We start from the raw sequence: 86,860 nt of genomic DNA, 5'->3' as shown, positions 1-86,860 counted from the left end.
GCACTTATGAAATGCTCTGCCACTATCTCAATGGTTGGGCAACCGACGCCGAAGTTGAGAACCATCTGCTCAAGCTCCGCCAAGCCACCGGACCTCCCAGCAACTCTTGAGCCGAACAGAATTGGGCAACGGTCAGCCGGCGGGCCGCGCCGTCCCGCCTTGGCATCTCCCCCATCTTGCCGCGATCGATGCCGTACGACCGGAACTTTCGGCAAGGCTTGCCGTTCTTACTCAACTGTTGTCATCGGCGCGACCGATACTACCGGCACTGCCCGTTATTGAGTCTCCGGGGTGCGGAGGCGATGCGCGGGCGTTGCCCGAGGTGGTCGGGAGTGATAGCGACGATGGCGACGATCCGCGGCAAGCTGTGGCTGCTCTTGTGGGGATTGCTGTTGTTGGCATGGACGCCCGCGCATGCGGCCGATCAGGTGCCAATCGATCCCCTGCCAACCGACATTTTCGATTTCGACCGGTTCCAGCCGTGGGCCGGCTGGGGCATCGTCGAATATGGCGACCATCGACCGAACCAAGGCTATTTTCTGCAGGTCGATTGGCTCAATTGGTTCAGTAACGCGCCGGACTACGTGCCGATTGGCGACGAAACCCAAGCGGGCGAGATCGTCTCAGATGGCTCGTACATGCGTCAAGGCATCAACTCGCTGAACACCGGCATGCTGGTTCCCTCCAACGCCACCGGTTGGCGGGCCGACTTCGGCTATGCCGGCGACAATTGGGGATGGCTCGGCAGCGTGTTTTCCACCAATCCCTTCGAGTCGTACTTCAATCGCAGCGACTCGGAGATCATGTTCCGCGACCAATACACCAACATGGATTGGAATGAGATTACGCAAACCATTATTGTCGACGACGAGCGGTTTGTGCTCGATTCGGTTGGCAAGGAAAGCAACGTCGGGTTGCTCGACGGGTTTGTGGTCCAGCAGCCACTGGGTGTTGTTGATGAGAATTTCAATCAAAATATTCAACACGGCCGCTATTGGGACGGTAACGGCGACGGTGTCATTGATCCAAGCGAGCCGTTAGATTCATTGCCAGTACCGTTCTACGATTTGCTGGACTTGAGGCGGTTGGCGACGGTGTTTCGCACCGTCAAGGTCCGCAACGGATCGCGGGCCGAAGGGGTCGAGCTGGCGCCCTTTTTCCGCACGAATCTCCTGCATCACGGCGGTTATATCGACTTCTTGTTGGGGGCGCGCTACTTCCGCTACACAGAGACCTTCGCCGTAGAAGGATACGGCGAGTTCGAACCGCCCGATGGTGGTGAGGACGAAATCAGAAGCACCAGTCTCTTCGCCGACAGCTATTGGAACACCAAATCGACAAACAACATCGTGGGTCCGCAAATTGGCGGTCGCTGGTCGAAGAAGAAGGGGCGTTGGCTCCTCTCGGCCGAAGGTCGCTACATGCTGGGTTTCAATTGGCAGAACATCAATCAAATCGCCCACCTGGAAACTCAGCAGGTGCCCAATACAAACATCTCGGACGGCAGCGCGATTGACCCACGAATGCTTGGAAATCGGGGCCTTAACACCTTCCTGGCGTTTACGCCCCGGACCGCGCAATACACGCGTCACCAATGGGAGTACAGCAACCTGGTTGAAGTGCGGGCCAACCTTGGCTACCAGGTCACCAAGGCGCTGGTGGTGCAGGCTGGCTGGACCGGGATTTGGGCCGATGGGATCGCCCGCCCGTCGAGCATGGTGGACTACGCCTTGCCGGCCATGGGCATTCGTGACCGCAACCGGCAAGACATCTTCATCCAGGGCCTGAACATCGGAGTGGTGTTCAACCGGTAGCCGCCCGTCGATTGGGGCAGCGAGAATCGCCAGCGATGGCCGCAATACCGCGACCAAGTGCGGCGCGCTCGATCAGCGGTCCAGGCGGTAGCGGCCGCCGGCTACTCCAAGAAGCGTCCCAGCGGCTTGCCGCCAGGCGAGGCCGACTCAGCTAGGCGATGCCGGCAGGCTTGTGGCGACGACGAAGTTCTTCCAGTTCGCTGTACAAGCGATGCCACAAGGGGCTTTCAGGACGCAGTTCGTCCAACAGCGCCTCGGCCTTGGGGAACGTTTCGTCGGTAACCGCGCCGGCGCGAAACAACAATCGCCAAGTCTTCGAGACTTCTTGCTCGGTAAGCAATCAACACCTCACGACGATAACACAGGTTGCAAAACTAGCCGACTTGTCACCAAGCGACTAGCAGTGGGTCTCTTTCTTTTTTCTACTCTTTGCAGTCGAAATCGGCAATACAAACCCCGCTGACGGACGGGGCGCCGTTAATCGATCACGTTTAACGCCCCCACGCCCGCCACATACGCGGCGGTATCGGTCACCACTGGCCGCCGCGACACATAGCGTGGATCCAGCCGCTCGGCCTCTTCGGCCAGCGCCTCCACCGTATAGCGGATCTGCTCCTCGCTATGCAGCGAGGTGATGAAAAACCGCAGCCGCGAAGCGCTTTCTTCCACCGCCGGGTAGAGAATCGGCTGCACGTTGATGCCGCGCTCGTATAGCGCGCGAGACAACTCCAACGAGTGTAACGAGTTGCCGATCACGATCGGGATAATTGGGGTTCCACGGCTCAGCCCGGTGTTCAGGCCGCGAGCTTGCGCCAGATCGAGGAACAACCGCGAACGCGCTTGCAACGTGGCGATCCGTTCTGGCTCGGCTTCCAATAGCCGGATCGAGGCCAGGGCCGCCGCCGCCGCCGGGGGCGCGACGCCGCAGCTAAATACAAACCCGGGGGAGGTGTATTTGAGGTATTCGATCAACTCGCGGCTGCCGCAAATGTAGCCGCCGGTGCTCCCCCACGCCTTACTCAGCGTGCCCATCCACACGTCGACATCGCCAGGATGAGCTTCGTAGTATTCGCCGATGCCGCGGCCACGGCGACCCAGCACGCCGGTCGAGTGCGCCTCGTCGATCATCAAGAAGCACTTATGACGCTTCTTCACTTCGATAAAGCGCGGCAGATCGGGGAAGTCGCCGTCCATGCTATATGCCCCTTCAATCGCCACCATCACGCGACGATAGCGGGTGCGCAGGTCGGCCAGCAGACGGTCGAGCGCGCGCCAATCGTTGTGCGGGAAGGGGCGATGCTTGGCGCCGGAGAGCAGGCAGCCTTGCACGATGCTGTTGTGGGCCAGCGCGTCGTGCAGGATCAGATCGCCGGGGCCGAGCAGATGGCCAATCGCATTGACGTTGGTGGCATGTCCGCCCACGAAGCACACGGCGTCCTCGGCACCAGTGAACTCGGCCAAGGCTTCTTCCAATTCGCGGTGAATCACGCGCTCGCCGGACACCAGACGGCTGGCCGACGACGAGGTGCCATAACGGTCGATGGCATCTTTGGCCGCCTTCATCACCGTGGGATCGCCCGACATGCCCAGATAGTTGTAACTGGAGAAGTTGATGAACTCCTGGCCGGCGATCACCGCGGTGTCGTTGGTGATTTGCTCGTGCGCCATGAAGTAGGGGTTCACCGTTCCGGCCGCCAGCATGGCGTCGATGTTTTGCCGCAGCTTGAGATACTCGGGGTACAGCTCAAAGCGGTAGCACTCGGGCGGAATGGCGTCGATCGACGGCTTGGGGCCCAGCGCCGCGTCGCCATCCAGCAAATACTCCTCCACCGCCTCGACGATTTCACGCACCGTTTCGAGCTGCGGGCCCACATCTTCCGGCATGCGGCCTCCGTAGTGCTCTTCGATCATCGCTTGCAGCTCGATGCGTTGCAGCGAGTCCATGCCCAACTGCGCCATGGAAGTGTCAAGCGTCACATGCACGGCGCGTTCGGCGGCGATGCAGCGAATCATGTCCATGACCGCGGCGCCGATGCTGGCCGTGTCGGGTCGACTGGCGCTGCCGTTTTTAGCGCCCATGGAAGTCTCCTTCTTCGCGGGCCTGGCGGTGTGAGTCGAGGCAAGGGGCGCGCTCTTGGGGGCGTGCGCCGTCCAACTCGCGCCGTTGCCGGTATGGTTGCGGTGGCCATTGGCGCCCGGCTTGTGCGCGGCCTTTGGCACTGGCGCGCCGGCGCGGGATAGCGAGGGCGCCGATTGCTCCTTCAGCTCTTGGACAGCGGCGGAGGCGAGCGTCGCGGCGCGCCACTGAGCCACCACCTTAAGTTGCTCCTTGACGAAGGCATTGCGGCAGGCGTGGCGTTGGATCTTGCCGCTGGAGGTTTTAGGGACACTGCCAGGGCGCACCAGCACGATCGCGTCGAGCTGCAGCTCGTGCTCGCGGGACACGGCGTGCCGAATGGTTTCAATTAGGCGATCCACGTCGTCCTGGTAACCGCGTTCAACCTCTTGAACCACGACCAAATAGCTGCGTCCGCCAAAATCGCAGGAGAACGCGGCGCCCGAGTTGGGTCGTAACGCGGCGTCGCAATGCTCAACCGTCAGCTCAATGTCTTGCGGGTAATGATTGACGCCGCGCACGATGATCAGGTCCTTGATGCGGCCGGTCACATACAGCTCGCCCCCGTCCAAAAAGCCCAGGTCGCCCGTTCGCAGAAAGGGGCCTTCGCCGGTGTTGCGAATCCGCGCGAAAAAAGTGTCTTCCGACTCGGCGGGGCGGCGCCAATAGCCTTGCGCCACGCTTGGGCCATGGACCCAAATTTCGCCCACGGTGCGATTGGGGCAGCGGGTCAAATGATCGGGATCGACAATCACCACCTTTTGGTCGGGCAGCGATTGGCCGCAACCCACTAGTCGCCGTGCCGCCGAAGAGTGTCCCGTCGCCGTCGCGGCCTCTCCATGATCGAGTCGCCGGCCATCATAAACGCCGATCCGGGGCGCTTTGCGAGCAGCCCCGCCTGAGACGATCAGCGTGGCTTCGGCCAACCCATAACACGGATAAAACGCCTCGCGGCGGAAGCCGCACGGGGCAAAGTATTGCGCAAATCGCTCCAGAGTCTCCTCGCGCACTGGTTCAGCCCCGTTGAACGCTACGTGCCAACTGCTCAAGTCGAGCGTGTCGCGCTGTTCAGGGGTTACTTTGCGCAAACACAAGTCATAGGCAAAGTTGGGGCCGCCGCTGATGGTCGCGCGATACTTGGAGATGGCCTGCAGCCAGCGGATGGGTCGCTGCAAAAACGCCATCGGCGACAGGATGACGTTCGAAACACCTAAATAGATGGGCTGCACAACGCCCCCTACCAAGCCCATATCGTGATAGCTGGGCAGCCAAAAAACGCCAGACGACGAGCGCACATTCTCAAAACCGTATGAGATCAGCGCCGAATTGTGCAGCAGGTTGTTGTGGCTAAGCATCACCCCCTTGGGGGTGCCGGTCGAACCCGATGTGTATTGCAAAAAGGCCAAGGTGTCGCCGTCAATTGCCGGTTCTTCCCAGCTTTCCTCAATGCCGGTCGCCGTTTCTTCGGTGGTAAGCCATTCCAGCCTGCCCAGGTCGGGCGTTTCCTCAAACCAAGGGGTCACGCGTTCCAGCACCGATTGAGTCGTCAGGGCGACTCGCGCACCGGCGTCCGACACAATTGCCTGGATTCGTCCCAGCGAGCGGTTCATGCGCGGCGGGTATGCCGTCACGGCGACCACCCCCGCGTACAAACAGCCGAAGAAGCCGGCGATGAAATCCAGCCCAGGCGGGTACAAGAGCAATACCCGCTCGCCAACCAGGTCGCGTTCCTGCAACATGGCCGCGATCGCTCGTGCCCGCCGGTCTAGTTCCTGGTAGGAAAGATGGGTTTCTTCGTTCTCACCGTCGACGAGGTACGTGAATGCCCGCTCATGAGCCAAAAACTGCGTACGGTGCCGCAGCATTTCGACAAGAGTATGCGGGTTGAAAAAGCTGCCAGAAAGGCGGTCAAAAAACACGGCCAATTATCCTCCTGTCACACCGTTGGCCCAAGCGGACCACATCGGCGCGCGACAAATGCGTGACGTCGCCCTAAGCGGCAACATCCAGCACTGGTTGTGAAGCAAATCCTGCGTCAAGCGCGAACCCCGCTAGCACAGTTGAAGAAGCCTGGAATCGAAACGGTCGGCCGGTCAAAACCAGCGCACGCATCGCGATTCGCCATCGACTCTCTCAAAACGCGCTCACTATCGGTGAATTAGGCGGGAACCGTGCTCGTCGTTGGGTCGGATCATCAAGATCCCCCAAGCCGGTCCAATCTCGGAGCCAGACGTGAAGAAACTGGCTTGGCATGGTTAGCAAGCGGCTGCTTGCCTTAGGTAGGGTGATGTTAAAAAAGTACCACGTAATCTCAACTGATTCAAACACTTTCAGCACTTCGGCTGGTACTTTGCGGATCAAAAGAACCGCGCGTCCGATGCGACCGCAAATGCTTCCCAGGCTTATCCAAATTGGTGCATAGCATGTGCCATCGAACGCATCTTTCGGTATCGACGGAACTTGCATGTAGTGGTTGATGTGGCTCCAGCAAGTGATACGGCGCGAACATCCGAAATACTACATGCGTCCACACGCCGGATTGGCCTGTGTGGCTTGCCAATATCCTGGGTTTCGCATCACCCGACTAACAGGGGGATGGAATGAGAATCCATTCAGTCGAGAGGGTTTGCCTGGCCCTCCATGGCAACGCAACTGCTAGCAGTCGGAATTGCTACACCCGCACAGCAGCATCGCCAACCAACTGGTCGGCCAGGTTCGCTCTGATTGGCGCGACGACTTGGTTGATAAATTGCTGAACCTGCTGCGCCGCTCGCCCCGTATAGAGCCGACCGTCTCCCAGAGCTTGAACGTCGATCCCCGCAAAGGCCGAATCACCAGCCAGCCGTGTCAGCAGGTCGTTGGACGCGCCCTGTTCCTTCATGCGCGCGGCGGCCGCCATGCTGTGCTGTCGGATTCGCTCGTGCAATTCTTGACGATCTCCTCCTCGCGCCACGGCGGCCATCAACAAGTTTTCTGTCGCCATGAAGGGCAACTCGTCCGCCAAACGCCGCTGAATGACGGTCGGATGCACCACAAGCCCGTCGACAACGTTCTGGTACAGAATCAGCACGGCATCGATCGCCAAAAACGCCTGGGGCAACGATAGCCGCCGATTGGCGCTATCATCCAGCGTCCGCTCGAACCACTGCGTTGCCGCGGTACTAGCGGCGTTGCCTTCCAGATGCATCACGAAGCGGGCCAAGCTACAGATTCGCTCCGCCCGCATCGGATTGCGCTTGTACGCCATGGCCGACGAGCCAATTTGCTTCTCTTCAAACGGTTCTTCCAGTTCTCGCAAATGTTGTAGCAACCGTAGGTCGGTCGCCGTCTTATGCGCGCTCTGACCAATGCCTGACAAGACGGCCAGCACCTGCGCGTCGATCTTTCTGGGATAGGTTTGCCCGGTCACTGGATAGCATTCGGCGAATCCGAACTTCTGGCAAACCAATTGTTCCAGCCGTTCGACCTTGGCGTGGTCGCCATCAAACAGCGCCAAAAAGCTGGCCTGCGTGCCGGTGGTGCCTTTGACCCCCAGGGCCTTCAGGCTCGCTAGCCGATGCTCGAGGTCGCGCAAATCCTCCACCAGATCGTAGGCCCACAGCGCGGCCCGCTTGCCCACGGTGGTCGGCTGCGCGGGCTGAAAATGTGTGAATGCCAGGCACGGCAACTCGGCCCAGCGCTCCGCGAAAACGGCCAGCCGATCAATGACCCGCGCCAATCGCGAGCGCACCAGTTCGAGCGACTCGCGCAGCAGAATCAAATCGGTATTGTCGGTGACATAGCAGCTTGTGGCGCCGAGATGGATGATCGGCCGGGCGACGGGGCAAGCATCGCCATAGGCATGCACATGCGCCATCACGTCGTGGCGCAATTGGCGCTCGTAACGATCGGCAGCGGCAAAATCGATGTCATGCACATGCGCGCGCAGTTCAGCAACCTGCTCTGCGCTGATCGGCAGTCCCAGCTCCGCCTCGGCCTCGGCCAATGCCACCCACAGCCGCCTCCACGTTTCAAATTTTTGCTGGGGGCTCCAGATGCGGCTCATCTCGCGCGACGCATAGCGCTTGATGAGGGGATTCTCGTAATGGTCAAGCGAATCGGCCACGCCAGTCGATCTCCGGCTACGCGTCTAAAACATCCAGTGTAACCGGTTCCCTGGCGTTTCGGCAGATTCTGACTCCGGCGTCTCGCCAATGCGGATGCTGGCTGCTAGAGTGTCTCGCCGGAACAGGGACCAGGAACAGAGAGGAAACATCTTCCATGGATGGTCGTGCGCGGCGGCGCTGCCGCATATCTTGCGCGCTGGGCATGCTCTTGGTGTCGGCCGAAGTCTGTCAGGCCGGCTCGCCGCGATCCACCCCCTATCGGCCAACGGCGCGCGTCTATCGCTACGACGCCAAAGCGGATCGGATTTTGCGTTATGACAGCGCGGTGACTCCGTCCGTTCGGCGTCGCCCGGGTGGCGATCTGTCGTATCACGGCAACCGGTTGACGCAGTCCCGCTACATCGGCAACTGGGGCGAAGGTGGGTATTACGAAGCGTTTGCCGATCACGTCGAATCGCGACAACTCGACGGCCGCAAATATCAGTACCGTATTCGACGGTAGCGACGGCTCTATCTTGCGTCTGCTTCCGCGCGTCCACGGCAAACGCCGCCAAGCCCAACACGGCGTAATCGCGTATGATGGACGCACTGCCCGGCGATGCGACCGTGCGACCTAGGCGTAATCAGTTGCCGCTTAAGGCCTCCGATGGACACGCAACAACGGCTCGAACAAATCGTCGAAACCGTTCGCAACATGAGCCGTCAGACCGACGCGCAAGAAGTGGTGCGCGATTATGGCGAACGCATGAAATCGCTCGTGCATCGCGACAGCCTGATATCACTGAGCCGTCGCGGACTGGAGTATCCGTACTTTCGAGTCACGCGCTGCACTCGCTGGACGGAAGATGTCAATCCTTGGAAGGAACCGCACCGACTACCACTGTTCAAAGGCGGCTTGCTGGCGGACCTCATTTATCAAGAGACGCCCCGACTGCTCGAAGATTACTCCCTCGCCCCCGACGAGCCGGCCATCGAGTATCTGCAAGGTTTTCGGCTGCTCTCGGCGATTCCGCATTTTCATGGCGGAGTGGCGACGAATATGGTGATCACGTTGCACAAAGATCCCGCGTCGTTCGAGCGAGATCGCTTTCCTGAAATGGTGCTGACCAGCAATCTGTTTGGGCGCGCCACCTACAATCTGGTGCTGGCGGACGAATTGAAAACCGCCTACGAAGCGCTCGATCACGAGTTCCAGATCGTTGGCGACATTCAACGCGCGCTGTTGCCTGCAGAATTGCCGCGCATCGACGGGCTGGAGATGGCCGCGCATTATCAAACATCGCGCCGCGCTGGCGGGGATTACTACGATTTCTTTCCCTTGCCCGGCGGTTGCTGGGGCATTTTCATTGCCGACGTCAGCGGTCACGGCACGCCGGCCGCCACGGTGATGGCGATTACGCACGCGGTGGCGCACGCCTTTCCCGGGCCGCCTACGCCCCCCGCCGAGATGTTGAATTTTCTCAATCAGAAGCTTACGGGGCGCTTCATGAGTCGGACGAGCAGTTTTGTGACCGCGTTCTACGCCATCTTCGATCCACAAAAGCGCGAGCTGACCTATGCCTGCGCTGGGCACAATCCCCCGCGACTACGGCGCGCCGGGCAGATTCTGCCACTGGATCAGGTGGCCGGACTGCCGATCGGCGTCGACTTCGACCATCAGTTTCAAGACCAACCATTGAAGCTGGAAACCAACGATTTGATACTGTTCTACACCGATGGAATCACGGAGGCCTTCAACTCCCAGGGGCAAATGTTCGGCGTGCCGCGACTCGATGCGTCGCTCGCTGCCGGTGACGCCTCGGCGGAACAAGTAGTCAGCAAATTGGTTGAACAGTTGGACGCGTTTTGCGCGGGGCAGCCAGTCAGCGACGACCGCACTTTGCTTGCGCTGCGCGTGCGCTAGCCAAGCCCCGTTGGCGCGCCAATCGCGAGGCCGTGGCATCACCGGACCTGCTGGCGTATCATGCCGCTGCCGTGATTTCGACGGCCTTCGCCGCATGCTCCTTTCGCTTTCCCGTTACGCGCTGCGACCAACTCATGCGATCGTTCACTCCCGGCTTGCTTGCTGACCAGGGCTACCGCATGCCGGCCGAATGGGAACCGCACGCCGCCACGTGGCTCTCGTGGCCGCACAATCCGGCGACCTGGCCGGGCAAGTTCGAACCCATCCCCGCCGTCTACGCCAAGCTGGTCGAAACACTCGCCCGCCACGAGCGGGTCCGCATTCTGGCCGGCGGCTCCGAGGTGATGCGTCAGGCGCGTGACATGGTGGGTCGCCTCGAAAACGTCGAGTTGTTCGACATCCCCACCAACGACTGCTGGATGCGCGATCACGGTCCCACTTTCCTGGTCGGACAGCCCTCGTTGGCGCCGGCGCTCGTCGATTGGGAATACAACGCCTGGGGCGGCAAGTATCCCCCTTTTGATCTCGATAATCGTGTGCCGACCGAGCTTGCGCAGCGACTTGGCCGGCGGCGGTTCGCGCCGGGCATCATCCTCGAAGGGGGCGCTGTCGACGTGAACGGAAAAGGAACTCTGCTCACCACCGAGCAATGTTTGCTCAATCCCAATCGCAATCCCAATCTGTCGCGCGCCGAAATTGAGCAATACCTCGCCGACTATCTGGCCGCGCCGCACGTCCTCTGGCTCGCGGGCGGCATCGTCGGCGACGACACCGACGGGCATATCGACGAACTGGCCCGCTTTGTCAATCCGACCACGGTAGTCGCCGCGGTCGAATCCGATCCGGGCGACGAAAACTACGCTCCCCTGCAAGACAACCTCGACCGTCTGCGCGGCTTCCGCGATCAAGATGGACGACCGCTTGATGTGATTCCGCTACCCATGCCGGCGCCGATCCATCATGCCGGGCAGCGGCTGCCCGCCTGCTATGCCAACTTTTATATCGCCAATGGCGTGGTGGTGGTTCCGCAGTTCAACGACCCGGCCGATGCCGTAGCAGTGCAAACGCTCGCTCGGCTATTTCCAGATCGACAGGTGATCGGACTGCCGGCGGTCGATCTGGCCTGGGGACTTGGCGCCTACCATTGCATTACGCAGCAAGAGCCGCGGCTGGGGTAATCACGCGCGCTTACCGCCGCGCATGAATATGCGACAGCGCGCCTGCTGTCCGCAGTCGACTTACCTCGGCTTTGGCACTTTGGCACGCGGCTACGAAATAACCCTTGAGACTTTCGCGCCAGCCGATACGATTGGTAACTGGTTCGCGGAATCAAACCGCATGCCAACGCCCCCTTAGCTCAATTGGCAGAGCATCTGACTCTTAATCAGAGGGTTGATGGTTCGAGTCCATCAGGGGGCATTTTTAATGCGCCGCGAGGTTGACGCATGCTTGTCGCGGTCGGGTCCACCAGTTGCCGGCACGGGCAATTCACCCTGCGCCGCTACTGGCTCACCAAAAAGCTCTCGTCGCCGCGAGTGAGGTAAATCGTGTCCTCCTCCAGCGCCTGGCACAGCTCAGCCAGGAAAGCGATCAGTTTGTCGAAATCGGATTCCGCCTCGAACGACACCTCGAATCGCTCGGTCACGTCGTGCGTCAGTTCGCCGCCGCTGCTGATCCAATAACCCTTCACGGGCGAAGGGGTCTGCGTATACGCCTTGTAGTGCTGGATGAGGAACTCGTGGATGTGGGCGCGGGTTGAATTTTCGCGGAAGTAGCGGGGCGAATCGAGCTTGTGCGACGGAATGTAAAAGGCGGTCATCTTGCCGATGGGAGTGATCTGCGGCATTTGCGGCTCCTGCGATGGCGGCGCCCGTGTTGATTAGCGGCCTTTGAAACGCGGGGGGCGTTTCTCAAAAAACGCCGTCATCGCCTCGCCCACATCCTCGGTGGTGATGAGCTGGCTCTGCGCCCAGCGCTCGATGGCAAGTTGCGTGTGCTTGTCGAGCCCGTCCCCCTGATCGACGATCAACTTGGCCAGTCCCACCGCCAGGGGCGCGTTGGCGGTGATCTCGCTGGTCAGCTTGCGCGTGGCCTCCATAAGCTGCGCGGCCGGAACCACGCGGTTCACCAGTCCCCAGGACAACGCCTCTTGCGCGTCGACCGAGCGCGCGGTCATCAGCATGTCCTTGGCGCGGCTGGGGCCGACCACGCGCGACAACCGCGTCGTCCCCCCCACATCGGCCACCAGGCCCATTCGCGCTTCGGGGATGCTCAGCTTCAAGTCGTCGCTCGCCACCCGCAGATCGAAGGCCAACGCCAGTTCGAGCCCCAGGCCGATCACCTGCCCTTGCAGCGCGCCGATCACTGGCGCCTCGACCCGTTCGATCTGATCGAGCGCCAGTTGCAAGTCGCTGGCCAATCGTCGCAGCCAGCGCGCGGGATTCTGGTCGCCCGCCTCCCCCTTGCTCTGGGCAAGCGACATGATGTCGATGCCCGCCGAGAACAAGGGCCCCTCGGCCGAGACGATCACCGCGCGGATTGCCGGCTGTTCGTCGGCCGTGGCCACGGCGGCGCCAATCTCGCGGATCATGTCGGGCGTCAGCGCGTTGCGCTTCTCGGGTCGCGCCAATCGCACATGCAGAATGGCGTCTTCGATTTCGGTGCGGACGTAACCGGTGGTCATGGCGGATCTCGCGCGATAGCGGGGTAAACGACGCTGCGATTGTAACAAAGCCGCCAGCATGGCGTGGCGTTTGTCAAGCGCGTCAGCGGGCAAATTTGCGCCGGCCGGACGCTCGGTTTTCGCCGAGATTCGCGGGCCGCTGGCCTTGGCGCCGATCGGCTTTCTATAATCGAAAGATCATCTCCGATCGCGCCCCACGCGACCCAACGCGTGCTGGCGCGGTCAGCGTGGCGAAGGTCGACTCGGGCCAGCGCCGCGCGTCGTACATCCATAACACAGCAGCCAGCCGCTCGCCCAAGGAATCGTCATGCCTGTTCCGATGCAGTTGTCGCGGATCATCATCAGCGAGATCGCCGACCAGCAGGTGATTTACTTGAAGGAAGTGGAAGGACAGCGGACGTTCCCCATCTTGATCGGCATCTTCGAGGCGACGAGCATCGACCGGCGGGTGAAGGGGTTCATCTCGCCGCGGCCGCTGACGCACGACCTGATCGTGAACATGGCCGAGCAGATGGGCGCCGAGTTTCAAGACGTGGTGATTAGCGAGCTCAAGGAGCACACCTATTACGCGCGGCTGCGATTGCGACACGAAGGGGAGTTGATCGAGATCGACGCGCGGCCGTCCGACGCGATCGCCGTGGCCGTGACCTGCGAACCGCAATTGCCGATCTACGTGAACGAGGAAGTGCTCGACGACGTGCTGGGAGAGTAGAACATCAATGGGCTAGCGCCCATCGCAATGGACGTTCGCCGCGTTGCGGCTGACCACACGATTTCACTCTGATTCCGCCTGCTCGGCCGCGCGGCGGGCCGCTTTGATCTCCTCCTTGGTCTCTTCCATGAGTCCCGTCGGAGTGAAGCTCTGCGGCAGCGCGCGAGGTGGAAACTCCCTCAGCGTCGCCGCGAACTTGCCCACCTCGTCCATGCCGTAGTAGCTGAGAAACGCGTGGTTCATCCACCAGTCCCAATAGGTGTTGGAGGTGATGTCCGCGCGCTCATAGGGATCGGTGAACAGGTTGTAGAACTTCTGCAGCCGCAGTTTGGTGAAGGGCTCTGCCCAGACTTGCATCGTGCCTGGGGCGCGCTGTTCCTGAAAAACCCCCTTCCACTGCTTCACGCGCACCGCGACCAAATCGCCGTCGTCGTCGCAGTAGAAGAATTTGCTCCGCGCGCTGGTGGGTGACTCACCGCGCAAAAACGCCGCTTGGTCGTAGCCGTCCAGGTGGACTTTGTACTCCTTGCCATTGGCCGTGTAACCCTGCTTGAGCTTGCTGACGATTTCGGGCTCGCCCGCGATCGAGCAGAAGGTGGGCAGCCAATCGTTGTGGCTCATGATTTGATCGGTGACCATCGACGGCTTGACCACGCCGGGCCAGCGGATGATGCAGGGGACGCGGAAGGCGCCCTCCCAATTGGTGTTCTTTTCCGAGCGAAAAGGGGTGGTGGCGCCATCAGGCCAGGTGTTGGCGTGTGGGCCATTGTCGGTGGTGTAAAGGACGATGGTGTCGTCCGCGATGCCAAGGTCGTCGAGCGTCTTGAGGATCGCGCCGACCGTCGCGTCGTGCTCAATCATGCCGTCGATGTATTCGCTGTCGCCATGTTGGAACTTGCCGCGATGCTCCGGCCGCACATGGGTGCGCAGGTGCATGCGGGTGCTGTTCCACCAGCAGAAGAAGGGCTTGTCGTCCGCAGCTTGTCGCTTGATGTAGTCGATGGCGGCGGCGGAGGTCTCGTCGTCGATCGTCTCCATCCGCTTTCTGGTCAAGGGGCCGCTGTCTTCGATGACTTGTTTGCCCACTTTGCCAAATCGCGGATCGACGGTGGGATCGTCCCGATCGCTGGCGGCGCACTTCAGCACGCCGCGCGGGCCAAACTTGGCCTTGAACGCCGGATCGTTAGGGTAGTCGGGCAGCTCCGGCTCTTCCTCGGCGTTCAGGTGATAGAGGTTGCCAAAGAATTCGTCGAATCCGTTGACGGTTGGCAGCGTCTCGTTGCGGTCGCCCAAGTGGTTCTTGCCAAACTGGCCGGTGTGGTAGCCCAACTGCTTGAGCATGCCGGCGATGGTGGGGTCGAGTTGATTCATGCCCATCGGCGCGCCAGGAAATCCGACCTTGGTAAGGCCGGTGCGGATGCCGTGCTGGCCGGTGATGAAGGCCGCGCGCCCGGCGGTGCAGCTTTGTTCGCCGTAGTAGTGGAGAAAGCGCAAGCCTTCTCTGGCCAGCCGATCGATGTTGGGCGTGGTGTAGCCCATCAGGCCGTCGCTATAGGCGCTGATGTTGCTGATGCCGATGTCGTCGCCGAAGAGGACGAGGATATTTGGCTTCTTGGCGGTCGAGTTGTTGCCGACGGCGCCGCGACGGCGTCCATCGGCCAGGGCCAACAGGTCGCCGCGCTCGGCGCCAATCTGGCAACAGGCCGGCGTTGGGCTCTCGGTCGGGGAAGCGCCGAGTGGCGCTGGCGCCAAGGCGGCGTCGGCCGGCGCGCGGCCAAGATCGGAGGTTGCCGCGATGTACCCCAGGAGTCCGCCCAGCGCGAGCATAACAATGCCAGACAGGTGCGACCGTGTGAACATGAGTTTCCCCTACCGATGAGTGTGAATGGTTTGCGCCGGGGTATTGTAGTCCGGTGTCGGTGGGCTGTCGCCTATTGCAAATATCTCAATGGGCTAGCGCCCATCGCAATTGGCTTGCGCCGCTTTGCGGCTGAGTACACGGCTAAATACATGGCGACTCAATGGGGCGACAGAACATAGCCCCGGGGCGCGAGCAAGTTTTCAATCAGATCTTCCCACACCGGCAATTCGCCCGATAATGCCCCCCATGTGGAATCTCACCATGCGATTGCAAAATGTGCTGGCACGGCTTTGGGCGTCGTTCACCTATGTGGGGCTGGCGCTGGCCACGTTGTTTGCCGCCGCCTCGCTGACGCCTTCGCTGTTGCCAAGGCACTTCGCCGTGCAAGGGGTGCTGTGCGGCGTTTCGCTCGCCGCCGGTTATGGCGTGGGCGTGTTTGTGGTATGGCTGTGGCACTTTATGGAGATCCCCGACTTCGGGGCCAGAACGCAGCGCGTCAGCAAGCGCATCACCACCGCGGCCGTGTTGGTGGTGGCGGTGCTGTTCTTGTGGTGGGCGACGGTGTGGCAGAATTCGATTCGCGAGCGAATGGAGATGCCGCCGGTGGAGACGGCCTACCCGTATCGGCTTGGCGCTATTGCCTTGTTGGTTGGCGTCACATTGATTATCGCCGCGCGCGGCGTCGGCGCCATGTGGCGGCAAGTCAACAACCGGATCAAGCAGGTGGTTCCGCGCCGCGTGTCGCAGGTGGTGAGCACCGTGCTGGTGATCGCGGCGCTGTTTTTGCTCGCCAACAAAGTCGTCGCTCGATTGGCGCTGGGCGCCGCGGACAAGGTTTTTTCGGAACTCGATCAGGTGATCGACGACGGCGTCGAGCAGCCGCGGCTGACCACCGCCTCGGGCAGCGCCGAATCGCTGGTCGATTGGAACACCATCGGACGCTGGGGTAAGCAATTCATCACTCTCGGGCCCACCAGGGAGAGCATCGCCGAGTTCTCGGGAAAAGACGCGCAAGCGCCGCTGCGTGTGTACGTGGGGCTGGGGTCAAGATCAACGAATGCTGACAGAGCCAAACTTGCGCTGAACGAACTCGTCCGCGTGGGCGGTTTCCAGCGGTCGCTCTTGGTGGTGGCCACGCCGACTGGCACCGGCTGGCTCGATCCGGGAGCGGTCGACACCCTGGAGTATCTGCATGGCGGCGATACGGCGATCGTGAGCATGCAGTATTCGTATCTACCGAGCTGGATCACGATTCTCGTCGATCCAGCGCGGTCGCGCGATTCGGCCGCTGCATTGTTCGATGAAGTCTACGAATACTGGACCAAACTGCCCAAGGAGAGCCGGCCCAAGTTGTACGTGCATGGCCTGAGCCTCGGAGCGCTGGGTTCGGCCGCCAGCACCGACCTGTTCACCGTGTTCGAGGATCCGATCCAGGGAGGCGTATGGAGCGGGCCGCCGTTTCCAAGTTCGGTGTGGTCCAAGACGACGCACGAGCGCAATCCCGACTCTCCGATGTGGCTGCCACGGGTGCGCGATGGCAGTATGCTGCGCTTCACCGGGCGCGAGTGTTCGCTGCAAGAATCTGGCAATCGCTGGGGACCGATGCGATTTGTGTTTATCCAGCATGCCAGCGACCCAATGACGTTCTTCTCGCCCGAGTCGTTGTATCGACGCCCCGCCTGGCTGGTGGGCGAGCGCGGGCCCGACGTGTCGCCATATTTGCAGTGGTTTCCGATTGTCACGTTCCTGCAGACCGGATTCGACCTGCCAATGGCCACCAGCGTGCCGTTTGGTTATGGACATAACTACGCGGCGGAGAGCTATATCGACGCCTGGGTCGAAGTGACGCAGCCACCAGACTGGGACGCTGACGACACCGAGCGGCTGAAGAAGCAGTTTGCCCAAGAATAGAGGGCAGCTTGGTCCTGATCCGTTGGCGGCGCGAGTGCTATTTTCTTCGATGGGCTGACGCCCATCGCAATTCGCTTGCGCCGCTTTGCGGCTGAGAAGATCGCCAACCCGCCCCAAAGGGGAGTGCTGTGATCCATTTGTTCGATGGGCCAGCATCCATCGCAATTGTCTGTCGCCTTTTTGCGGCTACTTTCTTTGCGCCCCAACGGGGCGCCGGTACATAGCCAAGGGACGTCAGCCCCTGGCTATTTGATGGGATTGGGACGAGTCGTCCTGGAATCAATCCCAAACATATCGTTCATCCCATTCGAGTTCGTTCCGCCGCAGGAAGTCGCGAAACTCTTCTTGGTAAGTTGCGGTGCGATGATGCGCTTCTTGATTGGCCAGGTACGCCTTTACCTGTTCGATATTGGAATAGCTCACTGCAAACGCGCCGTAGCCGTCCTGCCACCAAAAATTGTCAACGGCCAACTCATCATGCATCCAGCGCGACGAGTTGGCTTTGATGAGTCGAACCGCATCAGCCACCGTGATTGTCCGGCTCAAAGAGGTCAGCAGATGCACATGGTCTGGCATTCCGCCGGCGGCGATCAATCGGCACGAAGCGTTGCGCAATACTCCCCCGATGTATTCAAACAAGCGCGGTTGGACGTTGCGCTCGATCACCGGCTGCCGGTGCTTGGTGCTAAACACGATGTGGCAATGAAGCGAAGCGAACGATTGCGGCACGGGTGAACCTATCTACATGGTCCAGGGAATTGTGGGCCATCGCGATTCGCATCGCTCCGCCATTCATCCGATGGGCTGGCGCCCATCGCAATTCGCTTGCGCCGCTTTGCGGCTGAGAAGATCGCCAACCCGCCCCAACGGGGCGGAAAGTACATAGCCAAGGGGCGTCAGCCCTTGGCTATTTGACAACTTGATATCGCGCCTATTGCCGCACATCCCGAAACGCCTGCTGCAGCGCGGCAAGCGCCGCGGGGCCCTTGGCGCCATCGACAACAACATTCACCCGCACCTCGCTGGTGTTGATCATCTCGACGTTGATGCCCGCCTCGCAGAGCGCCTGAAACATGCGAATCGCCACGCCGGTATGGCTGCGCAGGCCAATTCCGGAAACCGAGAGTTTGGCGATCTTCGGGCTCTGCGTCACTTGGCGACAACCGAGTTCACGCGCGATGCGCCCCACCACGTCGACCGCCTTGGACAGGCTGTCTTGCGGCACGGAGAAACTAAGATTCGCGGCGCCACCAGGACCGAAGCCTTGCACAATCATGTCGACAAAGATCCCCTCTTCGCCAATGCGCTCAAACACACGAGCCGCCACGCCCGGCTGGTCGGGCACCCCTTCGATGGTGACCCGGGCTTGCGAGTCGTCGAGCGTGATGTCGCCAATCGCCAGGTCTTCCATACCTTGCAGGCGCGCGATCACCGCTAGCGCGTCGCCGTTGACTGTCTTGGCGCTCTCGATCTTTCCGGCGCGGCTGTGCTTGGATTCTTGTTGCAGCTCAAAGTTCTGATGCACGCAGCGCAGCGCTGGCAATCCGTGCGCGGCGTCGACCAGCACCGAGATTTTGATTTCGCTGGTGGTGATCATCTTGATGTTCACGCCCGCCTCGGCCAGCGCGCGGAACATTCGCTGCGCGACGCCGGTTTGCCGCGCCATGCCTAGCCCCACCGCCGACAACTTCGACACACTGTCGTCCTCGGTCCAACCGGCGGCGCCCAACTCAATCACCGCCTCTTGCACCGCCTCGATCGTGGCCGGCAGGTCGATGCGTGGCACGGTGAAGCTGATGTCCGCTTTGCCGCCGACTCCCACGTTCTGCACGATCATGTCGACCGCCACCGCCCGAGCGGCGATCTTGGAGAAGATGGCATAGCTGGTGCCGGGGCGGTCGGGCACGCCTTGCACGGTGACCAGGGCCTCGTTCTTTACCAAGGCCGCGCCGCTCACCGCCAGATCGGGCGATTCCGGCTCGGCCACGATCATGGTGCCGGCGCGATCGGTGAAGCTGCTGCGCACATGGATCGGCACGCCAAACTTCTTGCCGAACTCGATCGCCCGGCTGTGCATCACACCGGCGCCGAGGCTGGCAAGCTCCAGCATCTCGTCGTAGCTCACTTGCCGCAGCATCCGCGCTTCAGGCAGTTGGCGCGGATCGGTGGTGTAGACGCCGTCAACGTCGGTGTAGATTTCACACGAATCGGCCTTGAGCACGGCGGCCAGCGCGACTGCGGTGGTGTCGCTCCCTCCACGGCCGAGCGTGGTGATGTTGAAGTCTTCATCGCTCCCTTGAAAACCGGCGGCGATGACGATGTTGCCGGCGTCGAGCAATTGCTTCATCCGCTCGGTGGAGATCGAGCGAATGCGGGCCTTGGTGTGCGTGCTGTCGGTCTTGATGCCGATTTGGGCGCCCGTCAGGCTGACCGCCTTGTTGCCGAGCGACTGAATCGCCATCGCCATCAGGGCCACGCTCACTTGTTCGCCGGTCGAAAGGAGCATGTCCATTTCGCGGGCAGAGGGGCGATCGGTCAGTTCATGTGCCAGCGCGATCAAGGCGTCGGTGTTCTTGCCCATGGCGCTGACCACTACGACCACCTGGCTGCCAGCCTGATGGGCTCGAATCGCCTTGCGCGCGGCGGAGAGAATCTTGCTGGGATCGGCGACGCTGGTGCCACCGAATTTTTGGACAATAAGAGGCATGGCGTTGTTCAATTTCTCCAATTCCGAGTGACGCGCGCTGACGGCATGTCAGCCCAAAAACCAGCCCATCGATTTCCAGCCGTCAGCGAAAGAAAGCGGCGATTCGCCCGCTGATTTCTCGTTGTAGGTTCGCGCGGAGTCTGGTTTGATTCCCGATCCGCAAACCGCCAGTGGCACAAAGCCGTGGCTATGCGTCTTGGTGCGCAGTGGCGTGGGGTGGTCAGGCGAAACGAGGATACGATAGTCGCCCCGCTTCTGGAGTGCAGCGTGCAGCGGCGCTACGATCTGCTCGTCGATCTGCTCCAGCGCGCTGATCTTGGCTGCGCAGTTGCCTTCGTGCGACGCCTCGTCGGTGGCCTCGACATGCACGCAGACAATGTCGGTCTGGTCGAGCGCGTTGATGGCGTAACGACCGGTTTCGGTGTAGTCGGTGTCGAGATAGCTGGTGGCGCCTGGGACCTCGATATTCTCCCAACCCATCAGCACGGCCAGGCCGCGCAGCAGGTCGACCGCGGTGAGCATGGCGCCGCGCTTGCCGTATACCTGGCTGAATGGTTCCAGCGCCGGCGCCTTGCCAAGTCCCCATAGCCAAATGTTGGTAGCGGGAGATTCGCTCCGCGACAGCCTCGCGGCGTTCACCGGATGCCCCGCGAAGACCGGCACGCTATCGCTCATCAAGCGATTCAACAGATCGCTGCCCGGACCGCGCGGATAGTCGTCGAGCACCGATTTGTCGGTCAAGTCGTGCGGCGGCGTGGTGCGGGTGTCGGGCGAGAAGGGCGCCGGCGCGCCATTGCCGCGATAGATAAGCAAATTGCGGTAGCTTACTCCGGGACGAAATTCCAATCGCTCATTGCCGAGCCGCTGCTGCGCCGCGGCCAACAACTCGGTGGCCTCAGCCGTGGAGATTTGTCCGGCGGTAAAAGACTTCATCTTCTGGTCTTGCACGGTGACCAGATTGCAGCGCACGGCCCAATCGTCGGGCCCCAGCGCAATGCCTTGGGCCGCGGCCTCCAACGGCGCGCGGCCGGTGAAGTAACGATTCGGGTCGTAACCCAACAAACTTAAGTTGGCCACGTCGGAGCCAGCCGGTAGGTGCGGTGGCACATGGTTGGCGCGGCCCACCACGCCCGCGGCGGCTATTGCATCCATAGCGGGTATCCGCGCGGCCTCCAGCGGCGTCTTGCCGCCAAGCGATTCCTGCGGTTCGTCGGCGCAGCCGTCGGGAATGATGATCGCGTACTTCATGGTTAGTCCTTCACTCGCAGACGCACACTGCCGGCGCGCACGCATGATAGGCGATCGATCTCGGCGCTGGCCTCGCGCGACGCGCCTTCCGTCGTCTGGTGCGTCATAATGACCAGCGGCACGATACCCGCCATTTGGTCGCTTTGTTCATGTTGAATCACCGACGCGATCGAAACGCCGTGCCGCCCCAGAACTCCTGTGATATCAGCCATCACACCCGGCCGATCCTCAACATCAAAGCGCAGATAAAAACGCCCCGGCACTTTGGCGTGATCGCGCGCCGGCGCCTTGGCGAAGCGGTCGCTCCAAAGTTGCAAGATGCGAAAGGTCAGCGCCGCCCGGCCGACGACCGTATCGATCAGGTCGGCCGCCACGGCCGACGCGGTAGGCATCTGCCCGGCGCCAAGCCCATGAAAGAATACCGGCCCCACGGCGTCGCCCACCACGCGGATGGCGTTGTACGCGCCGCGCACTTCCGCCAGTGGCGTTCCCATCCGCACCAAGGTGGGCGAAACGTGCAGTTCCAACCCTTCCGGCACAAGCTGCGCTATGGCCAACAACTTGATTCGGTAGCCTAGTTCCTTGGCATAGCTCATGTCGGCCAAGTTGAGTTTGTCGATGCCGATACGCGGAATTTCGCTCCAGCGCACGCGAGCGCCAAAGGCCAGGTGCGCCAGGATGGCCAGCTTTTGCGCGGTGTCGGTGCCGTCGACATCCATCGTGGGATCGGCCTCGGCGTAGCCCAGTCGCTGTGCCTCGGCGAGCGCTTGCGCATAGCTCCAGCCGCGCTCTTCCATGTGGGTGAGGATGAAGTTGCTGGTGCCGTTGAGAATGGCGTCGAGTTGCGTGATCTGATTGGCGGTCAGACATTGACTGATATTGGCGATGATCGGGATGCCGCCGGCCACAGCCGCTTCGAATGAAATGGTGCGCCCCAATTCTCGGGCTCGATCGAACAGCTCTGGCCCATACTCCGCCAATAGCGCTTTGTTGGCGGTGACGACGTCTTTGCCGCTCTCAAGCAGCTTGAGCATGATGCTGCGGGCAGGTTCCAGGCCGCCGACCAAGTGGGCGACCACGCTGATCTCGCGGTTTTTGGTCACCTGTTCCAGGTCAGCGGTCAGCAAACCCTGTGGCAAATCGATGTCGCGCGGCTTGTTGACATCGCTAACGACCACCTTCTCCAGCCAGAGAGTGCGTCCCGCGTGGCGCGCGGTGCGGTCGCCATAGTCCAGCAGCAAGCGCGCGACGCCCGTGCCGACGGTGCCCATGCCCACAATGGCAACCTTGGTTTTTTCCATTCCGCGATTCTCATGGCGGGTACATGCCCGCCGATCCTAAGTAGCGACTGAAAGACGAATTAGCTTAATCGAAGCGGGCCGCGCTTCACCAGTCCCGACCTTGCGGCCGGGCGCTCTGGGGCGTTAGCCTGATGCGCTCCACAACAGGAACTTCGAGCGAGAGCAAATATGGACATTGCGGCCAAGGATTTCTTGAAGCGCATCCTGGAAACGCCCAGCCCCTCGGGTTATGAGCGGCCGGTGCAAGACTTGGTTCGCCAGTACGTTGGCGACTTTGCCGACGAAGTGCGCACCGATCTGCACGGCAACGTGATTGCCGTGAAAAACCCCGCCGCCGGCCTACGGGTGATGCTGGCTGGCCACTGCGATCAGATCGGGCTTTTAGTGCAGCACATTGACGAACAGGGGTATCTATGGGTGCAGCCAATTGGTGGCTGGGATCCGCAGATGCTAGTGGGGCAGAGGATGACCGTGTGGACCGCCAAAGGACCTGTGCCGGGCGTCATCTCGCGAAAGGCGATTCACCTGCTCACCGAAGAGGAGCGCAAGCAGGTCGTCAAGCTCAAGGACCTTTGGATCGACATCGGAGCCAAAGATCGCGCCGAGGCGAGTGAGTTGATCCGAGTAGGGGACCCCGTGACTCTCGATCTCGGCTATCGCGAACTGCGCAACAACCTTTCCTACGCGCCCGGAATGGACAACAAAGTGGGGCTCTGGGTGGCAATAGAGGCGCTGCGCCGCGCGGGCAAGCACAAGTTGAACTGCGCCGCCTATGCGGTTTCGACCGTGCAGGAAGAAATTGGTCTCCGCGGCGCGCAAACTAGCGCCTATGGTATTGATCCGCAGATCGGCATCGCCATCGACGTGACCCACGCCACCGATTGCCCCACCATCGACAAAAAGCAAGAGGGAGACGTGGCGCTGGGCAAGGGACCGGTGATTTATCGCGGGCCCAACATGAATCCGCGCATTGTCGATCGCTTGATCGATGTGGCGGGCGCCGCCTCCATTCCGTTTCAATTGGCCGCCGCGAGCCGCCCCACCGGCACCGACGCGAACCCCATTCAAATCAATCGCGCGGGCGTCGCCACCGGTCTGGTAAGCATTCCAAATCGCTACATGCACAGCCCGGTGGAGACGATTTCCCTGGACGACATCGACCATGCCGCGGAGCTGTTGGCGCAGTTTCTGGTTGGCGTGTCGGCGGACGTGGATATCACGCCGTAATGGTGTGCCTGCCAATTTGGCGGATTGTGCCGCAATTGCCGTGTTGCCTCGGTGTCAGGCAGCAAGTCATTTAGCGACAAATGCTTGTGGCTTGTGATGCGTCAACGGCATCGAGCTTGCTATCTGTACACACCCGGCGCGTTGGCTGCCATTTGTGGCGCTCGCGTTCTAGACATGCGGCGCGAGCAATCGCCGCCTACATCACACACAAACATTGCCATTACGACCGCATAGGCATTTCGAGGAGAAATCACTGTGCCCAAGCAAATTGTCTTTGACGACGAGGCTCGCCAGCCGCTGGCGGCCGGGGTGGCCAAGCTGGCCCGCGCTGTGCGCAGCACGCTCGGCCCGCGTGGCCGCAACGCGGTGCTGGACAAGGGATGGGGCTCGCCCAAGGTGACCAAGGACGGTGTGACCGTCGCGGAGGATATTGAGCTCGAAGATCCGTTCGAGAACCTCGGCGCGCAACTCGTCAAAGAGGCCGCCAGCAAGACCAACGACATTGCCGGTGATGGCACCACCACCGCCACGGTGTTGAGCGAGGCGATCTTCAAAGAGGGCCTCAAAATGATCGCCGCCGGCGCCGACCCCATGGCGCTGTCTCGCGGCATCAGCAAAGCGGTCGATTTGGTCATTGAGCAAATCGCCAAACTGTCGACCAAGATCAGCGACAAGAATAAGAAGGAAATCACGCAGGTCGCCACCATCGCCGGCAACAACGATCCTTCGATCGGCGACGTGCTGGCCGATGCCTTCTTCCGCGTCGGCAAAGATGGCGTCATCACCGTCGAGGAAGGCCGCCAGACCGAGACCAGCGTCGATGTGGTCGAGGGCATGCAATTCGATCGCGGCTATCTCTCGCCCCACTTTGTCACCGATCAAGACAGTCAGTCGGTGGAGTTGGAGAACTGCTACATCCTGCTGTTCGAAGAGAAGATTTCGAGCGTCAAGAACATCGTGCCGCTGCTCGAAGCGATCAGCAAGACCAAGCGGCCGCTGCTGATTATCGCGGAAGATGTCGAAGGCGAGGCGCTGGCCACCCTGGTGGTCAACAAGCTGCGCGGCATCCTCAGCGTGTGTGCGGTGAAGGCCCCCGGCTACGGCGATCGTCGCAAGGCCATGATGGGCGATCTGGCCGTGCTGACCGCCGGCACCGCCATCTTCAAAGACCTTGGCATTCAACTCGACTCGGTGAAGCTCAGCGACCTGGGCCAGGCCAAGAAGGTGCTCATCGATTCGGAGAACACCACGATCATCGGTGGCGCTGGCAAGAAGTCCGACATCGACGGCCGCGCTAATCAGATTCGCGCCGAGATCGAACACACCGACAGCGACTATGACCGCGAAAAGCTGCAAGAGCGGTTGGCCAAGCTGGCTGGCGGCGTGGCCGAGATTCGCGTCGGCGCCGCGACCGAGACCGAAATGAAGGAGCGCAAGGCTCTGATCGAAGACGCCAAGTCGGCCACGCAGGCCGCGCTGGAAGAAGGCATTGTGCCCGGCGGTGGCGTGGCGCTGCTTCGCTGCGAGAAGGCCCTGGAAAAGATCGATTTGGAAGGGGACGAGAAGCTTGGCGCCGAGATCATCCGTCAGGTGCTCGACTATCCGCTGCGCTGCATCGCCGACAACGCCGGCCTCGATGGCGCAGTGGTCGTCAACCGCGTGCGTCAGCTTAAGGGCAAGACCGAAGGTTACGACGCCGACAAGGATCGCTACTGCGATTTGGTCGCCGCGGGCGTAATCGACCCCGCCAAGGTGGTTCGCATCGCACTGCAAAATGCGGCCAGCGTCGCTTCGCTGCTGCTCACCACCGAGTCGCTGGTCGTCGACATCCCCAAAGATGAAGAGGACGCCGGCGGCGGCCACCACGATCACGGCATGGGTGGCATGGGTGGCATGGGTGGCATGGGCGGCATGGGCGGCATGGATATGGGCGGCATGGGGATGATGTAATCGCCCCTGGTTTCAAGCAGCCGTTTGATACATGCGACTATTGAATTCACTTGCAGATAAACAGACAGAAGGACAAATCATCGATGGCCAAAAACAACATCAATATCCGCCCCCTGGACGACCGCGTCGTTGTCGAACCGCTCGAAGCTGAAGAGATGACCGCCGGCGGCATCGTGCTGCCCGACTCGGCCAAAGAGCGTCCCCAGCGTGGCATGGTCCTGGCGACAGGTCCCGGCAAGGTGCTCGATAGCGGTGACCGCGGAGCGTTGTCTGTTGCGGTGGGAGACGAGGTGATCTTTGGCAAGTACTCGGGCACCGACATCGAAGTCAGTGGCCGCGACGTCAAGATCCTCCGCGAGTCCGACATTCTGGCCAAGGTCGTCAGCTAGTCGAATCGGCTGCGACCCACGCATAACCAAATAGCGAACCTGTAAGGAGCCGCAAACGTGGCAAAGCAACTGCTCTTCGAAGACCAGGCCAGGGCCAAGATGCTGCGCGGCGTCGAAAAGCTGGCCAACGCCGTCGCCGTCACCATGGGGCCGACCGGCCACAATGTGATCATCGACAAGTCGTTTGGCGGACCGACCGTCACCAAAGACGGTGTCACGGTCGCCAAGGAAGTGGAGCTCGACGATCCGTTTGAAAACATGGGCGCCAAGCTCGTCAACGAAGTCGCCTCCAAGACCTCCGATGTGGCCGGCGACGGCACCACCACCGCCACCGTTTTGGCTCGCGCCATCTTCAAGGAAGGCGCGCGGCTCATCGCGGCGGGCAGCAACCCCATGGCGGTGCGCCGAGGCATTGACAAGGCGGTTGAGGCCGCGGTCGAGCATCTCACCTCTCTGGCCAAGCCGGTGAACAGCAAGGAAGAAATCGCCCAGGTTGGCGCCGTCAGCGCCAACAATGATCGCGAGATTGGCGAACTGCTGGCCAACGCCGTCGAAAAGGTCGGCAAAGACGGCGTCATCACGGTCGAGGAAGGCAAGACCATCGACACCACGTTGGAGTTGGTCGAGGGCATGCAGTTCGACAAGGGCTATATTTCTCCCTACTTCATCAATCGGCCAGCGGAACTTGAGTGCGTGCTCGACGACTGCCTATTGCTGATCCACGAAAAGAAGATCAGCAACTTGCGCGACCTGGTGCCGATCTTGGAGCAGGTCAGCCAGTCGGGCAAGCCGCTGCTGATCATCGCCGAAGATGTGGAAGGCGACGCGCTCGCCGCGCTCGTGGTCAACAAGCTGCGTGGCGTGCTCAACGTGGCCGCGGTCAAGGCGCCGGGCTTTGGCGATCGCCGCAAGGCGATGCTGGGCGACATCGCCACGCTCACCGGCGGCACCCTGATTAGCGAAGACCTCGGCATTCAGCTCGAAAGCCTTCAGCTCAATCAACTGGGTCGCGCCAAGCAGGTGAAGGTCGACAAGAACAACACGACCATCATTCAAGGCGCCGGCAAGCAGTCGGAGATTCAGGCCCGCATCCAGCAGATTCGCAATCAGGTGGAGGCCACCGAGAGCGAATACGATCGCGAGAAGTACCAAGAGCGGTTGGCCAAGCTGACCGGCGGCGTGGCCATCATCTCGGTCGGCGCCAGCAGCGAGGCCGACATGAAGCAAAAGAAGGCTCGCGTCGAAGACGCGCTGCACGCTACTCGCGCCGCGGTGGAAGAAGGCATTCTGCCGGGCGGCGGCGTTGCCCTCCTGCGCTGCAAGGACGCGGTCGAAAAAGCTCGTAGCTCTGCCAAGGGCGACGAGAAAATCGGCGTCAGCATCATCTTGCATTCGCTCGATGGGCCGATGAAGCAGATCGTCAACAACTGCGGCATCGACGGCTCCGTCGTCGCCGACGAAGTGAGCCAGAAGTCGGGCAACCAAGGCTACGACGCCTACTCGGGCGAGTACGTCGACATGGTCAAGGCGGGCATCATCGACCCCTTGAAGGTGGTTCGCAGCGCTCTGCAGAACGCGGCGAGCATCTCCGGCCTGATGCTCACCACCGAGGCGCTGGTCACCAACCTCAGCAAGGAGGAAAAGGACAAGCCGCGGATCGAAGGCTCGATTCGCTAGCTCGCCGGTAGACCGATGGCAAACAGCAAACGGGCCGCTTCGCTAGTCGAAGTGGCCCGTTTTGCCAGTCCCACGCGTCAATTTGCGTCCCGAATCCCCCCGGCTGGCCAAATGGAGCCGTGGCTTATAATTCCTTGAGCAGGATCGATCTCGCCAGTCGCCATTATGGAGCCCATGGCCACAAAGCGTTGTTACTACGAGGTGCTGGGCGTAGTCCGCACCTCCTCGGCGAAAGAGATTTCCGATAGCTATCGGAAACTCGCGCTCAAGTACCATCCCGATCGCAATCCGGGGGACGAAGAGGCGGTTGCGCGCTTCAAGGAGTGCGCCGAGGCTTTCGAGATTCTCAACGATCGCGAAAAGCGCGCCCGCTACGACCGCTATGGCCATGCTGGCGTCGACGCCCAGCATGGCGCGGGACACTTTGGCGACATCAACGACATCTTCGAGGCCTTTGGCGACATCTTTGGCGACAGCGCTTTTGGAGACGTGTTTGGCCGGAGCGGACGTCGCGGCCGCGCCCGACGCGGCGCCGACGTGCATTGCCGGGTCACGCTCGATCTTTTGGAAGCGGCGCGTGGCGTCACCAAAATCATCGAGTTCGACCGCCACGAAGCATGCGAGGAGTGCAGCGGTTCTGGCTGTCAGCGCGGCTCCAAGCCGGAGCCGTGCGCTTATTGCGGCGGACGCGGCCAGGTGTTGCAGTCGAGCGGCGTGTTTCGCATTCAAACCACATGCCCTTCTTGTCAGGGCGCCGGGGTGATGATCAAAAACCCGTGTCGAGAGTGTCGTGGCGCCGGTTTTCGCGCCGGCCGCGTCAAACGCGAGGTGCGCATCCCGGCGGGGGTCGACAGCGATACCCGGCTGCGCTTGGAGGGCGAAGGCGAGCCCAGCCCGCAGGGCGGACCGCGCGGCGACTGCTATTGCGTCATCCAGGTGCGCGAGCACTCGCTGTTTCAGCGCGAAGGGCAGCACTTGATTCTGCGCGTGCCGATCACGTACGCCCAGGCCGCGCTTGGCGCCGAGATTGAGGTGCCCACGCTCGACGGCCGCGAAGAACTGACAATCCCACCCGGCACGCAGCCGGCCGAAGTGTTCAAGCTGCGCGGGCGCGGCATGCCCGACCCCAGCCGTCACCGCGGCGTCGGCGACTTGCTGGTGCAGGTGCATCTCGAGGTTCCGAAGAAGCTCACCGAGCGTCAGGAAGAGCTGCTCCGCGAGTTGGCCGACGAAGAACAAACGAACGTGAGTGCCCACCGTAAAACTTTCATGGAGCGGTTGCGCGAATACTTCGTGAGCGACGAAGCCGACCGCCAGGAGAACTAACCGTGGCTGATGCTCAACCCCAGGATCCATCCCGGCCGAACAACGAGGCCGAAAACGAACTGTCCAGCGCCGACGATTTGAATCAATTGCGCGACGACCTGACCGAAGCGACCAACCGCGCATTGCGCGCGCAGGCCGACCTGGAGAACTACCGTAAACGCGCCCAGCGCGAGATGGACGACGAGCGCCGTTACGCCAACATGCCGCTGCTCAAAGATCTGCTGCCGGTGCTCGACAACATTAGTCGCGCCGTGGAGTCCGCCGAAAAGACCCACGATGTGCAAGGCCTGCTGACCGGCGTGCAAATGATCGGTAAGCAGCTAGAAGACGCGCTTGCCCGCTTTGGTTGCCGACGCATCGAAGCGCTGCACCAGCCGTTCGATCCGCATTTGCACCAGGCCATTTTGCAGCAGCCCACGACCGAACATGACGAGAACACCGTGGTCGGCGTGGCGCAAGAAGGGTACAAACTGCACGATCGCGTGGTGCGGCCCACTCAGGTTATCGTCTCGAAATCGCCATAATCCACTAGCCTCGCCAGACTTTCTGGGGGAATCGCCAGATGCCCACATACGATTACAAGTGCGACGCCTGCGGCCATCAGTTCGAGCTGTTTCAATCGATCACCGCCGATGCCGAAACCAAGTGCCCCGAATGCAAGAAGAAGAAACTCCGTCGCTTGATCGGCCCCGGCGCCGCGATCGTTTTTAAAGGCTCGGGCTTCTACAAAACCGACTACCGCAGCGACTCGTATAAGAAACAAGCGGCGGCGGACAAGAGCGCGTCCGAGAGCAAATCGTCTGGCGACGCCAAATCGTCCGAGTCCAAGCCCAGCGGCGCCAAGAGCAGCGATTCCAAGCCGAAGAAGGGCAAGCCCGAGGCGGCGTAACCGTGGGGATGCGCGCTGCGCATGCGTTTTCCCAAGCCCGCCGTGGCCCTACAATTCCGCAATGGTCGCGGCCCTGTCCGCGTCGCCGACTTCCAGGCCAGTAACCGCCAGAGAGCGCCATGGACCCGCAACCACAGCCCGTGCCACCATCAGAAATCGTCGTACCAACGATGGTCCCCGAGCGCCCGGCCCCTCCGCCGCCGCGCCCGCCGCGGCGCAGTTATGGCTGCCTGGCGCTGATTCTCGGCGCCGGACTCGTGTTGTCGCTACTGCTTAACTTCGCGCTCAGTTCGTCGGAGAGCTTCACCTCATCCGACTCGCAGGTCACACAAAAGTATCATTCGCTCGCGCGCTTTGGGCGTGACAAAGTGGCGATCATCGAAGTCGCGGGTCCGATCATGGATGGCGACTCGACCAAACGGGCCATCGACGCCGCCAAGGACGACAAGCACATCAAAGCGGTGGTGCTGCGAGTCGATTCGCCCGGCGGCACGGTCAGCGCTAGCGACTACATTTATCATCACCTCAGCGAGCTGGCCAAAGAGCGCGAGATTCCGATCGTCGTCAGCATGGGAGGCATCGCGGCCAGCGGCGGATACTACATCTCGATGGCGGTGGGCGACACGCCCGGAACCATCTTTGCCGAGCCCTCAACCTGGACCGGCTCGATTGGCGTGATCATTCCGCACTACGATTTCTCCGGACTCCTCTCCGAATACAAGGTGAGCGAGGACTCGATCAAGAGCCATCGGCTCAAGGCGATTGGCAGCGTCACCAAGCCAATGACCGAAGAAGAACGCGCCCTGTTGCAAGGTCTAGTCGATGACGGCTTTGACCAATTCAAGGAGGTGGTCAAATCGGGCAGGCCCCGCTTTGCTGAGCATCCAGACCAACTCGATGCGGTCGCCACGGGCCAGGTCTACACGGCCAAACAGGCGAAAGAGCATGGCTTGGTCGACGAAATTGGCTACATCGAGGAGGCCATCGAGCGCGCGCTGGAGTTGGCCAAGCTCGATAAGAAAAAGACCAAAGTTGTGGAGCTCAAACCGCAACTGGGGCTGTTCGAGCAACTGCTCATGGGCCCCGACGCTCAGGCTCGGTCGTCGCTGACCGGCCTGGGCCTCTCGCAACTGCTCGATCTGACTTCGCCGCGCGCCTATTACATGTTCACCTGGCTGCCGGCGCTGGGCGGCATTGCTCGCCCCTAAATTGCGCCACCTCGTTGCACCCCTCGCGCGAGCGCCGTACGCTAAGGCGCGCCAGCGGGGGGAATGAGCAAAACGAGGGTCCGATCATGCGTTGCCTTATTGCATTAGCCTGCGGCCTGTGCTGTCTGCCCACTCTGGCCGCCGATGAAGAAACCCGTTCGGCGCCGCTCTTGGACGGCCTAGGCAAACACTCGCATCCCGTCACCACCCAAGACCCGGTCGCGCAGCGATATTTCGACCAGGGGTTGATGCTCTCGTACGCCTTCAATCATGCCGAAGCGGAGCGCTCCTTCCGCGAGGTGACCCAGCGCGATCCACAGTGCGCAATGGCGTGGTGGGGCGTGGCGCTGGTGCTAGGGCCCAATATCAACGCCCCGATGATGCCCGACGCCGTGCCCCGCGCTCACGAGGCGCTGCATAAAGGCTTGGCGCTGGCCGATCATGCCAGCCCGCGCGAACGCGCCTATCTCGATGCGCTCTCCAAGCGCTACGGACCCGAACCTGTCGAGGATCGCGCCGAGCTCAACCAGGCCTACGCCGACGCGATGCGCCGCCTCGTTGAGCAATATCCCGACGATCTCGACGCGGCCACGCTCTTGGCCGAGGCGCTCATGGATCTGCACCCTTGGGACTACTGGACCGACGCGGGCGAGCCTCAACCCTGGACCAGCGAGTTCGTGGCGCTGATCGAGTCGGTGCTCCGGCGCGATCCCAATCATCCCGGCGCCAATCATCTGTACATTCATGCGGTCGAGGCCTCTCCCACGCCCGAACGAGCATTGGCCGCCGCCCAGCGGTTGGCGACTTTGGCGCCAGCCGCCGGGCATCTGGTGCATATGCCGTCGCATATCTACATCCGAGTGGGGCGCTATCAAGACGCCACCATTGCCAACGAAAAGGCGATCGACGCCGACGACGAATACATTGCCCAGTGTCACGCCCAGGGGCTCTATCCGTTGGCGTACGCGGCGCACAATCACCACTTCTTGTCCGCCGCGGCTACCATGGAGGGGCGTAGCCGGCAAGCGTTGGAAGCGGCGATGCACATGTCAAAGCGGCAAGACCACAAGCTGATGCGCGAAGAGGGGATGGCCAGCCTCCAGCACTATTGGATCTGGCCGTTGTATGTGCAGGTGCGGTTCGGCAAGTGGGACGACATTTTGGCCACCGAACAACCGGCCGCCGATTTGAAGTATCCCCGCGGCGTTTGGCACTACGCCCGCGCGATGGCCTTGTTGCGTAGCGGCGATTTGGACGGCGCCCGCGTCGAGTTGACCAAGCTGCGCGAACTGGCCGCCGACCCCGATCTGGCCAACCTCAAGATCTGGGATGCCAACACGACTGGCGCCTTGCTGCAGATCGCGGCCAAGGTGGTGGCGGGCGAGTTGGCCGCCGCCGAACAGCGCTACGACGAGGCGATTGGCGAGCTGCAGGCCGCCGTCGCGCTAGAAGACGCGCTTCGTTACGACGAGCCAGCAACCTGGCACTTGCCGGTGCGGCAAAACCTGGGAGCGGTGCTGATTGCGGCCGGCCGACCGGCCGAAGCCGCCGAGGCGTTTCAGCAAGACCTCAAGCGCTACCCGCACAATGGCTGGTCGCTCTCGGGATTGGCCGATAGCCTCGCCGCCGCTGGCAAACCCGACGAAGCGTCCCAAGCGCGAAAACAGTTCGACAAGTCCTGGGCGCGGGCAGACGTAGCCTTGCCAAGCGCCAGATTCTAGCGGTCCACATGTGTTGAGTCGTTCCATGACTACCCCGCCGCCAACCAAACGTCGCAGCATGCTCAGCTCCGCCGCCACAACGGTTGTTCTCATCTTGCTGGCGATCTTTGTGCTATTGGCCATGTATATCGACGATTGGCGCCGCGATCTCACGACCAACCACGCGGCCACCTCCGCCGATGCGGCCGACGAATCGCTGCGCCCCATCGCCACGGCGCTCACCGTCTCGGCGGCGGCCGACTTGGTCGAGCGCGCCGCCGCCACCTTGCCGCGCTGGCAGGCGGCCGGACGCAATCCGGACGGCGAGGCGATCGAACTGCGCTTCGTGCGCACCACACCGCTCATGCGATTCAAGGACGACATCACCGTTCGCGTCGCGCCCGCCACAGGGCAGGGAGGAGGTGGTCGCATCACCGCCGAGTCGCAATCGCGGGTCGGCAAGGGAGACTTGGGGCAAAACCCGCGCAACCTGCGCGAGTTGCTCACCGCGATTCGCGGCCAAATGGCGGGCGGCTAGTGCCCCTGAGGGCGCACAGTTTTCTCACCATTCTGATTTGGCCGTTCCTCGATCCATCTGCTACGCTTTGGCGTCGTTGCGATGCGATCGCAGGCAAGTTCGCGCGTGGGAGTCCGACCGACCATCGAAGGGCACCGTATTATGATCGACTATCGTTGCGAAAAGTGCGGCAAATTGTTGCGGGCGCCGGCCGATGCCGGAGGCAAGCAATCACGCTGTCCGCAGTGCGAGAACGTGCAAACAATTCCCGCCGCGAGCACGGCGCAAGCGGCCAGCAGCCCATTTGCCGGTCCGCCACCCAGATCGCCCGGCGCCAACCCCTTTGCCGCTCAGTTGCCGCAGGGCAGTCCCTTCGCCGACCCGACGAACCCCTATGCCGCTCCGGCCGCCTATGGAGGTGTGCAGCCGCACTACGGTACGGCGCCCGGTGTCTGGCGGCCGCGGGCCGTAATGACCGGTGAGATCCTCAATCGCACCTGGCAAATCTACAAGCCGAATGTCATGTCGCTGATCGGAGTGGCCTTGTTGATGATCGTGATCGGCATGGCGATTGGCATCGCGACGCAGATCCTTGTTATGGTTGTTGCGCAGTTGGCTGGCGAAACGGCCGGCGCCCTGTTCAGCGCGCTGATTTCGTTCGTCCAGCAATTCGTGAACATGTGGCTGCAGTTGGGCCTCGCGATCTTCCTGTTGAAAACCGCTCGTGGCGCCGCCGCCTCCGCCGCCGACCTGTTGGCCGGCGGGAGCTATTTGCTGAGCATGATCGGCGCCGTGCTGCTCATGATGTTGATCGTAGTGCCCCTCGTCCTGGTGTGCATGTTGCCGGGCATCATTGCGTTGGCGGTGTTCAATGAAGCCACAATTCCCGCAGTGGCGCTTATTGTCGGCGCCGTGGCGTTGGCGCCGGCGATGATGGTGTTCGGCGCCTTTGCGTCGATCCTGCCGTACACGATCATCGATCGTAATCTAGGGCCCATCGAGGCGCTGCGCGCCACGTGGGAGTTGGTGCGCATCAACAGGCTCACGCTCATTGCGCTGATTCTGGTCAATATTCTGCTCGTGATGGCCGGCGCCATCGCGCTCTGCGTGGGGGCGCTCTTTGCCTATGCCTTCTTTTTCTTGTCGATGGCGGTCGCCTACCTGATGATCAGCGGCCAGCCGACTGCATACGGATACGTGCCGCCGGCATGATGAATCGCGCGGCGCTGGGAGATTTGCCCATCCGCTCCAGGCGCGTTATTGACCAGCGCGCGCGGTGCGTTCGCCGCGCAGCCGCTCCAGATCGGCCCACGCCCGTTCAAAATCGGCGCGTCGCAGCGTGCGCTCGTCGCTCTTGGTGATCGTGGCCCAATCCGAGGCGATCACCACCTGACGCAATAGCGCGAATACCTGCGGATCGCCTTGCTCTAGCGTGCGCTCGTACTCCAGCATCATCGCGCCGGCCTGGGTGTCGTGCAGTCGCATGGCCACCGGCGCCGCGCGCCGCCACAGGTCCGCGCACGCCTGGCAGTGCGCGTCGCACAGCCCCAGTTTGTGGTAGACCGCGTGCAACTCGGCGTCGTCGGCCGCCAGTCGCGCGGCGCGCTCTTCCTTGGAGAGGGGGTGCAGCGCGCGAATGTCCTGTTCCCAGCGTTCCTTGACCGCCAACGTCAACTCGTCGGCGTCGATCTCCCCGCGCAGTTCGCGGTAGATGCTCATCAACCGGATTCGCGCGGCGATGTAGTCGAGCAGATCGAGCGAGGCCGCCTCGTCGCCGCCGAACATCTGGTCGGCCAGCCGATTGTTGACCTGCCGGATGAACTCGGCCGCTTGCTTGCGCGTGGCCAGGTCGGCCTCGTCGAAGCGCTCGCTGGTGATGTGGCGGCGCACCGGCGGCCAGTATTCTTGTGTTTCGTGGATGGCGTCGAAGAGTTGCCGCGGCGAGACCGTGATGCCAAACTCGGTCGTCTCGCGAATCAGGTCATTGCCCAGGACCTGCGCGCCGGCAGCTAGCACGCAAGCACACGCGATGGCGGTCAACCGGTGGTTCAAGCGGCGGTCCCTCGCTTTGCTCGGCCCCCGAGTGGGCGCGACTTCGGCGGCAGGCGTCCATTCCCCGCGCCGCCGTGCGCTAGTAGCTATTTCGGCCCGCGCGCGGCGGCGCATGTAACCGGCCTGCGCCGGCCGCGACCAATCCGCCGCGCCCGGTGTGAAGCTGCGCCGGTTGTGCCTCTCGTCGCGGCAGATTCACGCGCCGCGCCGCAGATGATAGAGCCAGAACGACACCTTGCCGAGCAACTGATGCAATAGCCAAGCGTACAGCGCGGCGGCCAGGTCGCACGTCTCGCGGCCGTACGCCGCCTCGAACATGGCCGGGCGCCGAATCAAACGCGACAGGCGCATCAACTCGCGGCCGGCGTTCCCGCTCCGCTGCTCAAAGATCTCGGCGAAGTCGCCGCCCACCTCCAACCGCTCGCAAATGGTGAGCCCCGCGCCGGTCAGCGCCGCCTCCACTCTGCGCTGGTTGAGGTTCTCGCGCACCAGGCACAGCGGGCCGCAGAGGGGCGCCAGTTCCTGCGGCGGCATGCGCTCGGTGGCAAATGCCGAAAGCAGCAACATCTGTCCGGTCGGCTTGAGCACCCGCCGGCATTCGGCCAAGGCGGCGGGCAGATGGGCCACATGCTCCAGCATGTCGCGGCACCAGACGAGGTGGAACGTGTCGTTGCCCGCCGGCAGGGCGTTGATCGACCCCTGGCACAGGGCGATTCGACCGCCCAAGCCGGCCTCCTCGACCAGCCCCTTGGCGCGCTCCAAATTGGCCGACAGCAGATCAATGGCCACAATCGAGGCGCCAAATCTGCTGGCTAGTTCGACGGTTTTGTCCCCTCGTCCGCAGCCCGCGTCGAGCACCTTCCAACTGGCGTCGATGCCGAGCGCGGCCGCCCGGTCGAAGAGCATTTCTGGCGGGTAACATGCCAGCGGTTCATCGAGCAGCGGAAGCGCGCTCGGCGCGTGCAGGTCCCATACACGGTCGTACATCCCCGCCAGCGCGCGGCGCGTGGTCGCATCGGTCATGGGTCAAATTCGCCGCGCAAGAGACAACGTGCGCTGGCGCCTATTCGTCTTCCTCTTCTTTGATCTGCGCCTTCTCGATGATTTCCTTTTGCACGTTGCCGGGCACCACGTCGTAGTGGCTAAACTCCATATTGAAGCTTCCTTGTCCCCCCGTCATGCTCGACAGCGTGCGGGCGTAGGTCGTCACTTCCGACAGCGGCACCTCGACGGTGACGGTCTGAAAGTCGCCGCCCGCCGATTCCAGACCTTGCACGCGGCCGCGGCGTCCCGACATGTCGCTGTTCACGTCCCCCACCTTCTCGCTGGGGACGGTGACATGCAACTTGACGACTGGCTCCAACAGCGCCGGCCGCGCCTGCTGAAACACGTTGCGAAACGCCATCGATCCCGCCGTCTTGAAGGCCGCTTCCGAGCTGTCGACCGGGTGGTGCTTGCCGAAAAAGACCTCCACCGCCACATTCTGAATGCGATGCCCGGCGATAACCCCCCGCTCCAAGCGCTCTTTGAAGCCCTTCTCCACGGCGGGCAAAAAGTTGTTCGGAATGCTGCCGCCGACGATCGAATCGATCCATAAAAAGTTGTACTGCGGATCGAAGTGGTGCGTCCGCATCGAAGGGAACTTGTCCTTGGTGATGAACTCCTCCGGCTTGACATTGGCGGGGAACGGATAGATGCGAATATGCACCTCGCCAAACTGGCCGCGCCCGCCCGTCTGCTTCTTGTGCCGGTAGCTCCCTTCGGCATCGGTCTGCACCGTTTCGCGATAAGGGATCTTCGGCTCCTTGGTTTCGATGTCGACCTTGTCGCGGCGCTTGAGTTTTTCCTGCACCACATGCAGGTGCAACTCGCTCATGCCGGTCATCACCAGTTCTTTGGTCTGCGAGTCGCGGTCCAGATGCAGCGTGGGGTCTTCCTCGACGATCTTGTGCAGCGCGCCAGACAATTTGGCCTCGTCGTTGCGGCTCTTGGGGCTCACCGCCAGACCGGCCATCGGAGTGGGAAACGCCAACGGCGGCATGACCAGATCGCCCAGCGTTACGCCGGTGTGCAGGTCTTCCGCCTTGGCGATGGCGATGATCGACCCCGGCCCGGCGGCGTCGATCGGATGCGTTTCGTTGGCCTGCACTTCCAAAAGTTGGCTGATCTTGATCCCTTTACGCGCCCCAGAGGCATGCACTGTGCTGTCTTTGTGCAGCGTGCCCGAGAACACCCGCAGATAACTGAGCTTTTGCACAAAGGGGTCGATGCGAGTCTTGAACACCTGCGCCACCAGCGGCCCGTTGGGATCGGGATCGATGTCGATCTCCGCGCCATCGGCGCCAATCGCCTTGCGATGAATGTCGCCCGACGGCAGCGCGCACAGCGCCAGCGCGTCGAGAAACTCCGGCACGCCCACATCGGTCTTGGCCGAGGCGCAGACGATCGGGATCAACGTGCCGGCCATCAGCGATTCGTCGACCAGGCGCACCAGTTCGTCGCCGGTCGGCTCCTCTCCGTCGAAGTATTTTTGCGTCGCTTCTTCATCGACTTCAACAATAGCCTCGATCAGCGAGTCGTGTACTTCGGCCGGGTCGATCAGCGCGCCGGCTGTGCTGCCGCTGGGCTTTAAGATGCTGGCCACCCCCTTGAAGTCGGCGCCGCTCCCCAGCGGCACATTGAGCAGCACGCACGCCTTGCCGAAGGTCTCGCGAATATTGCTGACCAGTCGCGGGAAGTCGATGTTGTCGGTGTCCATCTTGTTGATCAGGATCATCCGGCCCAGCCCCAGCTTGCCCGCCTCCTGAAACACCCGCCGCGTGTTCACTTCAATGCCCGAGTGGGCGTTGATCACGATCACGGCGGTGTCGACGGCGTGCAAGGCGCCAATCGTCTGCCCGATGAAGTCGGGATAACCCGGCGTGTCGAGCACGTTGAAGTGCAGGCCGTCGCGCTCGAAGTGGGCGACCTTGGCCTCGATGGTGTACTTGTGCGCCTTCTCCACCTCGTCGAAGTCGCAAATGCTGGTGTTGTCGTCCACGCTGCCTGTGCGGTTGACGGCGCCGGCCTTGTGCAGCAGATGATCGATCAGCGTGGTCTTGCCGCTGGAGCCGTGGCCGCAAAGGGCAATGTTGCGGATTTTGTCGACCGAATGCTTCGCCATGCAACGATTCCTTTTCCACCAGAGGAAACCGATCGTCGAGATGCGCGTGTCAGAAGGTCATGTCTGGGACGATCGGTGTTTGAGTTGAATTGAAAAAATTGCCAGCCGCGTTCATGGGTTCGCTCATCCTTGGCGCGGTGATACAGGGTCGCTCGGCGTCGCGCCGCGCGCGGCCGCCAAGGCGTCGGGCAGTGATATGGCGCCTTCGTACAGCGCGCGACCAATGATCGCGCCGGCCAACTTCAGTTCAGCCAGCCGCGCCACTTGCTCGGCAGTGGTCACGCCGCCAGAGGCCACAATCGGCAATCGGGTTGCGGCCTGCATCTCGGCCAGCGCGTCGAAGTTGGGGCCCGACAACATGCCGTCGGTGGCAATGTCGGTGAAGACGATCGCCGCCAGCGGCAAGTCTTTGAGTCGCCGCGCCAAATCGGTCGCGCGCACGCCGCTCGTCTCCAGCCAGCCATCGGTGGCCACCATTCCGTCCCGCGCGTCGATGCCCAGCACGATGCGGCCCGGGAACAGGCGGCACATGTCTCTCAGCCAGTTAGGCTCTTTGATCGCCTTGGTGCCGATCACGCAGCGGTTGATGCCCAGTTCGACCAATTGGCGAATCGCCGCCTCATCGCGAATGCCGCCGCCGAGTTCGATCGGAATGTCGACCGCCGCGCGAATCGCGCGGATCGAATCAAGATTCTTGGGTCGGCCCTCGCGGGCACCGTCGAGATCGACCAGATGCAGATGCTCGCCCCCTTGCGCGACAAACTGCCGCGCCATCCACGCGGGGTCTTCGCCAAAGACCGTCTCGCGGTCGTAGTCTCCCTGCACCAGGCGCACGCACTTGCCGCCGCGCAGGTCGATCGCCGGCCAAATCTGCATTGCGTTGGCGTCCTCCCCGACCCAATCCAGGGCGGGCGTTTATTGCGTGTCGCCTATCGGCCGAACTTGGCGGACGGCCGCGCGGCGCTGGTTTCGTGATCGGAACTCAGCGAATATCGCACAGAAAAAAACAGGACGCAAGTTTGCCAAAAAAGGCCGAAAGATCAAAATAAGGGTCGGCGTATCCCCATCACCCGCGCACCGCGCTCAGCACCCGGGCGGCGGCCTGCGACTTGTTAAGCACATAAAAGTGGATGCCCGGCACACCGCCGTCGATCAGTTCCTGCGCCTGGCGCGTGGCCTGGGCCACGCCGATCTCGAACTGCGCCTCGGCGTCGTCGCCGGCCCCTTCCAACGCCTGCAAAAAGCTGGCCGGCAACCGCGCGCCGCACAGCGAGGTGATCCGCCGCACTTGCGCCAAGTTGGTCACCGGCAACAGGCCCGGCACAATCGGCGCGGTCACGCCGCGCTCGTGGCACAGCGCGCGAAAGCGAAAGAAGTCGGCGTTGTCGTAAAAAAGCTGCGTCAGCACCACGTCGGCGCCGGCGGCGACTTTGCGCTGTAGATTGTCGAGATCGACCTCCAGGCTCGGCGCCTCGACATGCTTCTCCGGATAGCCCGCCACGGCGATGCCAAACTCCGGAAACTCGCCGCGGATCAAAGCCACCAGTTCATTGGCGTAGCAAAATCCCCCCTCAATGGGGCGAAACGCCGTCTCGCCGCGCGGGGGGTCGCCCCGCAGCGCCACGATGTTTTCCACCCCCTGCTCGCGCGCATCGCGCAGATAGCCGCGCAGTTGCTCCACCGTCGATCCAACGCAGGTCAGATGCGCGGCGGTCGCCACGCCAAACTCGCGCCGCACCCGTTCGACGATCGACAAGGTCTTGTCGCGAGTCGAGCCCCCCGCCCCGTAGGTGCAGGTGATGAAGTCGGGCGAGTACCGCGCCAATTCCGCGACATGGCGAAACAGGTCGGTTTCTCCCTCGGGAGTCTTGGGCGGAAACAGCTCGAACGAGATCACGAGCTTGCCGGGTGCGTAGGCAGCGGAGACGCGCATCAGTGGCCCAGATCGAATAGCGAAAAGCGAACAAACGTCCGCCAATTATAGACGCCCGCCGCGCCCCGCCCCAGGGGACGGCTGGAAGACAGACTCGGCGTCGTTCTATCGCGCGAACGCCCAGGCTACTCGATGTAGCGCTCCAGCAGCACGCACTCCTCGACGTTCAGGTCTTCGCCGCGCAAAAAGCCGACCGGAATCGTCCGATCAATCAAGAAGAACGCCCGATGGCGCTTGATCTCTCCCGTATCGGCGCCGAGCTCGCGGCCCAACTGCCAGCCGTCTGGGCAAAAACCGGGATCGGCCGCATTGGGCTGCACGCGGTTTACCTCAAAGTAGCCCACCGTCACCCACACCGCGTACACGTTCGAGCGCGTGGTGACCAGGTTCCCCAGCTTGGTCAAAAGCTGGTAGTGGAACATCGAGTTGCGGCTGGTGTTGGTGGCCGCCGCCGGCGGCAGCGCTGTGGTGCCCGGCGTCAGGTCGTTGCTGATGGCGAACAGCGGCCGTCCGGTCCCTTCCGGACGCGAACGCAATAGGGTCGATTCAATGCCAGCGCGCGGGTTGCCCAGCATGTCTTGCCGCAGCGGTTCGGTTGGCACCAACACGTTGCCCGACGAGCCACGGAACGGATTGGCGATCAGCGTCGCCACGGTATTCGGCCAGTTTTGGGTACCGATGAACGGCATCGGCGCCGATTCGTGCACCAGGCTCGACGCGCCCTGATTCGGTTGCCAACCGCGGCGGCTCTGCGCCACCAATTGCCAAAGCTGGTCCGAGTTCGCCGGGTCGCCCGTGGCGGCCGCCTGCACCTCATAGTTGTTGGTCAGCGCCTTCCACGTCAAACCATCGTCACAGATGGTGTTGATGTTGATCTTGCCCGGCTCCCGATAGCGCGAAATCTTATTGAACGGCGGGTTCCAAGCATTGACGCTGCTAGCGAACTGTTGCGCGTTCAAATAGGTGTCGGTCCCCGCATAGCGGCTCGGCACATGCAGATAATCGAACGCCCGATAAATATGCGGGCCCATCGGCGGCCCAGTGCCCGTGGGCACGCTTGTCAAGAGCCACGGAATCTGATGCCGGAACACAACGTCTTTCACGCGCAGCGGATCGGCCGTGCTCATGTTCGGCAGCGGCAGCTTGGCCGTGGCAGTCGACTTGTAGTGGTTTGGCGCCACGCCGGATTGCAGCCAGTGCGCCTGTAGCAAACGCGACGACGAGTACGCCGGCGCCTGCAACAACTCCATCACGCTGATGTAAGGCCGATTGGGCCAGTTCAGCAGCGGAAATGGAGTCAACTCGGCCAGTCCGACATATCCCCCGCCGTAGTCCGACGACCCCAGTCGCCGCTGGCTGGTGGTGACCGTGGGGGGCTTTTGATAGCTTTCGTTGAGAAAGCCAAGAGTGTGATTCGTGGCGCTGGTGCGAGCGACCACGGTCGGGTTGCCGATCGCCGGTGTGCCGCCGGTCGTGATCGTCGATTGCCGGCTCGATTGCGACCACAGGTTGAACAGGAAATCCGTGGCGCCATTCTCTTCAATGGGCTGACCAGTGCGCTCACGACTGTTGAAGTTCTGCACGCCGTTGGCCACCGGATCGCTGGTGGTCGTCTCGTTCCCCGGCTTGCTGTTGAACACCGTCAGGTCGATCGGCAGCGAGTCGATGGTGAGATACGGATTGGTGTCGACGTTCCACGGCCGTGTGGGGTCGGCCAGCCGCTGCAAATGCACATGCCGATACGCCGGCAGCGTGGCGTTCACCCACAGCGTGCGCGGATTCGACAGGTCGGCGCGGATCTTGTCCTTCGGCGTGTCGTACACCGTCCCCGGCGCCATGGTGTAGCCGTTGTACGGCTCCGAGATGCTGAAACGCGTGTTGTTGCCGGTTCCCCCCGGCGGCACCGGCACCGCCAGCGCCGACTTCACCGTGGGATTCATCGTCGCGATGGTGTTGTACGGCAAGATCGCCGTCCCCGTGCTGTCGTGCACCGTGAAGGGCTGCGTCATGTTCACCGCCGGCATGACCGCCTTGCGGTCGGTCGACGAGCTACCCAGTTCGGTCGTGCCGGGCGGCCCCACCACCGCATAACCACCGGGCAGCACCGGCGCGGTCACGTTGGCGTAATACTTCACCAGATTGGGGTTGGCGATGCTGCTGTCGCTCGGCGCGCCGGCCAGGGCGGTGAAGTAAACCACTCCCTCGGCCTTGGTGTTGGTGAACGTGCCGCCAATGTCGATCTTGTCTGGCGCCTCGTCGGTCTGCGTGATGAGCATTCGCCAAACCGCGGAGCCCCCCGTCGCGCCGCTGAGCTTACCCAGCGGAACACCCTGAGCGGGGTTGGGCGGCGTCGTCGGCGAGCCAGAGGGCGCCAGAAAGGCGGGCGAGGCCGGCGTCGCCACCGACCACGGATTGTAAACCTCGACAAACAACGACCCCTGCGGCGACTCCTTCTGATCGAAGTCGTCGTCGGGCGGCGGGGACATAGTGGGACCGGTCGTTTTCTGCGGTCCGTCGGTGTCCTGGTTGGTGTCTTCGGCGCGGCGATCGTGCAGCGCCAAGGTCTCGGTCAGCAAAAGCTCCGGCCGCTCGCAACCCCACACCACGCCGCGGCGAACGGCGGCGACTTCGTTGGGCATCAGGTCGCCATTCACGTCCCACGGGTCGCCGTCGCTGTTCTCATCCGTGAACGGCGCCGCGTCGAACTCGAAGCCGGTCATGATCGAATCGCTGTCGCGGAAGTCGGTCACGTTCACCGCCCACTGCGCCACCTGCGTCGCCAGTCGCATCCGCTTGGCGGGGTTGCTCGCCGGATACTCCCGATCGACAAACTGCTGGTCCATCAGCATCATCACCAACATGTACAGGCTGCGGGCGTATTGCTCCCGGTCGAGGGTCGTGCCGCCCAGGGAAGTGTTGTGTTTGAATTGCACTGTGCTTCCGTAGTACTGCGGCCAGGCGTACTCAGTGGCTTCGTCGGGCTCGTCCACCAGCCAATCGCCGTCGTTGTCGATGCCGTCGCCAAACGGGCGGTTAATGTCGAACTGGAGCCCCCGCGACAACTCGCCCCCCAGATGGTTCAACACGATCGCGCGGTTCACGCTCGTCGGCGTGATCGTCGCGATCCGGTCGAGCAGGGTGGCGCTCGCCGGCGCGGCGCTGGCGTACAAGGTTTGATTCAAATACGCCCCTGGGGCCAGCACATCGGCCGAAGGGCCGAGCGACGGAATCGGCAAGTCCCAGCTTTCGGTTGTCACCAATCGGCGGCGATACTCGGCGTTGCCCGGCAGGTCGCTCCCCATCGACGATCGGCCCGTGAACATGAATGGCGCCAGGCGCAGCAATCGGTCGGGCAGGCTCGGCGCGTCGAGATCGTTGTAGCGCAAAATCCGCTCCAGCTCGGTCGGCTGAAACGGCGCGTCGATGGTGTACGGAATCTTGCTGTTCGGCAGGCCGGTGCGTGGGGCGTTTCGCGACAGGTCCAGGTCGTAAGCGCTATTGCGCGTCTCCCAGCGCTCGCCCATGCCGTGCATGCCGGTCGATTCGTTCTGCGCGAAATTCGGGAACACCAGATTGCCCGACGGATCGACCGCCAGCACGCCGTCGCCGTCCAGGTCAGACCGTGTGCCGTAGTTCGATGGCGTGCCGATCTTGGAGTTGTACGCGGCAAAGTCGGACATCTTCCACCACGCAGACATATCCATGGTCGGATCGATGCCGTTGGCGCCCTCGTCGGTGCGCCCCGCCGCCGGCGCCTCGCTCAGCGGCACGTCAAGTTCGCCGTAGCGCCCCAGTAGCAGTTCGTTGGTCAGCGATGGGAGAGCCGTTGGCAGGCCAAAGGTCACGCTAATCACCGAGTCGGTGAACACGCCCCCCGTCTTGACGCCGAACAGCAGGTTGTCGAACTCGTCAAATGAAACCGTGTTGTTAGTCGTTTGGTTGAAGAAGATGCCCAGGTTGACCTCGGCGGGACCATACCCCTGGCCGACCGGCAACTTGGCGACAGTCCCCCCCGCCGAGTCGCTGCCGGCGGTCGGGGCTTGCGCCTTGGTCGTGCCGGTGGCGGCGACGCCGGCCCCCGCTTCCACGCTGGTTGGCATCACCAATTGGTTGGCGTTGCCGTGCGCGTTGAGGTTCAGGCGGCCATCCAGGTCTTCGCACAAGATGGCGAACAGCGGCTTGTAGGTGCGGCCATCGGGTGTGGTCTGCACCGGCAGGCCCAGATCGACCCAGACGCTGTCGGGCTTGCCGTCGTTGTCGTTGTCGATGTCCCACGGCCCCGTCACGGGATGGAAGCTGGGATTGCTGCCACTGAAGTTCGGATGATCGGCGCCAACGAATCCGCCCACGGGCCGCAGCATGACGCTGCGCAGCGGAATCGTCGCCGCGGCCGTGTTCCAATTGGTCCAGGGAATCGGTGTGTTCTGATTGGCCAGCACAAAGCTCACCAGGTCGGGCCGGTGCAGCGACGGCAATACCACCTGGCTGGGATAGTAAGGGCTGCTGGTGTTGCTGGTGATGGCCCGCAGCGCCAAGAGCAGGTTTTGATAGTCGGCCGCGTCATAATCTTCATCGGCTCCGCCCAGGCCAGCCGGATCGGGATAGCCCGGCATGGAGGGAATAAACGTCTGATGATTGGGCGCGAAGGCCTGCACGCCAGTCACCGCGTTCGGAAAATTCAACAGCGGCAGCGCGGGGTTGTTCTGATACGTTTGCAGGTTGAAGCCAAAGCCCGTCCCGTTGAACGGCGCCCCGTTGACGACGAAGCGGTTGCCTTGGAGCGGGCGCCCCTGCTTGAACGGCATCACCCAAAACACGCCGGTCCCGCTCGCATAGGTGTAATCCACGATCCGCACGCTCTCGCCGGCGCACGGCCCCTCGATCATCGTCAGCACGCGCCCGGTGTAGTAACTGGCCACCTGACTCAGCAGGGGCGCGGGGGCCCATTGCAGCGTTGGAAACGTCACATCGCTGGCCAGCGTCCCCAAAGGAATGAATTGCTTATTGAACTGATCCGCTGGCAGCGTGGACGGATCGACCATCTTGCCCACCAGTCCGTCGCTGCCGTACATGTCTTCCAGCAGGCTGTGCGCGCGCAAGGTGGAGGCGGCGTTGTTCGTGCCGCGCAGCACCTGCAACAAAGCGGTCTTGGTAAGCTGCTCGGGCGAGTCCCCGGTGCGTTCGATCTGCGCGTGAATCGCCGCGCCCCGCTTGTGCGTACGTGCGACGACCACAAACGTGACCGTGACCAGCGAAAAAAGCGCCAAAAGCCCCAGGATAAACAGCAGTATGATGCCCCGCCGCTTAGTCCCCCGTGCACCATTGCGGATCGTAGCAGTGGCCGCGGCGAGACTGGTGTATTTCGGCCTTCGCCCCGCTTGCGGGGAGAAGGTGGCCGCAGGCCGGATGAGGGGGACTTGCTCAGCTGCTCCACTGATCCACTGCTCGCCAGCTTCGAACCGTGTGCTGCTGGCCCCGGTAGCGCGGGCCGCAGGCCGGATGAGGGGGTAGCCCGGCTTGGAGCCGTTATTCTCGAGTTGTCGATTCAATTCGTTCGCCGCCATCTCACTCACTCCGCCGCAGAGCCCCTGCGGTTGCCCCGTTTCCTGTATTGTGAACTTGGCCGGACCCATCACTGAGCCCAGCTATCGACCTCGATCGTCTTGGTGTAAACCCCCACCACGCCATCGATCACCGTGGCATAGAGCGTCAAGCCGCCTGCCCCGTCGGCGTCTTGATACATCGTCGAGTCGGCCGCCCAGTCGGGGCCGGCGAGCGTCGCTTCGAGGTACCACTCCGGGTTGCCCGAGGCGCTGGCCGGGTTCGTGCCGCTATCGGCATAGCTGGGGTCGCCCCCCGTCGCCACCACGCGATACCAATGATAGACCTCGTGCGGCTGAATCGGCGCCGCCGGCTGCGTCCAGCCGCCCAGCATGATCCATTGTCCTGGCCGCACCTTGGGAAAATCGCTCTTCTCCACGTTGGCCGGGTCGCTGTTCGGATCGCCCGATTTGATCGGCAGTCGCAACAGCACGTCGCCGCCGCCATAGCCGACGCCCCCCGAGATGAAGTCGGCATACAGCACGCGTTCGCTCGGCGGGCCGTCTCCCCGATTGGCGATTGCCGGCAGCGGCGCCAACGGCGAGCGCTTGTAGCACACCGCCACCGACACGCTGAACGCCTTGGGCGCCGCGATCGGCGCGGGCGTGACCGGGTAGGGCCACGGCGACGGGACCACCGTCGCCAGCCAGGTGTAGTCGCCGGCCGACTGGATCCGGTCGTCCGAACCCCACACCACGTTGGGCCGCTTCGTCTCGTCGCTGGGTTGCTCAAACACCAGATCATCTTCCGAGCGGAACATCCGCTCCACCGATGGATTGGTCATGGGAATGGTGGCGCCGCTCCAACCCTTCAAAGTCGCGCGTGGCATGCGCGCCGTGGCGGTCACGCCCGCGCCCAACTCGTTGGTTAGTTTGGTCGGGAACAACCAGCCAGTGCCATCGTTCCAAGGCAGCGTACCTGGCATGATCGTCATCGCGCCGCCCGCCGCGCTATTGGCCGGGTACGCGACGAACAAGGGGTCGATGCAAAATGGCTTGGTCAGGTCGGCGCCTGTCACCGCTCCTCCCGAGCCCCAAAGATTCTCAGGCTTGAGCCAGCCACGGACTTTGATCTCGCGAAACGCCGCCCGGCCCACCGCGTTGCCGCGTTCCTGCTTGCTCGCCTCGACCACATAATGCCGCCCGACGGGGATCAGCGCTGCCAGTCCCATCAGCCCGACCGAAGCGACGAAGATCGAGATCAGCACCTCCATCAGCGTGATGCCGCGCGGCGTGCGCCTTTGCAGGCCAGTGGCCGGGCCAGTGTGTTTTTTCGCCTCGCCCCCGCGCAGCAGGGGGAGAGACCGGCCGCAGGCCGGGTGAGGGGGCGTATTTTCCCGTGTGCCACCGGCTTTGCCAGTGCGGGCCGCAGGCCGGATGAGGGGAAGAATACCGCGCATCACCTGCCTCCCAATGCTTGGGCCGATTCGGCGAACACTCGCGACTGCTTGAGCGCGTCGGCCGGCTGAGTCGTCGCGGCGTTGATCGCGCCCACATTGCTCGACGTGATCAGCCCACTCTGCGGTTGGATCGAGATCCAAAAATTCTCCAGGTCTTGCAGGTTCGACATATCGTCGCCTGTCTGACTCGCGGCCCAGGTGTTGTCCAACCGCTCGCGCTTGCCGAGCAACAGGTGAATCGCGCTGCCGACCGAGGCTCGCATGTAGTTGTAGTAAATGTGCGATGCCGTGCCGTCCGGCGCGAACATCACCACCACCGGCGCATTGCCATTGAGACTGGAAAACTCAGAGCCAGTTCCGCCCACGCCCGAATACTCCATGTCGATCACCAGCGACTCCGGCAGTTGCATCGCGGGGTTGGCCGACTTCACCGGCTGGCGGATGATCTGATACGGCAGGGCAATCGGAGCGGCCACCGTCGCCGCCTGGATATGCACGGGGATCACGCCGAGCGACGAAATCGTCCAAGGTTCTGTTGGCGTCGGCGGTTTGAGGTAACGATTGTCGATGGTGTCCGCCGTGCCGCTGGCGATCTGAAAATAGGCCCCCTGATAATTGAACCGTATCAGATCGCCGGGCTTGACCAGCCGCGTCACCCCGTAGTCTGGGCCGGTCACAGTCAGCACGCCCATATTCAGAGTCACGCCGCCGAGCCCAACTATTTGACCGCCGCCGATCAACGCCCGCGACGCAATCGTGTCTCCCGCGTAGGGGGGCGGCACTTCCACCTGCCGCAGCACGATCGACATCTTCGGCTGCTGCCGCGTCGTGCCGCCGTCGTCGGTCACGCTGAACCGCTCGAACATCACCCCCACCGGACGGCCGTTGCGCATTGCCGTGTCGCGGGCCCCGTTCAGATAACTGGTCACCGTGCGCGACGCCTCGCGCAGCCGTCGCGTGTCGAGCGTCGGCAAGATCACTGGCAGCGCGATGCCCGCCAGGATGCCGACGATCAGTATCACCACCAATAGCTCGACCAGCGTGAAGCCGCCGCGCCGACCGGCGCCGCGGTTGCTGCACAAAGCGCCGGTGATCTCGAAATGTGGAAACAACTTCCGCACGTTAACGCCTGATGTCGAGCAAGTGGTTGTGGATGTTGTCCTCTGGTCCGCCGTCGCCATCCTCGGGCTGGAGGGCCGTCACCTGGCCGCGCCAACTCAACTGACTGGCGCCGGGATCGGTGGGAGCGTATGGATCGTTTTGATCCGGCGTCTTGTTCGGCGAGTTCTCGACCGTGGCGATGCGGTATACGCCGTCCGAACCGGCCGAGAAAATCAGCGGATGCATTTCAAACGCCAGCGGGTCGATGCCCGCCGGATCGAATGGATCGTGATTTGCCCGCAAGTCGCGCGCGTCGAACGGATTGGTGGCGGTGGGATTGCCGGGCTGCAAGTCGGAGAGGAAGCCAGGCGCCCAGCGCAGAAACGAGATGGGGCGCCCCCAGCCGTCGATGAATTCCTTGGCGCCGTCGTTGTCAAAGTCTCCCACGTCGCGCGGCGATATCGCCATGTCGGTGGCCGACTCGTCCCCCATGCCCGTGGTCAGGATCAGGTACAAGCACTCGGCGCCTTGATACGCGGGCGTGGGACTGCCGATCTGCGCTAGCCGTCGCTGGTAGGCGTAAAAGAGCGCCGAGTAGGGCACGTTGATCGGCGTGGCGAGCGGTATGCCGATTGTTTGAAACTCGGTCTTCGGCAAGCCCAGCGCGGTTGCCCAATCACTGCGCTCCGTGCGCCCAGTCGACGTGTCGGTGCCGAACGCCTTGTCTTGCGTGGGAGAAAGCGCCGTGATATTGATGTCGCTCCAGCGGTCGGGCAGTTCCATCCGCATCAGTTGCCGCCGCGCCAACAGTTGGCACAGCGCGAACTGGCGTCCGTCGCCGCTGGTCTGGTTCAGGTCGACCGGCAAGCGCCGGGTGCGATAGCTCTCCCAGCGTTCTTGCATGGCGGCGTTCAACTTGGTGATCAGCGAACGCGTGCGCGACAGCCGAGCGGCCTCTTGCGCCTGGTACAACGCGCCCAGCGCCATGCCCGCCAGAATGGCGATGATCGTGATCACGACCAAAAGCTCGATCAGCGTGAAGCCACGCCGACCATCTCGCCGCGCGTAGCCGCCAGACGCAAACAGGAGAGCGAATCGGCCCTCCTGCTGCATCGTGCGGCGTCCGTGTTGTGCGAGCGTGCGATGTGTCATGGAGTGGGCGCCGAATCGGCCAACGTGCCCCCGGCGAAATTGGTCAGGTTGTCCTGGTCATCGACCTGTGCCGATGCGGTCGATGGGAAGAAATCCGCAGCGAACCACCACGGCGTGCCACCAGACAAAACGTCGCTGGCCAACAATTGCTTGTGGTATTTGGTGTCGATGCCAGGGGCGATGATCTGGAATTTTTGCGAGTTCATGAACTTCAGCGGCTGCGTACCGGTCGGCGCCGGATCGGCCGCGTACGGGATGCTGTTGCCCCACAGTGACTCATTGTTGGGGCCTTGAAAGCCCGGCGCGCTGACGCTTAACACACCGGCCGCCTGCGACGGATACGGATAGGCCGGGCCCGATTTATAGATGTTGCTGTCGAAGTAGACATACGGCGGCGTGTTGCCTTCCTGCGTTCCACCCGGCGGCAAGTACTCCCACCAGCCATCGCCGTCATAATCGACCAGTCGCCGCGCATCGAACGGAAAGAACACCTTGCCGCGCTGACCCGGATACGGATCGGCGGCCGAAGCGCCCGTGCCAAAAAAAGGATTGGCCGGGTCCAAGCGAAACGGCGCCAGTTTGGTCTCGGCGTTGGAGTTCGGCAGCCCCCCAAGGAAAAACACGAGCGCCTCCGCCGGATCGAGATTCTCGAGATCAAGCCCGTTTCCGGCATTACCCATGTACTTGGCCGCGTTGTTCGACACGGAGACGAACTTCGTGGCGTCGGAGATGTGCAGTCGCATGTCGTTGTAGTTGGCGATGTAACGTGGAAACGCCTTGGCGATGTGCCGCGTAATGCGCTGCTGCTGCACCTGCGGGACCATGCTCCCCATCGGCGCCGGCGAGAGCTTTTGGTCGCCGACGAAAATGCCGAGGGTGGGCGGGTAGCTGCCCCGTTCGGTGCGGTAGGACTCGATCGCGGATTGAATCTGCTCGATCTCGCTGAGCACCGCCGCGTTCTTAGCCTTCTTCGTGCCGCCGCCCACGGCGAACAAAAGCAGCCCGGCCAAGACGCCGATGATGACGATCACCATCAGCAGTTCGACGAGCGTGAAACCATGTAGGGGCCGGCGGCAGCGGGCACGAGGTGAAGAAGCAAGGCCAGCGGCCCCTGCATCGGAGCCAGCGGCATACAGCGGAGAACGGTAGTTTTCTCGACTTCGTGTCATATCTTGGTGCTTTCTCGCGGGTTCTCGGGCGGCCTGTTCGCGTCTCGCAATGAGACGTGGCGCAAAATCGTACAGCGGCCTCGCGCCGCCTGTTGCGATTGTATACGCAAAACCGAGCGAAAACTGGCTAGGGACAATAAGTTGCAAGTTGTGGGCCAGAGCTGCTAGCAAACGCAATCTGGCTGCTGGTTGATTCGCAGGCGAACGAATTGCTCCGCGCGCCCGAGACCAATTTCCTACGCATCGCCAGCCTGCCGGGGCGGTCGTCGCCAAGCGGAAAAATACCTCTCTTAGCTCAGGTCGCCGATCAGCTTGATGAGCGGCAAGAACAGGGCGATCACGATGAAGCCGACCATGCCGCCGAGCACCACGATCAACAGCGGTTCCAGCAGGCTCACGAGGCTTTCGGTGAGCACCGCCACCTCTTCGTCGTAGGTATCGGCCACTTTATAGAGCATGGTGTCGAGCTCGCCCGTCTCTTCCCCCACGTCGATCATGTTGATCACCAGATCGTCGACGATGCGGTCGTTGAGCCGCAGCATGTACATCAATAGCCCAATCGGCCCCCCCACAAAGGCGAACCAGAAGAAGGCCGACACCGGATGGAAGCCGGGCTTGGAGTTTTCCTTCATCGGCCGGGCAATCGATTCTCCCTCGCGAATCGCGTCGTAAATCTTGCCGTATAGGTTTTCGAACACGGCGTTGCCGCTGGTCTCCTTGGCGATGAACAAGGCCTCCAAGATCGGCACGCCCGACGCCACCAGCGTGCCGAGTGTGCGGCTGGTGCGAGCCATGATGTTCTTTTCGATCAATTGGCCGAACACCGGCACCTTGAGCGTGAACAAGTCCCAGCCGTAGCGGCCATACTCGAACTTGCGCACGAGCTTGACGAACAACCAGATGCCCACGGGAATCAAGGGCAGCAGGAAGAAGTAATTGATGACGATGTCGGACACCCAGATGAGCCACTCGGTCATCGCGGGCAGCTCGCTGTCGAAGTCGTCGAAGATCTGTTTGAACTTCGGCACAATGAACTTCATGATCGCCACCAGAATAACGGTGGCGATCATGACGACGACAACCGGGTAGACCATCGCCCCCTTGACTTTGCGCTTGAGGGCCTGGGCTTTTTCTTGGAACTCGGCCAGGCGGCGCAAGATGACTTCCAAGGCGCCGCCCGCCTCGCCCGCTTTGATCATGTTCACGTACAGGCGGTCGAAGCATTTGGGGCTCTTGGACATCGCCTCCGAGAGCGTGGCGCCCGCCTCGATCTCGTCGCAGACGTCGATCAGCGAGTTTTTCAGCCGGCCCGGCTTCGATTGTCCTTCCAGGATTCTCAGGCTGCGCAAGATCGGCAGACCGGCGTCCTGCAAAATGGAGAGTTGGCGCGTGAACGTGGTGAGCAGCTTGGTGCTCACGCCGCCAATGGCGAAGGTCTTGCCCCCTTTACCTTTCTTTTTCTTTTCGGCGGCCGACTTGCGCGCTTTCTTGACGGACAGCTTCGTGACGAAGTAGCCCATCTGGCGAATTGTCGCCTGCGCTTCTTCCTCGCTGACGGCGTCGATCTCGTCCTTGATCTCGGCGCCGGTGGCGTCCATCGCTTCGAATTGGTACGTCGGCATACGTGCTCTCCTCCGCGATCCTCACGGCTCGCGGCCGGTTTCCCTTCGCCCTGTGCTGCGCTGCTCTGTGGTTGGGGCCGCCGTCGCGGCCGTGGTTACCCGTCTACAATCGTTTCGCGGACGACTTCTTCCAGCGTCGTTTTGCCTTGATACACGTAATCCATGCCGGCGTCGCGCAAGGTCACCATGCCGTAGCGCCGCGCGGCCACGCGCAACTCGTCGCTGGTGCAATTGCGTACGATCATCTCGCGCAGGTCGTTGTTCATCACCATCAACTCGAACAGGCCGATGCGTCCTTTATAACCCGTGTTGTTGCAAACGTCGCAACCTTTGCCGCGAAAGAATTGCCTCCCTGCCACATCGCCGGCGGCCAATTGCAGTTCGGCCAGCATGTCTTGGGTGGGCTTGATCTCCTCTCGGCAGCCGGAGCAGATCTTGCGCACCAGCCGCTGGGCAAGTATCGCCTCCACGGTGGCGGTGATCATAAACGGTTCCACCCCCATGTCGCGCAAGCGCGTGATCGTGCTGGGGGCGTCGTTGGTGTGCAGCGTGCTAAAGACCATGTGACCCGTCAGCGAGGCTTGGACGGCGATCTCGGCCGTCTCCAGGTCGCGAATCTCCCCCACCAGAATAATATCTGGATCTTGCCGCAAAATGGCCCGCAAACAAGCCGCGAAAGTGTTGCCGATCGAGTGGTCGATGGGGCACTGCACGATGCCGTCGATGTCGTACTCGATGGGATCCTCGGTGGTGATGATCTTGTCGTCCACCGAGTTCAGCTCGGACAGGGCCGAATACAGGGTGGTGGTCTTGCCCGACCCAGTGGGGCCGGTCACCAGCACGATGCCGTTGGGGTGTTCGATCACCTCGCGAAACGCTTGTAGCGTGCTGGCGTTCATGCCGACCGCAGCCAGATCGAGGTTGACCACCGAGCGGTCGAGCACCCGCATGACCACGCTCTCGCCGAACATGGTCGGCAGCACGCTCACCCGCAGATCGACCGGGTGGCCGCCCACGTTCAGCTCAATGCGGCCGTCTTGCGGCAACCGGCGTTCGGCGATGTCGAGGTTGGCCATCACCTTGATGCGCGTGGTGATGGCGAAGGCCAGGTGGCGCGGCGGCGGCACCATCTCAAAGAGCACGCCGTCGGCCTTGATGCGAATCTTGAATTCGTCTTCGAATGGCTCAAAGTGCAAGTCGCTGGCATGGTCCTTGATGGCCATCAAGAGCACCATGTTGAGCAGCTTGCGGACCGGTGCGCTGTCGGCCAGCGCCTCGACGCTGGTCAGGTCGATCGGCCCGTCCTTGTCGAGCGCGGCGGCGGCGGCGTTGAGCTCTTTGTCCTCCTCCATGTCGTGGACGATCTTCTCGACGCTCTCTCCCTCGGCGGCGTAGTATCGCTCCAGCGCGCCCTTGACGTCCTTCTCCGTGGCGACCACGGTGCGGATGTCGTAGCCCAGGAAATTGCGCAGCTCGTCGACGACCGACAGCTTTTGCGGATCGCACATGGCGATCGTCAAGGTGTTGTCGCGGAAGGCGACCGGCACAATGCGATAAAGCTGCGCCATCGGCTCGGTGACGTAGTTGAGCACGTCCTGCGGAATGGCCGTGTCCGCCAGGCTGATCACCTTCAGCCCCATCTGCTCGGCCAGCCCCTGCGCCAACTGATCGTCGTTGATCAGCCCCATGCTCTCGGCCACCTTGCCGATCAGTTCGCCGGGGCGGTTTTGCTGCTCCTCCAGCAGCATTTCAAGCTGTTCATCGGTGATGAAGCCCAGATCGACGAGAATCTGGCCAAGCCGTCGCATCGCCATCGAAGTGATCTCAGTAACGAAAGTTGTGCGTGAAAAGTCTGGCGGACCACGCCGCCGTTAATGTCCCTTGGCCGGCGCCTTGCCGTCCCCTTTTTTCTCCTGCAAATCCTGCTCGTCGTCGAACATGCCCCCCTCCGCCTTGGCAATCCGCATCGCCAACTCGTCGGGCTTGTTCGATTTGACCATCACGTCTTCCTTGGCGCAGGTGCCGTTCTTCCAGAGTCTGAACAGCGTGTCGTCCATGAGCTGCATGCCGTACTTGGCGCCCGTTTGAATCGACGACGTGATGCGAAACGTCTTGTTCTCGCGAATCAGGTTGGCGATGCCGGGCGTGACCACCAGCATCTCGTGCGCGGCGACGCGACCGCCGCCGATCTTTGGCAGCAATTGCTGCGACAACACGCCAATGATCGAAGTCGAAAGCTGCACGCGGATCTGTTCTTGCTGCGTAGTGGGGAAGACGTCGATGATGCGGTTCACCGTTCCTTCCGCGCCGGTGGTGTGCAGCGTGCCAAAGACCACGTGCCCCGTTTCGGCCGCGGTGATGGCGGCCTCAATCGTTTCCAGATCGCGCATTTCGCCCACCAGAATCACATCGGGATCCATACGCAGCGCGCGGCGTATCGCTTCTGGAAAGCTTGGCACGTCGACGCCGATCTCGCGTTGGTTCACCGTGGAACGCTGGTGCTTGTGATAGAATTCGATCGGGTCCTCGATCGTGATGATGTGATGGTCGACGCTGTGATTGATGTGATTGATCATGCTGGCCAAGCTGGTGCTCTTGCCCGAGCCGGTTGGCCCCGTCACCAGGAACAAGCCGCGCGGCCGCATGATGAGTTCGGCGCACACCTTCGGCAGGCCAAGCTGCTCAAAGGTCATAAACTCGTTGGGAATCCGCCGTAGCACCAGGCCGACGGTCCCCTTTTGTTTGAAGACCGCCACCCGAAACCGCGCCTGCTCGCCAAACGCGAAGCCAAAGTCGGTCCCTCCCACCTCCTGCAATTCCTGCTGACACCGCTCCGGCGTGATGCTCTTCATCAGCGCCACCGTGTCGTCGGGCTCCAGCGTCTTGGTTTCCAAACGCCGCATCCGCCCATCCAGGCGAATACACGGCGGTTGTCCGCAGGAAATATGCAGATCGCTCGCCTTCTGGTTGATGACGGTCTGCAGCAGCTTGTCGATGAGCAGCGTACCCACGTGTCAGTCCCTTACACGGTAGCGTTGCGAAGTGGTGATTGAGTTCACGATCAGTCGCCCCGCTTGGCGACCCGGAAGACCTCGTCGAGCGTGGTCAGCCCCTTGAGGACCTTGATGATGCCGTCTTGATACAACCCCCGCATGCCTTGCGCCACGGCGGCCTTGCGAATCTCTTGTGTCGACGCGCGCTGGAATGAGAGCTCGCGGACCTTTGAGTTCATCATCATCAACTCATAGATGCCCATGCGGCCGCGATATCCGCTCTTTTGGCAGTTGCCGCACCCTTTTCCGCGCATGAAGTTGCCTTTGGCGGCCAGTTCGGGCGGAATGCCCGCGGCCTCGAGCTGCGCGTCGCTGGGAGTAAATGGCTGTTTGCATTTGGTGCAGATCACGCGCACCAGTCGCTGCGCCACGATGGCGATGACGCTGGACGCCACCAGGTACGGAGGCACGCCCATGTCGATCAATCGGGTGACAGCGCCCGGCGCGTCGTTGGTATGCAGTGTGCTGAACACCAAGTGGCCCGTGAGCGAGGCCTGAATGCCCATCTCGGCCGTTTCTTGATCGCGCATCTCGCCCACCAGAATCACATTGGGCGCCTGCCGCAACATCGAGCGAATAATGCGGGCAAAGTCGAGCCCGATGTTGTGCTTCACCTCCACCTGGTTGATGCCCGGCAGGTAGTACTCCACGGGGTCTTCGGCGGTGATGATCTTGCGATCGGGCCGATTCAAGTCGTTCAGGCCGGCGTACAGCGTGGTCGTCTTGCCCGAACCGGTGGGACCGGTCACCAAGATGATGCCATTGGGACGGCGAATCAGTCCCTGGAAGGTGCGGAAGACGTCTTCCGCCATGCCGAGTTGTTTGAGGCTGACCTTGATGCTGTCCTTGTCCAATAGCCGCATCACCACCGATTGGCCGTGATTGGTCGGCAGCACGCTCACCCGCAGGTCGAGTTCTTTGTTGGCGGTGCTCACCTTGATGCGACCGTCCTGTGGACGGCGGCGCTCGGCGATGTCCATCTTGGCCATGATTTTGAGGCGCGACAGCATGGCGGCGAGCAAGCGGCGCGGTGGGCTGTCGCGTTCGACTAGCACGCCGTCGATGCGGTACCGCACCCGCACCCGGTCTTCGAACGGCTCGATGTGAATGTCCGAGGCGCGGAGTTGCACCGCCTCTTGGATAATCAAATTCACCAACCGCACGATCGGCGCGGCGCTCTCGTCCGAATCGTCGTCGCCAGCGGCCTGAGTTTCCGTCTCGGTGAAGTCGATCGCCGTATCGGTGAACTCCTGCAGCATGGAGTCGGCGCTTTCGCCGTCAGTCTGCCCGTAGTAGCGGTTGATCGCTTCCAGAATGTTCTCGCGCGGGGCGAGCGCGATCTTGACCTCGCGATTCAGTATGAACCGCAGCTTCTCTTGGGTGTCGTAATCCAGCGGATCGCTGACGATCACCTTGATCGCGCCATCCTCCTCCGCCATCGGCAGCACCGCGTTCTCGCGGGCGATTGACTCAGGCACCAGTTCGACCACCGATGGGGGGATCACCACCTCCGACAGGTTCACGAAGTCGAGACCGTGGGACCGCGCCATGGCGCGCATCACTTCGTCGCCGGTGGCGTAGCCGAGACGCACCAGCGCGTCGCCGACGCTGGAACGGCTCGAGCGCGCCATCTGTTCGGCTTCGGCCAGTTGGTCGGCGCTGATAACCTTTTGACGAATGAGGATGTCAGTGAAATTCGTCATGCTGGTGGCCATTGCGCGCGTCTCAATTCAACGGACAACAACCCAGATAATGCCTGGGAATCAAGAAACTGCGGTTATCGACGAATAGATAAAAACGACAAGCCAACTGTCTAACCGCGTCTTCCAGGTGAGGGCCTCTTCTCTCCCGGTCGGCGAGCGCAAACCTGAACAGCATCATCGCCTACCGCCTGCACTCGCGCAGCCGGTCGAATGAATCCGATTCAAGCTTTCGACAGTTGGGGCGCCGCCAGTCGGGCGCCTGCAAGCGCATAACTCCCGATGGTAGCACAGTTTCTCAGACTACCGCCGCTTGTTGGGGGTGTCAATTCGCCGCGGCGTCACGCGGCCAACCCCCAATGATGGCGGTCCTGTTGGCGCGATTGCGCCGGCCAGAACAGACGGCTTCCCCCTTGTTGGAGGGGGTCAGGGCGGCGAATGGGGGCGTTGGCTGTGAGAGCCGGACGGCGATTCCCGCCATCGCGACTGGCTGCTGTTAAATAAGCGCAAAACCATGGCGATCGCCATGGTTTGCGGAGCGCCAAGAAGATTTGCTGACCGGCCGCCGCAGCGGCCAGTCAGCATGAAGTCAGCCTGGAAGGTCGCTTAGTACGTCGACCGGCGCAGTTGCCGTCCCGCCACGCGCCGCGCCTTGTGTCGCATCTGCCCAGCGATTTCGCGCACCAGGTCAGCGTCTTCATACAATTCGGCCGCTTCCAGTTCAGCGGCGGTGTGCTCCAGACTCGCGCTCGAATAGCGCAGCGCCTCGGTTTGAACCGCCGGCGCCGTGTCTGTGTATTCAACTTCTTCCGTCACCTCTTCGCCTGGCGCCAGTTCTTCCAACTCCACGGGCAACGTCTCGCTCTCGGGCCGATCGGCTTCGCTCAGATTCTCGAGTACTTGAATCAATTGGGCGCGCCGCGCGTTTACTTCGCGCTGCTCGGTCACCGTTTCGTCAACGGTTAGCCCTGGGCAATGAATCCCCTCGCCGCCATGTGCTTGTAGCGAGTCCATCAAGCGCATGATGTCGCGCGCCGCCTGACTCTGCGGCTCGCAGGCCGCTTCCGCCTGACGCGCGGCGCAGGCTTGTGAAGCGCAGCGCGTTTTTCCCGATTCGCACACGGAGTCGCATGGGTGCTGCTTAGTGGCACAGGCGGCGCCTAAACCGTCGGTCTGCGCCGCCTGCTCTGCGTTGGTTTTGCACTCGTGCTTCGTAGCCGCGGCGCACGCGTCGGCTAGTTCGCCAGGGTTCGCATAGGTCGTCTCCGACTCGCAGTCGCACTTAATGGCGGCGGTGCAAGCTCCGGCGTTGCAGTGCTTGGCCGAGAGCGCGGTGCAGCCGCTTGCCACGGATTGAGCGCAATGGATCGCGGCTGCCGACTCGCAAGCAGTTTCCCCTTGCTCGCAGGCCGTCGCTTCACAGTCGCTTTGCCGCGGACAATCAAGCACGATCTTGCCGCACAGACCGGCATCGCTGTTTAGTCCCTGTGCGCAGGCCTGCGCTCGCTGCTGGCGCACTCGTGTGCAGCCACCTGCTGTGGGGTCGAATCCCAGCGAAGGCGTGCCCCACGATAGAGCGATCGCCAAACACATCGCAACAATACTCGTGCGCGCCAGCGTGATCATCCTTGATCTCACTTTCTTTGTCGGAAGGACTTGCCCGGTGGAGCCGGACGATTGAAGGGGCGGGGAGTATAGCGATCACCGCGGCCGCTGATCCAGAGCGAGATTTTTATCGCAAATTCGCGGCTTCTTTCGCAGGTTGCCCAGTTTCGCGCGCCGCGGCGCGCTTCGCATTGACACCGCTGGCGGCCTGCGACATGATCCCGCCCCAACTGTCGACAGGTCTCTGCCGGGTCCGCTGCGCGCCGTTCGCCGTTTGTGCCTTACGGTTGCGATCAGCAGGGTTCCACAGCAAAGGTCGAATCGCTCACATGCCAGACGGCCGGGCACAACTCGGGCTAGCGCTCGCTGCGCTCTTGATTTGCGCGCCGACAATCTCCGCGCGCGGTCAAGGAACGGTGTTCGACCAGTTGTCGAAAAAGCGGACTTCGCTGGAGGTCAAACCCACTGCCGGCAATCAGGCGCCTGCCCGACCGTCGGCGTCCGCTGCGCCCAAGAAGAAGTCTTCGGTTCCAAAACAGACCTCGCCATCGACTCCGGTCAAGACGCCAAGCAAAAAGGCTGCCGCGCCCAATCCCAAAACGCCAGCGCCGGTTCGGCAAGCGCAGCATCAAGAGGACCTGGCAGATTCACCATATCTCTCTTCGCCCATAGAAGAACTCTCCGCCGAACCCAAGCCGCCGATCGAGTTGCCGGAGGAGGAGTACTTTGGTTCTCCCAACACCTGTACGAGCAAGCATCATGCAAAGGGCAAGCTGTGCCGCTTCGTCGAGACGATCAGCGAACCCATGCAAGGACAAAGCTGGCTCTCGCGACCCCTCAGCATTGGGTTCGAAGCGGGCGGCATCTGGGGAGGCGAACTGCTCGACGATCAAGTCGATTCTTCGAGTGGCAAATTAGTGATGCTCACCCTGGGGTGGGACCACACCAATTGGCACGGCTACGAAGTTCGCTTTGGGTACTCGGTGATCGACACGTTCAATATCCTGCCGCCGCATGATCCGCGAAACACCAAGTTGGGGCTGTTCGACGTGAGCACGCTGCTCTACCCATTGCAAGATGCGCGGTTTCGCCCCTTCTTCCGCTTCGGCCTGGGCCTGCAAACCTATAAGTTCATCACCAACTACGGCAACGAAGTCGACAACATCATCGCGGCGGGCAACATTGGCGTCGGCATGAAGTTCCTCTTCGATCGACATGTTGCGTTCCGCATGGAGTTCATCGACAACATCGGCTTTGGCGATGGCCTGGATATGGGTATGCTGCACGACACCCAGCTCACCTTTGGCGCCGAGTTCCGTTTTGGCGGCATGCACAAAAGCTACTGGCCCTGGCACTCCGGCCGCAGCATCTGGTAGCGCTTCTAGTCGCTAACTTTTGAGCCGGATCGGCAATTCGTCGATCTTGGCCGCCAGAATGAAGTCGTTCTCCGACAGCCCGCCAATCGCATGCGTCCACAGTTCGATGGCCACGTTCCGGTAACTGGTCAGATGCAGATCGGGATGGTGCCCTTCGGCCTCGGCCAGTTCCGCCACATGGTTGAAGAACTCCATAGCCGCCATGAAATTCTTGGCGATCCATTCTTTGCGAATCCGCCGATGATCCGCGGTCAGCTTCCAGCCACCTAGTTTCTTAAGCTGCTCGCGCGCCTCATCGAGCGTGGCCGGCGGCACGCCCCCTTCGCACGGCTGACACTTCTTGGAGCTAAGTTCGCAGGCTGTGAACGTATCCATGGACTTTTCCTTATGGCCCCTGGTATTAGACGACGAGCCGCCCGTTTGGGTCAAACATTCTCATTCGGCCAATCTCAGGCCGTTGCAGCGCCCGTGCCACGATGAAATAATGCCGCCCGTCACCGCAAACGATTTCAAACACACTGGAAAATCATGCCAAAACTCTCGGTCGATGGCGTTGGCGTCTACGAAGTGCCTGCTGGCAAGCGGCTTGTGCTCGCCCTGGAAGACGAGGCGGGCATCGACCAGTTGCACGCCTGCGGCGGACATGCCCGCTGCACGACCTGCCGCGTCGAATTCGTGTCGGGCCAACCCGACCGTATGACCGTGGCCGAGCGCGACGTCCTCGCCGCGCGCGGTTTGGCCGGTGTGCGGCTGAGTTGCCAGATCGCTTGCGATCACGACATGACCGTGCGAGCCATCAGCCGCCTGGCCGGCAGTGGCCGAGCCGATGCGGGCAAGCGCCCTGCCGATCAGATCGAGCCGCCAGTCGAGTGGGCTTGAACCAGGCCGTTCATCGCGAATGGCGTCAATAGGGCGCGTCGGCCAACAGCGCCTCGGGCAGGTCGACTAATCGGCTACGCAAATACTCGCCCAGGCTCTTCGCCTGCGGATCAAAGCGCGTGGACGACGACACACCTTCGCCCAACAGTCCCACCACCACAAAGTTGAGTGCCCAGAGATTTGGCAATTCGTAGCGACGCACCTCCAGCGCGGCCGACTCGGGAATCAGTTGTTGAAATGCTTCCACCGTGAGAAAGTCGCGCAGCCACGCATAACCTGCTGCGCTGCGGGCCCAAATGCCGACATTGGCGTTGCCCCCCTTGTCTCCCGAGCGAGCGCCGAACACCGTGCCTAGCGGCATTCGCTGCGATAGCCCTGCGGGCGCCGCGGGCAGTTCGGCCGTCGGCGCCGTCACCTCAATCGGCGCCGCGCTCGGCGTGGGCGCGACTGGCACACGCGTCCCATCGGCCAGCACCACCTCTTGCTGAACCAGCGAAGCGTCGACCAGCGCCGGCCAATAGACGCCCACCGGGCTCCCTTCGCCTGGCAGCGTGGTGGCGTAAAAGCCGGGATAGCTGGCCAGCGCCATCTCGACCACAGCGCCAGAAAACGCCCGTCCTACGCGCTGCGGATCGGGGCTCTTGACGGTCACACGCAACAGCGCGCTGGCCTCGGAGTTGGTACAGGCGTCGGCGCGGTCGCCCCGAATCAAGTCGAACTCAATCGACGAGAATGGTTGTTCGCCCCCCAATGCCTGCAACAGCGCTTCGCGCGTGACGCGCGCTTTTTCCTCAATGTCGAGTCCCGTGAGGACAAAGGTCATCGAATTGCGAAAGCCCCCGAGATAATTGATGCACACCTTCATGCTGCCCGGCGCCGGCTCGCCCCGGATGCCGCTCAGCCGCACGCGGTCGGGGCCAAGCTGCTCGATGTCAATCGTGTCAAAACGGGCGACCACGTCGGGGTTGGCGTAGCGTGGGGAGTCAATCTCATAGAGCAGTTGCGCGGTGACCGTGCCGACCGAGACTAAACCGCCCGTGCCAGGATGCTTGGTAATGACCGAACTGCCGTCGGCGTGCATCTCGGCAATCGGAAAGCCAACATGCGATAGCCCCGGAACCTCGCGAAAGAAGGCGTAGTTGCCCCCCGTGGTCTGGGCGCCGCACTCTAGCACATGGCCAGCCACCAGCGCCCCGGCCAGTTGGTCCCAATCGTCGCGCCGCCAGCCAAAGCGCCAGGCCGCCGGCCCCATGACTAGCGCGGCGTCGGTAACGCGCGGACATATGACGACATCGGCGCCCCGATTCAGCGCCTCGACAATGCCCCAAGCGCCCAGATAAGCGTTGGCGCTTACTGTCATGGCGTTGAGCTCCGCAAGCGGCCGGCCGGTGTCGAGATGCTTTAGCGCTTGCCCCGCTGCCTGCAATTCTGGCAGGCGCGTGAGCAGATCATCCCCCTCAATGTGCGCGATGTTTGCTCGCGTACCGAGCTTGTCGCACAGTGTGCGCAGCTCCTGGGCGAGTCCCGCCGGGTTTAGTCCCCCGGCGTTGACGACAATCTTGATTCCCTTGGCCAGCGCCGGCGCGAGGATCTCCTGCATTTGCTTGAGAAATGTGGTCGCGTATCCCTTGCTCGCGTCCTTCTGCTTCGACTTCCACAGAATCATCATCGTCAGCTCGGCGAGATAATCGCCGGTGAGAAAGTCGATCGGCCCCCCCTCAACCATCTCCCGCGCCGCCGCCAGGCGGTCGCCGTAGAAGCCGGAGCAATTCGCGATGCGCAAGGGTTTGTCGCGCGACATGACTGCCTCGTTGGAATAGATCGTTAGTCGTTGGCTTCATCGATCACGGCCAGCACCACGCCAGCCTGCACCTGACTGGCCGCTTGCACACGCAACTCGCTGACGCGTCCCCCCACCGGCGCGGCGATGGGATGCAACATCTTCATCGACTCGATCACCAGTAGCACCTGGCCGGGCGCCACCTCGTCTCCCACCGCCACCTTGACTTCGCTCACCACGCCCGGCAGCGGCGCTACCAGCGAACCGGCGGCCGTGGCTTCGTCGGGACGACTGAAACGGGGGCGCACTGCAAATTCGCTGCATCCCAGCGCGCTGTCGACATAGACGCGATCCCCCGTAAGCTGCACTTCAAAGCCGCGGCGAACTCCGCCGACCTCCAACGCGACTCGCTCGGCGGTGCACTCATCGACCCGCGCCGAAATTTCCTCCCCTCCCACGCGCGCCATCGCCGTCTCGTGTTGTAGTCGATATTCGACAACAATCTCCTCGCCATCGGCATCGAACGTCACGCTCTGCAAGCCGGCCGGATTGTTCCTCCAACCAGAAGGAATGCGGGCCAACACCGGCGCGGCCTGCCGATTGCGGGCTTGCATCGCTAGCGCCGCGGCCACGGCATGCAGTCGAGTCGCCGCAGCGTCCCCTAAAGGCCGACCCAGCTCAACAGGTGCGTGGCGCTCCAAGAAGTGAGTGTCGGTCTGGCCAGCTAAGAATTCAGGATGCTCGAGCAGTCGCACCAATAATTCGCGATTGGTGCGCAGTCCGTGGATTTGCGCTCGCGCCAGAGTTTCCGCGAGGCGCGCCGCGGCTTCGGCCCTTGTTGGCGCATGGACGATCACCTTGGCCAACAAGGGATCGTAGAATGGGCTGACTTCAGACCCCGTCTGAATGCCCGAGTCGACCCGCGCGTCGCTCCACGCCGGAAACTCGAACCGGTCCAGCATGCCGGTGACCGGCATAAATTCGCGCCGCGGATCTTCGGCATACAACCGCACTTCGATCGCGTGTCCGTTGATCGTGGCATTTCGCGCCGCGGCAGAAAGCGGCGCCCCGCGCGCCACTTCAATCTGCAAGCGCACCAGGTCAAGCCCTGTGATGGCCTCGGTCACCGGGTGTTCCACCTGCAAACGGGTGTTCACCTCCAGAAAGAAAAACTGGCTATCTGCCTTGAGCAAAAACTCCACCGTGCCGGCGTTCTGATAGCCGATCGCCTTGCCCGCCTGCACAGCCGCCTCGCCCATCCGCGCGCGCAATTCGTCGTTCAGGGCAGGGGAGGGCGATTCTTCGACAATCTTTTGGTGGCGCCTCTGAATCGAACATTCGCGCTCAAACAGGTGGACGACGTTGCCGTGCGCGTCGCCGAAGATCTGCACCTCCACGTGTCGCGGCGCCTCGACATACGGCTCAATGAAAACGGTGTCATCGCCAAACGCCGACTTCGACTCGCGCCTGGCGGCATCGAGCGCCGCTGCCAGTTCGCCCCGCGAGCGCACGATGCGCATGCCACGTCCGCCGCCGCCGGCGGAGGCTTTGATGAGTAGCGGCAGGCCCAGCGGTTCGACTTGCCGCTCCAGTTCCGCGGCCGATTGGCCGGACACGTTCACGCTGGCCAGCACCGGCACGCCGGCCGCCTGCATCCGCCGCTTGGCCTCGATCTTCGATCCCATCGCCGCGATCGCCTCGGCAGGCGGACCCACGAACTGAATGCCCGCCGCGGCGCAGGCCGCGGCAAAGGCGGCGTTCTCCGAGAGAAACCCATAGCCTGGGTGAATGCCGTCGGCGCCCGTCTGGCTCGCCGCCTCAAGAATCGCGTCCGCCCTGAGATACGACTCCGCTGGCGTCGCTCCACCAATCGCCACCGCCTCATCCGCCTCGTCCACGAACAGCGCGCGGCGATCCGGCTCGGAGAACACGGCCACCGTGTGGATGCCCATCGCCCGGCAGGTTCGCATCACCCGGCGGGCGATCTCCCCGCGATTGGCGATCAAGATTTTTTTCATGCTCTTGGTTTCGGAAAGTTACAGGCGGAAGACGCCGAAATTGCGCGTGCCCGCGACCGGCGCTGAGCAGCAGGCCGAAAGCGCCATGCCCAGCACGGTGCGGCTGTCGCGCGGGTCGATGATGCCATCGTCGTAAAGCCGTGCGCTGGTGTAGGTGGCCAGCGACTCGCTTTCGATCTGATGTTCGACAAAGGCGCGGCGCATGGCGTCTTCTTCCTCGTTGAACGGCTTGCCCGCCGCTTCGGCGGAAGCGCGCATCACCAGCGACATCACTCCCGCCAGTTGTTGCGGCCCCATCACGGCGGTCTTGCTGTTGGGCCAGATGAACAAAAAGCGTGGATTGTAAGCGCGACCGCACATGCCGTAGTTGCCGGCGCCGTACGACGCGCCAATTTGCAGCGTAATGTGCGGCACCGTGCTGTTCGACACCGCGTTGATCATCATCGCTCCATGCTTGATGATGCCGCGCTGTTCGTACTCGCGCCCCACCATGTAGCCGGTCACGTTCTGCACAAAGATCAACGGCACATCGTTGCGATTGGCGAGCTGAATGAACTGCGCCGCCTTCTGCGACTCGTCGGAGAAGAGCACCCCTTGCGCGTTCGCCAAAACGCCGACTGGGTAGCCATGAATCGAGGCCCAGCCCGTGACCAGGCTCGTGCCGTAGTTTGGCTTGAACTCGTCGAACTCCGAGCCATCCACAATCCGCGCCAGCACCTCGCGAATGTCGACCGGTTGCTTGAGATCGGCGGGCGCCAATCCCAATAGCTCTTCCGCGTCGTAGATCGGCTCGGCGTAGTCGGCCGCTGGCGCTGGTCCCTGCTTGCGCCAATTGAGATTGGCCACGATCTCGCGGCCAATACGCAGCGCGTCGCGTTCGTCCACCGCCAGGTAGTCGGCCAGGCCGGAGACGCGCGCGTGCATCTCGGCGCCCCCCAACTCTTCGTCGGTCGATTCCTCGCCGGTGGCCATCTTCACCAGCGGCGGACCCCCCAAAAAAACCTTGGCGCGATCCTTGACGAACACTGAGTAATCGCACATCGCCGGGTTATAGGCGCCGCCGGCCGTCGAGTTGCCAAACACCAGCGCAATGGTCGGCACGCCTTGCGCCGAGAGTTGCGTCATCGCACGGAACACGCCGCCGCCAGGGACAAAGATCTCCGCCTGCTTCGGCAGGTCGGCGCCCCCCGATTCGACCAGGAAGAACAGCGGCAGCCGATTGATCCGCGCGATCTCCATCGCGCGGAGCGTCTTATTGAGCGTGAAGGGATTCACCGAGCCGCCGCGCACGGTCGGATCGTTGGCCGTGATCACACATTCCACGCCATTAACCACGCCAATGCCGCCGCAGCCCGAGCCTCCCACGGGATACTCGGTGCCGGCGGCCGCCGTGGCTTGCAGTTCGAGAAAGGGAGAATCGGGGTCAAGCAGCAGTTCAATGCGCTCGCGCGGCAACAGTTTGCCGCGCTCGTGATGGCGCTTGACGTATTTTTCGCCCCCGCCCATTCGGCCCGCCGCGAGCAGCTTTTCTAGTTCTTCGAGCTTGGCCAGCGAGTGCGTCCGATTGGCCTGGTAAAGCGCCGAGGCGCAATCGAGCCGGCTAGACAACACTTGTCGCAGGGCGCGGCGCGCCTTGGTAGATGCCGTGGCCATGACGATTTTGTGCCGATTCGAGAGGGGAACGCGGTAGTGGCCGACTTGGCAGAGAAACTACCGGTCACCGGGGCGCGAGTCAACGGCCGGCGAGGTAAGCCGTGTGCCTAACTCGCCTTGTGGCCCACCCACGCCTTATTGATAATGCGGCGCCGCACCAACCATCGTCCCCCAGCAAGGCCCGTATGAGCGCCTCCGCATCAGCTCCTTCGCCCACCAATCAGCGCGGCACGCGTCGCGAGGAGCTTGCCTGGGCCATGTACGACTGGGCCAGCAGTGCCTGGTCCACCCTACAGATCACCGTGGTGGTCAGTTACCTGACGGGCGCCGTCATCCCCGGCCGAGAAGGTCCGCTGGTTTATTCGCTCGGCATCAGCATCACCATGTTCTTTGCGGCGATACTGTCGCCGATCATCGGCGCCCTGGCCGACGCGCGGGCGAACAAACGCTCGTGGCTGATCGCCGCGACCTGTCTTGGCGCAGGTTCGGCGATCTTGATGGGCGCGACACCCACTGAGTGGCCTTGGTTGGTGGCCGCATTTTTCTTTCTGACCAATTTTGGTTTCGAGCTTTGCTGGGGCATCTACAATGGCTTTCTGCCAGAGATCGCCGACGACCAATCGATGAATCGCGTTTCGGCCTGGGGTTTCGCCTTCGGCTACGTGGGGGGCGCGCTCGCCTTGATCGTGGCGCTGGTGATCGTGCTCAACCCCGCTGCGCTGGGGCTCTCCAAGTCCGACGCCGCACGGTTGGCGATCGCCTCGATGGGCGTCTGGTGGTTCGTCTTTTCGCTGCCTGCGTTCTTGATCTTGCGAGACAAGTTGACGCCGACCATGGCGCCCCGCTCGGTGCGCGCCGAAGCCGCGGCCGCCATGGCCAAGGTATGGCAGACTCTCCTCAACCTGCGGCGCTATGGCACTCTGTCCCTCTTTCTCTTGGGATTTCTCTTTTACAACGATGGCATGCAGACGGTCATCACGCAGGCTTCCGTCTTCGCCCAAGATGTGCTGAAAATGGAAACTGACGAGCTCATCAAAGTCATCTTGATGGTGCAGTTTGTCTCACTCCCGGGCGCGCTCTTGGTCGGCAAACTCTCCGATTGGATCGGCGCCAAAACCACGCTGCACATCAATCTCGCTATCTGGGTGGCCTTGGTCATCTCGGCGTTCTTCGTCAATACACGCGAGCAGTTTTGGATCATGGCCGCCATTTTGGCGCTGGTCATGGGGGGCGCGCAGTCGGTCAGCCGCGCGATTATGGGCTTCATGACCCCCGAAAAGCATGCCGGCGAATTCATGGGATTTTTCAATCTCTCTGGCCGCGCGGTCAGCATGCTCGGCCCCATGGTTTTCGGCATCACCAACTACTTCACCGGCAGCGCCCACATTGCGATTGTGAGCCTATTGATTTTCTTTGTCGTCGGCTGGGCGCTAATCACTCCGGTGAACATCCAGCGCGGAAAGCAGCAGGCCGGCAAGGCCTGAAATCGCCCTTTGCCGCCGTCCTTGCCGGGGCAACGTTTCGTTACAATAAGGTTCTAGCCCAACGAGTTTGCCCACACTTCGGAGATCGATTTCCATGCTCGGCGCCACACTTGCCATTCCCGAATACATGAGCCGCCTGCATCAGGAGCTAGATCGCGTCGAACACGCCGAAATTCAGCAGATGGCCGACCTGATCTACGAGGCCTGGGAGAACGAGAAGTTCGTCTACATCTTCGGCAATGGCGGCTCCGGCACCACCGCCACGCATATGAGCGAAGATCTCGGCAAGAGCAGCCTACGTGAGAAGGACCTGCACGACGAATCGAAGAAGCGCCTCAAGGTGATGAGCCTCACCGACAACCTCGGCTGGATCATGGCCGTCGGCAACGACTTGGCCTACGACCAGATTTTCGTCCAACAACTCATGAACTACGGCAGCGCCGGCGATCTGGTTATCGCCATCAGTGGTTCGGGCAATAGCCCCAATGTCCTCAACGCCGTCGATTGGGCCAATCGGCACGGACTGAAAACATTTGGCCTTACCGGCTACTCGGGCGGCAAACTGCGACAAATGGCCCAGGCCGGCTTGCATGTGCCGCTCACCGACATGGGCATGGTCGAGAGCATTCACCTGTGCTTGTTTCATTGGGTGCTGAACGACGTCTTTGCCCGCATCAATCACGAGGGACGCTACGCCAAGTCGGAGCCTGCCCGCGCATGAACCGACGCGAGCAGTTATGATTTCTCGCACGGCGCGCCGCGACTATAGCCGGAGCCGAGTCACCTATTGCGCAATCACGATTGATGTTTCTGGGCGTTGAGATCGGCGGCACCAAGCTTCAGGTCGGAGTCGGCCGCGGCGACGATGCAAAGCTCATCGCGCTGGAGCGCGCCGAAGTCAATCCGGCGCAAGGCGCCGTTGGCATCTTGAATCAGATCGAGCGCATGGCGTTGCCGCTGGCGCGCAAGCATCGCGCGCGCGGCGTCGGCATTGGCTTCGGAGGACCGGTCGACGTGCGCACGGGGCGCGTGGTCAAAAGCCACCATATTGCCGGCTGGACCGATTTTCCCCTGGTCGAATGGTGCGCTCGCGCCTTGAATTTGCCCGCGGTCCTGGCCAACGATGCTGACACCGCCGGCCTGGCCGAGGCGCGATTTGGCGCCGGTCGCGGGCGCGATCCCGTCTTCTACGTGACCGTAGGCACTGGCATTGGCGGCGGATTGATTGTCGGCGGCAAAATCTACTCTGGCAGCGGCGTTGGCGCAGCCGAGTTGGGGCACTTGCGCCCTGGTCTACAGTCGGAGCAGCCCGAGCAGAATCTCGAATCGCTGGCCGCCGGTTGGGGAATCGCCGCCGCCGCCCAGGCGCGCCTGGCTGGTCCTATGTCGTTTCGGCTCGATGAGGTCCGCTCAGGCAAACGGCCGCGCAAGCCTGAGGATGTTCGCCAGCGACTAATCGAGGTGGAGGAGGCCGACGAAGAGGACGTGGCCGATCTGCTGAACCGCTGCGACGCGCGTCCCGAGCAATTGACCACCAAGATTGTCGGACAGGCCGCGCACGACGGGAATCGCATTGCTCAAGACGTGCTGCGACACGCCTGGCAGGCCCTGGGCTGGGGCATTGCACAGGCGATCACGCTCACTTCGCCACAGATCGTCGTCATTGGCGGGGGAGTGTCGCTCTTGGGCGACGAGTTGTTCTTTGCGCCGGTGCGAAAGCAGATCGAGCGCTATGTGTTTCCCCCCTTTACCGGCAAATACCAGGTCGTACCCGCCGCGTTGGGAGAAGAAATGGTGATTTTCGGAGCGCTGGCGCTAGCTGCCGACGCAGCTACCCAGTAACAATTCGGCGCCATTTTGAGCTTTTCATTGACCCTGCTTGTTGCCGGCGGGTATAGGTAATGAGGGGATCAGCGGCCGATGATCGCGCCGCCAACCTTCGCTTGTTTCCTGGTTGAACGAATGTCGCATCACTCGGCCAAAGACGAATTGCTGCGTCTGCGCGATAGCGTGGCCGAACTTGGGGGAGCCGTTGGCGCTAACACGGCGCGCGACTTCTCCGTGGAATCAACAGACGCGGACGCGGCCAGCCAGGCAACGCCTTGGCTGAGCCTGCTGCGCGAGCAAGCGCCCGGCTGGCTGGTGAGCGCCACGTTGCACGCAGTATTGGTCATTGGACTCGGGTTTACGTTTCTCACCGCGAGCAACGGCCATGTCGGCCGCGTGCTCGAGGTGGCGCTGGCCCAGGAACCCGCGGGCGGCGACTCGGGAACGCCGGGCGAATTGAGTGACCTGACCATTACCCTAGGCGATTTGCCGGCCGCAATGGGCGAACCGGAGGCCAGCCCGGCGCCGCTGCTCGCGATCCCCAGCGAAACAGCGCTGCCCAAGGTTCCCAAGGTGTCGATGGCGGAAGGCGATCTGGTTGCCGCGGCCAGCTCAATGTTGGATGAAATCAGCGCCGTGGTCGGCGATACCCGCGCGATCGCCTTGCCCGATCATGCTGCCGGTGACTCGCTGGACGGTGGCGAAGGCGCGGGTTCTGGCGGCTCGGGCGCCAAAGGGGCCGGACGGGCCGGCGCCGGCAAGGGGGGCAATGGAGATGGCGGCGATGGAGAAGGGAACGGCTATGCCATGTTCTACGGGCAAGAGGCCCGTGGCAAACGGTTCGTATATGTCGTCGACGCCTCGTCGAGCATGACAGGTCTGCGCTTCGAGAAGGCGCTCGATGAATTGATGAAGTCGATTGTGGAGCTCGACAGCGATCAGTTCTTCTATGTCATTTTTTTCAACCACGACGAGTTCCCGCAGTTTTTTCCGGTGGTCGACGAATTCCTTTCTAAAGCCAATGCCAATTCCGTTCACAAACTCGCCGATTGGCTGAAGCATGTGGCGCCGATGGGCAGCACCAATCCGGCCCCCGCCCTAGAGCGCGCGCTCAAGTTGAACCCCGACGCCATCTTTCTGCTATCGGACGGCGAGTTTGATATTCGCCCCACGATGCACGTGTTAGACCAATTTCATCGTGAGTCGATCGTGATTCACACCATCGCGCTCGGCTCGGCGGTAGGCGAGCGCATGCTCACGGCGATTTCAAACCGCACCGGCGGCGAATTTCGCTTTGTGCCCTAGCAGCCGTCTCTGGTCCGCTCGTAGCCGTGCGTCTTGAGATAGTCCCCCCACCGCTCGCGAATCTCCGCTCGCCGTGCGTCGTCCAACTCGTAGCGGTTGGTCTTGTAGTTCTTCTCGCGGTTGAAGTATTGCTCCACCCGTGGTCGCGCCCGTTTGAAGTCGCCTAGCTCCAGTTGAGCGTACAGCGCGTCAAGCTGTGGCAGGGGGGCGTTCACCAAATCTTCGTAGCGCATTTCGCACAGCCGATTCGGCGCGATTAATGCGCGCTCCTCCTGGAACTTCTGGTGCAAACGATTGAAAGTCTCAAATACGTGTTCCTCCAGCCCGTCGAAGCTCGGCCGTTGCAGCCCTTGGCTCTCGTACAGCGATTTCCACAAGTGCATCGTGGAGGCGAACAATACCTCGGGATCGCGCACCATGTGTACGAATCGCGCGTCGGGAAACAGCTCCAAGAGCGTCTTCACCCGCGCGGTGTGCGGCGGCGACTTGAGCACCAGCCGCTTTCGTTCTCGATACGAGACGCGCTGCAAGAAACGATGCAGCGTCCCCTTCCACCGGTCCAGTTCTTCCGCCGATAGACCCGCCAGATCAAGATACTGCGGATAGCGCGGCGGCGCGTTCGGGAACAAAATGCTCAAATACGGCGACGGAATCCCCAGGTTGCACAGCGCGAACTCGTCTTCTTGCGGGTTGTCCCAGCCCAGCGGCATGTTGTCCATCGGCCGCTGCGCCGGCAACATGAACCACAGCAGCTTCTTTCCGATCTGTTCGCTGAGCAAAAAGTGATTCGCCGCGAAGCATTGCCAGGTGTTCGGGCTGGCATGCTCCGGATCGAGAATCAATAGCTCATGCAATAGCGTGGTGCCGCAGCGCCAATGGCCAAGGATAAAGATCGGCTCGTGCGTGATCGGCGTCGCCGCGACGCGACTGCGATAGATCAAGTTCTCTAAGACGCCGAGCGAAGAATTGAACACGCTGTAGATTGTGCCTGCCACCGCCATGTGAGCCCGGGTGGGCGAAACGGCAAAGCGGTTGACTGCTAGTTCGCGTGTCCAGCCAGAGAAGTTGGCCCCCACCCAATATCGAGGCGCCCACCAACTCATGGCGCTGGGACGGATGCTCGATGGTGGGCTGGATTGCGGCTTCGCCATCAGGCGCTCAAGATTCCTAGCAATCGCGGCGCTCTGAGCGCCCGTCGAGTCGATGAAGCCGTCGATTATTGTCGGCGCGGCGAAAATCGTCTAGCGCGCTTATACTTCGAAGCTACCGCCCGGCGCCACGACTACCGGTTCGGCGGTGGTTTGTTTGCGCACCTGATCGGCCCAGGCCGCGGCGTCTTGCGCGATGGGGGGCCAGGTGTTGTAGTGGGCTGGCGCCACCAGCTTGGGGCTGATGAGCTTGATCGCCTCGATCGAGTCTTGCGGTCCCATGGTGAATACGTCGCCAATCGGCACTACGGCCAAGTCGATCCCGCCAGCGCCAATCACCTTCATGTCGAGAAACAGCGCCGTGTCGCAGGCAAAATACAGCCGCTTCTCTCCCAGCTTGAGTCGAAAGCCCCCCGGGTTGCCACCGTAGCTTCCGTCGGGCAGGCCCGAACTATGGTGCGCCAGCGTCATCTTCACGCGACCAAACGGCATGTCGACGCCACCGCCCAGGTTGAGCGGTTGCGTCTTCTTTACCCCTTGCTTGCCGAGCCAATCGCAAATTTCCCAGTTGCTCACCACCGTCGCGCCGGTCCGAGCGGCGATCTTCGCCGCGTCCGCCACGTGATCGAAGTGTCCGTGAGAAACCAGAATAAAATCGGCCGCGACCTGATCCGACTTGACTGGCGCCGCGGGATTGTCGTCGAGAAAAGGATCGAGCAACAGCCGATGCTCCCCGCTGTCGATCGACCAGGCGCCGTGCCCCAACCAAGTGAGTTTGATCGCCATGTTGTTCTAGCTTTCCCCGTTGGTCGGACTCTTATTGTGACCAAACTACTTCTTTGGCCCGACCGAGTCTTCCATCGTCTCAATGTATTGGCGCAATCGTTCCAGCTCGTCGGTCACATGGCGCAGCCGCAGCATGTTTTCCACGCGTTTAAGCAGTTCCATCTTGTTGACCGGCTTGCTCAAGAAGTCGTCGGCGCCGCTGTTCACCGCGCGCTCGATGTCTCCCAACTCGTTGAGCGCGGTGACCATCAAGATCATCACGCCGCGAGTGGTCGGATCCCCTTTCAGCTGCTTGGCCACCTCAAAGCCGCTGAGCTTGGGCATCATGATGTCGAGCAAGATCAGATCGGGGCGAAACTGGGCGACCTTCTCCAGCGTGTCCCGTCCATCCACGGCAATCGCCGTGTCGCAATCCAGATCGCTCAAATAGACTTCCAGCAACTCCACATTGGTTGCGTTGTCGTCGGCGATGAGAATGCGGCTCTTGCGAGGCGCGGCCTTGGGGGAGGTTTTGGCCATAAAACGCTGCTACGCTCCTTGCGATGCTCCGTCGTGCGAATCGGGATTATACGCGCCCTGAGGCAAAAACCAACGCAGAGTCAAACGATCGTGTTACTCTCCCTGCGACTCCTCGCGAATCAATCGCAGCGCCTGCTCAAAGTTGGCTTGCAGGCGCAGAAAGTGCCGTTTATCGCCGCCACGGTCGGGGTGCAATCGCTTCACGCGCTCGCGATACGAGGCCTTCAGCTCTTCCTCGCTGCACGGAAAATGCAGGTCGAATGCCGCCAGGCATGGCGGATTCTCACGCTGCGCCCACCAGGGCGCATCTTCCTTCATGCCCACCAACCGCACCAATTGCCTTCGCAGCGACCGCAAATAACGGCGAAAGTCCACCACCATGAACACGTAGCCCAGCGCGGGTAACAGCGCCACCAGGGCTAAGAAACCCAGAGTGATGAAGCCATCGAATGAGTCGGGCCAATGTTTGACCGCCAAGGCGCGGCGCCATCCTTGCTACTGGCAAAAAGAGATGCGAAGCCACCCGCCATTCGCTACCCTTGGAAGGGGGGCGGAAAACTGCGGGGTGTTCCACGATTGTAGCGAGGCGCGGCCGCGCCTGGGATGACTGCATGAGCGCGACCGCGCATGAACTCCCTCAATCCAATCCCTCCCAGGCCTTGGCGCGCGTATCAGTCACTTCGGGCAACTTGGCCAAACCGCAGATTGATGCCCTGACCGGCATCCGCTCAGCAGGCGCTCTGCTAGTGGTGATCTGCCATGTGCAGATGATCATGGCCCTTGGCGCCTTGCCCCCCAAGAATCCTCAAGATCAAGTCGTGCCCGCCTTCCGTGAGTGGAACGCGCAAGGCGCCGCCGATCTCACCAGCAACTTCTTCTTGCACACGATCATCCATGGCGCTTACGCGGCCGTGAATCTGTTCTTCATGCTGTCCGGTTTCGTGCTGGCGTACACCTGTCTGCAAGAAAACGGTCGGTTCCGCGTCTCGACACGCGGTTTTTGGATGTCGCGGTTCGCTCGTATCTATCCGGTCTACTTGTTCGGTCTCATCTTCTACCTGCCGCTCTTTTTCGTCACAGCCACCATGGGAGGTATGTCGACCGGCCGGTGGTGGGCAATGATCGCCGCCACACTCGGCCTGGCGCAGGCCTGGTGGCCAGAGGCGGCCAACGCTTGGAACCCGCCCGCCTGGACCCTCAGCGCGGAGGCGTTCTTTTACGTCGTCTTTCCGTTCCTTTTGACCTGGGTAGATCGCCGCACGCGTCCGCAAATCTGGGCGCTTTTCGCCATTTGTTACGCCTGGGCGGTAGTGCCCGCTGTGCTCTATGTGTTGATCAATCCCGATGGCCTAACGACCATGACCTACATCGAAGAAGGAACCTGGTGGCGGGTGATGAAGTACAACCCGCTGGTTCGCTTCCCCGAGTTCTTCTCCGGCGTCTTGATGGGCAAGCTGTTCGCCTACGACGCCATGCAAAACGCCCGCGCCGGGCGCAGCAGCAAAGGCTGGCTGGCAATCGTGGCGCTGGTGGCCGTATTTATTGGCATGTCGCTCACCGACTATCTGCCCTACATCGTGTTGCACAACGGACTGCTCATGCCGCTGGTGGCCGTAGCGGTCTACGATCTGGCGATGGGAGGCGGACCACTCGGCTGGTTCTTCTCGCGCAGGCCCTTGGTGGCGCTCGGCAACTCGACCTATTGCATCTACATCTTGCACGCGGCGTTCATCGGCTATGGCATGATCGCCACCTGGTTTGCGCTCGGTGGCAAGGCCATCATCGAACACGATGAGGCCGTCAAGGCGGCGACCGATCCCAGTGCGGTCGCGCCGGTCGATTTCTCTAAATTCTCAACCGAGATGGTCGGTACACCGTGGCAGTTCTTGATCTGGTTGACCATCATTCTCATCATCGCGTCGCTGGCAATGAACCGCTGGTTCGAGGAGCCTTGCCGCCGTTATCTGCGCCGCAAGCTGACGCGCGCGCATGTGCCCATTCCGCCGCGCGCCCAAGCCGCCGACGTGCCGTAATCGGCCTGCGTCAGAAACGCGAACTCGAATTGGCGCCCGACCGTAGACAGAAAATCGGGCCAAAATCGGCGCAGCGCGGCGCGCGGCAAAAAAAAGGCTGATTCTCACCCTTATTCGCGATAAGCTAGTGAGATTGCCCTCCCGCCAATCCTTCCCACCCACCGGCCGAGTCTTTGATATGTGTTTCGCCTCCGCGCTTTGCCTGTTGATCCTGCTCACCGCTGGCTCTGCCATGGCCGCCGAAGCGCCGCGACTGGAGCTTCAGCCCGGCGATCACATCAGCCTGATCGGCGGCGGACTGCCCGAACGGATGCAGCACGATGGCTGGCTGGAAACCCTGATCCAACAGCGCTTTCCCAAGCATCAACTCTCGTTCCGCAACCTCGGCTTCAACGGCGACGAGGTGAAAATGCGACGTCGCTCGGCGCGCTTTGGCACGCCCGAAGAGTGGCTCACGCGAACCAAAACCAACGTGGTGCTTGCCTTCTTCGGCTATAGCGAGTCGTTCGCTGGCCAATCGGGCTTGGCCCAATTCAAGGAGGAACTGACGCAGTTCATACAAGAGACCAAAGGCGCCAAGTACGACGGCAAGAGCGCGCCGCGGTTGATCGTGTTTTCTCCCATCGCGCACGAAGACCTGAAAGATCGCAATCTACCCGACGGCCGTGAGAACAATCAGCGCTTGGCGCTCTACACGCAGGCCATGGCCGAGGTTTGCAAATCACAGGGCGTGCCGTTTGTCGATCTATTTCACGCCACTCAGGCCGCATACCCCAAGAGCGGCGAGCATCGGACGATCAACGGCATCCATCTCAATTCCCGCGGCAATGAAGCCGTTGCTCGCATCATCGATCAGGCGCTATTTGGCGAGCCAACCGCCAACAGCGAGCCAACCGCGCTCGCCAGGTTGCGGCAAGCGGTGCTCGACAAAAACTTCCATTGGTTCATGCGCTATCGCACCGTCGACGGTTACTCTGTCTTTGGCCTGCGGGCAGACCTCAAATTCGTCGACGGCCAGACCAATCTTGAAGTTGCCCAGCGCGAGATGGAAGTCCTCGACGTGATGACCGCTAATCGCGATGCCCGCGTGTGGGCCGTGGCTGCCGGCAGTGATCTACAGGTGGACGACTCCAACACGCCGCCGTTCATTCCGGTGGTGACCAACAAGCCAGGGCCATTGCCGGGGGGCAAGCACGTCTTTCTGGGAGGCAAAGAGTCGCTCGCCAAAATGACCGTGGCCAATGGCTTGGCCGTGAACCTCTTCGCCTCGGAAGAGCTGTTTCCAGAACTCGTCAATCCGGTGCAGATGAGTTGGGACACCGCTGGGCGGTTGTGGGTAGCGGTTTGGCCCACCTATCCGCACTGGAAGCCCAAAGAGCCGATGAACGATAAGCTCTTGATCTTTTCCGATACCGATGGCGACGGACAAGCCGATCGCTGCGACACCTACGCGGACCACTTGCACTGTCCGACCGGTTTTGAGTTCTACAACGGCGGCGTGCTCATCGCGCAGCAGCCCAATCTCATGTACCTCAAAGACACCGACGGCGACGGCAAGGCCGACCTGCGCGAGCGAGTGCTGGGGGCCCTCGACTCAGCAGACACTCACCACGCGGCCAACAGCTTTGTGCTCGATCCGGGGGGCGCGGTGTACTTTCAAGAAGGAACATTCCATCAAACGCAGGTCGAACGGCCACAAGGCCCCACTGAGCGTTGTGCCAACGCCGGCGTCTATCGCTACTCGCCCCGCCTGCAAAAGTTCGAAGTCTACGTCACCTTCGGTTTCGCCAATCCGCACGGCCACGTCTTCGATCGTTGGGGGCAAGACATCGTGGTCGACGGCACCGGCTCGCAGCCCTACCACGCCGCCCTCTTTTCCGGCCGCCTGGAGTATCCCCACAAACACGCCGCTCCGCCGCAGGTGTACCAACAACGAACGCGGCCCTGCCCCGGAATGGAGATCCTGTCGAGCAAGCATTTTCCCGACGAGATGCAAGGCAACTTGCTGGTTGGCAACGTGATCGGCTTTCAAGGCATCCTGCAGTACAAGCTTAGCGACGATGGCGCCAGCTTCAGCGCGGTCGAGGCCGAACCGCTGCTCAGCTCCACCGATCCTAACTTTCGCCCTTCGGATATGAAGGTCGGGCCCGATGGCGCCATCTACTTCTTGGATTGGCACAACCCGATCATCGGCCACATGCAGCACAACCTCCGCGATCCCAGTCGCGACCGCGAACATGGCCGCGTCTATCGCGTCACCGCCAAGGACCGCCCGCTGTCGCCACCGATCAAGATCGCCGGCGAGCCGATCGCGCGTCTGCTCGATGTGCTCAAAGAGCCAGAAGACCGCGTCCGCTATCGCGCCCGTATCGAGTTGGCCGCCCGCGACAGCGACGAAGTGATTCGCGCCGCCAAGGACTGGCTGGCCAAGCTCGACACCGCCGATCCCAACTACGAGCATCACCGCCTAGAAGGGCTGTGGCTCCACCAAAGCCACAACGTCATCGACCCTGAGCTGCTCGCCGCCGTGTTGGCGAGCAAAGACTTTCGCGCCCGCGCCGCGGCTACGCGCGTGCTTTGTTATTGGCGCGACGGAATCTCCGACGCGCTGGAGCGGCTCAAGACCCTCGCTGCCGATCCGCACCCGCGCGTGCGACTCGAAGCGGTGCGCGCCGCCAGCTTCTTTCCGCAGGCCGAGGCTGTCGAGGTGGCGCTAGTTTCCGCCGATCAACCCACCGATCGCTATCTCGATTTCGTGCGTGGCGAAACGATGAAGGCGCTATCGCCGTATGTGAAAGAGGCCATCGCTCAGGGGCGCCGCATCGAGTTCACCACGCCCGCTGGCTCTCGCTACTTCCTGCGCAATGTAAGCACCGACGATCTGCTCAAGTTGGATCGTACGACCGACGTCGCCCGCGAGCTGTTGTTCCGGCCCGGTGTGCGCGACGAGCATCGCCTGGCGGGACTGAAGACATTGGCGACGGCGCAACAGCAAGACGAGGGCGCCGCGCTCATCGAGGCGATTCGCGCGCTCGACACGCCCGACGATATCGCAGACGACAGCGTGCTGTTCGATCTGGCGCGACTGCTCACCGACCGCGATTCGGCCACACTCTCGCGCCTGCGAGCAGAAATTGAAAAACTCGCCACCACCGGCAAGCATGCGCTGACACGGCAACTTGGCTTGGCGGCCCTGGTCGCCTCCGATGCCGATGCCGGACCGACATGGCAGCTTGCCAGCCGCTCGCCAGCGGCCCTTCTGGATCTGGCGACCGCAATGCCGCTGATTCGCAATCCCAATCAACGAGCCGCGCTCTATCCGCAGGTTGCGGCGCTCGTCGACGGACTGCCCGGAGAACTGGCGGACAGCGCCGCCAAGACGCCCAATATCCGCTATGTCCGCATCGAACTCCCTGGCCGCGAGCGCACGCTCACGTTGGCCGAGGTGGAAGTGCTTTCCGGCGGCAAGAACATTGCCCGCTCCGGCAAGGCCTCGCAAAGCAGCACCGCGCATGGCGGCGAGGCAAGTCGCGGCATCGACGGCAAGAAGTCGAGTGTTTATGGCGCGGGCGGTCAAACGCACACCGAGGAGAACACCCCCAATCCCTGGTGGGAGGTCGATCTGGGCTCGCCGTCTCCCGTCGAGTCGATCGTCGTGTTCAACCGTGCGGACGGCGACCTGGGCAAGCGTCTCGAAGGCTTCACGGCGCAGGGGCTCAACGATCAACGGCAAGTCGTTTTCCAGCAAACCGACCTGCCAGCCAAACCCAGAATCGAACTGGCGATCGGCGCCGGCTCGCTAGAAAGCGCGATCCGGCGTGCGGCAATGAACGCCATGACCACGGTGCGCGGCCAGGAAGCGGCGGCGTTTCGATCCATATCGCGCTTTGTCGCCGACGATCAAGAACGGCCCGCCGCACTGGCGTCACTTTTGAAAATCCCAACCGATGAATGGCCGGTGGCGGAGGCCCCCGCGCTAATCGACGGCGTTTTGGCCTATTTGGCCAAACTTCCAACCGCCGACCGCACCACGCCCGCCGCGCTCGATGCGGTGCAACTGGGAGATCGCCTGTCGAGCCTGCTGCCCAGCGAGCAAGGCCAGGAAGCGCGGCGAAAACTCGGCGAACTAGGCGTCAAGGTGTTGCGTCTCGGAACTGTCACCGACCAGATGCGCTACGATCAAGATCAGTTGGTCGTGCAGGCCGGACGGCCGGTCGAAATCATCTTCGACAACGGCGATATCATGCCGCACAACCTGGTGATCACCGAGCCGGGCGCCATGGAAGAAGTCGGCGTCTTGGCCGAGTCGGGCGCCACGCAGCCCGGCGCCGCCGCGCGGCACTACGTGCCCGAGTCGAACAAGATCCTGCTCGCTAGTCGCCTGCTGGCCCCGCGCGAAAGTCAGCGGTTGGCCTTCACGGCGCCGACTCGCCCCGGCGTGTACGCCTACGTCTGCACCTATCCCGGGCATTGGCGGCGGATGTACGGCAGCTTGTATGTCGTCGAAAATCTGGAGGAGTATCTCGTCGATCCAGAAACCTACGTCGCCGCGCATCAATTGGCGCCGATCGATCCGTTGCTCAAGTTCAACCGTCCCCGCAAAGAGTGGAAGTTCGACGAGCTGGCCGAATCGATCGAGCCGTTGGAGGGGCGCTCGTTCGCCAGTGGCAAACATCTGTTCCAGGTCGCCACCTGCATTGCCTGTCACAAGCTGGAAGGCGCCGGCCAGGAGTTAGGCCCAGACCTCGCGAAACTCGACCCCAAAAAGACCACCGCCGACGTGCTCAAGAGCCTGCTCGAACCTTCGGAAAAGATCGAGGACAAATACGCCTCCTACACCTTTGAACTCGATTCCGGTCAGGTGCTTACCGGCATGATCCTGGAAGTAACCGGCGACACCGTGAAGGTGATCGAAAATCCCTTGGCCAAGGCCGAGCCGCGCGAGCTTGCCAAAAGCGAGATCGTCCAGCGTTCCCGCGCTAGCTCATCGATCATGCCCAAGGGACTGCTCGACAAGCTGACGCACGAGGAGATTTTGGACCTGTTGGCCTACGTGCGCTCTGGCGGCAACAAGGAGCACACCTCGTTTGGCGCCGGCCACCACGGACACTCGCATTAGTGCGACGTGGCCCAAGTCTGAAATGCAGCGGTACCGAGGCTAGCCGGTAACCTCAAAGTCCATGACGCGCGCATCCGAAACGCGGCGCGACGCATCGAGCACCTCAATGCCGATCAAGTCGCCGTTCGCATCGTAGTCCAGAACGACTCCGGGATGCCCCTCGTCGCTTTCAGCCACCGCTGCGGCCTTCAGAACCAGCGTGAGCGTATCGGTCTTGGAATCGTAAGTCGCCTTCATCGTGGCTTTCTATATCGTTGAAACCGACTGGAACGATAGGCAGTCACTATCTCGGGAGGGAATCGATCCGTATCCACAAATACGCGAAATAGGTAGTTGCCGATCAGCCGTTGCGCAACAACTCTGCCCGGGCGAATCGTATCGACCGACTCGGGATCAGCCAATACGGACATGATATCAGCATGATCCAAGTGGCGCCTCGCCAGTTGAAATTGAGCGTGATCGGTAAGAATAGCTTGGTCTAAATTCACGGAACGTTTCGCTTCAGGATTGGCAAATGATCGCTGGGATTTGCTCGCGAGGCACTTCACCCCATGCTTGCTTGCCCCAGCAGCTTGCGCAGCGCCGTCATGGCCACCTCGCCAAACTGCCGGGCTGGCGCCTGCCAGATCTGCGGATTCATCACCTCCACCGACACATGCCCGCGATAACCGATCGCGCCCAACGTCTCGATGATTGGCGCCAGCGGAATATCGCCGTCGCCCGGCAGTATCCGGTCGCTGTCGGTGGCCGTCTCGCGCGGCTGACCCGCCAAGTCGCAAAGCTGCACATGAAACAAGTTGGCGGTTGTGAGCAGTCCTAAATCCTCGGTCTTGCTCGGTCCGCAGTAGTAATGCAGCGCGTCCAGGCAGAGCCCCAGGCTCGGCTCGCTCAACTCCTCCACGAGCGCCGCGGCTGTTTGCAGGTTGTTGGCGAACGTGGCGCGGCATTGAAATTCCAGCGCCAGCCGCACCCCCGCCTCGCCAGCGCTGTTGGCGGCCTGTCGCAGCGAAACCAGCGCGCGGTCCAAATCTTGCTGCGCGAGCGGTCCCATCAAGTCGCCGGCGACTACCAGCGTGCCCACCTTCAGTTGTCGACACAGGGCCAGTCGGCGTTCAAAATGATCCCAGTGCTCGCGCCGCGCTTCTCCCTGACTTAACAGGAGGCCCCCCTGAAAGCTGGCCACCGGCGCCGTCATTTCTCGTTCGTCGAGCAGGCGGCGCACGTCGTCGACCGTGTGCGTTTCGAGATAACCTTCCACCTTGCCGAGCCACAATTCCACCGCGCGGCACTGCCCAGCGGCGTAATCCTCAATGTCTTTTTCCAATGTGCTGGAGAGCGAACAGACTTGAGACAGGGCTGGCTGCATGGAAACTGTCGCCGAAAGTGACCAATCGTTGCCGCCCCGGCGCCCATCTTAGTGGATGTCGCTTTCCCGCGGCGCGGTTTCTGCGTGCCTCTTGATCGCTTGCCGACATCATCCCTAGAACGAATAATGACGCTGGCGACTTCCGCGCCACGAAAGGCAATTGTCATGTTTCGCGGTTGGTTGGGCGCGCTTTGCGTCACGCTTGCATCGTTCTTGGCGACGCACTCCCTTTGGGCGCAAACGGCGCCCGGCGCGATACCCCCCGGCTACAAACAAAGCCAGGTGCATCAACCTTGGTCGGCCAATTATCTCGGCAACACCCAGGCGATTCGCGGCGGGTTCGGATCGAGTTGGTCCAATACCAGCATCGGCTTTGTTGGCGCTCCCGGCACGTCGTTCGCATTTGGCACGTGGAATCCCTGGTGGGGCGGCCAGGTTTGGGGGAGACCCATCTGGGGGGCGCCCGGCTGGGGCGCTCCGGTATGGGGCGCGCCGGTTTGGGGGGGCGGTGTTTGGGCACGGCCCGGTTGCTTTCCAGGCTATGGTTGGCCCATCGCGCTGCCTCCTGCCTATTTGCCTGCGGAGCAGATTTATGGTCCCGCCGCCGCTTGGCGCATGATCGACGCCGCCGTGCCGCGCGCGCCGCTCGCTTCGTCGGTCGCCGCCTCGGGCAACGTGCAGCCCCAACTGCCGGCCGGGCCGCTGGTGATCGAATCCAAGAAAAAGTCGGTGCCCAAGAGCAGTAATCAGGCGGTGCGTGCCCGCGCGCGGCGCCTGGTCGAGTCGGGCGATCGCGCGTTTCTCGAGCAGAATTACACCGCCGCGCTGGGACGCTATCGCCGCGCCGCGGAGATGACTCCCGACGTGGCCGAAGCCCGCTTTCGTGAGGCGCAAACGCTCGTGGCGCTAGAGCGTTACCGCGAAGCGGCCGACGCCGTGCGGCAGGGGTTGGAGATCGACCCCCATTGGCCCGGCTGGCCGCTCGATCTTGATCGGCTCTATGGACGGAACCAGGTGGCCAAGACAGCCCATCTCGACGCGCTGGCTACTGCCGCGCTCGATCAGCCCAGCGACGGCGACCTGATGTTCCTTGTCGGCGTCGAGCTGTTTCTGGACGGTCAGCGCGATCGCTCGCGAAAGTTCTTGGAGCGCGCCGGCCAGATTGCCGATCATGGCGGCGAGTTTGTCGAGGCGTTTCTCGACGAACTGCCGGCGGAGCGCGTCGCTGGCGATCAGTCAGGTCCCAACGGCAAGGTTGATCTATAGGCTTATGCCGAGCGCCGCTGCCCGAGTCGCGTGGCCAGCGTATCAAGCTGTGTCTTGAGGTCGGCCAGCATCGTTTCGGTGGCGTCCGATTTCTCATCGCCAAATAGGCCAGTCCATGTTCCGCTGCGTAGGCTCTCTACCCGCTGATCGAGCAGCGTCAGTCGGCTCGCGGTTTGTCGGCGTTCGCCGCTGATCCGTTCCAGTTGCAAAATGAGTCCGATCAACAGCCCCACCTGGCTGGCCAGCGTCACTGTCTCGCCGATGTTCCACAGTTCCTGCCGGTTTGCGATGAGCGACCACCCCAGCAGGATACCGCCACAACAAAAGCCAGTTAGCGCCACGCCCAAGGCGCCCCAACTGGCCCAAGACACCCACGGCGCTCGCCGCGCGGTCGGCGGCTTGTGATGGACGCCAAAGTGATGGCCAGGAACCGCCCCCACCGGACCATGAATCTCGGCCACAAAATGCGCCGAGCGCGATCGCGACGGCGCCGCCGCGTCGATGCCCAACAACCACTCCGCGCGTGAGAGCAGGTCGTCGATCTCGGCCTGCTGATCGCTCGACAAGAGGTCCAACTCGTCGACGTTGGCCTTGGCGCTGGATTCCTGCTTTCCAGCCGCGGATTCAATATTGGCGTCGGACAGCCGTGCCAACGGCTGCCGACAGCGCACGCACGCGAGCGTTTGCTCGTGCGCCGTGGCAATGGCCGGCACGTCTTGGCGACAACGCGGACACCACATCGCTAAAATACGACCCTGAAAAAAATGCCCCATCAATCGCGAAACGGGTTCGCCTTTGTCCCTGCATCGACGAGCTGCCGACGCAAACTAAATCAAAATCAGTTCACGCTTTCCGGCGAGTTCGGCTTGCGCCTGTGAGCGAAACCTTGCCGGCCAGCTCGCGCCGATTAGCCAAAGATTGCGGGCCGCGAGCCGCGCTGGCTCCGCTCAGCAATAGGCAAGCGCCGTTAGAGCGTAAACGCGCGCCACCCGCTCCAAATCGTCGAGATCGACCCATTCCTCCAGCGTGTGCGCCCCGCCGCCACGTGGGCCATGAGTGATCGCCGGCACGCCCGCTTCGGCCCAAAAGGTGTTGGCGTCATCAACAAACGGCTTGCCGCCGGTTGGCAGCGGCACATCGCCAAGCGCCACACGCGCGCGCTGCAGCGCGGCCACAAGCGGATCAGCAGGGTCGAGGTGAAAGGCCCCGCGCACCCGCAGATACGCCAGGTCGATCGTCGTGCCGGTGTCGCGCGCCACTTCTGCGATCCGGCGCCGAAAATCGGCCTCGACGGTATTCGCGTCCTGGTCCGGCAGCCAACGCCGCGTACCTTCGATCCGGCATTCCTGGGGAAACTGGTTGTAGATTTCCCCGCTGTGCATCTGGCCGATAAAGACGCTCTCGCTTCCCGCCAACGGATCACGACGCTCCGCCAACTCCTGTTCCCACTGGCCGAACCTCCGCACCAACTCGGCGCCCGCGGCGATAACCGCCGGTTCGTCGCGCGGACGCATAACCTCGTGAATTGGCGGACCGGCGCGCCGGATTGACAGCCGAAACGTGGCCTGTCCCCGCCCTGCGATCGGTATCAACTCGTTCATGTACTCAGGGATCAGCGCAGCGTCCCCCACGTAGCCATCGGCGATCAGTCGATCAAGCTGCGAGCCGTCTCCCCAAGGAGATTCATGCAGGTCGTGCGCGGTGAACAACACCTGGCCGCGAGTCAGTAGCGCCGCATCGCGTAGCGCGCGCAAAGCCTCGACTGCGGCGGCGACTCCCGCCTTCATGTCGCATGCCCCCGATCCGGTCATCCGCCCCGCTTCAATTTTGGGCGGCACAAACGGCAGGTGTACGGTGTCCAAGTGCCCATCAAATTGCAGCGTGCGGCCCGGCGTGGGCGCGCGCCAGCGAACCGCCACCGCCGGCGCCGCCGGGTGGCCCCCTTCGGGCCGCTCGACCAAAAATCCGTCGCCGGCTAGCATCTCGGCCAGCGCGTTCGAAACTTCGCCCGCGCGGCCGGTGGGGCTAGGAATCGCGCACAACATCTGCGCAGTCTCGATCAGTCGCTGCCGCTTCACGGCGGCTTGCACTCGCTCGATAGCGCCCGCGGCAAGTGTCATGCGGCCCCTACAGCGTCCAGCCTTCGCGGTACTCGCGGCGCAGGTATTGCGCCGCCTCGGGGCAGTTGGTCGCCGTCAGCTTTTCCGCGTCCCATTCCAGACGCTTTTGGCCAGCGCGGTACGACACGTTGCCCAGCAGCACCGTCTCGGCCAACGCGCCGGAATAATCAAAGTTGCAGGTCGTTGGACCACGCGATTTGCAGGCCTCGATCCACTCGGCGTGATGCCCGATCGAACTAGGAATCGTCGCCGGCGGCGTTTCGGCGGTCTGGCCATCGTTCATGAACAATTGGTTTGTGCCGTAATCGGCCAGCAGGCGCCCCCGATCTCCCTCGAACAGCACTGCCGCGCCTTTTTTATATTGCTCGGCGCCCTCGGGCATCCGGTTGCCGTGGTACCAGGTCAACTTCACCTCGGGCTGTTCGCCGCGCGGCGTGCTGCGGGCCGGAAAGTAATAATCGGCCTGCAAGTGGCCCGGCACGTTGTTGTCTCCCTCGTACCCCTTCTCGCCCTGCGCCTCGACCGCCGTGGGATAGCGCAGGTCGAGCGCCCAATACGGCAGATCGATATAGTGGCAGCCCATATCGGCCAGGATGCCGCCGCCAAAATCCCACCAATAACGCCAGTTGAAATGGAAGTGCGATTCGTGGAAGGGGCGGTACGGCGCCGCGCCCAGCCACAGGTCGTAATCGACATAGGCCGGCGGCGTTCCTTCCTTGACCCGCTTGCCGGGGCGCACCGCGTTGCCTTGCCACACATGCACCCGACGCACCGGACCGATCGCGCCCGACCAGACCAGTTCCACGACGCGACGGTAATTGTCGCCCGCGTGTATTTGCGTTCCCATCTGCGTCACCGCCTTGTTGGCGGCGGCCGCCTCGCGCAACTGCCGCACTTCCCAAACCGAATGCGCCAGCGGCTTCTCGCAGTACACGTCCAGCCCGCGCCGCAGGGCCCACACCGCCGGAATGGCGTGCGAATGGTCGGGTGTGGCGATCACCACCGCGTCCAGATCCTTCTGCTCCAACAGCTTGCGGTAGTCTTTGTATTGCTTGGCGTCCGGAAAACGAGCGGCGGCGCCGGCCAGTCGCATGGCGTCGATGTCGCACAGGGCCACGATGTTCTGGCTGGCGACGCTATTCAGGTTGTACTCGCCCTGCGCGGCGACGCCGATCACGCCGATATTGAGTCGCCCATTGGCGCTCTTTTCTCGCGCCAGCGCCGGCCGACGAGTGGCGCCCAGTGCGGCGCCTGCCGCGCTGGTCGCCGCGCCGGCGATCAAAGCTTGTCGGATGAACTCACGGCGACTGACAGGGTCGTACATCGGTGGGGTGTCCTGGGCGGGATGCGGGGTAGGAGGGCAACTCGTGGCAGCGTAGCCCGCCG

Annotated in this window: 64 protein-coding genes, 1 tRNA gene and 1 pseudogene; 27 read left to right on the top strand and 39 right to left on the bottom strand. The window is 62.3% G+C overall.

Features of this window, described 5'->3' with window-relative positions:
* Positions 1-344 precede the first annotated feature (344 nt).
* Complete coding sequence (locus tag K1X71_09970; GenBank protein ID MBX7073460.1) at positions 345-1,814, top strand: BBP7 family outer membrane beta-barrel protein; 1,470 nt, start codon at positions 345-347, stop codon at positions 1,812-1,814.
* Positions 1,815-1,965: 151 nt separating this feature from the next.
* On the opposite strand, the gene K1X71_09965 is transcribed toward K1X71_09970, so the two are convergent.
* The 3 genes from K1X71_09965 to purB form a co-directional block, all read right to left on the bottom strand.
* Complete coding sequence (locus K1X71_09965) at positions 1,966-2,154, bottom strand: hypothetical protein (GenBank protein MBX7073459.1); 189 nt, start codon at positions 2,152-2,154, stop codon at positions 1,966-1,968.
* A gap of 137 nt (positions 2,155-2,291) precedes the next feature.
* Positions 2,292-5,849 carry an aminotransferase class I/II-fold pyridoxal phosphate-dependent enzyme gene (locus K1X71_09960; GenBank protein ID MBX7073458.1) on the bottom strand — a complete coding sequence of 1,186 codons (3,558 nt, stop codon included), beginning with the start codon at positions 5,847-5,849 and terminating at the stop codon, positions 2,292-2,294.
* A 752-nt stretch (positions 5,850-6,601) separates the two neighbouring features.
* The gene (gene purB, locus K1X71_09955) at positions 6,602-8,035 is read right to left on the bottom strand and encodes an adenylosuccinate lyase (GenBank protein MBX7073457.1); all 1,434 of its coding nucleotides are present in this window, start codon (positions 8,033-8,035) and stop codon (positions 6,602-6,604) included.
* 155 nt (positions 8,036-8,190) lie between these two features.
* On the opposite strand from purB, the gene K1X71_09950 reads away from it, so the two are divergent.
* The 4 genes from K1X71_09950 to K1X71_09935 all read left to right on the top strand — a co-directional run bounded on the left by K1X71_09950 (position 8,191) and on the right by K1X71_09935 (position 11,358).
* Positions 8,191-8,538 (top strand): hypothetical protein, encoded by a 348-nt coding sequence (locus tag K1X71_09950; GenBank protein ID MBX7073456.1) that lies wholly within the window; start codon positions 8,191-8,193, stop codon positions 8,536-8,538.
* Between the two features lie 144 nt (positions 8,539-8,682).
* Positions 8,683-9,939 (top strand): PP2C family protein-serine/threonine phosphatase, encoded by a 1,257-nt coding sequence (locus K1X71_09945; GenBank protein MBX7073455.1) that lies wholly within the window; start codon positions 8,683-8,685, stop codon positions 9,937-9,939.
* 134 nt (positions 9,940-10,073) lie between these two features.
* Positions 10,074-11,117 (top strand): agmatine deiminase family protein, encoded by a 1,044-nt coding sequence (locus K1X71_09940; GenBank protein MBX7073454.1) that lies wholly within the window; start codon positions 10,074-10,076, stop codon positions 11,115-11,117.
* Positions 11,118-11,285: 168 nt separating this feature from the next.
* Positions 11,286-11,358: transfer RNA gene (locus K1X71_09935), tRNA-Lys, on the top strand.
* Positions 11,359-11,440: 82 nt separating this feature from the next.
* Here the strand turns inward: K1X71_09935 and K1X71_09930 are convergent.
* Positions 11,441-11,785 carry a hypothetical protein gene (locus tag K1X71_09930; GenBank protein MBX7073453.1) on the bottom strand — a complete coding sequence of 115 codons (345 nt, stop codon included), beginning with the start codon at positions 11,783-11,785 and terminating at the stop codon, positions 11,441-11,443.
* A 33-nt stretch (positions 11,786-11,818) separates the two neighbouring features.
* On the bottom strand, positions 11,819-12,622 hold the full coding sequence (locus tag K1X71_09925; GenBank protein ID MBX7073452.1) for an enoyl-CoA hydratase/isomerase family protein: 804 nt from the start codon (positions 12,620-12,622) through the stop codon (positions 11,819-11,821).
* Between the two features lie 307 nt (positions 12,623-12,929).
* On the opposite strand from K1X71_09925, the gene K1X71_09920 reads away from it, so the two are divergent.
* A complete protein-coding gene (locus K1X71_09920; protein MBX7073451.1) occupies positions 12,930-13,334 on the top strand; it encodes a bifunctional nuclease family protein in 405 nt (134 codons plus the stop codon).
* Positions 13,335-13,397: 63 nt separating this feature from the next.
* On the opposite strand, the gene K1X71_09915 is transcribed toward K1X71_09920, so the two are convergent.
* Positions 13,398-15,161, bottom strand: a complete 1,764-nt coding sequence (locus K1X71_09915) for an arylsulfatase (protein MBX7073450.1) — start codon at positions 15,159-15,161, stop codon at positions 13,398-13,400.
* Between the two features lie 280 nt (positions 15,162-15,441).
* Between K1X71_09915 and K1X71_09910 the strand changes: the two genes are divergently transcribed.
* Positions 15,442-17,106 carry an alpha/beta-hydrolase family protein gene (locus tag K1X71_09910; GenBank protein MBX7073449.1) on the top strand — a complete coding sequence of 555 codons (1,665 nt, stop codon included), beginning with the start codon at positions 15,442-15,444 and terminating at the stop codon, positions 17,104-17,106.
* 279 nt (positions 17,107-17,385) lie between these two features.
* Here the strand turns inward: K1X71_09910 and tnpA are convergent, their stop codons facing one another.
* The 4 genes from tnpA to K1X71_09890 all read right to left on the bottom strand — a co-directional run bounded on the left by tnpA (position 17,386) and on the right by K1X71_09890 (position 22,362).
* On the bottom strand, positions 17,386-17,835 hold the full coding sequence (gene tnpA / locus K1X71_09905) for an IS200/IS605 family transposase (GenBank protein MBX7073448.1): 450 nt from the start codon (positions 17,833-17,835) through the stop codon (positions 17,386-17,388).
* Between the two features lie 202 nt (positions 17,836-18,037).
* Positions 18,038-19,813 (bottom strand): aspartate kinase, encoded by a 1,776-nt coding sequence (locus tag K1X71_09900; GenBank protein MBX7073447.1) that lies wholly within the window; start codon positions 19,811-19,813, stop codon positions 18,038-18,040.
* A gap of 48 nt (positions 19,814-19,861) precedes the next feature.
* Positions 19,862-21,061 carry a cofactor-independent phosphoglycerate mutase gene (locus K1X71_09895; protein ID MBX7073446.1) on the bottom strand — a complete coding sequence of 400 codons (1,200 nt, stop codon included), beginning with the start codon at positions 21,059-21,061 and terminating at the stop codon, positions 19,862-19,864.
* Between the two features lie 2 nt (positions 21,062-21,063).
* A complete protein-coding gene (locus tag K1X71_09890) occupies positions 21,064-22,362 on the bottom strand; it encodes a homoserine dehydrogenase (GenBank protein ID MBX7073445.1) in 1,299 nt (432 codons plus the stop codon).
* A gap of 168 nt (positions 22,363-22,530) precedes the next feature.
* Between K1X71_09890 and K1X71_09885 the strand changes: the two genes are divergently transcribed.
* The 11 genes from K1X71_09885 (at position 22,531) to K1X71_09835 (ending at position 34,457) form a co-directional block, all read left to right on the top strand.
* Positions 22,531-23,589 (top strand): M42 family metallopeptidase, encoded by a 1,059-nt coding sequence (locus K1X71_09885; protein MBX7073444.1) that lies wholly within the window; start codon positions 22,531-22,533, stop codon positions 23,587-23,589.
* A 255-nt stretch (positions 23,590-23,844) separates the two neighbouring features.
* Complete coding sequence (gene groL / locus K1X71_09880) at positions 23,845-25,539, top strand: chaperonin GroEL (protein ID MBX7073443.1); 1,695 nt, start codon at positions 23,845-23,847, stop codon at positions 25,537-25,539.
* An 83-nt stretch (positions 25,540-25,622) separates the two neighbouring features.
* Entirely contained in the window at positions 25,623-25,928 is a 306-nt protein-coding gene (locus tag K1X71_09875; protein ID MBX7073442.1) for a co-chaperone GroES, read from the top strand.
* Positions 25,929-25,985: 57 nt separating this feature from the next.
* Positions 25,986-27,605, top strand: coding sequence for a chaperonin GroEL (gene groL, locus K1X71_09870; GenBank protein ID MBX7073441.1), 1,620 nt, complete (start codon positions 25,986-25,988; stop codon positions 27,603-27,605).
* A gap of 174 nt (positions 27,606-27,779) precedes the next feature.
* Entirely contained in the window at positions 27,780-28,931 is a 1,152-nt protein-coding gene (gene dnaJ, locus K1X71_09865) for a molecular chaperone DnaJ (protein ID MBX7073440.1), read from the top strand.
* Positions 28,932-28,933: 2 nt separating this feature from the next.
* A complete protein-coding gene (gene grpE / locus K1X71_09860; GenBank protein MBX7073439.1) occupies positions 28,934-29,455 on the top strand; it encodes a nucleotide exchange factor GrpE in 522 nt (173 codons plus the stop codon).
* A gap of 38 nt (positions 29,456-29,493) precedes the next feature.
* Positions 29,494-29,820 (top strand): zinc ribbon domain-containing protein, encoded by a 327-nt coding sequence (locus tag K1X71_09855; GenBank protein ID MBX7073438.1) that lies wholly within the window; start codon positions 29,494-29,496, stop codon positions 29,818-29,820.
* 119 nt (positions 29,821-29,939) lie between these two features.
* On the top strand, positions 29,940-31,028 hold the full coding sequence (gene sppA, locus K1X71_09850; protein MBX7073437.1) for a signal peptide peptidase SppA: 1,089 nt from the start codon (positions 29,940-29,942) through the stop codon (positions 31,026-31,028).
* A gap of 86 nt (positions 31,029-31,114) precedes the next feature.
* Positions 31,115-32,749 (top strand): tetratricopeptide repeat protein, encoded by a 1,635-nt coding sequence (locus K1X71_09845; GenBank protein MBX7073436.1) that lies wholly within the window; start codon positions 31,115-31,117, stop codon positions 32,747-32,749.
* 25 nt (positions 32,750-32,774) lie between these two features.
* Entirely contained in the window at positions 32,775-33,266 is a 492-nt protein-coding gene (locus tag K1X71_09840) for a DUF1499 domain-containing protein (GenBank protein ID MBX7073435.1), read from the top strand.
* Between the two features lie 81 nt (positions 33,267-33,347).
* Positions 33,348-34,457 carry a hypothetical protein gene (locus K1X71_09835; protein ID MBX7073434.1) on the top strand — a complete coding sequence of 370 codons (1,110 nt, stop codon included), beginning with the start codon at positions 33,348-33,350 and terminating at the stop codon, positions 34,455-34,457.
* 45 nt (positions 34,458-34,502) lie between these two features.
* On the opposite strand, the gene K1X71_09830 is transcribed toward K1X71_09835, so the two are convergent.
* From K1X71_09830 to K1X71_09760, 15 genes and pseudogenes are all read right to left on the bottom strand, one after another.
* Positions 34,503-35,297, bottom strand: coding sequence for a hypothetical protein (locus K1X71_09830; GenBank protein MBX7073433.1), 795 nt, complete (start codon positions 35,295-35,297; stop codon positions 34,503-34,505).
* A 195-nt stretch (positions 35,298-35,492) separates the two neighbouring features.
* Complete coding sequence (locus tag K1X71_09825; protein MBX7073432.1) at positions 35,493-36,320, bottom strand: class I SAM-dependent methyltransferase; 828 nt, start codon at positions 36,318-36,320, stop codon at positions 35,493-35,495.
* 40 nt (positions 36,321-36,360) lie between these two features.
* Positions 36,361-38,460: an elongation factor G gene (locus K1X71_09820; GenBank protein MBX7073431.1), complete on the bottom strand. Its 2,100-nt coding sequence runs from the start codon at positions 38,458-38,460 to the stop codon at positions 36,361-36,363.
* A gap of 123 nt (positions 38,461-38,583) precedes the next feature.
* Positions 38,584-39,336: a 1-(5-phosphoribosyl)-5-[(5-phosphoribosylamino)methylideneamino]imidazole-4-carboxamide isomerase gene (hisA, locus tag K1X71_09815; protein MBX7073430.1), complete on the bottom strand. Its 753-nt coding sequence runs from the start codon at positions 39,334-39,336 to the stop codon at positions 38,584-38,586.
* A 190-nt stretch (positions 39,337-39,526) separates the two neighbouring features.
* The gene (gene metF / locus K1X71_09810) at positions 39,527-40,393 is read right to left on the bottom strand and encodes a methylenetetrahydrofolate reductase [NAD(P)H] (protein ID MBX7073429.1); all 867 of its coding nucleotides are present in this window, start codon (positions 40,391-40,393) and stop codon (positions 39,527-39,529) included.
* A 125-nt stretch (positions 40,394-40,518) separates the two neighbouring features.
* Positions 40,519-45,660, bottom strand: a complete 5,142-nt coding sequence (locus K1X71_09805; protein MBX7073428.1) for a hypothetical protein — start codon at positions 45,658-45,660, stop codon at positions 40,519-40,521.
* Positions 45,661-46,025: 365 nt separating this feature from the next.
* Positions 46,026-47,393 carry a hypothetical protein gene (locus K1X71_09800; protein MBX7073427.1) on the bottom strand — a complete coding sequence of 456 codons (1,368 nt, stop codon included), beginning with the start codon at positions 47,391-47,393 and terminating at the stop codon, positions 46,026-46,028.
* On the bottom strand, positions 47,393-48,574 hold the full coding sequence (locus tag K1X71_09795) for a prepilin-type N-terminal cleavage/methylation domain-containing protein (protein MBX7073426.1): 1,182 nt from the start codon (positions 48,572-48,574) through the stop codon (positions 47,393-47,395). Before K1X71_09795 ends, K1X71_09800 begins: the two co-directional genes overlap by 1 nt.
* On the bottom strand, positions 48,516-49,607 hold the full coding sequence (locus tag K1X71_09790; GenBank protein ID MBX7073425.1) for a type II secretion system GspH family protein: 1,092 nt from the start codon (positions 49,605-49,607) through the stop codon (positions 48,516-48,518). Before K1X71_09790 ends, K1X71_09795 begins: the two co-directional genes overlap by 59 nt.
* Positions 49,608-50,629: 1,022 nt before the next feature.
* Positions 50,630-50,815 (bottom strand): annotated as a pseudogene (locus K1X71_09785) (type II secretion system GspH family protein).
* A gap of 290 nt (positions 50,816-51,105) precedes the next feature.
* Entirely contained in the window at positions 51,106-52,437 is a 1,332-nt protein-coding gene (locus K1X71_09780; protein ID MBX7073424.1) for a type II secretion system F family protein, read from the bottom strand.
* A gap of 95 nt (positions 52,438-52,532) precedes the next feature.
* Complete coding sequence (gene tadA, locus K1X71_09775; GenBank protein MBX7073423.1) at positions 52,533-54,251, bottom strand: Flp pilus assembly complex ATPase component TadA; 1,719 nt, start codon at positions 54,249-54,251, stop codon at positions 52,533-52,535.
* A gap of 57 nt (positions 54,252-54,308) precedes the next feature.
* Complete coding sequence (locus K1X71_09770) at positions 54,309-55,448, bottom strand: type IV pilus twitching motility protein PilT (protein ID MBX7073422.1); 1,140 nt, start codon at positions 55,446-55,448, stop codon at positions 54,309-54,311.
* Positions 55,449-55,498: 50 nt separating this feature from the next.
* On the bottom strand, positions 55,499-57,205 hold the full coding sequence (locus tag K1X71_09765; GenBank protein MBX7073421.1) for a GspE/PulE family protein: 1,707 nt from the start codon (positions 57,203-57,205) through the stop codon (positions 55,499-55,501).
* 591 nt (positions 57,206-57,796) lie between these two features.
* Positions 57,797-58,783, bottom strand: coding sequence for a hypothetical protein (locus K1X71_09760; protein ID MBX7073420.1), 987 nt, complete (start codon positions 58,781-58,783; stop codon positions 57,797-57,799).
* Positions 58,784-59,124: 341 nt separating this feature from the next.
* Here K1X71_09760 and K1X71_09755 point away from each other — a divergent pair, with 341 nt between their 5' ends.
* On the top strand, positions 59,125-60,171 hold the full coding sequence (locus K1X71_09755) for a hypothetical protein (protein ID MBX7073419.1): 1,047 nt from the start codon (positions 59,125-59,127) through the stop codon (positions 60,169-60,171).
* 12 nt (positions 60,172-60,183) lie between these two features.
* Here the strand turns inward: K1X71_09755 and K1X71_09750 are convergent, their stop codons facing one another.
* Positions 60,184-60,546: a 4a-hydroxytetrahydrobiopterin dehydratase gene (locus tag K1X71_09750; GenBank protein ID MBX7073418.1), complete on the bottom strand. Its 363-nt coding sequence runs from the start codon at positions 60,544-60,546 to the stop codon at positions 60,184-60,186.
* Between the two features lie 153 nt (positions 60,547-60,699).
* Here K1X71_09750 and K1X71_09745 point away from each other — a divergent pair, with 153 nt between their 5' ends.
* Entirely contained in the window at positions 60,700-61,050 is a 351-nt protein-coding gene (locus tag K1X71_09745; protein ID MBX7073417.1) for a (2Fe-2S)-binding protein, read from the top strand.
* A 25-nt stretch (positions 61,051-61,075) separates the two neighbouring features.
* Here K1X71_09745 and K1X71_09740 read toward each other — a convergent pair whose 3' ends face one another.
* From K1X71_09740 to K1X71_09730, 3 genes are read right to left on the bottom strand one after another with little or no spacing between them, the layout of a single operon-like run.
* Positions 61,076-62,851, bottom strand: a complete 1,776-nt coding sequence (locus K1X71_09740; GenBank protein ID MBX7073416.1) for a DUF1446 domain-containing protein — start codon at positions 62,849-62,851, stop codon at positions 61,076-61,078.
* A gap of 23 nt (positions 62,852-62,874) precedes the next feature.
* The gene (locus K1X71_09735; GenBank protein ID MBX7073415.1) at positions 62,875-64,848 is read right to left on the bottom strand and encodes a biotin/lipoyl-binding protein; all 1,974 of its coding nucleotides are present in this window, start codon (positions 64,846-64,848) and stop codon (positions 62,875-62,877) included.
* An 18-nt stretch (positions 64,849-64,866) separates the two neighbouring features.
* The gene (locus K1X71_09730) at positions 64,867-66,501 is read right to left on the bottom strand and encodes an acyl-CoA carboxylase subunit beta (GenBank protein ID MBX7073414.1); all 1,635 of its coding nucleotides are present in this window, start codon (positions 66,499-66,501) and stop codon (positions 64,867-64,869) included.
* 185 nt (positions 66,502-66,686) lie between these two features.
* Between K1X71_09730 and K1X71_09725 the strand changes: the two genes are divergently transcribed.
* The 4 genes from K1X71_09725 (at position 66,687) to K1X71_09710 (ending at position 71,117) form a co-directional block, all read left to right on the top strand.
* Positions 66,687-67,985 carry an MFS transporter gene (locus tag K1X71_09725; protein ID MBX7073413.1) on the top strand — a complete coding sequence of 433 codons (1,299 nt, stop codon included), beginning with the start codon at positions 66,687-66,689 and terminating at the stop codon, positions 67,983-67,985.
* Between the two features lie 94 nt (positions 67,986-68,079).
* The gene (locus K1X71_09720) at positions 68,080-68,706 is read left to right on the top strand and encodes an SIS domain-containing protein (protein ID MBX7073412.1); all 627 of its coding nucleotides are present in this window, start codon (positions 68,080-68,082) and stop codon (positions 68,704-68,706) included.
* Positions 68,707-68,789: 83 nt separating this feature from the next.
* Positions 68,790-69,827 (top strand): ROK family protein, encoded by a 1,038-nt coding sequence (locus K1X71_09715; protein ID MBX7073411.1) that lies wholly within the window; start codon positions 68,790-68,792, stop codon positions 69,825-69,827.
* Positions 69,828-69,947: 120 nt separating this feature from the next.
* Positions 69,948-71,117, top strand: coding sequence for a VWA domain-containing protein (locus tag K1X71_09710; GenBank protein MBX7073410.1), 1,170 nt, complete (start codon positions 69,948-69,950; stop codon positions 71,115-71,117).
* Here K1X71_09710 and K1X71_09705 read toward each other — a convergent pair.
* The 4 genes from K1X71_09705 to K1X71_09690 form a co-directional block, all read right to left on the bottom strand.
* Positions 71,114-72,268, bottom strand: coding sequence for a sulfotransferase (locus K1X71_09705; GenBank protein ID MBX7073409.1), 1,155 nt, complete (start codon positions 72,266-72,268; stop codon positions 71,114-71,116). The genes K1X71_09710 and K1X71_09705 overlap by 4 nt on opposite strands.
* A 99-nt stretch (positions 72,269-72,367) precedes the next feature.
* Entirely contained in the window at positions 72,368-73,051 is a 684-nt protein-coding gene (locus K1X71_09700) for a metal-dependent hydrolase (protein ID MBX7073408.1), read from the bottom strand.
* 45 nt (positions 73,052-73,096) lie between these two features.
* Positions 73,097-73,570, bottom strand: a complete 474-nt coding sequence (locus K1X71_09695; GenBank protein MBX7073407.1) for a response regulator — start codon at positions 73,568-73,570, stop codon at positions 73,097-73,099.
* Between the two features lie 93 nt (positions 73,571-73,663).
* A complete protein-coding gene (locus tag K1X71_09690) occupies positions 73,664-74,047 on the bottom strand; it encodes a J domain-containing protein (GenBank protein MBX7073406.1) in 384 nt (127 codons plus the stop codon).
* Positions 74,048-74,181: 134 nt separating this feature from the next.
* Here K1X71_09690 and K1X71_09685 point away from each other — a divergent pair, with 134 nt between their 5' ends.
* Both K1X71_09685 and K1X71_09680 read left to right on the top strand, forming a co-directional pair.
* Positions 74,182-75,603 carry an acyltransferase gene (locus tag K1X71_09685; GenBank protein MBX7073405.1) on the top strand — a complete coding sequence of 474 codons (1,422 nt, stop codon included), beginning with the start codon at positions 74,182-74,184 and terminating at the stop codon, positions 75,601-75,603.
* Between the two features lie 178 nt (positions 75,604-75,781).
* Positions 75,782-80,722: a c-type cytochrome gene (locus K1X71_09680; GenBank protein MBX7073404.1), complete on the top strand. Its 4,941-nt coding sequence runs from the start codon at positions 75,782-75,784 to the stop codon at positions 80,720-80,722.
* Between the two features lie 39 nt (positions 80,723-80,761).
* Here K1X71_09680 and K1X71_09675 read toward each other — a convergent pair whose 3' ends face one another.
* The 3 genes from K1X71_09675 to K1X71_09665 are packed head-to-tail and all read right to left on the bottom strand — an operon-like array spanning position 80,762 to position 82,088.
* Positions 80,762-80,959, bottom strand: coding sequence for a DUF2283 domain-containing protein (locus tag K1X71_09675; GenBank protein ID MBX7073403.1), 198 nt, complete (start codon positions 80,957-80,959; stop codon positions 80,762-80,764).
* On the bottom strand, positions 80,956-81,210 hold the full coding sequence (locus K1X71_09670) for a DUF4258 domain-containing protein (protein ID MBX7073402.1): 255 nt from the start codon (positions 81,208-81,210) through the stop codon (positions 80,956-80,958). Before K1X71_09670 ends, K1X71_09675 begins: the two co-directional genes overlap by 4 nt.
* Positions 81,211-81,266: 56 nt before the next feature.
* Positions 81,267-82,088 carry a sugar phosphate isomerase/epimerase gene (locus K1X71_09665; protein ID MBX7073401.1) on the bottom strand — a complete coding sequence of 274 codons (822 nt, stop codon included), beginning with the start codon at positions 82,086-82,088 and terminating at the stop codon, positions 81,267-81,269.
* Positions 82,089-82,253: 165 nt separating this feature from the next.
* On the opposite strand from K1X71_09665, the gene K1X71_09660 reads away from it, so the two are divergent.
* Positions 82,254-83,354, top strand: coding sequence for a tetratricopeptide repeat protein (locus tag K1X71_09660; GenBank protein ID MBX7073400.1), 1,101 nt, complete (start codon positions 82,254-82,256; stop codon positions 83,352-83,354).
* Between the two features lie 2 nt (positions 83,355-83,356).
* Here the strand turns inward: K1X71_09660 and K1X71_09655 are convergent, their stop codons facing one another.
* From K1X71_09655 to K1X71_09645, 3 genes are all read right to left on the bottom strand, one after another.
* The gene (locus K1X71_09655) at positions 83,357-84,067 is read right to left on the bottom strand and encodes a hypothetical protein (protein ID MBX7073399.1); all 711 of its coding nucleotides are present in this window, start codon (positions 84,065-84,067) and stop codon (positions 83,357-83,359) included.
* A gap of 234 nt (positions 84,068-84,301) precedes the next feature.
* The gene (locus K1X71_09650; GenBank protein MBX7073398.1) at positions 84,302-85,474 is read right to left on the bottom strand and encodes a M20/M25/M40 family metallo-hydrolase; all 1,173 of its coding nucleotides are present in this window, start codon (positions 85,472-85,474) and stop codon (positions 84,302-84,304) included.
* Between the two features lie 7 nt (positions 85,475-85,481).
* The gene (locus K1X71_09645) at positions 85,482-86,798 is read right to left on the bottom strand and encodes a Gfo/Idh/MocA family oxidoreductase (GenBank protein MBX7073397.1); all 1,317 of its coding nucleotides are present in this window, start codon (positions 86,796-86,798) and stop codon (positions 85,482-85,484) included.
* Positions 86,799-86,860: the final 62 nt, after the last annotated feature.

The sequence above is a fragment of the Pirellulales bacterium genome (assembly GCA_019694455.1).
In the GTDB taxonomy this organism is placed as follows: Bacteria; Planctomycetota; Planctomycetia; order Pirellulales; family JAEUIK01; genus JAIBBY01.
Note: the sequence above shows the minus strand (reverse complement) of the source record. Positions and strands in the feature narration are given on the sequence as shown.

Bases quoted from the DNA above. Each gene is read 5' to 3' on its own strand.
- K1X71_09970 (MBX7073460.1), top strand. From the start codon at position 345: ATGGCGACGATCCGCGGCAAGCTGTGGCTGCTCTTGTGGGGATTGCTG.
- K1X71_09950 (MBX7073456.1), top strand. From the start codon at position 8,191: ATGGATGGTCGTGCGCGGCGGCGCTGCCGCATATCTTGCGCGCTGGGC.
- K1X71_09945 (MBX7073455.1), top strand. From the start codon at position 8,683: ATGGACACGCAACAACGGCTCGAACAAATCGTCGAAACCGTTCGCAAC.
- K1X71_09940 (MBX7073454.1), top strand. From the start codon at position 10,074: ATGCGATCGTTCACTCCCGGCTTGCTTGCTGACCAGGGCTACCGCATG.
- K1X71_09930 (MBX7073453.1), bottom strand. From the start codon at position 11,785: ATGCCGCAGATCACTCCCATCGGCAAGATGACCGCCTTTTACATTCCG.
- K1X71_09925 (MBX7073452.1), bottom strand. From the start codon at position 12,622: ATGACCACCGGTTACGTCCGCACCGAAATCGAAGACGCCATTCTGCAT.
- K1X71_09920 (MBX7073451.1), top strand. From the start codon at position 12,930: ATGCCTGTTCCGATGCAGTTGTCGCGGATCATCATCAGCGAGATCGCC.
- K1X71_09915 (MBX7073450.1), bottom strand. From the start codon at position 15,161: ATGCTCGCGCTGGGCGGACTCCTGGGGTACATCGCGGCAACCTCCGAT.
- K1X71_09910 (MBX7073449.1), top strand. From the start codon at position 15,442: ATGTGGAATCTCACCATGCGATTGCAAAATGTGCTGGCACGGCTTTGG.
- K1X71_09900 (MBX7073447.1), bottom strand. From the start codon at position 19,813: ATGCCTCTTATTGTCCAAAAATTCGGTGGCACCAGCGTCGCCGATCCC.
- K1X71_09895 (MBX7073446.1), bottom strand. From the start codon at position 21,061: ATGAAGTACGCGATCATCATTCCCGACGGCTGCGCCGACGAACCGCAG.
- K1X71_09890 (MBX7073445.1), bottom strand. From the start codon at position 22,362: ATGGAAAAAACCAAGGTTGCCATTGTGGGCATGGGCACCGTCGGCACG.
- K1X71_09885 (MBX7073444.1), top strand. From the start codon at position 22,531: ATGGACATTGCGGCCAAGGATTTCTTGAAGCGCATCCTGGAAACGCCC.
- K1X71_09875 (MBX7073442.1), top strand. From the start codon at position 25,623: ATGGCCAAAAACAACATCAATATCCGCCCCCTGGACGACCGCGTCGTT.
- dnaJ (MBX7073440.1), top strand. From the start codon at position 27,780: ATGGCCACAAAGCGTTGTTACTACGAGGTGCTGGGCGTAGTCCGCACC.
- K1X71_09855 (MBX7073438.1), top strand. From the start codon at position 29,494: ATGCCCACATACGATTACAAGTGCGACGCCTGCGGCCATCAGTTCGAG.
- sppA (MBX7073437.1), top strand. From the start codon at position 29,940: ATGGACCCGCAACCACAGCCCGTGCCACCATCAGAAATCGTCGTACCA.
- K1X71_09845 (MBX7073436.1), top strand. From the start codon at position 31,115: ATGCGTTGCCTTATTGCATTAGCCTGCGGCCTGTGCTGTCTGCCCACT.
- K1X71_09840 (MBX7073435.1), top strand. From the start codon at position 32,775: ATGACTACCCCGCCGCCAACCAAACGTCGCAGCATGCTCAGCTCCGCC.
- K1X71_09835 (MBX7073434.1), top strand. From the start codon at position 33,348: ATGCGATCGCAGGCAAGTTCGCGCGTGGGAGTCCGACCGACCATCGAA.
- K1X71_09825 (MBX7073432.1), bottom strand. From the start codon at position 36,320: ATGACCGATGCGACCACGCGCCGCGCGCTGGCGGGGATGTACGACCGT.
- K1X71_09820 (MBX7073431.1), bottom strand. From the start codon at position 38,460: ATGGCGAAGCATTCGGTCGACAAAATCCGCAACATTGCCCTTTGCGGC.
- hisA (MBX7073430.1), bottom strand. From the start codon at position 39,336: ATGCAGATTTGGCCGGCGATCGACCTGCGCGGCGGCAAGTGCGTGCGC.
- metF (MBX7073429.1), bottom strand. From the start codon at position 40,393: ATGCGCGTCTCCGCTGCCTACGCACCCGGCAAGCTCGTGATCTCGTTC.
- K1X71_09800 (MBX7073427.1), bottom strand. From the start codon at position 47,393: ATGCGCGGTATTCTTCCCCTCATCCGGCCTGCGGCCCGCACTGGCAAA.
- K1X71_09795 (MBX7073426.1), bottom strand. From the start codon at position 48,574: ATGGCGACGGCGGACCAGAGGACAACATCCACAACCACTTGCTCGACA.
- K1X71_09790 (MBX7073425.1), bottom strand. From the start codon at position 49,607: ATGCAGCAGGAGGGCCGATTCGCTCTCCTGTTTGCGTCTGGCGGCTAC.
- K1X71_09780 (MBX7073424.1), bottom strand. From the start codon at position 52,437: ATGCCGACGTACCAATTCGAAGCGATGGACGCCACCGGCGCCGAGATC.
- tadA (MBX7073423.1), bottom strand. From the start codon at position 54,251: ATGGCGATGCGACGGCTTGGCCAGATTCTCGTCGATCTGGGCTTCATC.
- K1X71_09765 (MBX7073421.1), bottom strand. From the start codon at position 57,205: ATGGCCACCAGCATGACGAATTTCACTGACATCCTCATTCGTCAAAAG.
- K1X71_09760 (MBX7073420.1), bottom strand. From the start codon at position 58,783: ATGTGTTTGGCGATCGCTCTATCGTGGGGCACGCCTTCGCTGGGATTC.
- K1X71_09755 (MBX7073419.1), top strand. From the start codon at position 59,125: ATGCCAGACGGCCGGGCACAACTCGGGCTAGCGCTCGCTGCGCTCTTG.
- K1X71_09750 (MBX7073418.1), bottom strand. From the start codon at position 60,546: ATGGATACGTTCACAGCCTGCGAACTTAGCTCCAAGAAGTGTCAGCCG.
- K1X71_09745 (MBX7073417.1), top strand. From the start codon at position 60,700: ATGCCAAAACTCTCGGTCGATGGCGTTGGCGTCTACGAAGTGCCTGCT.
- K1X71_09740 (MBX7073416.1), bottom strand. From the start codon at position 62,851: ATGTCGCGCGACAAACCCTTGCGCATCGCGAATTGCTCCGGCTTCTAC.
- K1X71_09735 (MBX7073415.1), bottom strand. From the start codon at position 64,848: ATGAAAAAAATCTTGATCGCCAATCGCGGGGAGATCGCCCGCCGGGTG.
- K1X71_09730 (MBX7073414.1), bottom strand. From the start codon at position 66,501: ATGGCCACGGCATCTACCAAGGCGCGCCGCGCCCTGCGACAAGTGTTG.
- K1X71_09725 (MBX7073413.1), top strand. From the start codon at position 66,687: ATGAGCGCCTCCGCATCAGCTCCTTCGCCCACCAATCAGCGCGGCACG.
- K1X71_09720 (MBX7073412.1), top strand. From the start codon at position 68,080: ATGCTCGGCGCCACACTTGCCATTCCCGAATACATGAGCCGCCTGCAT.
- K1X71_09715 (MBX7073411.1), top strand. From the start codon at position 68,790: ATGTTTCTGGGCGTTGAGATCGGCGGCACCAAGCTTCAGGTCGGAGTC.
- K1X71_09710 (MBX7073410.1), top strand. From the start codon at position 69,948: ATGTCGCATCACTCGGCCAAAGACGAATTGCTGCGTCTGCGCGATAGC.
- K1X71_09705 (MBX7073409.1), bottom strand. From the start codon at position 72,268: ATGGCGAAGCCGCAATCCAGCCCACCATCGAGCATCCGTCCCAGCGCC.
- K1X71_09700 (MBX7073408.1), bottom strand. From the start codon at position 73,051: ATGGCGATCAAACTCACTTGGTTGGGGCACGGCGCCTGGTCGATCGAC.
- K1X71_09695 (MBX7073407.1), bottom strand. From the start codon at position 73,570: ATGGCCAAAACCTCCCCCAAGGCCGCGCCTCGCAAGAGCCGCATTCTC.
- K1X71_09685 (MBX7073405.1), top strand. From the start codon at position 74,182: ATGAGCGCGACCGCGCATGAACTCCCTCAATCCAATCCCTCCCAGGCC.
- K1X71_09680 (MBX7073404.1), top strand. From the start codon at position 75,782: ATGTGTTTCGCCTCCGCGCTTTGCCTGTTGATCCTGCTCACCGCTGGC.
- K1X71_09675 (MBX7073403.1), bottom strand. From the start codon at position 80,959: ATGAAGGCGACTTACGATTCCAAGACCGATACGCTCACGCTGGTTCTG.
- K1X71_09665 (MBX7073401.1), bottom strand. From the start codon at position 82,088: ATGCAGCCAGCCCTGTCTCAAGTCTGTTCGCTCTCCAGCACATTGGAA.
- K1X71_09660 (MBX7073400.1), top strand. From the start codon at position 82,254: ATGTTTCGCGGTTGGTTGGGCGCGCTTTGCGTCACGCTTGCATCGTTC.
- K1X71_09650 (MBX7073398.1), bottom strand. From the start codon at position 85,474: ATGACACTTGCCGCGGGCGCTATCGAGCGAGTGCAAGCCGCCGTGAAG.
- K1X71_09645 (MBX7073397.1), bottom strand. From the start codon at position 86,798: ATGTACGACCCTGTCAGTCGCCGTGAGTTCATCCGACAAGCTTTGATC.